Below are 115,343 nucleotides of genomic sequence, written 5' to 3'. Positions count from 1 at the left end.
TACACAAATTGCATCTGCTCGAAAAGATACCGGAGTTCAGAAGCTGGGTACAGCATTACGACGGTCTGCAAAAAGTATTGCTGTGTAAAGTCGGAGAGATCGCCCAACGCATGCATCAACTCTACGAACAATGGTTGCAAAAATAACAATGCCAAGACGTATCGAAGCAGCCCTGCATTACAATGAACACAAAGTGCAGCAAGGAACAGCGATGTGTATTGCTGCGGTCAACTATTTACGGGAGGCAAACGAGATGAATGTTTCTCAGAAGCTTGCAGGGTTTCTGCAACGTACTAGTTTGAATGAACGGGCAACGACGAAAACGCTCCATGTTTCGCTCAACTTTGATCCTTCCGAACAGCTCTCCGAACAGCAACTGTTGTCCATCGCTGCAGCGTATATGGAGCAGATCGGTTTTGCTGCGCAGCCATATCTTGTGTACAGACACTTCGATGCAGCGCATCCGCATATGCATATCGTGAGCACAACGATTAAGTCTGACGGCAGCAGGATTAACACCCACAATATCGGACGCAACCAATCCGAAAAAGCAAGAAAGGAAATCGAAGCAAGCTTTGGACTCATCAAAGCCGAACGTCAACAACGGTTGCGTACGCCTGCAATCAAACCGGTGGATGTTGCGACAGTTGTGTATGGTAAATCTGAAACACACCGCAGTATCAGCAATGTCGTCAGTGCTGTTTTCAGTCAGTATGTGTTTTGTTCACTCCCTGAATTCAATGCAGCGTTGCAACAATTCAATGTCGTGGCAGACAGAGGTAGTGAGAAAGGAAGAATTTACAGCAAGCGGGGATTGTTGTACCGGGTGCTGGATGAAAAGGGAACGAAAACAGGCGTGCCCATCAAGGCAAGTGCAATCGGCTGTCAACCGACACTGGATCGACTGGAAAAAAAGTTTGCAACCCATACAACTGCCAGGCAATCGCTGCAACCATTTGTCAAAGCGAAGCTGGATGAGTGCCTCGTAAAGTCTCCTGCATCGGTGCAGGAGCTGATCGTGTTATTGCAGCAAAAAAAGATCTACACCGTGCTGCGTCAAAATGCAGAAGGCCGTTTGTACGGGATCACCTTTGTCGACAATCAAAACAAAGCTGTATTGAACGGCAGTGCAATCGGGAAGGGATACAGTATTGCAGCGCTGCAAAAAACATTTGCAACAGCTGCAACCGTTAATACAAAAAAGGCTGCTGCTGATGTAAGCAGAAAAATGAATCCCGTACCTGCTAAGGAATTTTCGCTCACCAACGTAAGAACGGTCACTAAGCAACAAACCGGTTCAAAGGAGAACCTGTTTGTCCGTTTGCTTACACCGGAACAGACGTTCACCAATACACCGTATCATCTGCTGAAAAAGAAACGAAAGAAAAAACGGAAGAACACGGATACATAACCTTTCAATCAATGTGTATGTCGAACACCGGAGAAAATGAACAGGGGCTCAGAAAAATTATTGACCTCACACGATTCGCAGCTGTCTTTGTATTGCTGCTGCATTTTTATTATTTCTGTTACCAGTCGTTTGCACAATGGCAAATCAACAGTGCGATCACAGACAGGTTGTTGAAAAATGTCAGCCAGACGGGGTTGTTTAACGGACTGTTGCAATCGAAACTGATCGCACTGGGTTTACTGGTGATTTCTTTACTCGGTGCACAGGGAAAAAAAGAAGAACGGATGCAGCTGCGAAGTATAGCGGTGTATTTATTGGTTGGTGTCCTGCTGTATTTTGGCAGCAGCCGTTTATTGCTGTTAACCACAGCGGTTGAAACAGTTGCCCTTGTTTATATGTTGATTACTACTGCCGGATTTTTGTTGATACTGGCAGGTGGGAATCTGTTAAGCCGTTTAATTAAAGTAAACATAGGGGATGATGTGTTTAATGCGATGAATGAAACGTTCCCGCAGGAGGAGCGATTATTAAGCAATGAATATTCAATTAATCTACCTGCCCGATATAACCTGAAAGGAAAAATCCGTAAGAGCTGGATCAATGTTATTAATCCCTTCCGCGGTCTGCTGGTGATCGGTAGTCCGGGTGCCGGTAAGAGTTGGTTTGTGATCCAGCACGTGATCAAACAACACATTGAAAAAGGTTTTGCGATGTTCGTTTACGATTTTAAATACGATGATCTGAGTAAGATCGTTTATAACTGGTTACAGCAAAACAAAGAGCAGTATGCTGTTACCCCTGCGTTCTATGTGATCAATTTTGATAACCTCTCGGTATCGCATCGCTGTAATCCGCTGGATCCTACGACGATGAATGATATCACCGATGCTACCGAAAGTGCACGCACAATTTTACTCGGACTCAACCGCGAGTGGATCAATAAGCAAGGTGATTTTTTTGTGGAGTCACCGATCAATTTTGTAACGGCTGTGATCTGGTATCTGCGCAAGTATGCCGGTGGCCGGTACTGCACATTGCCACATGTGATCGAGCTGATGCAGGTGCCGTATGATGAATTGTTTCCGGTGCTCAACACCGAACCCGAAATCGAAGTGCTCGTGAATCCCTTTATCACTGCTTACCAGAACGATGCCATGGAACAACTGGAAGGACAGGTGGCAAGTGCAAAAATCGGGATGGCAAGACTGGCGGCACCCGCCTTGTATTGGGTCTTATCGGGTAACGATTTTACATTGGACATCAACAATCCCGTGCATCCCAAAGTTGTTTGTGTCGGGAATAATCCGGAGAAGCAACAGATCTATGGTGCTGTGTTGTCTTTGTATGTTTCCCGGCTTGTGCGACAGGTCAATAAAAAGGGCATGCAGCCCTGCAGCCTGGTCTTTGATGAGTTCCCGACGATCTACTTTAACAACATCGATAGTCTGATCGCAACAGCAAGAAGTAATAAAGTGGCAACGACTTTAGCGATGCAGGATTTCAGTCAGCTGAAAAAAGATTACGGACGTGAACAGGCTGATGTCATTGTGAACATTACCGGGAACATCATCAGTGGACAGGTGATGGGCGAAACTTCAAAGCTGTTAAGTGAGCGGTTCGGTAAGATCCTGCAGGACAGACAAAGTGTTTCTGTTAATCGTACGGATACATCCATCAGTCATTCCAAACAACTCGAGGCTGCGATTCCGGCTTCAAAGATCGCCGCACTTTCCTCCGGTGAATTTGTTGGTCTGGTAGCCGATAACCCCGACGAGCAAATCAAGCTGAAAATGTTTCATACACAGATTGTTAACGACAGCCTGCGGCTGCAGCAGGAACAACTGGGATTTAAAGAGATTCCACCTGTCCGTAACCTGACCCAACAGGAAGTCATGGACCGGTTTTACCAGGTGAAACTGGATATCCGCCAATTGGTCGCTGCGCAAGTGGAGCAATTGCGGGCACAGCAACAGGCAAAGGAGGCATAAGACTCTTTCTATCGACAGCCAAAACGGTTAAAATGTAGTAGATTTGGCTGATTATAAAAATTTATAACTGTCCAAAACTTGTGTAATTAGGTTGTTTTGGCTAAAAATAAAAAGTGATGGATCAACTGACAGGAAGGTACACAGAGCGGCAGCTGCTGCAGGAAGCCCTTGCAGCGGATGAAGCGCAACTGATCGCCGTCTACGGCAGACGCAGGGTAGGAAAAACATTCCTCATCCGCAGTGTCTATGCTCAGCAGTTGCTCTTTGATTTTACCGGTGTACACGAAGCAGGGCTGAAAGACCAGTTGCTGAATTTCCGCAATGCATTGCAGACGGCCATGGGCAATAAGATCCCGCTTGCAGTTCCGAAAAACTGGATCGAAGCTTTTGCTTTTTTACAGACTTACCTGGAACCGCTGCTCAACGAACAGAAAGGCGTGGTCTTCATTGATGAATTCCCCTGGATCCATACACCCAAGTCCGGCTTTCTGCAGGCCTTTGGTCATTTCTGGAACCACTGGGGAACCAAACAGTCCAACCTGATCGTTGTTATCTGCGGTTCAGCTGCGTCCTGGATGATCCGCAATGTGGTGAACAGCAAAGGAGGCCTGCACAACCGGATCACACGGCGCATCCGTCTGCTGCCATTCAATCTCCAGGAAACGGAAGCTTACCTGCAAAGCCGGAAGATCATACTGGACCGTTATCAATTGCTGCAGCTCTACATGGCCATGGGTGGTATCCCGCAGTACCTGAAAGAAATTAAAAAGGGGGAGAGCGCCGCACAGACCATTGACCGCTTGTACTATGCCAGGGATGCTGTTTTAAAGCAGGAGTTCCGGAATCTGTATGCTTCTCTGTTTACCGATGCCCGGCATCATATCGCTATCATCAAAGCGCTGGCAAAAAAAGCACAAGGACTCTCACGCAATGAACTCATAGCCGAGGTGAAACTTTCTTCCGGAGGCACCACGACACTGCTGCTGGAAGAACTGGAGGAATCGGGTTTTATTGCAGCTTATATCCCGTTTGGTAAAACCTCCAAGGAAGCTGTGTATAAACTCACCGATGAATATTCCCTGTTTTATTTGAAGTTTATTGAAGGCGCAAAAGCAACAGGAGCCGGTACCTGGCTGCGGCAAGTCCCAACAGCAGCAGCTGTCAGCTGGAGCGGATTTGCCTTTGAAGCGGTTTGTCAGAAACACATCGCTCAGATCAAACGGGCATTGGGGATCAGCGGTGTACTGGTGGAAGAGTCCGGTTGGCGGTATCAGCCGGAAAAGGGTAGCAGTGAAAAAGGTGCACAGATTGATTTGTTGCTGGATCGGCAGGACCGCTGCATCAATCTCTGTGAAATGAAATTTGCGGGTGCTGCGTTTGTCATCACAAAAGCATACCGGCAGGAATTGGAAAATAAACTGCAGGTTTTTCAGCAGCAGACGAAAACAAGAAAGACCGTTTTTTTAACCATGATCACCACGTATGGTGTTACGCAGAATATACATGCCACCGGCTTGGTACAGGCAGAGGTAAGAATGGATGATTTGTTTGTAGCAGACTGAGTAACTGTCACAACGATCATGTACGGTCTTTCTTAATGCAAGAAATTTTTTGAAAGAATATCTGCACCAATGACCACGTAGCTGATGTTTCCGGAAGAATCGGGGAAGATGTTCCTGATTGTCATGCTAATTACCGGGACGGCTTGTAGACGATGAGTAATGCCGTAAAGAAGGACAATAGACCGCAAAGTATTGTCAGGTATACCAAATGCTGTTGAATACTGTGTTTTTTATTTGCCTAGCGTTTGCATGGTTGATACAGGTTTTGGAGCATTTGGGAAACAGCAACGAAGAACAGGTATCGGTTTATATTTGTTTCAGTAATAATTGTTGAATATCCTGCCACAAAAAATAGACTCTTGACCGTATTTTGTGTGGTTTCAGTTTGCCGTGTTTGATCCACTCATAGATGGTGGGTTTGGTAATTTGAAAAAGCGAACACACTTCTGCGATTTTATAAAGAGGTTTGTAGGTCAGCCCGGGAGTTTCATATGAAATTGATTTTTCTTTTTGTGTTTCCAGATTACTGACTTCTTCGCGTATGATCTGGCGCACTTGTTGCCAATACTGCTCGGGATCATAGGGGAACAGCATTGGGGTAATGATCGTACCATTCTTCACTTGTTCTTTCATCACATATGTTTACATATAACGCTGCAAATTTTTATCCAGTTGCTGAATATGTCATGTCAATATTTAGCCATCTGAAAGAATATCATGAATCAGCAACAATATCCAGTTGTGTTGAACCGGAAAAGGTGAATACTTCAGCAGCCAACTATTTGATTAGTCTGAAGAATTAAATGTTCTGATCGCCTGTTAAACAATCAGGCGATGCTGGTTGGCGAAATGGATCTTCCGTTGTTAAAACATGTGATTCACAAACAACGAATGCATGTCTACTACTATGCCTATGATGAATGCAGCATAAATCTCAATGTTTATTTTACAGATTACTTGCTTGATGCGCCTGTTTTTTTGCAGAATGTATGCAGTTCTCCTTTATCGTATAAAACAGGGCCATGTCCAAAGCACATGATCTTGGGTCGCAGTCTTGCTATTTTTTTTATTGACTCCCGGTTTTGTTCCAGGTCTGCTGTAAACAAGTCCGGAGGTTCGTGCAAACCGGGAAGGGTAGTGAGGAGGTTCATGTTTACTAAAACATCCCCCACAATTAAAACACCGTCTTTCTCCCTGAAAAATGAAAGATGTCCTTTTGAATGTCCCGGGGTTTCCACTACTCTGAAAGTGCCGACACTATCACCTTCCTTTAAGATCTGTTGTACTGGATGACCATCGCCGGCCCAAAACTTTTTCTGAAATTTTGTTATCAGATGATTTGGGTAGGGATACCCCGCTGTCGCATTTCCGGTTTCAGCATATTGTTTTTCTGCTTCACTAGACCAAAAAGGAATTTGGTAATGGTTGCAGACAAAACTGCTGGCCCCCTGGTGATCAGCATGTGCATGGGTAATCGCATGCGCTTTGACTTCTTTGTCGCCAATGGCACTGATAAGTTTAGGTCCTGAGTATTTTATACCAGCGTCTATTAAAATATTGTCTACTAGATAAGCATTGATTGCGTTTCTTCGAAGTAAGGCTATTTGATAGACGTCTTCCGCAATTTGATGGATCATGCAGGTGCTGTCGTTTTTAGTGGTTCAGATAACCGGTAACCTGGTCCTTATGTTCCTTTAATGTAAAGCCCTTGATGATCAGTCGTATTGCTAAACTGATTTCGTAGGCTGCTATTGGTAAAGCCAACAAAATGCCCCAGATTGAAATTTGTTGGAACAGCCCAAACAGTTCGCCAATTGCCGCAAGCATAATCAGGCAGGATGCGAAAATTCCAAATGATGCCAGCGGCTTTGGAACAAGTTCTGTTTTCAAAAAAACATAGCTGTAGATAAACGTATTGATGGCCAGCATGAAATTCGGTCCAAGTATAAATGTCCAGTCATGCAGGTCAATAAATACCGAGCCGATTGTATGGGCATACATTCGATCAGGAATAACACCGGTGCCATAGGCATGGCAAATTGAAAGGACAGTCAGTATGCTGATTGTGCCTGTAACAATAAAAACCACTTCCATAACCCTGAAACTTAGATAACCTATCCCCAGGCTTTCGTTATATTGTTTCAGATAAGGGTACAGCATGATCCCGGTGCCGATTGCTGATATCGCTAAAATCAATTCGCAAATTGCACCTGATAGAACCTTGTAGTAATTGATGAATCCTGTATGAAGAAAATCTTTACTCGTTAATACCGGGTCATAGAGTTTAAGTCCTGCAATGGAAAATACAGCAGCCGCGATAAAAAATATTCCCGTCATCTTTGCATTTGACCTGTTGTTGCTCTTTGCTGAATACACGATGTTCATATCTTTTTTAAGCTTCCTGAAGCCTGCTTTTGAAAATTAGTAAGCGTGATTTTTTTGACGATTTTTATTTGCTGTACGAATTACTATTTCTGTGAAATGCATAAAATGCGGACAGTACTTCTTCCGGCGCCTCAATTTGCGGCCAATGCCCGATATGTTCAGAAAGTAGATATATTTTCGGGTTGGGAATGATATCCCTGTAACGGTTCGCCATGTGCATACCGGAGTTGGGATCCGCCGGACCGTTTATAAAACACATGGGTATGGATGTATTCTGCATCGCGTTTATCCATCTGTGCTGGTAGTTGACTTTCTCAAAGATCAGTCTGCCTAATAAATAGGTAATTGCTTTTCCATTTTTATAATTAAGAATTTTCCAGAAACAGTCAAGCAGCTCCGGTGCAGGTTTGGTGTGTTTTCCAAACACCTCTGCGGTAGCTTTGGTCACCATTGTACGGGTCATCAGTTTACTGAACAATCTGCCGATCGGTTTGGGAGATTTTGATAATAAAATCTGAATCAATCTTGGTTTGTACACATCCGTAAACAACCCGCCATTTAAAAATGCAATGCTCCTGATATGAAATGAATTTTTGTTCTCTCCGCTTCTTGCAATTAATTCCTGTACAACACTGTTACCCAGGTCATGTGCCAGCATATGTACATCTGTAATATTCATTTCGTTCAGCAGGGTAGCATATACATCGGCCATTTCTTCAAATGAGTACCTGTGTTTATCAGGTTTATCCGAAAAGCCCATCCCCGGCATGTCCGGAATTAGTACGCGGTAATCTTTGATAAGTACCGGAAGGATTTCTTTAAAGTCAAATCCGTTATAAGGATAGCCATGCGTGATTAACAAACACGGGCCTCCACCTTCATCCCGATAAAAGATGTCAAGTCCCTGATAGTTGAAGAATGAGCCTTTGCTTAACCATTCGTTTACTTCCGGGTTCACATGGTAAGATGTTGGAAAATTAATGCTGGATGTCATGTGGCTTTAAATACTTTTCTTTTAATGCGTCAATAATGATTTTGTGATCTTCTTCGTCATGTAAACCTGAAACAGCAATAATGGCAATCATTCCTGCGCCCTTAACAAATACTGGGATTGCTCCACCTCTTGCTAAGAAATCTTTTTCATCCAGCCCAAATGTTTTATCTAACGTCATCTTCCCTTCCAGTAAATCGTTTTTTACACTTAGCGAACTTTCTTCAAACCGTTTCACCAGATTGATCTTTCGTCTGAGCCAGTTGTGTTTATCAGCAGTCAGGCTATCATCTACATAAAGAAAAACAGGATGTGTTAAACGATCTATTTCCACGGCAATATGTTGATGACGCTTTTTTGCCAGGTTAATAATGGCCATTCCCATGTCCATTGCTGTTTGATTGGAAAAGCTTTCCAATTCAATCATTTTGATTATTTTAGTTTGGGCCATGCAGGGTTGCTTTATCGTGAGTAATAGCAGTAAGGTCAGTAGCCTGATCATTTCTTTATTTTTAAAATGCTAAAACGTATCAGTAGTTTTTCTTTAAGTGTTGCATCAACCATTTGTCAATTTCCTCAAGATCCGGAACCGGGAAATGTCCACCCTTCGTGCTTAGTTTTAATTTCGCATCCACCCCGTTACTGACTAATTTATTGTACATAGCGGTCTCTTGCCGGTGTGGAACGAGTGGATCATCATAGGAACTGTAAATTAAAAAGGATGCATCTCCTTTGTTCACATAAGTAAGCGGCGAAGCTTCTGCATATTTTCCTGATAATGTATAGCCGGTGTTGTCCACCATCGGCAATTCGCCGACATAATTAAACAGAACCCTGGAAATGATCGGGTTTTGAATGGCCGTGTCTTCTTTTTTATTGAAGTCTGAAAGATCGAATCGGGCAGCCAGTGTGACAACGCATTGGACTTTGGAACTTACTGTCTCTGGTCCTGTTTGCTTACTGTCATTATCCTGTTCTTTCACACCAAGCATGGAACATAATGTTGCACCTGATGAATAGCCGAACGCTCCGATATTGTCCGGATCAATATCAAACTTATGCGCATTAAATCGTATAAACCGAACTGCACGCTGGCAGTCACCCACAATATCAGTGTAACGAAAATCTGGAGCGAGGCGATGGTTGATCACGAAGATTGTGTATCCTTTTTCAACGAGCTGGCGTGCGTATTTACCAAAGTATAAGGAGTCTTGCGCAAAATTTTGTGTCGTAGAGGCTTGTTCATAATCCGGACGATAAGCATATCCGTAAGCAGTGCCCGGTATAGTTATTATTCCTATTTTATTGGAATGCTCAGGCTTATAAATGTCCATCGTCAAAGAAGCGCCTGAAACCATACCATATACTACATTTTCATTTTTTTTTATGTTGGCTGCCATGTTTGGTTTTTCATACCAATTCCTGATTCTTACATCAAGGTGACTGTTGCTTTGCGAAACAATTTTTTTAAACTCTTCGGTATCACTGAAACCATTCATGTTTCTGTAATGATATGGATAGATAATTTTGGGTTTAAATGCAAGCACAGCGCTGGCTGCCTGCTGAACGGTCATTGTAAAAGGCTGGTTCATACAGACAAAAGCGATATCAATATTTTTTAACGCACGCATTTCAGGAATATCATCTGTGTCACCGGAAATGTATATCCGCTTTCCGCCATACTCCAGAAGGTAGCTATTACCGCGACCTTTCGGATGTCGTGTATCCGGGGTTTGAGGCAGGTCATACATCGGAACCGCTGTAATCGAAATTCCATGTTCTTTAATCTGTTCGTTATTCTGAAGTACTACTATATCGTTCTTGTACTTTGCCGGCAGTTTTTCTGCAACGGCCTGCGGAACAATAAATTTTACTTTTTCAAAATTTAAGGTGTTCAGTAAAACCGTATCCATATGGTCCTGATGAATGTCAGTAATTAAAATCAGGGCAGGAGGTTCCATTTGTTTGAAAGTACTTATACTGTTATATGGATCAATCAGGATGTTTACCTTTCCAAACTGTAGCCGCATTGACGCATGAAAAACCGGTTGAATAACGATGTTCTCATTGACTGTTTTTATTGTATCAGGTTTTGACCGTTGTGCAATAGCAGCTGGTACAGTCAATAAAAACAAAATTGTAATCTGAAAATAGCTATGGAATAATTTATTGGTCATAAAACAACATTTAAGGTGTAGTGAATTTGTTCTTTCTGTTATTTTAATTTTAAACGCTATCAGGTTCTTTTTCAAATTGTTTAAAATAGCCGGGTTGGACTAATTCTAAAACTGTCCCGGAACAAAATATATAATATGAAGGTCACTATGATCAACGCGAGTAACATGAGCCATTGTGCAGCCGAAACTCGTTGAATCGCGTGTTGATTTCTGCGATCACAAATTTCTCCTGGACAATACTGCGCTTTATTTTTGTTTAGTAATCCATACAGTTTACAGCCTAAACAAATCCCAAAAGCCGTTTCTGAAAACATAAGGATAAGACATGTCAGACAAGCGAGCCCGGTAGCTGCACTATATGTATTCATGACTACCATTAAAATGAGCATGATGCTTGAGATAGTGAAGCCAATATACCATGCAAATTTTTTTTGCTCAGCACCGACATATTCCGGGTTTTGATTCCTTACAATGAGCTTTCCGATAATCAGTAATGGCGCATATTTCGGATTAACAAATAAGCGAATGGAAAAATCCAAAACGAATATGGGTAATACATATTTAACAGGAATAAAATTGCCATTACTTAAAATCAGCGTAAGCGAAATAAATGCCATTAAAAACATAATACCGGCAGCAGCCCTGATTTCACGATTATTTAAAACAGGAATCGAATAGCCCGGGACGATTTCTCCAAATGTCAGTTGTCTTTCCATGTATTCGTTAGATGAATTTTATTTAAAATCAAGTATGCTTACCTTATTAATCAATGACCAAATAGATCGTTAAGTTTTTTTGCAAGTTCTTTCCCTCTTACATTTTTTGCAATGATTTTGCCTTCTGCGTTGACGAGATAATTGGTCGGTATTTCAAATATTCCATATTGTAATGCTACGATGTCATCACTTCCTTTCTTGGTCATCACATTTGGCCATGGAAGTTTGTCTGTTACAATTGCTTTTTTCCACTGGGAAGCACTGATGTCAACTGATACCCCCAATAGTTCAAAACCATGCTGCTTATATTTGTCATAAAGTGAAACCAAATGGGGATTATCTCTCCGGCAGGGACCGCACCAGGAAGCCCAGAACTCAAGCAGAGTATACTTTCCCTTTAATGAGGAAAGCTTTACAGTTTGCCCGGATGTATCAGGCAATGCAAAATCTGCATAGGAACTTCCCACTGCTATTTCCTTGTTCAGCTTAATATACTGCTCTGCTTTCTGGCCGTATTCAGATTGTTTTGCTTGTACAGCCAGCTGTCTGTACAAGCTATCGGAAATCTTTCTTCCCCATCCCTTGCAATAGACACTTAGGATGTATGCAGCAGTTACAGAGGAAGCGTTACTTTTCACAAAGCGTATATTTATATTTGTCAATTCCTCTTCAAGTGATAAAATCTGCTTCCATATTGCAGAATCAACAGTGCCATAATTTCTTCGAAGGCTGTCAATCAATACTTCGTAAGGTTTTGTTTGTCGATATAAGGATTCAAGTTTTCGCTGAAAGTCAGAACCGTCAATAATGGCATCTTTTAGCTGACCTTTTACACCACTAAATGTCAATGCTGAATTCTCTACCCAGAAAAATTTATATTCAGAAAATGATTTTGTTCTGATTGCATAATATTTAGGTGCTGCATTATTCTTATTTTTTATTTTTAAGATAAACCGCTCATCCATTACCTGTGCAGAATCAAGGGCGGTGCCCAGTTTCTCTGCGTCATCCAGATACAACCAGCTGCTATCCTTGAAGCCATGTACATAACCGGATATGGAAAGATTTTTCAGAGTGCGGCTTATTTTCGAATGCGTTTGTGTTTTTGCAAGGAATGGGAGCAATATGACCACAATTACTGCCGCAGTTAATAGAAAAAGTATTCTCCGGTTCATCTTTAACTATTTTAAAATTTTGCTTGATACTTAGTTTGACTTTCACTAATCACCAGTGATATTCTTTAAGACTGATCGTGCCACTAAAATTCAGGTAAAGCAGATTGCATCCTTCTGCATTAAAATATTCGAGGTATGCCAGATCTCTGATGTCAACAGTAACGGAGAGGAGGTTGTTTTTTAAATTCACTGATTTTAATTTTGGAGCCTTTGTCAGCAGTGCCGTTTCGATTTGATTACTTTCAGCATCAATTTTCTCTAGTTTACCCAAGCCACTAACATCTATTTTTTTTAATTTATTTCCCATGACAAATAATTCCGTTAACGCTGTTAATCCTGATAAATCAAGAGTTGTTAATAGAAAATTATTCTGAACATATAGATGCTCCAGACTTTGAAGGCCTCTGATGTTGACCGATTCAATCCTGTTGTTATAGGCGTACAGATATTTCAGTTTTTTAAGTTTCGAAACATCAAGTGATGAAAGATTGTTATTGTAGCAACCCAATTCTTCCAGGTTTGTAAAACTGTTAATGCCTTCCATGTTCACAATGCCAAGACCGTTTACATAAAGTTTTTTCACCTGTTGTGCTTCGGTTAACTGGATCTGATTATCGCCATTCGTATCATAGCCCAGCGCAATAACCCGTTGTTTGAAGTTCGGGTCGGGGATGCGTACTACCTGTGCTGCAGACCGTAGCAGAAAAAACAAACCGCAAATACTGTAAAGAAGTTTCATAGCAATTACTAATAAATAAATCCACGATAAATATGATTAAGTTTACATTGAACTGTTTCGCCATCTGATTTTATTTCCACTACATCTGAAACTTCCTTTCCGCCAATTCCTGAGGGAAAGCTTACCAGACTTTCAACGTAATATTTTCCCGGCTTTAAACCGGGTATCATAAATTCACCTTTGTCGGAAAAGACTTTACTTTCTATACGGTAACTGGCCGCTTGTCTGCTAATTGCAGCAAGTCTTTTCCCTTCTTTGTTTCTCTTTTTAAGCCTGAGGTAGTCTTCTATATAAGGCGTTAGTGGATAAAGGGCGACAATAGAACCAACCGGTGCATAGACGGTGGTTTCTGATTTTATCCCGATCAGTGTCCTTCCTTCGTAATAAACCATGCCTTTCAGTACTGCTTTGCCACCGTTGAGCATCCTGCTTGCAACAGAATCTTCAAACGTTGTGGATGGTTGCAGAATCTCGATATTTTTTTGTGCCTTTACCAAACTACAGGTTAACGCAAATAGCAATAATACCTTAACGTGTTTTTTTGAAAACATAAGCTTGTCAGTTGTCTTTTATTTCATTTAACAGCAGTTTCCATATATTACTCTCAAACCGCTCATGAAAAACACTAAAGTGTCCGATTCGATTTGTGTTAAAAGCAGTTGGATGTAGATGAATAACTTTCTTTTCTGCATTTTGATAGCGATGTGTAAACCATTCAACAGACTCTTTCGGTGCATAGGAATCTCCTTCAATACTAAAAGCAGTAAGCGGGCAGCTGATCGTATTAAAATACTGTTTGTCTTGCAGGATATCTGCAAAAAGGTATTCCTGATTTCTGCACCACTTACTCCATTGCCTGGCAACATTGCCTGGAAGGTTTTCCATATTGCTGATTTTTTTTGCAGGCATATACCCAAACAACCGGGTTAATGATGGAAACAATACATACCATGTCAAGAACATTTTTATCCTTGCTTTGCCTTTCCAGAATTTCCAGTATCCACTCTGTGCAGCGATTAATATTATTTTTTGAGCAATTTGTGATGACGGTGCAAGCCCGATAAGCTGGCCTCCGATACTATGTCCTGCCAGTATGATCCTTGCGGAAGGGGAACCGGTAGCAGCATATTGAATAACGGCTTGCAGGTCTTTTTCTCCCCAATCAGTTGCAGTATGCTTATACTTGCTGATATCGTTTTTTAAAGACTGACCGATGCCCGTATAGTCAAATGTCATGACGGTTATGCCTTCCGATGCCAGATAAGCAGCAAATTTTTTATAAAAGGTTTGTTTCATCCCGGTGGCTGAAGCGATAATGAGTATATCATTGGAGTGTTCTGCTTCATACACATTGATAACGATTGGCTGATTGGCTGCATTATTGATTTCGATATGTGTGAACATGAAAAATTATTTTGTTGTACTTATTTTAGGCCATTTGAATGCCTGGTAAATGATCACAGACGTAATGATGCTCTCCATAAATGAGTAGACTGTGTAAAAGATATAAGAGCCGGGCATGGAAGCGATGCCAACTGCCAATGTGAACAAAGTGAAAAATATACCAACTCCAATATTCAATGCTTTACATAATTTGGGTTTTAACATCAAAGACAGGAAAATCATCAAAGCCGGTACCGCAAGCAGAAGGGCAGCCGTAAATAGATTGCCAGGGCTGTTTAACATGTTATCATTATTCAGCAAACCTTGCACTTTTCCCGGTACATATAGCCCGAAATAATCACCATAGATGTAACAAAACATGACACCTGTCCAGAGCGCTGATAACTTCATTCTTACATGCAATCGAAATTCTTCCAGAACAAATTCTTTCATATCGTAAAATTTAAAGAAGGTTTTATTTTCTCTTTAGCTCCTATAATCAGCAACCAGGCGCAAACACTCAGTTCTGCAATGGAGGGGAGCAGGCGGATAGTTTTTGCAATACCAATGGATGTGTAATTTGCCGATAGGGTATTTCCGAAAAAATTTACCAAATAGCCAAAACATCCTAGCATTAAAAGAATACCAAGGACCTTGGGAAGGAATCCTGATTTAAGAACAAGGTATCCGAAGGGCAACAGCCATAAACCCCAGAAGACCGTTAGGATAAAAATGCCATTATCATATTGACGCAGATAACTCATTACCTGATCTGGTATTTCGGAAGTAGCTTGTGCATTTCCCTGTTTTGAAATGCTGATAAGGGAAAGAATTGAAAACTTATTGTACAGGTTATAAAATGAAATCGGAACACTTGTAACGGCAAGAAGTACCATCAGCTTTGCATAAAATTCGTTTACCTGTTTGAGAAGCTTGTATAGTGCAACCGGCAAAAGAAGAAAGGCTGTATAACAAATCACACTGCTGGCGATGCCCAGTCTGAAAAGCTGTTCATTCTGCATGATGTTTTTAAACGTAAGTTCCAGGTTGTCATCATGAATTAGTACTTTCGGCACATAGGCCAAACTGAATATACCTGTCACTACAACAATTAAATAGATCAATCCGGCAATACGGGATATTCTTGTTTTGTTCATGTCAATTTTGCCTTTAGTCGTTTATGTGCATTCGTTTCTTATTGCTGTACTGACTGGTTTAAGCTTCCTGCAATTTCAATTGTCCTTAATGATATCATTCTTCTTCAGGAACCGTTGTTATGATTACATCTTCAGAAAGAATATGGCCTAAGAACAGTATGATTAATATTTACATTTATAATTACGGTTATTCCTTTTGTCCTATACATTCAACGCTTTTCTGTCATCGTAGTAATTGATACTTCACTTAGCAGGTAAACACTCTTCTGAAATTATTTTAACCCATCCGGTTCTTCGATTCGCTTGAAGTCTATTTCCTTTCGTTTGGTAACAATTACACGGTATCTGTTTAATTTCGGCAATGCTGTTTCTTTACAAAATCAAAAAGGACAGTTGAATAAATTCGATATACGAACTGTATGTTTCTTTCTGGTTCTAACGACGGGACTGCTGAATTTTCTACTGCAATTTCATTGTTTAAAATGCAGAAAAGAACAGCAATTATATTGCAGTTTTATTTCAGAAAACAAGTTTGTTTGCCCGGTGAGTACCTTCATTGACCATGCGCTGTTTCCCATTGACGATGCTCAGGATATACACTGCAAATTCGAAATGGGATTGTCGGTAAATAGGAATTACAAATGGAATTGATGTGTGCTTTATGCACTATGATTTTTGTTGTAAGGCGTCTATAGTATCTTTTTGGAGTTATAGTAAACAGAAGAATAATTGGGGCTATGCTGTCAAAGATTTCATTAGACCGTAATTATAAATTATCTATAATGTCTTTATAGCCTCTGCCGATTGGAATAGATATTCCGGCGACTTCTACACTTTCGGCAGTGTAGGATTCGACTTTTTTCAGAGATATAATATAGGAACGATGAACACGCTTGAAAAGTGCAAGTGGGAGTAAGGATTCAATTTCATGGGTGCTCATTTTTGAGAGATATTCTTTTTTTGCTGTAACAATTTTAATGTATTCCCGCTGACTTTCGATATAAACGATATCTGCAAATAAGACTTTGACTTTCTTTTTTTGTACACTTAAAAATATATAGTCTTTAGACTCTCCGGTACTGTCTGCTTTATCATTTTCTATCCGGGAGATTTTTACCTTGTTAACTGCTATCAGAAAACGGTCAAACTCAATTGGCTTTAACAGATAGTCCGTTACGTTCAATTCAAATCCCTCTACTGCGTACTGATGATAGGCAGTAGTGATTATCACTGCTGGGGGATTAGTTAGGGTTTTTAAAAATGCCATACCTTTTAATTTGGGCAGGTGAATGTCCAGGAAAATTAAGTCAGTCACATTTGTTCGAAGATATTCGGTTGCAAGGATCGCATCCTTAAAAGAGGCTTTTAATTCCAGAAATGGTACCTGTAAAATGTAATCAGAGAGGATTTTTGAAGCTAATGGTTCATCTTCTATGATGATGCAATTTATTTTTGACATGGCTTGCAAAATTGATTTTTAAGTTTACGACAAATTCTGAATTTTCAAGGGTTGCGGATAAATGGTAATCACTGTAAAGCAACATAAGTTGCCTGCGTAAATTTGAAAGACCAATATTCTCTTTTACATAACCCCTTTCCGGTGCGTCACCGACAGAATTTTTAACGGTAAAACTTAATTGCTGTTGTTGAATAGATAGTTCGATACTAATAAAAGGTTTATTTCTGGTCTCAGATACTCCATGCTTAAATGCATTTTCCACTAACGGAATGAGCAGGAGTGGTGGTATTGGCCGGGAATAATCTTCTGCGTTATGGGCAAACTCAATTTTTAAAGAATTGTCGTACCGTAATGTTTCCAGTGCAATATAGTCCTCTATGATTTTTATTTCTTTATCAACTGGAATAAACTCGCCGTTGGTTTCATAGAGCATGAATCGTAAAATCTTGGATAAGCGTAATATGGATTCAGGAGCTAGATTGCTTTTATCTCTTGCCAGCGAATAAATGTTGTTAAGCGTGTTGAAAAGAAAATGGGGGTTTGTTTGTGATTTGAGATAATTCAATTCAGCTTCTTGATTTTCAAGACGTAATTGTTTTGCTGCGTTTTTCAATTGTGTGTAGTTATAAAGATGCACAGCTACCCCAAAGAAAATTATGGACGCAAGGCTATACCTTGAGTGAATTTCTACACCATTCCAGTATGTCAATCCGGGCGTATAATCAGTATATAAGTTCAACTTTATCCACAGCTGCCGCCACTCGTATAATCCTATTGTATACAGAAAAATCAGAACTATAACTAGGATTGCTCCTGAAACAATACTTCGCCCGTTTGATTTGAATAATGGCAAGGCGGTTTCAAATAAGAGGTAATTGAGCAATAAAACAAAGACAAGCAAAAAGAGCCCGTTTATATTTCTTTTGAAGAACGTATCGGGGTAAGCAAATGATTCACCAAAACAAAAAATAAGGTAGAATACTAATGCAGTCCACAGATATAATTTAAATTTTTTAGCAAGGGCCATTTTGTCCTTTTTGGTACACAATGTAAAAATACAGAAATACTACAGCTTAGATTTTTGTGTATATGTACTGCATGTTTAGGTAAACGAACTAATGTTGCGGGTCAATCAAATCCGTAAAAGACAATATCCTGTCAATCATAATTCATTCGGTCTTTACGACTGATAGCTTCTGTAATCTGTTTACAAAAACGAGTTCCCTGTTGATTCAGTTAGCATTAATTTCTGCGAAGTTCATAGCCTTGCACAACTTTTTGATTGCAAAAAATAACTGTGGACTTAATTGGGTTTATAAGTTTAAAAGTGCAGTCTATATATTTTAAAATAGATTCTAGATGACAAGATTTATTCAAGCACAGCATGCGAGAATTTTAAACATGGCTGTAACAAGCTGGTTTGTGACGGCGGTAATTGGTCAATGGATTTTTGGCGTGTATGTACTGTTGTTTTATGGTACTGCAACCTTGAAGGGACATCCTTCAGATTGGAACAAAGTTCTTCCCAATGGATATGTTACGGGCGATATAATGGGCAATGTGGTTGTTGGAAGCCATTTGCTGTTGGCAATAACCATCATTTTCGGTGGCCCTTTGCAGCTGATTCCAAAAGTAAGGAACCGGATGCCTGTATTTCATAAATGGAATGGTCGTTGTTATATCCTGTCGGCTTTTGTAACCAGCCTGAGCGGATTTTACATGGTTTGGGTACGAGGTTCAGTTGGTGGGATCGTGCAGCATGTCAGTATCAGTATAAATGCTATCCTGATCATTGTATTTGCAGTACTCGCAATGAAATATGCCAGGGCTCGAAATATTAAAAAGCATCGGATCTGGGCAATCCGTTTATTCCTGGTAATGAACGGGGTCTGGTTTTTTAGGGTTGGCTTAAATTTTTGGTTATTTATGAATCAAGGCATAGTCGGATTTAATCCCAAAACATTTGAAGGGCCATTTCTGAATATTCTGAGTTTTTCGCAATACTTGCTACCGCTATTGCTATTTGAACTTTATACAATTGCCAAGAAAAGTCCCAATAAGCGTTTTGTGCAAGTAGTTGCTGTGATTGTGATGGTATTCATTATTGTTATGGCAATAGGGATTTTCAGTGCTTCAAAGAGTGTATGGTTACCAAGAATAACTGAAGTATTGTTTACCAATTCAATTACGTGGACAAATATGTAAAGCGCAAACAAATGGATCCGAGTTTGCTAACTTGACCTGATTGCTTAATTGAAGATCAGTTTTCTTTCGTTACGAAGTGGAACTAAAATGTATGTATTTAAGGGTAGATGATATTTCTGGCACTAGTTCAATGTTTAAATACCGCGCAAACTGTTCCTTCTCGCTTTTTAAATTGACCCGCTAAAGCAGTTCATTAAAAAAACTGATTAAGAGGCATCCTAATGCTATTAAAGAACTGGTTGTTTTTATTTGTTAAACGTAGGATTAATTCTGTCTGGTTAGATTAATTAGTTTTATCAGTTTGATCTTTTCTGTGTTTACGTAATGATAAACTTTCAGTTCAACACCGACAGATAAATGCACGAGTCGGACGAGTATGGTATCTGCCTCCGTTTGTTCTCCGATTACATCATACCAGTTTCTTACGGGTAGCTACGAAGTAATGACGGTAGAATGTCTACCATACTTGTTCCGGTACTACCGGTTATAAAAACATCCTATCCTTTTTTAATATTCTCACGGGTAAACAAACGGTCGATTTGATTTTTATCCAGCTCACACTTTTCATTAAAATCGATACCATTAACATCAGTAACGTACCGGAACTTCGCGGTTTTGATGTTGCGTTGCAGGTGTCGGTGTTTACGGTCCTCCGATTCGCATTGTACTAAATACTGCGCCATCTAATCGTTGTTGAAGTTGAAGGTTGGCGGTTGTTCCACAAATGTTTTAAACGAAGTCTGTATATCATATAGGTGCATATCGCCCATCTTTTTTACTATTTCGTTGTTTATTTTTTGATTTGGGTGTTGTGATTAAAAAATTATTCGTAGTAATGCTGTCCACGGATGTTTTCATGCTAATGCAAGTAGACGCTGCCTTCTTTATCTTCAAACGGAATTGCATCGGCTTTGGAACGCAGTATCTGACCAAGAATGGTATAGTTGTAAATGCCAAAGCTGTTGGCTCGTTTACAGGCATTGATCAATCCTGCATGGCCAACAGGTTTGGCAAAACTCAATACACCGGAACAGGATTTATAACTTTTTTCAGGATGCTTTCCCCTCGCCAATATCTTCGTTGCATATTGTGCAACCTCTTGGCCGATAGCATCAGTGGCCATAAACTTCTCCGGATTTCTTCAGCTAAATATTTACGTTGTGTGGCAATATGATCGTGGTTGATGATGTATTTGTTACCCTTACAAAAAACGATTATGGACAGCTACTACTTCGTTCTCGTGATAGATTTCTACTTTGCTATTGGTATATTTTATCTTCAGTCGATTGCCGATCAGGTTATAGAAAACACTGTAATAACGTTTATCTATGCTTAATAATAGATGGCCGTATTTGTTTACTGTTGATGACTGTGTGGTCATTGGTTCAAACAAATACGGCTTTGTTATTTCCAATTTTATCATAAGCTACTGACATTGTGAGGTAGTACTTTTACTTTGATGTTAGTGGGTAGGTTGATAATGTAGTCAAACTATCAGTTACTATATGTAGGATACTTTTCAACTTCTGCTGATTCTGGTATAACTGCGTAGTATTAGCGTAAAAACGTGCACTTATTTGGCATAAGCGTACGTAATCTTGGTTAATCCAAAAATAACTACTAAAAACAGTATTTTTAAATGGGCATTTTGCTTGGAGATAACTGTTTTTTTAAGTTAATTTCCGGCTTTATACTAGTATCTGTAATTACTTCCTATACTTAACCTATATTAAAGGATAATAAATGACTGTTTTAATTTTCAGAAGATTATTGATTTTTTTCACAATTTCTATATCTCCAATTGATATGTATTCACAACGGATAAAAGAACCAGTGCCAGAATCGACAAATCGTGTAATACTTAATCGAAACGATACCGTTTATTCGTTTTATACCTATAAAGTAGATCTAAAAAAAATGGTCCTTAATGCAGAATTGTTTTATTGTTGGTATGACAAGGGGTTAATTAATCAGACTCAAGGAGCTTACAGCGGGCGGGTTTTAAATGGATCATATAAAGTGTTTTATCCTAATAAAAATCTAAAGGAACTGGGCCATTTTAATAATGGACTTAGAAACGGTAAATGGACTTATTGGCAAGCTGATGGCATCAAAAAGAGAGAAGAGGTGTGGCGTAAAGGATTGTTAGATGGCCAAGTAGTACTGTACAATGAAAAGGGTGGAGTTTCAAAGGTTGAGTTTTACAATAATGGAAGACCTTCCTATCCCAGGTTGATCTATACTAGTGATAATAAAGTTATCAAGACTTATAAGAAAAAAGGAACCATCGTCTCAGACACGACTTCTCTTTCATTTTGATGTTTTAAAATAACTAAAATGTTTAACTTGAAATCTTCAAGTTTAATAAGTACTGTTACGGTTTTTCTGATTGTTGCTATTGTTTTATTGTCACTTATTCAATTGGCTTATTACGAACGGATCGAAATAACAAAACGTGATGTTTCGGAGAGACTGGATTATCAAATAGAACAATCAATAAGACTTCTTCTGTCAAATAATTTTCATCAAAAAGATACTACAGTTAATATGTGTTTATTTGATGAAGCTTCAGATTCTGTAATGATTAAGCAACATAAATGGGGGCTCTTTACGATTGCGTTTATTAAAGCACACTACGGTCACTTCGAGAAGTCTAAGAGTTTTTTATACGGCAATAGACTTCCTCATTACATGAATCAGTCTTTATATTTGGCAGATCATAAAAGATCCCTTTTTTTAGTTGGTCAGACTAAATTGGTTGGAGACTTAACTATTCCTGACGCCGGCATCAAACCAGGATATGTCAATCATAAGGGGTTTTCTTTTGAAAGTCTTTACCAAGGTAAGTCTTCAGGCAGTAAACCAACTTTGCCTTCTTTGGATACCCTAGAAGTGGCTAGACTACAAAATCTTGTTGATTTAATTGATTCGACAAAAAGAAGGGTAATTCAATCGAAATTAGTCGCCAATTCCATTACTGCGGGTTTTGATGAAGAGACATATTTTTATCTTTCAAGCGATTCTATTTCATTACGGAATATTCTGCTTGCAGGAAATGTAGTAGTTGTATCTAATCGACATATTGCAATTGACAGTTCAGCAATTTTAAAAGATATTATAGTCATTGCACCAAGTGTGACTATTGGAAAGGGTTTCAAAGGAAATTTGCAGGTATTTGCAACTCATTCATTGATCCTAAAAGATCGGGTAACGTTAGACTATCCAAGTGTATTGGCTTTGATAGGTTTATCTACTGAAACAAGAGTGACAAAAGTTACGATTGAAGAAGATGTAACAATTACAGGAATTATAATGGCTATTCAAGGGAAACAGAAAAATCCTCCCTATGTTCATATTGATAACGGATTTTTACTTGAAGGAATCTATTATTGTAATGGATTTAGTTCATTGGCAGGTAAAGTGAATGGGACTGTGTTGGTTGATTATTTTATTCATGAATCAGGAAATATTTTATACGAAAATTATCTTGTAGATGTTGAAATTAACAGACAGAAAATGTCCGATTTCTTTATTGGCGCACCGATTTTTTCTTCACCCGGAAAAAAAGACATTATACAGTGGTTTCTGCAGTAGAATGTCATTGCGTGCTTCTTCATTAATTGAAAGCATTTTCGCGATGGTGATTATACTTTTTTTGTTTGCAATGACAACATCCGTTTTTGTACAGGTTAATGAAAGGAAGGTTTCATGGCGATTGATCAAGGCAAAGGAGGAAGTCAACATTGTATTGCGTGAATTAGAAAAATCAGGAATCGACTTGTCCGAAAATTTTAAAAATGCCGCTTATTTTCTAAAGGTTGATCTTTTAGATAACGAGCAAGCTAAAGGTCCAAAAAAAGTGAAAGTCTCAGTTATTGACTATGAAGGAGAGTGTTTCTATAGCAAGATTTCATTTATTGATTTAAATTAATTTTTTTTCACATGAAATCCTTTACAATACTTGAAGCAATCATTGGAATGCTTGTTTCCTCCGTGATACTGCTTGTTACCTTATATGTTTACCAGTTAGTATCAAGAAGTTTTATAGCTTATCAGGCTGAAAATCAACAAAAAACAGAATTGTTTTTATTGAAAAAGGTAATAAGCCAAGACTTTCAGAATTGCGATTTTGTTATAGAGAGTAAGATCGATGACAAAAGCATTATAATTAACGGAAGGGAACAAATCTTTTACAATTTCTTGCCAGATAAAATTATTCGACTTCATCCAAACCGAAGTGATACCTTTTTTATAGAAACAACTCAGATCGAATCTTTTTATATTGACTCAGTTTTCAAGCTGATTACCACCATGCAATTCTCACTTAGTATAAAAAACGAAAAAATTCCGTTATTATTTTCAAAGCGATACTCTGCTGTTCAATTATTAAAAGGTGAGAACAAAATAAAGGAAGGCTATGAATATTGATGTACGCAAATTAAACCGTAAAATTGATACGGAAAGTAATGAAAAAAAGTCATCTGCAGATGCTTCTGCATTCTGGAGTTTTTTGAGCAGAGATATATCTTTTACAAGGACGGCTATAACAGATAAAGTAAAGGAAAACTTCTATCTTGAATTGAGTGCCTTAATGGAGGCAGGGGTTGATATTAATAACTCCATGGTAATCATCATCAACGAGATAAAAGACAAAAAGATAAAAAAAGTTTTGGAAGAGTTGCATGCAAATATTATTGCAGGAGCCACTCTTTCTCAAGCAATGCGAAAAGAAAGGAGCTTTACTTCTTATGAGTTTTTTAGTATTCAGATTGGTGAAGAAACAGGGAGGCTTATCGATATATTTAAACAACTGTCTCTTTTTTTTGAATCCAAAGTGAAACAGCGCCGTCAGGTCCTAAATGCAATTTCCTATCCAATCTTTATCCTTTTCGTATCGTTTTGTGCTATTTTTTTTATGGTTAACTATGTAGTTCCTCTTTTTGCCGATATTTTTAAACGATTCGGAAGCGATCTGCCGACGTTAACAAAAGCTGTGTTGAAATTTTCAATTCTATTCAAGAAATTCGCATATGTAATTTTATTGATAGTCGTATTTTCAATTTTGTTCTATTATAACCAACGAAACAAAAACTGGTATCGAAGAATGTCCTCTGCTTTTTTGATACGTTTACCAGTGATTGGTCGATTGTTGCAGAAAATTTATTTGACAAGATTTGCTCATACGATGAGCCTTTTACTTTCTTCCGACATTCCTATGTTACAGGCCTTGGAATTAACCAGGAAAATGATTTCTTTCTATCCGATCGAAACATCATTACAAGTGATTGAGCAATCAGTTCTTGTCGGCGACTCCTTAAATAAAAGTATGGAGCTCCATTCCGTTTTTCCTAGGAAAATGATCTCCATGATAAAAGTTGGAGAAGAGGTAAATCAATTGAGTTTGTTTTTTGATAAAATTGCATTACAATTTAGCAGAGAGGTAGATCATTTGAGTTCTTTACTGGGTAAATTAATTGAACCAGTAGTAATAATTATTCTCGGTGTCATTACTGGTGTTATTTTGATTGCGCTATATCTTCCTCTATTCAAATTTGGTCAAACGTTGCAGTAATATGCCGAAACGACGCAGTTATTATTTTTTTGGTTGTGGTATTTAATTATAATCTTGATGTCTTCAAATCAAGTTGACTGTTTTCTACGTTATGAGTAAATCCCAAAGCCGCCTTTTATTTATTGCGATATTTCTGTTATTATCATTCCTCTATTTATGGATGTTTATTATTTCTTCTGTTAAGATCGGTTATGTTGATTCATCCAAATTGCTTAATGAGTATAAGGCGATGATACAGGCACGTTCTGAGTTTGAAAAGAAACAAGCGGGCTGGAGGAGTAACATGGATACTTTAACAGCTGAGGTGAAGTCGGCTATTTCTAAGTATGAACAATTAACGATCAGTGGAAGCGCTAGCGAAAAGCAGGTGGCCAAAGAATTGATCAGTACCAAACAAAAGCAATTGTATGATTATCAGAATACAATTCGTCAGAATGCGCAGCAGGAAGAGCAGAAGTTAACTCAAAGTGTGCTTGCAACCGTTAATTCCTTTTTGTTAAGTTATGGAAAGAAGAATGGTTACAAACTGATTTTGATTGCAGCCAATGGGAATATTGCCTATGCGGAACCTTCGATGGATATCACAAATAAAATAGTTGAAGCTTTAAATAAAGAATACGCAACACCAGCCAAGTAATTGTTGTATGCAAAAGCAGCTGTTCAATAAATCCTATTTGTCAATTTTGTTAATGGTGATTACAATAATGTTGTCCTGTAATCACCCTAAAAGCTTTACGAATAAGAATGAACTGTTAAGTTATTTAAATAAAGGTTCGAACGGATATAGCCAAGAGATACTATCCAACAATGTGAGTATAAAGCTGACCTACCAACCAACAAGCCTGATGGTTCAAAACGAGTTAGATGAACAGGTACAATTTTCTAAAAAAGTGATTGACTCGCTTCAAAAAAAGTACGAAGGCTCCTATTATTTTCATTTGGAGTTTTCAAAAAATGGCAAAGAGGCCATCCGTCAGATGGATGGCTTTACTGACTACAGTGTTTTACTACAAACACTGGCTTTTCAGATGGGAGATCACATTGTATTAACCACCCATCAAAAGGATACCGTTGCTTTGGGTGATTATTATTTTGATCAGACCTATGGGATGAGTAGCTCCAACAGACTATTGATCAGCTTTGACCGGTCTGTGATAAAGAAGTCGGATAAATTGAAGATACATATTGGAGAATGTGGTTTTGGGACCGGTGATGTGAAGTTTGAGTTTGAGCGTGACAGATTGGATAATGCTCCTTGGTTGAAACAGTTGAATTAGCAAACACATCAGATAAAAACCACCTCTATGTTGCAACGCCCCAAGCCGCGTAAGGCTATCGCCCTTGTATTGCTGACCATCATGACGGTTCAGACCTTTGCTCCTGCAACGGTATATGCGCTGACCTCAGGACCTACAGCACCCGAATACAGTAGTTTTGAGCCGGTAGATACCACCGATATGGTGAATCTTCAGACTGGTGATTTTACGTACAATATACCACTGTTAGAAGTTCCGGGTCCGGAAGGCGGCTATCCATTATCGTTAGCGTATCACGCGGGAATTCAACCAGATGAAGAAGCAAGTTGGGTAGGCCTTGGATGGACCTTGAATCCTGGAGCGATTAACAGAGCAGTTAATGGATATCCCGATGATAATAATATGGTGGAATACACCAGTTCAGATTTTTGGACGGGCGGAAATACTTCGCAGTTTTCAGTTGGAATTAATGTAGGACAGGCAGGCCAGCCATCAGTAGGCTTTGGCTTGGCTTTTTCCAACGACACTTACAGAGGCTTTGGCGTTGGGCTAAATATGAGATCAGCTAGTCAGATTGGATCAATAGGTTTTGGTGGGATTTCCTTTGGGATTTCACCTTATGGAGAAGCTTATACAGGTGGTAGTTTTTCAGTGTTTAATAAGGATAATTTAGGGGCAAGCATTGGATTTACAACTAATTTTTCAAGTCTCAGTTTAAATGGAGGCTTGAATGCTGGAGGATTAGGTATAAGTATGAGTAGCGGTTCGGAAAATGCGGATATGGATGTAAATGGAAATTCTTTTGGGGTTTCAAATAATAAAGCAGGAAAAATAAGTACACAATCTCAAGATGCAAGTATTTCTATTCCCGTATTTGCTGGAGTTAATATTGGAATTGGTTACAATTACACGAGATATTGGTCCTATGAGTCTGAAGATGTAAAAACAAATGGTGTTCTTTACACAGGAGGAAAAGATCCTTGGACGAATGGCTTAGCATTTGATGCATATCGCGTTTTTGAGAACGACAATACATCCTTTGTTAATGAGCCTGATCCGGCATATTCTCAAGGGGGCAGTTTCATGGATTATGACCAATATCAGGTGTTGGGACAAGGTTTAGCTGGAGAAATGCAGCCTCAGTTGTATCAGGCAAGAACTGCAGGTCAAAAGAAAAAAGATATAGGAAATAATGTATTGATCCAATATGTTTCCGGAGATGCTGGAACTACTAATATCTCTTTGCAAAATAAGCCAGTGCATTTCAGGTTTAAAAATGACTTTTCAAATAAGTTTCGGCAGGATAACGACAACTTGAATTTGTCAAGTAATACATTATTATCATTTTCCACTAGTCCATCTTTTGGTTCAGATGGTTATAATGCTATATCCAATAAGCTTGCGGGTTCTAGAAACATAAACTATTTTACTAATAAGCAAATACGAGATGAATCAACAGCTCGAAATAATGGTTTTGTTGATGCGTCTAACTGTTTAGGATTTGAACGGAAAAATCAGTTTCTATACACTACCGAACCTACTTATTATTGTAGTGTTACTCCATTTGTTGGTAGCTCGCAAATGCCTGGTGGTTTTTATTGCGGTTATGCCTCTATTCCTGTAACAAGCTACGCTATTCAAGATCAGATCGGTGGATATTCCATTACAAATGAAAGCGGAGTAACGTATCATTACGGTTTGCCTGTATATGCATATGAGGAGGTTGTTTTTTCTGAAAAAATTGATTGGTCTTCTGCATCGGGTGGATATGGAAATAACCGGCAAAAAAAGCCAGTCGCGTATGCTTACACATGGTTATTAACTTCAATTACTGGCCCTGATTTTGTTGATCGTGATGCTCCCGGAACAGCTGGTTTTGGTAAAGCAAGTGTGGGTGATTGGGGCTATTGGGTAAATTTTAATTATGGCAAGTGGACCGACAAATATAACTGGCGCAACCCATCAGAAGGCTATCATAAGGATTTGGATTATAATTTCCAGAACTTCTCAATGGGCAAAAAGGAGTTGTATTATCTGAACTCCATTACCACCCGGACACATACTGCTATTTTCGAAAAAAGCGTACGTAAAGATGGCGCGGGTCAAGCAAATAATATTTTTTCTCAGTGGGATAATACCAATAAGCGTTATACCTCGACAGGTCAATGGGATTTCAACCGCCCTGCCTTGAAGTTAGATAAAATATATCTTATCAATAATGCCGATGCTTCACTTGTAAATGCAGCTGCTGGAACAATGCCTGGGTATTACACCTACAATCTACCTAATAATGTTATCGATAATTACGATATCAATGGAGTAAGAACGCAATTAGAACAAAAAGCAATCCGTATAATAGACTTCCAATCAGATTATTCTCTTTGTAAAAAAACACCTAACAGTAATTCAGATGGAACAACCGGAGGCAAGCTTACCTTAAAAGCTGTAAATTTTTTAGGTAAAGGGGGAAGTACAAAAATTCCGCCTTTAAGATTTGAGTATGAACATGCCCCTGATCAAGTTAAGCGAGGCACTGCTACGGGCACTAACAAAAAAATTTCTTCTTCAGTACCCTTAGAAGTGGGCGATGTTTTGTTGACTGATGATGCAAATCAGTCGTTCATGGGGGTTATAACAAGAGTTGAAAACGGAGGTCCAGGAATTACATATCGATTAGCGAATAATACACAGTTTAACCCTATTATATCCTCTTCACTCAACTTTAAAACTACAAAAAATCCTCCTTATCATAAAGACTATCATGACAACTGGGGGTATTACAAACCAGACTTTGATGCAACTCTTGCAACGATAAATGATAATCAGGCACGTACTCCATCTGACGCATCTAGTAAAAACTCGGACGTCTGGTCTCTTAGAAAAATTAAAACATCGCTGGGGTCAGAAGTCATTGTGAGGTATGAGTCTGATGCCTATATCAGGCAAGGTTTTAATCAGAACGCTTCAATAATTTCTGAAAGTATTATAAAAAATGACCTGACAAAATCTCTAACCTTTACGGTTAAGGATGACTATGGAGTACTACCTTCATTATCATCAATTTTTCAAATCGGAGGCAAAATAGATTTTGTATTATGTCTTCTTACCTCTTGGCAGTATGGTAGTTCTTATTTCATTTCTGGAACTTCTTCTAATACAGGTCAAAGTCAGGCACAATTTGTAGTCTCTTCTATTGACGATGTCAATAAGTTGATAACAGCTACCTATACTGGTTCTGATTTTCCTTTTAAAGATTCTGAAGGTATTGATGGAAGTGCCATTACACCGCAGGCAGCCAACCTTTTTTATCAAAACAATTCCTTAAAAAAATCAGGTTTAAGAGTAAAGTCAATTACTCTTTCTGGCCAAGACGTGATTTCAGAAATCAATTACAAATATAATTTACCAGATGGGTCTTCAATCAGTTCAGGATTCGTGTCTTACGAACCTGCCATTTTTGACCCAATTCCTACTCCAGTTAAGTCGTTATCAACTTCGATTGTCAACGACTATAAGAAATTACTCTATAGAGACGATCAGTTTTTGATTTCAATGTCTCGTTTTCTTCCATCACCTAATGTGATGTATGAGTATGTAACGGTGAGTAGTTCTGTTAAGCAAAAAGATGAAGCAGTTGGTCGTATTGGAGAGGATAAAACGATGTATCAGTTTGAGCCGTTTAATACCGAGAATTTGCTTTCGTATAAAATGCTTCAAAACCAGACATCGGGGGGATATGATTTGCGGAATCAGAGTTTTAAAAATTCTTTTACAAGGGTCGGCAATTTAAAGCGTGTAATCACTTACGATAGTCATAACAAAAAGATAACAGAGACAGTCAATAATTACCTTCATGATGCGATTGCCGATAAGCGGGGCGAGGATTTTTATGCTCAGTATAATTCTCTTCTTCAGCCTTATAGTTACCAGGGTGTTATTAACCAGCGTTCTTCTGAGTATAAGCGTGTAAGAAAAAGTTCAAGCCAGAGTTTCAGTAACTGGAAAGTGACTATGAGTTCATTGGAAGATTATCCGAATATTCTCATTGGTCATACAAAAATCGATTACCGTACCGGCACAAGAACAGAAAGTAAAAATCTTGCTTTTGATTTTTACAGTGGAGCAGTGACAAAGTCTGTTGAGACAGATGCAAACGGTAATCGTTTTATGACTGAGATTGTTCCAGCCTACACCAAGTATCCGGATATGGGTTTGAAGGTGATGGATGGCAAAGCTGGTAATAAGCATATGTTAAGTCAAGAAGCTGCTACTTATGTCTATAAGGTGGATGCCAGCAACAATAAGCTTGGACTTGTAAGTGCTCAGGTGCAGACTTGGAGTAATGCAGCGACAGTTCTGCAGCCGGATAATACCACGATTACTCAAAATGACGGCAGTAATAATGGTGTTAATACTACCGGGAACGTATGGCGTAAACAATCCTCTTATACATGGATGCCGGAAGGCAAAACAACCGATGGACTAACGGCTATCAACATGTTTACCGATTATAATTGGGGCAATCCAAGCAGTCTTGGTATTTCATGGAAAAAAACAGGCGAGGTTACCCTATTCGATGTGTTTTCAAGGCCACTTGAGTTAATGGATATAAATGGTAATTATGCCGCCAGTAAGATGGGCTTTAGTAATTCCCGTTTAATGGTGAGTGGGTCACCTGCTCGATATGCAGAAATTGCATACACTGGAGCAGAAGATGCGACATTGGGCAGTTCAGTTGTAGGAGGAGGTTTTACTCATATTGCCGGAACCCCTGAAATTGTAAACACATATGCCCATACAGGTACCCAAAGTATTGCAATCGTTGGGATAAACGAACAGGCGGGCTACGAGGTAGCTGTGAATAAGCTCAATACGAACCGAGATTATATTCTGAGCGCCTGGGGCAGATGGGCAAATGGTCTTCTGCCAAACAATGCTACTTTATATGCAGATATTGATGGCACTGCTTATGGTACGACTACTGTTGTTGGTCAGGCAAATAGTTGGTATTTATTTCAAATCAAAATTCGTGGTGCCGATCTTATCGGGAAAACAACTTTAAAAGTTGGTGTATCTGCATATGTGTTTAGAGAGGGGACTCCAACTGTTTATTTTGATGACATTCGTTTTCAACCGTTAAATGGCGTTACGAGTTCGTATGTGTATGATAAGTTTTCTGGAGAATTGACGCATGTGCTGGATAATAATAATTTATATACACGATATGAATATGATGCTAATGGACGATTAATCAAGACCTATAAAGAGGCCTTTAAAACAAACGGAGAAAAACTCATAAGTGAGCAGGAATACAATTATTCTTTGGCTGCGGGTAAATATTTCAGTGCTGAAATCAATTCTTCTATTCAACGCAATAACTGCCCAACAAATACTCCGATAGGAGGATTTGTACAAGTATACGTTCCTTATGGTCAGTTTGCTTCTAATATCTCACAACAGGATGCAGATAATCAGGCCAGCGCACACGCTCAAAGTATAGCTAATTCACTAGGTAGTTGTTCTTCGGTAATTTATGCAAGGATCGAACTTGGAAACTTTGATTATGTCTGGCAATATAATAATACTGAGTATTATGAGGATTGCGATATGTATTTAAGGTTCTATTCCGATTACAATTGCACTGTACCGGTATCACTTGGACAAACGACAGTATTTAAATATGGCATTGATTACTATGCCTCATACGGATCTACCAGTTATTCTGAATCTACTGTTTCTGTTCCTGCCGGGAATACACAATATGCTATGGGACGGTATATTAAGTATCAGGAATATTGGTATGACGATCCGTGGTATGGCTGGACTTGTGATTATTATTCTTATGAATTTCAAATGGTTAATAACGGGTCGAACTACATTCCAATGGCCACTCACTATTTTTAAATAAATCAACATGATCAAAAAGATATTAATATCCTGTTTTAGCATCCTGCTTCTATTGGTTGCAGCAGCAAAAGGTCAAGGTACATCTAAACTAAGTGCTGAATGTATTGAACAATTAAGGCTTAGTTCTGAGATAGTAGCTAAAACGGAATCTATACTTAATACTTATAGCCAAAAGATGAGAGCTGTGATGATAGATCGCAATACGAAAGGTGCAGCAAGGAAACAAAAGATGGATCAGCTTCTTGTTGAACGGGAGCAAGCACTCCGTGCTTTTTTGAGTCAGGAGCAGGTTTCGATTCTGTTTTCTGCTCAACGTGAGCGGGTGCGTAAAAAAATGGAAGAAGTGCGTAAGAACGGCGGGCCTAAAAATAAAAACTAATACAACAACGCTAACCATCATCATTTATCTCCAAAACGAACTTATATGCAATCACTGTTTCTGCGTTTACTTGTTTGTTTGCTGTTAACTACCAAGATCAGTCATGCCCAGGTCCCGGTTCCTGCCGATCAGACGGGCAGTGCAGATCTAAATATAAACTGGATCCGTTTAAAGGCGTACAGCCGGATCACTAATAATGTGGTAAATGATGGGAAGAGCTTTTTTGATCAAAACGGTAAAGTCTTACAAACTCAGAGTAAGGTTAAATATAAATTAAGCAATGGTCAGGTCGTAACTCATGTTTTTGCCAGTCAACCATTGTATGACGTATTTGGCCGACCAGCAGCGCAGACTATGCCTGCTCCAATTAATGCAGGAGAGTTCAAATACACCAGTACTTTTGTGAGTAGTAGCAGTGGAACCACTTATAATTATAAGAACTTTGATCGGTTCAATAGCGGGAGTGTGGAATCGGATAAAACAAAAGTACCGGATGCAGTGGGTACTCAATCCGGAACGTTGGGGTGGTATTACAGTACTAATAATAACTGGGAGCCTTACACACCAACGACCTCCTATCCATATTCCCGGCAAACTTTTTATCGTGATGGAACAGGTGCTGCTAAAGAAATTGCAGGACCGGGTGATCAATTGCGAATGGGACTAGGACGAATTGTCACCAGTTATACTACTGGAATACAGAATGAACTCCAGCATTATTTGCAAGTCAGAAATCAATATTTTACCACAGCTGAATTAGGAGAGATGCCTAATTATGCTAACAAATATGGAGTACAAGTTATCAATCGTGACGCAAATGGTCGTGAGGGTGTTGTTATAGTAGATTCTGATGGTAAGAGTTTAGTAACTGGTAGACCAGGCGCGAGTGGCTCAGGTAATTTAACTGTATCCAATATAAAAGTATTAGGGAACTGGGCGCAATATCGTTATATCTTCAATGGTTTTTTTGAAAACTCTTCGGCATTGCCGGGTTATGCAATTACAGGCGGCACAGTAAAAGTGTATACCAGCGGTGACGGAGTTAATTTTACGCTTAGTTATACCGGACCTGCAAGCGGCGTGGGTGGCAATAATCTTATCCGGTCTTACTATAAAATAGAATCAAATGAGTTTTTTACGGTTAATACAAATAGCACAGTCAGCGGTGCTACTACAGTATCCTGTTTGCAATGTTCAGCAGAACCTATTACGCATGATATTGCTGATGTTTATTTATTTAAGTTATTCAGTGCTGGGGTTGTAACAATAACTGGGGGTGCGTACCAGTTGTATAATATGGGTAATGATGAAGAGTTAGTAAGTTTTACCAGTGGCAATATATTAGCAGCAGGTTATTACAAATTGGTGGCCATAGGAGATCCAGTTACAGTCAGTTACAGCAATACCTATACTGATCTGAGTTATTATTTTTATAATCAGTTAGGGCAGAAAGTGGCAACGATAGCACCAGAGGGTGTAAAGATGTTAATACAAAATGGTTTGAACGGTTATACCAAAATCACAGTTCCTTTTATTAGTCTTTATGAATACAATGAACAAGGACAACTGGTTAATGCAAAGGATGCAGATATACAGCGTAAAGGTGAAGTCGTATACCGTAGAGACGGAAAACTCAGGTTTAGCCAGAGTGCAGAGCAATGGAAAACGGGGCGTTATTCTTATACGAATTATGATCAATGGGGGCGTGTTATTGAAAGCGGTGAGTACCAACCCGATCTTTCGACTGGTATTACCTTTACTAGTGATATGTCTGTTAGTAGTTCCATGAAATCCATTCTTGCGAGTACTGATCAAACAGGAGGGTTAGTCAACGGTATTAAACATGATGTTGTTATTACAAAGTATGATGTAGCTGATAACAGTCATGGATTGGGCAGCTATGTGCAGAATGAATATTTTTTACGTAATGCGGTGAGTTATACTGAGAAGTTACGGGATGCGGTGTTAAATAATAATTATGCTGCTGCTAGCCGTATCAGCCGCACTTGGTATAACTATGATGAGGAAGGGAATGTGCTCTGGATGATCCAGGGAATTGATGGAGTCGGAAATAAAACTATTGATTACACTTATGACCTGGATAATAGGTTAATCAAGGTGATTTATGAAAAAGACAACAGCGGTGAAACTTTTGTGCACTATTATACCTATAACGATGCAGGTCGTCTATTGACAATCAGTACTAACATAACAGATAATATCGGAACTGCAACTTTGCAGGCCACTTACCAGTATTACCTCCATGGGCCATTAAAACGAAAGATCTTAAACAACAACCTTCAGGGGATTGATTACACCTATACACTTGGAGGACAGATTAAAGCAATCAACAATGCACAGAATAATCCTGTTCATGATCCTGGCCAGGATGGTAATGGCAACGGTGTGTTTGCAGATGCTTTTGGGATGACGCTTGATTATTATAACGGAGATTATAACAATAACAGGAGTGGTATCGTCCCTATCAAACAATTAAATGTTCCCTCTGGTACTGCTTCCGATCTGTTTACAGGTCAGGTAAAGGCCATGACCTGGTTCAGCCAAAAGCCGGCTTCAGTATCCGGTATGAACGACCCGACCAGTTATATTTTTACGTACGATGATAAATATCAGTTTACTGAGAGTACTTGGGGCAATACGCTGAGCTTTAATAATGGGACCTCAAATCCGGCAAGCTTTACATCCACCAACCTGTTCAAGGAGAGAGTGATGCAACCCGGAAACAATACTCCGGCCTACGACCGTAACGGGAATATTCAGTACCTGCAGCGAACAGGTAACATGGGTCAGGAAACCGATAAGTTCCAGTATAATTATATCGCCAATACGAATAAACTGCAAAGTATCACCGAAAGCGCATCAACTGGCCCCACAGGCACTTATGCCACTTACAGCTATGATGATGATGGTCAGCTTATCCAGGAAACTCCGGGAAGCGGAGCGGATGCAGGTGGTGTGACACGACATATCAAATACGATGTAACAGGAAAGATCGTAGGTGTTTATGCAGATGCTGCTTTTACACAGGCAGTCGTGAGCTTCGAATACAATGAGAGAGGACAACGTATAAGCAAGACAATTTATAACAGTAGCACTTACCAACCAATTAATAAGACATTTTACCTGTCTGATGCTGCTGGCAATGAAGCCGCTATTTATTCACAGTCAAAAAGCGGTATGTTCTGGACCTTTTTATCTCTACAGGAGCAGCCGATCTATGGAAGGGGAAGAGAAGGAGTCTATTACCGACCAAGTAATATTACAGCTTATGAACTACAAGATCAGCTCGGCAATGTACGAGCCGTTGTAGCCCGTAATGGCAGTACTCTGGAAACAAGAATGTACAGCGATTATTATCCGTTTGGGTTTGTAATACGCAGAGCCGGTACCAATGATTACAGATATGGTTATCAGGGCGGGTTCGCAGAAGAAGATAAAGAAACAGGTTGGAATGCCTTCGAACTACGAATGTACGACTCTAGGATTGCCCGCTGGTTAAGTGTGGATCCTGAAGGGGAGTTCTGGAGTCCGTATGTTGGAATGGGAAATGATCCCGTTAATAATGTTGATCCGACTGGAGGATGTATAGATTGTGAAAAAAAAGCAAGAGAGTATGCTAAAAAACATGGAGGAACTGTTAGTAGAGGATCACTTAAAGGAAGCTATCTTGTAACTACAGTTGAAAATGGATCTACGATATTTACGGCCTTTTCCCCAAAAAAATCTAATAAGCCGCTCCAAGTCAACATACAAACAAAGTTAAAAATGCAATTTGATTTTCCATGGCAAGATCCAGCACATGAAGCATTGATATGGGACAAGAAGCGATTTGATGACTATCTTGCAAGACATCCTGAGCAACAACATCTTTCTTTATATCGACAAGAACCGATTCGAACTTCTATGCACAAAACAATACCAGTTTTGTCTTTTGTACTTGACACGGATGTTGTAGGCTTGGCAGGACACGCAACTGGTAGAAAAGATGGGGTGGATGGAACGATGTGGGACCCTTTCACAGGCTCAGACATCGTTATTCTTAATATTTCTGAGGATATGGATGGGCAACAATTTATTCAGGGGGTAAGGCAGGCTGTCAATTCACATAAAATTTCTCATTTAGGTCCACTTATTCGATCCATAGAAACAAATCACGGTTCGTTAGGCTTAGCTGGTACTTATGTTAATCTTGAAGAAGCTCTTGAAATTCATAAAAACGGCGGAGTGCAAATTTCCAAATTAAAATTCAAATCTTTTGCCTTCGTGGATACCTATCCAGTTGTTGATGGAGTAAAATATAATTATTTTGTATTATTTTCGTCCAAAGGATACCAATTTATTAATGTAAAATAAGGAAATGATAGCTTGGCTTCTTATAGGTTCAATATTCCTTGTCCCATTTCTGTTCTATTATGTAAAAACGTTACTTGGAAACAGAAAAGAAAAAGAATTGATTGATTATTTAAATTGGAAAAAAATAAGAGTTAAGACATCAGCTATAAGGGTAGTAAAATCTGATTATTACGAGGATATAAATAATGGAGAAAGGCCGAATGCTGCTTTTTGGATAATGACTACCGGACAGGAGCACCAAAGTCGGAACCTCATAATACAGACGTACCTGACAACCCGGTTAGGTGATGATATTTTGCAAAGTCAGCCCATTAAAATTGATTCTTTCACACTTGAAATATTACTAAAACAGCGGAACGAAATTATTGTACATTACAGAGACAAACACAATTGCTATTTTGATGTTGAGTCCCTTTACAAGTAAATACAATAGCATGAAATTTAATTTATTTTTTTTTGTAACATTGGTTATAGTGGGTTGTAATACGAAGCAAAAAGTTGTTTCCGAAATGTCTTTTAACGATCAAGACTATATTCTTTTTGATAGTGTAAAAAATCGATTTGGCAAAATCTCTTCCTACGTTTACAAAAATAAGAAAGACACTTCCTTTTTAAGGATAACAAATCAGTGGGAGAATGGTAAAATACGAGCATCTGGTTTTTATAAAAAGGGGAGTAAATATGGCCCAATGCAATTTTTCGACACTTTGGGTAATATAACATTTACTGGCTTTTTTTTAGAAAATAAGGAAACAGGAATCTCTTTACTATATGAAGGAGGAAAAATTAACAAAATGACGATTTACTGCAATGGAAATGAAAAATTAATTGATCCGCAAAATAATGAACAAATTCTTAAATTATTGTGTAATTGAGTGTGGGTCATAATGTAGGCTGGTTGTTGTAATAGTCCACAAATTCAGCGATTGCCTCTTTCAGTTGTTCCGGATGATAATAGTTATCCAGATTAACGACATTCTTCATGGAACGATGATAGCGTTCGATTTTTCCCTGCGTTTGCGGATGTGCCACTTTACCGTGTATTGATTTTGTTTTTACTGCTGACAAATAATCTTTCAGCTCACCGGATACATAACAGGCTCCGTTATCGCTTAATAAGACAGGTCGCCGTCCTTTGCTCAACTTTGCCTTTTTTAGTGCATGTCTGATGGTTGAGTACATATCTTCTGCTTTCATTGTATTACACAGCTCTCAATGAACGATATAGCGACAGTAATCATTAAGAATAGTACTCAGGTAGTACCAGCCCCAGCCAAGTATTCCGCATTACGTAAAATCAGTTTGCCACAACGCATGCACAAACAGTGTTTGCTTAACAAACTCATTTCCTGCTGATAACAACATAGGAGCTGTAGAAGTGATAAAGCCTTTTGCTTTTAAGATGCAGCAGACGCCTGACTCAGATATAAAAACCTTTTGCTCATCACATTGCATGCGAGACAGTTTCCTTGCTGAGAGTTCACTTAACTCCAGTGTAATTGAAAAACCAGGTCCTTTCTACCTTCAGTATTGTATTTCATTGCTGATGGCTTCCTGAGTTTTTATATTCTATGCCAAGAATTCCTTTCGCTGCGTAAGCCCCTAACCATTTGTAAAAGTGCTTTTCGGAATACCAGGCTGATGAAGTGTTCGGTTTATCCAAAGATCAGATCCTTCAACTTGCCAGATGATTTCCCGCTTTCTGCTGCTGTTAATCGCATGTGTTTCTGGTAGTTTTCGTTCAGTCCAACATTTCCAAGCTTTTTTTACAATTGTATACCGCAGTATTAAGTCTGCAACCAATTCTTTTAGACGTTGATTTTCTTTACGCGTATCGGCCACTTCATCGCTGGTTGCTTCTCTGACTGCATCACCGGCCGGTCTTTTTTACCAGCTTCCATAAAGTCTTTATTCCATTTGTAAACACACTCGGAGCAATTGAGTGCTTACGACAAATCTCTGCAACGGAAGATTCTCCCACTGTGCCTCCATCACTTTCATGATCTTTTGTTCTGAAGAAAATATCCTGGGTATTTTACAGTGGATATCCTTTATGAAGGTTACTGTAGACTGTTTAACTGTCTTTTCCATGTTACTATTTTTTGAAAATTAATATTGGAAACGTTCTCTTAAAGTTAAACCTGTTTAGTCTACTTTATGCTGACGATTTACAGTATCATATTGGGATTATTGAACTTTTTGCCTTTACATATTATTTATTTCTCTCTGTATGATTTTACGGGTCCATTTCTAATAAAGCTCCGGTTTATAAGGATAGAATTAGGATTGTATGTATTTCATTCTTTGCATTTTCTTTCATCACAAATAGTTTAAGAAGTTACACACATAAACTTAATCCACTTAGCCAAAATACCTGGTTGTTATTTGGCCAGCCAAACTTAAGTTGAAAATGAAAGGGTTGCTCAATGATGTGCGCTACTTTAGTGTTGAAATAGAAATCTAGAACATTTACTTATCTTTAGTATAGTAGTTGAGATCTTACTAGCAAAGTAAATAGGTGAGTAATTCGGTGAGTTGTTAAAAAAGCGGCTTTTTAATTTATTGGAAATAAAAGGAGTAGGAGAAAGGTTCGAATCCCTCTCTCTCCGCCAACCAGCTTCGTTTCGTGGCTGGTTTTTTGTTTTTAGAATGAAGTAAAACTGTTTTTACTTTTGCATGTACGGAGGGATGCCAGAGCGGTTGAATGGGGCGGTCTCGAAAACCGTTGTGCGGGCAACTGTACCAAGGGTTCGAATCCCTTTCCCTCCGCTTCTTCTTGTCTTGCTTATAATCAGCAGCGCATTTCGGCAATGTGTAATGCGTCTTTTCATTGAATGCAAACGATAGCGGCAGAAATGTTTTTACAACATCCCGGTTTTTTATAGGCCAAAGCAACGTTCAACCTCTTATTTTCAGTATTTTTCCAGCCAATTGTTGATTATGAAGATTCAATTCTATCTGCGTTTCTTTACGCAGTATGGCCAAAGCCTTTTTCTTACGGGTAATTGCGATGCTTTAGGAAATAACGATTTGTCTGCTGCGCTCCCCATGCAATATCTTACCGATGAATTTTGGACAGTGACTATTGAACTGGGTAAAGAGTTTGAAAACGACCTGCAATACAGCTATATTCTTAAAAACGAAAACGGCGAAGAAATCAGAGAGTGGGGTAACGATCGTGTGGTTGAATTTATGAAACTGCAGGTTGATGAACTGACACTCATCGACACCTGGAACCATGCCGGCGAAATTGAGAACGCTTTTTATACACAGCCTTTCCAGGAAGTATTGCTGCCGAAGCATAAGGAAAGCAAGACAAAAACGTATAAAGGCATCACGCATTTTTTTAAAGTAAAAGCGCCGTTGTTAAAAGCAGATGAAGTGTTGTTTCTAGCAGGCAGTAACGAAACACTCGGCAAGTGGAGTACAGAAGAACCGCTGCTGATGCACAGAGAAGATAACTGGTGGACTGCCCGCATTGATTTTTCGAACGAAAGTTTTCCGGTTGCTTATAAGTATGGTGTATTCAATACCAAAACCAAAAGCTTTGTACAATTTGAAAGTGGCAACAACCGCATTTTGTACGATAGCTATGGCAAAAAGAAAATAACCATCCTGCACGATGGGTTTGCACAACTGCCAGCCGATAACTGGAAAGGTGCCGGTGTTGCCATTCCGGTGTTTAGTTTACGTTCTCAAAAAAGTATGGGTGTAGGTGAGTTCAGCGATATGAAGCTGTTGGTTGACTGGGCGAAGAAAGTAGGAATGAAGCTTATACAAATTTTGCCCATTAACGATACAACTGCAACGCATACCTGGCAGGATTCTTATCCTTATGCCGCCATTTCTGCGTTTGCATTACATCCTGTTTTTCTTAACCTGGAAATGGTTGCTGCAAAAGCAAATCACCCGGTTATTAAGTCATTAAAGAAAAAGCAAACCGAACTGAATGCGTTGCCCGAAATAGATTATGAAGCAGTCATGAAAGTGAAATGGGCTGCAGCAAAAGAGTTATACCATGAGCAAAAGAAAGCTTTGCATGAAGATGCAGACTTTTTCCAGTTCTTTGAACTGAACCGTCATTGGCTGGTGCCTTACGCTGCGTTCAGTTATTTGCGTGATAAATACAAAACACCTGATTTCACGAAATGGAAAACGCATAGTGTTTACAACGAGCACGCCATACAGGAATTTGTTGCACCAATGCATAAGCATTACGATGAAATCGGATTGTATTACTTCATTCAATACCATCTGCATCTGCAGTTGTTAGATGCAACAACCTACGCACACAAAAACGGTATAGTGGTAAAAGGCGATATTCCCATTGGCATTTACCGTAACAGTTGTGACGCATGGGTTGAACCGGAGTTGTACAACATGCGTATGCAGGCAGGTGCGCCTCCTGATGATTTTGCGGTGAAAGGCCAGAACTGGGGCTTCCCAACGTATAACTGGCAACGCATGGCTGATGATGGGTTTAAATGGTGGCGTCAGCGTTTTGAGCAAATGAGTAATTATTTCGATGCATTCCGTATCGATCATATACTTGGTTTCTTCCGCATCTGGAGTATTCCAATGGATGCAGTTGAAGGGATACTCGGTTATTTTGTTCCTGCACAACCGGTACACATCAACGAATTCGGACAGCGTGGTTTGTGGTTCGATTACCAGCGTTTGTGCCGTCCGTTTATCAACGACGAAGTGTTGCGTGAGATAATGAGTGGCGATACAGAAATTCTGAAGCCTTATCTCAATCATATTGGTAACGGACAGTTTGAATTAAAAGAAGAGTTTAATACACAACGAAAAGTAGAAGCGCATTTTGCAGCACTTGAGCAGAATGTACAGAACGATCGCATCAAACATGGTTTGTACGATTGCATCAGCAATGTGATTTTGTTTGAAGTGGAAGGAAGTCAGTCGCAGCAGTTTCATTTCCGCATCAGCGTAAGTTCAACTTCATCGTTCCGTTATCTCGATGAAGAAACACGCCGCAAATTGGATGAACTCTATGTAAATTATTTCTATCGCCGGCAGGATGATTTCTGGCGTAAAGAAGCAATGGCCAAACTGCCATCGCTTAAACGGAGCACCAATATGTTGGTGTGTGGCGAAGATTTGGGTATGGTGCCCGATTGTGTGCCCGATGTTATGAAGCAGATGGGGATGTTGAGCCTGGAAATTCAACGTATGCCAAAAGATCCGGCCAAACAATTCTTCCATCCGAAAGATGCACCGTATTTAAGTGTGGTTACACCAAGCACACACGACATGAGTACTATTCGTGGCTGGTGGGAGGAAGACCGTACACAAACACAAAAGTTCTATACACACGAGTTGGGGCAAACAGGTGAAGCGCCGTTCTATTGCGAGCCATGGATTGTTCGCAGCATCATTACACAACATCTTTATTCGCCTGCTATGTGGAGTATTTTCCAGGTACAGGAACTGCTGGGTATGAATGGTGTACTGCGCAGAGAAAATCCGAATGAGGAACGCATTAATGTGCCGGCCAATCCAAAACATTACTGGCGTTACCGCATGCACCTTTCGCTCGAACAATTAATAAACGAAGAAGTGTTTAACGAGGAATTGAAAGGGTATATTGATGCAAGTGGTAGAGCATAGAGTTATTTATGCTTACTGGTTTATGGTTTCTTGTGCCTTAAATTTTGTTTTTGGGGTTTGGATTTTCATTCTTGAGCCTTGAACCTTTTGCTTTTCCTTTAACCTTGTGTCCTTTACCTTAAACCTTAAAAAGAGATGCCGTTAAAAGTTCGCTATCAACAAACAAACTTGCCGTTCCGCTATCCGTTTACCATTTCAAAAGGAACAAAAACACATCAACCTGCATTGGTTGTTGAATTGGAATACTTAGGAAGGAAAGGTTATGGCGAAGCACCTGCAATTGCCTACTACAATATTCCGGTAGAGAAGATGCTGGAAGATCTGGAGCGCAAAAAAATATTTGTAGAAAAGTTTGCGTACACCGATCCCGAACGTTACTGGCATTATCTCCATCATTTATTTCCGCAGAATCATTTTCTGGTTTGCGCATTGGATATTGCGAGTTGGGATATGTTTGGCAAAATACGCAATGCGCCGTTGTACAAATTGTGGAATCTCGATTGCAGCAAAGCTCCCGTTTGTGATTACACCATTGGTATTGATACAATCGAAAAGATGGTGGAGAAGATGCAGGAAAAACCCTGGCCCATTTATAAAATTAAAGTAGGTGTGCCGGGCGATATTGCAATGGTAGAAGCATTGCGTAAACATACCGATGCAGTGTTTCGTGTGGATGCCAACGCAGGCTGGACTTTGGAGGAAGCGCAGCAAAAAATTCCTGTGCTGAAAGAGCTGGGCGTGGAGCTGATTGAACAACCATTGGCAAAAGATAATAGGGAAGGAATGAAACGGTTGTACAATGAATCGCCTTTGCCTTTGATTGCCGATGAAAGTTGTGTGTACGAACAGGATGTAGAAAAATGCAAGGATCATTTTCACGGCATCAACATCAAACTTACAAAGTGCAGCGGCATAACACCTGCCCGAAGAATGATTGATAAAGCAAGAACTTTGGATATGAAGATCATGGTTGGTTGTATGAACGAATCAACCATTGGTTCTGCTGCCATTGCTCATCTGGCTCCATTGGTTGATTATGTTGATATGGATGGTCCGTTGTTACTTGCAGAAGATATTGCAACAGGGCTTGCCTACGATTATGGAAAAGTAACCGTGAGTGATAAACCCGGATTAGGAATTGAAACAACGTTGTTCGAATAAAAAAAGGTCAGGTTGAAAACCTGACCTTTTTTATGTTTTGTTACGTACCATTTAATGTTCACTTTCCCAAACCAAAGCACTGGCGCCAAGAATAGCGGCATCAGCTTCTTTCAGATCGCTGAAGATCACTTTCACTTTGTTCTGGAAAATAGGTAACAGGTTTGCTTCCATTGCACGTACCGTTGGCTTTAGTATCAAATCGCCGGCTTTGGTTAAACCGCCAAACAATACAATCGCTTCCGGTGAAGAAAACATCACAAAGTTGGCCAATGCTTCGCCCAACACTTCGCCTGTAAATTCAAAAATCTTATTCGCTATAATATCGCCTTGTATAGCACAGTTGTACACCGTTTCGCTGGTAAGATCATCAATGGAATAATTACGCAGTAAACTCGGCGTATCTGGTTCGTTAGTAAGAAACTCAATAGCCGTTTCCCGAACACCGGTTGCCGATGCATACGATTCTAATGAACCCCGCATGCCCGTTCCTTTGTGTAAACGTCCGCCCGGCTTCACAATAACGTGGCCCAGTTCACCAGCAAACCCATCGTGACCAACCACAATTTTGCCATCAATAACAATACCGCTGCCGACACCGGTGCCAAGTGTAATGGTAATAAAGTGTTTTAATCCTTTTGCAACACCATACATCATTTCGCCCATTGCTGCTGCATTGGCATCGTTGGTAAGCTTTGTAGGGATGCCGAATTTTTTCTCAATCAATTCGGCCATCGGAATAATGCCTTTCCACTTCAGGTTTGGAGCATATTCAATGTTGCCGGTGTAGTAGTTGCCGTTTGGCGCACCAACACCAATGCCTTTAAATTTTTCATTACCACCATGGGAGGTAATCAGCTTCGAAAGATGTACATACAGCTCGGAAATAAAATCTTCTGCATTCTCATGTGTGTCAGTACGCATACGGCCTTGCTCAAGGATGTTTCCCTTCCGATCAACAATACCAAATTTGGTATTCGTTCCGCCGATATCTATGCCTACTGCATAGTCTTTTGTCATAATTAGGATTATTTATTCTATACAGTTAATACAATAGTCAAGAGTTGTTATTAATGTCCGCCGCTGCCTTCGAGCTTGTCGTAATCAATACCCTGAGCTTTCAGGATCGATTTGGCTTTGATGGCATAGAACGCAAGGTAAGCAAAGCAAGCCACACCTACGAGGTAAGACCATTGAATACCGAGTATTGCATCGGATGCAACAATGCCTTGCACAAGACTTACAATGCCGCCACCCATGATCATCATGATCAAAAAGCTTGCGCCTTCGTTCGTGTGTTTACCCAAACCTGCAATGGCAAGTGTGAAAATACAAGGCCACAAGGTGCTGCAGAATAATCCTACACTAATGAATGCGTATACACTCACCATACCATCGGCCAGCATACCAATAAATAACGCTGTAATGCCCATGAGCGAATAGATGAGTAATAAACGGGCAGGGCTGCCTTTACTGAGCATATCACCAATAATCATAAACACAATTACAACTGCATAAATGTAAAAGTGCGAAAGATCGTGTTGTGCAATAGCATTTACCAGCAGGAATACGCCAAAGGCAATGTATGGCATTAAGAAACGGAGTATCTGTGCAGCACTTTTGCTAACGCCAAATGCACCGGTAGCAGATGTCCAGCGGCCAATCATTAAGCTGGCCCAGAACAACGAAACATAAGGTGCAATTTGCTCGGTAGGCGTATTGAGATGTTGTTTCATAAATTCCGGCAGGTTCGATGCCGTAGATACTTCAACACCTACGTAAACGAAAATGCCAATCATGCCCAACACAAGCTGGGGATATTGCAAAACACTTTTTCTGTGCGCTACTTTCGTTGTGTCTTCTGCTTCCGTTTCTGCAACTGCATCAAGATCGATCTTGTTGGGTACGGAAGACATTCTGAATATTACAGCAGCAATTAAAAAGGCTGCACCTAAAATCAAATAAGGTGTTTTAATGCTTTCAATACTTGCAACACTTGAAGCTGCGCCAACTGAACCAAAAATGGCAAAACTTACAATCAACGGGCCAATGGTTGTACCAAAATTGTTGATGCCACCCGCCATACTTAAACGTTGCGATCCTGTTTTCGGGTCGCCCATTACAATCGCCAACGGGTTTGCTGCAGTTTGTTGAAGCGAGAAGCCTAAACCTACAATAAATAAACCGGTAATCATTAAGCCAAACGATGCATTTTGTGCTGCGGGATAAAACAACAGCGTACCTAATGCAGAAATAACGAGGCCTAATGAAATGCCGTTTTTATAACCAATCTTATTTAAAATATCGCCGCCAACGGCTTTCGATACGGCGAAGTAAATGATAGAACCAACAGTGTAGGCAACATAAAATGCAAACGAAACCATTTGCGATTGCCATTGTTCAAGATGAAGTTTTTCTTTAAAAACGGGGATGAGGATGTCGTTGGATGCTGCTACAAATCCCCAGAAAAAGAATACGGAGATGAGCACACCAAATTGTGACCATTTTGTTTGCTGAGACATAAATCAAATAGTTGTTGTTGAAAGCTTGAAAGTATGCAAGATATCGCTTTGCGAAAAATTATTTATTCATTTTTGGTAACAGTCAAAGTCCTTCCTATATTCAGGTCATCAAACAGTTACAAATTCTTGCCAATGGAAATACTTCATGTTAGTGCCGAATGTTACCCTGTGGCGAAAGCCGGAGGCTTGGGTGATGTAGTGGGCGCTTTACCTAAATATCAGCAGGATGCCGGTCACCAGGCAAAGGTGGTAATGCCGATGTACCGTACTAAATTTTTGTACAACAACGATTTTGACGTAGTTCATAAAGGGTATACGAACATTGGTGATTATTTTTTCGATTATACCATCATTAAAGAAAAAACAAATAAGCTTGGGTTTGGATTGTACCTCGTAGATGTGAATGGTTTGCTCGACAGGGAGAAAATCTACGGCTACGATGATGATGTACAACGCTTCACTGCGTTTCAGGTTTGTGTTGTAGACTGGATCGCTTCCTGGCAATTTAAGCCTGATGTAGTGCACGTGCACGATTATCATGCAGGCTTAATACCATTTATGTTGCAGTATTGTTACCGGTACAATCAACTGGCATCAATACCAACCGTACTTACCATTCACAATGCACAATATCAAGGCTGGATGACTTGGGAACAGAGTACACTTCTTCCCCCGTACGATGAGTGGAAACGTGGTATGCTGGAGTGGGGCAACAGTATCAATCCTCTGGCAAGTGCAATTAAGTGTGCAAGTAAAGTAACAACTGTAAGCAACAGCTATCTCGATGAGCTGAAGTACATGAGCAATGGTTTAGAAGCTTTGTTTGAGTATGAGAAAGGAAAGTGTGTTGGAATATTAAACGGAATTGATACACAGGTATGGAATCCTGAAACCGATACCTATATCAAACACGATTACTCGCTGGCCACGGTTGAAGAAGGCAAAGCAAAAAATAAAGCACAACTCTGCGAAACATTTGGACTCGATGTAAACAAACCTTTATTTGTTTTTATTGGAAGATTGGTTGGTGAAAAAGCAGCCGATCTGTTGCCAAATGTTATTGGCGATTCGTTTTATTACATTGGCCGCAGAATGAATTTCTTAATTCTTGGTAGTGGTGAGCCCGAAGTAGAAGCAAGATTAAACGGCATGATGCCACTTAGCCAAAACGATTACAGTTGTTATATTGGTTATAACGAAGGTCTTAGTCACCTGATGTATGCCGGTGCCGATTTTCTGTTAATGCCCAGCAGGGTTGAGCCTTGCGGCTTAAACCAGATGTATTCGATGCGTTATGGTACAGTGCCGCTGGTACGTAACACAGGTGGTTTGCGTGATACTGTAAAAGATATTGGCGAAGAAAATGGTTACGGCATTGTGTTTAATAACGCCAGTGTTGGCGATGTATGCAATGCTGTTTGGCGTGCATGCGATTTGTACAGCGATAAATCTTTATTCACAAAAGCAAGAGCACAAATGATGCAGCTTGATTTCAGTTGGGAAACAAGCGTGCAACAATATCTTGCTTTGTATCAAAGTTTGCGATAATTTTAGAACAAGACCCTTACACTTTTTAAATTACTGTTATGAGTAAATCTGCAGCAAAAAGCACCCTGGCTGTCATTCTTGGAGGTGGCGCCGGTACACGTTTATATCCTCTTACTGCAAGCCGTAGTAAACCTGCGGTTCCAATTGCAGGCAAGTACCGATTGGTTGATATCCCTATTTCCAACTGTATCAACTCGGGCATCAACCGCATGTTTGTATTAACACAGTTTAATTCTGCATCGTTAAACAAACACATCAAGAACACGTATCACTTCAGCATGTTCAGTAGTGCATTTGTAGATATTCTTGCTGCAGAACAAACACCTGATAATCCCGGGTGGTACCAAGGTACTGCCGATGCGGTGCGCCAGTGTTTGCGACATGTTGAGCAGCATGATGCAGAGTATGTATTGATTCTTTCAGGTGATCAGTTGTATCAAATGGATTTTCAGCAAATGATCGAAGATCATGTTGCACGTGGTGCCGACATCAGCATCGCAACTATTCCTGTTGCAGAGCGTGAAGCACCGGAGTTTGGTATTTTGAAATCGGATGAAAACGGTATGATCACTTCATTTATTGAAAAGCCGAAGAAAGAAGTGTTGGGCGATTGGGTGAGCGATACCGGCGATGAAATGCGTGGCATGGGCCGCATCTATCTCGCATCAATGGGTATTTATATTTTCAATAAGCGGTTACTGATTGATCAGTTGCAGAATGAGTATAAAGATGCGACCGATTTTGGTAAAGAAATCATGCCTGCTTCAATTGAAAAATACAAAGTGGCAAGCTACCAGTACGATGGTTACTGGACAGATATCGGAAATATCTATTCTTTCTTTGAAGCCAACCTTGCATTAACGCAAGAGATTCCGGATTTCAATTTGTTTGATAACACCAAGCCCGTATTCACACGTGCACGCATGTTGCCGCCTGCTAAAATCAGCGGTACTACATTAGAAAAGACAATTATTGCAGAAGGTTCCATCATCCTTGCAAGCAGGGTAGAGAACAGTGTTATTGGTATTCGTACACGAATAGGTCATGGTACAACTGTTGTAAGCAGTTACATTATGGGGGGTGATTATTTTGAAACACTCGAAGAAATGAAACATGCTGCTGATAGAGGAATACCGAAAATTGGTATAGGCGAACGTTGTTACATTAAGAACACAATCATCGATAAAAACTGCCGCATTGGTAACGATGTGCGCATTAATGGCGGTCATCATTTGCCCAATACAGATCATTCGCTGTACACTGTTAAAGATGGTATTGTGGTGGTGAAGAAGGGCGCTATTTTACCCGATGGATTTGTGATTTAAGCTTTCTTCCCGGAAAGTTTTTCAACTATTGATTATGAACCTAAACAAATCTTCTGTCCGGGACGGAAGATGAATGATTGTTATGCAGAATCTTTCTGTTTCAAAGCCAAAGCTCAGTATTGTGGAAATCATCAATATGAGCGTTGGCTTTTTTGGTATCCAGTTTGGCTGGGATTTGCAGCGTGCCAACATGGGACGTATTTACGAAAATCTTGGCGCCAACCCCGACGAAGTTCCCATCCTTTTTCTTGCGGCTCCGTTAACGGGTTTGCTGGTGCAGCCCATCATTGGTTATTTGAGCGATCATACCTGGCATCCGAAATGGGGGCGTCGTCGTCCTTATTTTATGATCGGTGCTATTTTAAGCTCTCTTGCATTAATCGCCATGCCGCACAGTAGTGCATTGTGGATGGCTGCCGGTTTGTTGTGGGTACTGGATGTATTTGGTAATGTATCCATGGAGCCCTTCCGTGCATTTGTAACAGATAAATTGCCCGATTCGCAGGTGAACCGTGGCTTTATCATGCAGAGTTTAATGATTGGTTTGGGCGGCAGCATCGCTTCTGCTTTGCCATGGATTATGCGGAATATTTTCAAACTGGAAAACACTGCTGCCATTGGTGGCATACCGCAAAATGTGCAATGGTCGTTTTATCTGGGTGCCTTCTTTTTCCTTGCATCCGTTTTGTACACCGTGTTTACTACACGTGAATATTCGCCCGAAGAGTTGGGCATCCAAAAAGATGAAGAAAAGAAAGGTGGTATTGCAACGGGGGTAAATGAAATTTTACATGCTTTGCGTAATATGCCGAAGCGGATGCAGATTGTTTCGCTGGTGCAGTTTTTCACATGGCCCGGTTTATTTTTAATGTGGTTTTATTATACAACTGCAGTAGCGGTAAATGTCTTTGGCGGAAAAGATGCAAGCGATCCTGTTTATGCAGAAGGTGCCGATTTCGGCAGCTTAACACTTTCGTACTACAGTGTTGTAACCTTTTTGTTTGCATTGGTGCTGCCGCTTATTGCCGATAAGTTAGGACGAAAACTTACACATTCACTTTGTTTACTGGCCGGTGCCATTGGTTTAATTAGTGTGGCATGGGTACAAAATAAATACCTGTTGTATGTAAGCATGACGGGTGTTGGTGTAGCATGGGCAAGTATTTTAAGCATGCCTTATGCTATGCTGAGTGGTTCGTTGCCCAAAGAAAAGGTGGGTATTTACATGGGCATCTTCAACTTCTTTATTGTATTGCCCGAAATTATTGCATCGCTTGGCTTTGGCTGGTTAATGCGTAATGTATTAAACAACGATCGATTGCTGGCAGTACAAATAGGTGGCGGATTGATGATATTGGCTGCAACGATCTGTTTCCTTTTTGTAAAGGAACAACGGCAACGGCTTTAGTTTGTAATTTCTTCTGTTGACTCTTTAAGATTTTCAATTATGCGGAAAAGATTGTTTCTTCTTCAGTTACTGTTAACAGCAGTAACTTTTTCGTTTGCACAAAACAGTTACGAACTCTATCCTTCCAACTGGTGGGTGGGTATGAAGTACAATAAAATTCAGTTGATGATACGTGGTAACGATGTGGGTAAGCATTCCGATTTTTCCATTCGTTATCCCGGTGTTACATTAACGAAAGTAAACCGTTTCAGCAACAGGAACTATGTTATTCTTGATATAACGATTGCGCCTGTTGCCAAGCCCGGCACGATTGGTATCCGTTCTAAAAATGCTGCAGGCAAGCAGTCGAATTTTGAATTCGACCTGGTGCCCCGTCGCAAAGGCAATGGTACAGCTTATGCAAACGGAGCAACTTCATCCGATCTGATGTATCTCATCATGCCCGACCGTTTCAGCAATGGCGATCCATCGAACGATCGTGTGCCGGGCATGCTCGATCAAACATTACGCAGAGATACCGTGTTCAATCGTCATGGTGGCGATTTAAAAGGAATACAAAATCATCTTGATTATTTCACCGATCTTGGTGTAACTGCATTGTGGTTGAATCCCATTATTGAAAACGATATGCCGGAGCGTACGGAACATGGTTATGCATTTACCAATCATTACAAAGTTGATCGCAGATTAGGAGGTAATGAAGCCTATCGCAACTTAATCAATGCTGCACATGCAAAAGGGATCAAGATCATCCAGGATGCAGTGTATAATCACGTAGGCATCGAACATATCTTGTTTAAAGATCAGCCCGACAGTACCTGGTTTCATCGCTGGCCAAAGTTCACACAAACCAATTATAAAGACCAGGCTTTGTTTGATCCTTATGCCGCCGCTATTGATAAAAAGATCATGAGCGATGGTTGGTTTGTACCTTCGATGCCTGATTGGGATCAAAGTAATCCGTTTGTACAAAACTTTTTAATACAGCATGCCATATGGACAGTAGAGCAATTTGGCATTGATGGATGGCGTATTGATACGTATGCGTACAACGATCTTGTATTTATGAACAAGTGCAACAAAGCGTTGTACGATGAGTATCCTCGCATCAGCATCTTTGGTGAAACATGGGTGCATGGTGTGCCCAATCAAAGTTTCTTTTGCGAGAACAAATACAATATTCCTTATAAGAGTAACCTACAGGCAACAACCGATTTTCAACTGTTGTTCTACGGTATTCAGCCTGCCTGTAACGATAAGTTTGGCTGGACAGATGGCGTGAACAAACTTTATACTACCGCTGCGCAGGATTATGTATACAAAGATCCGATGCGCCAGGTGATCTTTTTAGACAATCATGATCTTCCTCGTTTTTATTCTGTTGTGGGAGAAGATACTTCGAAATATAAAATGGCATTTGCATGGATGCTTACCTTCCGTGGTATTCCGCAAATGTATTATGGCAATGAAATTCTGATGACAGGATTCACATCGCCCAATGATGGTTATGTGCGCCAGGATTTTCCCGGTGGCTGGGAAGGAGATAAGGACAATAAGTTTACAGCTGCAGGACGCACAGAAAAAGAAAACAAAATTTTTAATTACATCAAACGTCTGGCTAATTTCCGCAAAACGTCATCGGCTATTAAAACCGGTAAGCTCATGCAGTTTTTACCGGCAGATGGTGTATATGTGTATTTCCGTTACGATGCGAAGCAAACGGTAATGTGTGTGATGAATACGAACGCAGAACCAAAAACAATTGATCTCACTCGTTTTACTGAACGTATCAAAGGCTTTAGTTCGGCTGTGGATGTAGCAGCGGGTGTGGAGTTCAAGCTGGAAAAAGAATTGCAGTTGATGCCTGTATCAAACCTTGTGTTGGAGTTGAAATAAAGTTTGCTGCTGTTTTGGAGAACAGTTGAATTATCTTTTCGTAGTTATGACGCATTATTTTATTGTGCCCGGTCTCGGCAACTCTGGTCCCGATCATTGGCAAACATACTTCGAACAAACGCTCAACAACTGTAAACGCATTGAGCAAACCGAATGGGATGCACCCGATTGCGGCGATTGGATTGCTAAAATTGATGCAGCTTTAAACGGTTACGATTTAGCTACAGTTGTACTCATTGGTCATAGTCTTGGCTGCACTGCAATTGCGCATTGGTTTGTGCAATTTGGTAAAACCATTAAAGGTGCTTTGTTGGTAGCGCCCAGCGATATTGAAAGTCCGGTGTATACCTTTCCTGCAACAGGCTTTACACCGATACCGCTGCGAAAATTTTCATTTAAAACAGTGGTTGTGGCAAGTAGAAATGATGAATGGGTATCTTTTCAACGGGCTGCATTTTTTGCAGAGCAATGGGGAAGCGAACTGGTTGATATTGGTGACGCCGGACACATTAATGCAGCTGCGGGTTTTGGTAAATGGGAGCAGGGAATTACTTTGTTGAATAGGTTTGAATAGATTATTTTAGTTGAAAACTAAACCTTAACCAAAATCAACTTCAACATGGAGAAACATGAATCTAATTACAACTTATTCGACTGGTGGAAAAAAGTAGTATTTAAAAACTACGCCAATTTCAGTGGCCGTGCCCGCAGAGCGGAGTACTGGAATTTTGTACTCGTGAATTTTATCATCTACATTCCTCTTTATGCTTTTTCTATTGGCGGCTTGTTAAACGACTCTGAGTCAGTAGGAATTTTAGGCATGGGGCTGTTTGGTTTGTTTGGCTTGGCAATGTTTATTCCAAGCCTTGCAGTTTTAGTTCGTCGTTTGCACGATTTAAACAAAAGCGGATGGTATATCCTGATCTATTTAATACCAATCGTCGGTCCAATCCTTATGCTGGTATGGTTATTTACTGATGGGAATCGTTTTGTAAATGATTATGGTGAGGATCCAAAAAATCCGGGTATGCCAGAACTGGAATTTACAGGACAATAAACGGAATTGTTGTATAAGTAAAAAGACAGAACAAGGTTCTGTCTTTTTTTATGTGTGGTTGTAGGCTATAGCAAACTTGCCCATAAAATTTTTGCCCCTTCTTTTCCCCAATCGCTCATGGCCTTACTCAAATCTTTTTCATACGTATTCCATGTTACGGTTTTTCCTTTTTGTTTTGGTGCAAGGGTTGTGGCTGCTGGTTCTTTTAATTCAACTTTTGTAGCAAACCAGGTCATTTGTAAACGGGGTACTGCAAGGCCCAGTATCATGCCGGGCAAGCCGCCAAAACTTTCAGGTCCGCTGCTAACTGTAATTTCATCTGTATAGAACGCAACAATATAAACGGAATCGCAAATGATGGTTACGGCTTTACGGCATTCAAAACCGGCAATGGTTCTTGTTTCGTTGGTTATGCGCCATTGATAATTGCGGATGCTGTCTTTTACAAGATAGGTTTGTTCAAAAATATCACGTTGCAACGAAATTTGCCCAAGGCGAACATCTTTTATTGTAACATCATTTTCACTTGGCTTACGTCCCCAAACATATTTACCTGCCGGATCTTCTTTCAGGAGTTTGTACATGCTTTTCTCTTCGTTAAATTCCATTACATACGTTTCGCTAACCATCTTGGGATAGTTTTTTTTCATTTCTGCAACCCAAATATTATCATCACTTTCTCCTTCAAAAAAAGCAAACTGGTTAGATCGTTTTTCAAATTCAATACGTCCGCTGCCAATAAATTTAACCTGTGCATGCAGTATACTGCAGCTAATGAATGCGAGAATAAAAAAAAGATATTTCATGTATATGTTTGAATAGGGTTTAAAATTCTGATGGTTTACCGTTTTTAGTAAAGTTCCAGGTAAACGTAAGCAGCCAGAAGCGGCGGATGTTCTGGAATGTGTTTTCAGAAATAAAGTTACTGCTGATGTTACGTTGTACTCCAAGATTTTGATTGAACAGATCGTTAACAGTGATCTTTGCTTCAAAGGCATCTGACTTTGTAAATGTGCGGCGCAGTGATGTTGTTACAAAGAAGATGTTCCGCTGGTTGGCAAATGTTTCGGTTTTCTGGTAGAGCGAAACATTGCTTTCCAGATCGAAATATAATTTCTGCTTTTTGAAACGCATCGATACGTAAGGGTAGGTGTTCATACTCCAGTACTTTATTTCACGGGATTTATTGATCGATGATTTTGAATAATTGTACGTAGGCTGCAAATTAACACTGAAGCTGATCCACTTGTCGCTCCAGCGACTGATGCCGAAACCAAAACCGGCTGAATAGTTGTCGCTGACATTCGTTTGATTGTTTACACGATTTACAAAGCGGCTGATATTAGAGTTGGTGCTGATGTTAAAATTGATTCCCTTGAAAATTTCGAAACCATACCTGCCCCACATATAGCCATTATAGTTACCGTTTACGTTGATGGTTTGATTAATGCGGCGGCCAATTGAATCGATAGCGCTTGCGTTGCTGATGGCGTTATTTACAAATGAAAAACTTGCATCTACATACAGGTTCTTACTCTTAATTATCTTATAATCATTCATGCTAAACGAAAAATTATGACGAAAAGCCTGTTTGAGTTTGTCGTTTCCAATTGTAATATTCAATGGGTCGTTATTGTCGATGATAGGATTAATTTGCTGCAGGGTAGGATTTTGTGTTGATCCATTGTAACGCAATGTTAAACTGCGTTGCTTTTTTGGTGCAAAACGGAAACTGGCTCTGGGCAACAAGTTTATAAAAGCTATGTTGCGGTTTGTGCCTTTGTTTAACTCATCCAGATTAAATTGGGTTCGGCCAAGAGCTGTACCAAATGAAGTAGTAATTTTTTTACCTGCAAAGCGAAATGAAACACCACCGGTATGATCGGTTGTTTTAAACAGAAAATGGTTACTTAAAGTATCTACAATTTCCGTGTACTTATCATTGCTTATAGGTTTTTCCAGTGTATTTCGTTTTGCGTCATTCTGGCTGAAGTTATTACGATATGTCAACTCAAGATTCCATTTTTTCGACAGTGGTTCTGTATACACCAAGCTGTTTTGGAATGTTTGTTGATTTTCGTTGTTCGTTTTCTTCTGATCGATATCCTGTTGGCGTAGGAACTGCCCGGCTTTGTCGTAAAAGTTATTTTCGGAAAACAGGAAGCCTTCTCCAACTCTTGCGTTGTTACTGAAGTTGCCGGTATAGCTGATAGTACGTCCTGCCTTTTTTAAACGCTTACGGAAACTTAATTCCGAAGTAAAGTCTTTGTTTTCACCAACAGTGGTTGTGGTGCGGTTGGTATTGTTAATCGGCAGATTGTCGTCTGTATAAGACTCTCCGGTATATTCGCTCATTTTGCTGTTGTTTACCAACGAACCACTTGCTTTAAACTTCAGCGTTGCACTGGAGTCAATTTGCCAATCGTAGTTTGCATTGAGCTTACTGCGCCGGCGGCTGCTGTTGAAAAATTCAGTGGTAGTGTTGCTGAAGCTTGAATCTTTATCCAGTAAAGTTTTCGTAAAGCTGCTGTTAAGTCCTTTCACCTGCTGGTCGTTAAATTGGTAGCTTCCGCTAAATGTATTTTTGTCTTTGTTCCATTTGTTTAAGTAAGAAATACCTCCGGTAGTTGAAGTAGGTAAACCTTGCCCGCTGCTGAAATCATCACCTCCAACCCACATCATCATGCCCCCATCATCGGTTATTTCCATGTTGGTATTACTGCTGCTGCCGAAGTTGCGTTGCTCGTTCCAGTTCAACCCTTCAAAGGTTGTGTTGTTGTGTGTAACGTAAGCCGCAATCTTCTGTTTTTTCTTAAAGGAGTTGATCATTGCTTTACCATTGCGGTACTTATCAAAATCGCTTCCTGCTTCAATTTTACCAAAGTAACCTTTCTTCTTATCTTCTTTCAACTCCAGGTTAATGGTTTTGGTTTTCTGTCCGTCATCAACACCGGTAAACTCTGCCTGCTCACTCTTCTTATCAAACACCTGTACTTTATCAACTACATCTGCACGCAGGTTTTGTGCCACCACAGCAGGATCGTCGCTGAAAAACTCTTCACCATCAACCAATATCTTTTCTACTTTCTGTCCCTGTGCTGTAATTTCTCCCTTAGCATTCACCTGCAGGCCTGGTAGTCGTTTCAACAATTCCTGTGCACTTGCGTTAGGCCCCACTTTAAAACTATCTGCTTTGTATTCTGTTGTATCGCCTTTGATTCTTATTGCTGCTACTTTTTGCTGAATGATGATTTCTTCCAGCAACTTGCTTCGTGGAATAATGGTGATGTTCTTTTGTACATCACTCCCCGCAGTAATTGTAAGTTCATCTACGTATTCAGCATAGCCCGGGTAGCTCACCATAAAAATGTAGGAGCCTGCTGTTAAATTGCTTAGTTCAAAACTGCCCTGTTCGTTTGTGCGGGTAAATTTGGAAAGGGTAGAATCCTTTGTGCGGATAAGACTTACCACAGCCATACTCAGCTTCTTACCTGAGCTCGTGTCTGTAATGCTGCCAGAAATTTTACCGGATTGACTAAAGGATTGCAATGCAATGAAGGTGCTGCAAATAAGCAGAAGTAGTTGTTTTGGTGACATCATGGTTTTAGTTGATGATGATAAGTGGTTGCGATATTAAAATGTTTTTCCTAGAGTTTTTCCTTGAAAGATGTTAAAGTGGTATATTTCCATACAAACGGCAATAGTTTTTTTATATATGTGTATTTGTTGCCGTTTTAAGATTGAACCAAACAAACTCAACAGATGCAAACTGCCGGCAAATACGAAGACTATCACTTTATAGATACTACGAAACCTGTTTGGAATTATTCCCGTTTTGAAGGCGATGATATAGCCAACTTTCAAAATGGTACGAATTATCGTTGCGATGAATTATTTGGTTCGCATGAAATGGAAGTGCTGGGCACCAAAGGATACTATTTTGCAGTATGGGCTCCCAATGCAACATTTGTTTCCGTGTTTGGTGACTTCAACAATTGGGACAAGCAAATACATGCACTTTATGTGCGACTCGATAATTCGGGTATATGGGAAGGCTTTATTCCTGAGTTGCCCAAAGGAGCATCCTATAAATATCACATACACGGTTATGCAGGTCAAAAGTTAGATAAGGGGGATCCTTATGCCAACTTCTGGGAAGTTCGTCCCAATACAGCCTCACGTACATGGGCACTCGATTACAGCTGGAAAGATGCAACGTGGATGGATAAACGAAAAGAGCATAACAAACTCGATGCACCGTGGAGTGTGTACGAAGTGCATTTGGCCAGCTGGATGCGTCCGGATAAATACAACGAAGAGTCCTATCATACTTACAGTTTCTTTAAAGAACACCTGGTGAGTTATGTGAAGGAGATGGGCTTTACGCATGTTGAGTTAATGCCCATTATGGAACATCCGTTCGATGGCAGCTGGGGTTACCAGGGGGCTGGTTATTTTGCACCAACATCCCGTTACGGAACACCGCAGGAGTTTATGGACTTGGTTGATGCGTTTCACAAAGAAGGTATTGGTGTAATTCTCGATTGGGTGCCATCGCATTTTCCATACGATGCACATGGCCTGTTTATGTTCGATGGCACACATACCTATGAGTATGCTGATATGCGCAAGGGCTATCATCCCGATTGGAACAGTTATATTTTCAATTATAAACGTGGCGAAGTAAAATCATTCCTCATCAGCAGTGCCATGCATTGGTTCCGCAAATATCATATTGATGGTATTCGTGTAGATGCGGTTTCATCCATGTTGAAGTTGAATTATTCCCGTACAGCAGGACAGTGGGAGCCAAACGAACATGGTGGTGATGGTAACCTGGAAGCTATCGCTTTCATCAAGGATTTGAACGAAACTATCTTCCGTGACTTTCCTGATGTGCAAACCATTGCCGAGGAAGCCACCGATTGGCCGGGTGTAAGCAAGCCCACTTTTGAAGATGGGTTGGGCTTTGGTATGAAGTGGATGATGGGCTGGATGCACGATACGCTCAAGTATTTTAAACAGGACCCGGTATATCGTCAATATCAGCAAGATCAGTTCACTTTCAGTATGATGTATTATTATGACGAGAATTTTATGTTACCTCTCAGTCATGATGAAGTAGTGCACGGTAAGAGCCCGATGTTGTACAAAATGCCGGGCGATGAGTGGCAGAAATTCGCCAACCTGCGTTTAATGTACAGCTATATGTTTACCCATCCGGGCGGCAAATTGCTGTTCATGGGTAACGAGTTTGGAGCCACCAGCGAGTGGAATTATAAGAGCGAGTTGCAGTGGGAGTTATTGCAATACGATTCGCACAGAGGTGTTCGGGAATGTGTAAAGGCCCTGGCGAATTTGCTGAAAGCAGAGCCGGCTTTGTACGAAAACCAGTTCAACCAGTTTGGGTTTGAATGGGTTGACCTGAATCACGGAGCTGAATCGGTAATGGCCTACAGGCGCAAAGGCAAAAATCCTGCAGAGGATATTGTGGTTGTTTTAAACATGACCCCGGTTGTGCGAAAAGACTGGAAACTGCATGTACAAGGGAAAGAAAGCTGGAAGGAAATCTTCAACAGCAATGATGCTAAATTCTGGGGAACAGGCGATACTTATAACCCGGATATACAGGTAAGGGTTGTAGATGGACAAGCAGGTTGGTACGAGCTCAATATCCATTTGCCATCGTTAGGGGCCGTTATTTTAAAGTAAACCCTTAAAAATGGGAAAAATGGCAGGGTTTATGCGAGTAGATTTACGCTTTGTAATACCTTTATTATGTCTAATTTTACACGAAATCCAAAAACCGTAAATCCATGAAAACCTGGTTAACACTAACAACCATCTTTCTCTTTTGCAGTATTTCCCTTTTTGCACAAAACAGAGATAGTTCAAATGCCGTGTTACAGCGTGCAATTACCGCTAAAAACGAACGTCGTATCCAGTTAGCCTTGAATCTTTTTGAGCAGGCAGTAAAATACGATACCACCAATGTTGAGGCATTAAAAGCAATGGGCGAGTATGGTATTGAAAGCCGCAACTACCGCCAGGCAGTTGATGCATTCACCCGTTGGAATCGTCTTGAGCCAAATAACGAATCAACTTTTCAACAATTAGCTACACTTTATTTTAATCTTGGTCGTCACCAGGATGCGTTGAACTTTACTGAAAAGTGGGAGAAGCTGCACAAGGATAAACCCATGCATTACATTGCCGGTATGTGCCAGTATTATCTGGAGAACTATCCGCAGGCAATTAATCGCTTAATGTATGCCATGGAAAAAGATACTGCTAATGCAGTGCTTTATTATACTATTGGCCGCAGCTATTTAGAAATGGAACGTTACAAGCAAGCCATTCCTTATTACCAGAAAGCAGCGAATGCCGATCAGAAAAATGCACGTTACGTTTTCGAAATGGCGATGGTTTATTATTCTATTCCTGACGATAAGAATGCCATTGCAATGTTTGAACTGGCTGCAGAAAGAGGCTGGCAAAAAAATGCAGATTATTACGAGAGCTTAGCTTATTGTTACATGAATCTCGGCGACTTTGCAAAGTCAACAGAAAACCTGCAGCTGTCGTTAGAAAAACGTCCGCACAGTTTAACCGTTCGCTATGCATTGGCAGAATCGTTATACAAAGGTGGCCGTTATAAAGATGCGATTGATAACTGGGATATGGTATTACAAGGCGATAATAAAAATGCAAGAGCGTTGTATATGATCGGTATGTCTTATCAGAAGATGGGACAAAAAGATAAAGGCATGGCGCTTTGCGATAAGGCGATTGAATTAGATCCATCGTTGAACAGCCTGAAGCAAAAGAAAATGGATATGGGCATGTAAACGTAAATGAACGCACTATAATAACGGGCCGCTGAACTTCAGCGGCCCGTTTGTATTTTACACATCTGTGGATAGATGAATGCCTGTTCAAACAAGCATTTTTTGGTATTTTTGCCGTTTATGGCAGAAGTAAAACAGGTGCGTGTTGCAATATTGGATATGTATGATGGCGTTGCCAACCAGGGCATGCGCTGTATACGTGAAATACTGAACAGCTTTGCCGACATCAATGTACTGGATTTGAGTTGGGATGAATTTGATGTACGTGGTAAGTGCCAGGTTCCTGATTTGTCTTACGACCTCTATATTTCTACCGGTGGTCCGGGCAGCCCTTTGGAAAGTGAAGGAACAGATTGGGAGAATACATTCTTCAACTGGATTGATTCAGTGAAGAAATGGAACGATAATCCGCTCAACAGCAAAAAGAAACCTGTATTCTTCATTTGTCATTCGTTTCAGTTAGCCTGTCGTTTCTTCAAAATCGGTAACGTGTGTGCCCGTAAATCAACAGCCTTTGGTGTTTTTCCTGTTCACATTATTGAAGGAGTAGAACAAGAGGTTGTATTCAGCGGATTGAAAGATCCGTTTTATGCTGTGGACAGCAGAGATTACCAGGTAATACAGCCCGATCATAAATATCTGAAACAGATCGGTGCTTCTTTGCTCTGTATTGAAAAGGAACGTCCGCATGTGCCGTTCGAACGTGCAATTATGGGCGTGCGTTTTAACCAACACATGATCGGCACACAGTTTCATCCCGAAGCGGATGCAATTGGCATGAGCATGTACCTGCAGAAAGAAGATAAAAAGAAAACGGTTATTGATAATCACGGGTTTGAAAAATGGAAGAGCATGATTGAGCATTTGGAAGATCCGGATAAAATTCTTTATACCTACTCACACATACTGCCGAACTTTTTACACAGTGCTGTTTTTGCTCAGCAAACAGTAGAAGTTTAAACACTTTCTTATGTAAATAAAATCAGATACTTTTAGAAGACAAAACATCTTCTATGGTTCCTGCAATACGCAAAGCATTCAACAATGCATTTACAGTTGAAAAGTATGAAGCCTTCTTAAAAGATCTGCATAGCCTTCACCCCGGCGATATTGAGTTTCGTGTAAGTGAAACGCCGGTATTTGTAGACAAGACGTTTGCGCAAAAGATGATCGATGCATGCGAACGTATTGTAGATGTTATTTGCGAACCTTCTTTTCTTTCGTTAACGGAACGTTCCATTCCTGCAGGAGAGAAAGTGCCGAATGAAAGCAAACATTCGCACATGATTGCGTTTGATTTTGGTGTTTGTCAAAACGAAGCCGGCGAGTTGGAGCCGCAGTTAATTGAAATGCAGGGTTTCCCAACTTTGTTTGGCTTCCAGGTATATTATCCCGAAGTTGTGCAGCGTCATTTCGATATTCCTTCCAATTACAGCCAGTTCTTAAATGGTTATACAAAGGAAACTTATATTGAGCTGTTGCGTAAACTCATCATTGGTTCGCATGCAACAGAAAATGTTATTCTGCTTGAAATAAAACCTGAAGAACAGAAAACACGCATTGATTTTTCCTGCACCAAAGATTACATTGGTATTGAAGCTGTTTGCTTAACCAAACTCATACAAGAAGGACGCAAGTTGTATTACATGAAAGACGGAGTGAAAACGGAAGTAAAACGAATTTACAACCGCATCATCTTTGATGACCTGAAAGCGAATAAAGAAAAGCTGGGAGATGTTGTTGATATTACACAGGATCTTGATGTGGAATGGTTGCCGCATCCCAACTGGTTCTATCGCATCAGCAAATTCACATTGCCGTTTATTGATCATCCTTATGTTCCGGAAACATTTTTCCTCAATGAAATAAAACAGCTGCCTGATGATTTGTCGAAATACGTATTAAAGCCGTTGTTTTCATTTGCCGGCCAAGGCGTAATCATTGATGTAACACAGGAAGACATTGATGCAATTGCTGATCCTGAAAATTTTATTCTGCAACGCAAAGTGCAGTATGCTGATGTTGTGGAGACACCCGATGGCCCGGCAAAAGTGGAGATTCGTATTATGTATGTATGGCCCGATGGCGATGAGCGTCCACATGCAGCCATTAATCTTGCACGCATGAGCAAAGGTAAAATGATTGGCGTGCGTTACAATAAAGACAAAACCTGGGTAGGAGGTAGTGTAGCGTTTGTTGAAAAATAAAAAAGGGGTACAATCTCTGTACCCCTTTTTTATTACAATGATTTTATTATTTCGTTTATACGCCACTTAAAAATTCCGCACCAATATAATCTACTACAGAAGGCAGGCTTTTTGTTTCTTCATATACTTTCAGCTGTCTGTCGGCACCGGTTCCTTTGTTCAACATTTCAGGAATATAGTTGATGGCAGCACGACAGCCTAATTCATCCACTACATCATCTACAAAGTCGAGTAGTTCATAAATGAGCGCACGTGTATTGGTTTCTTCTTCTTTACCAAAGTCAATCAGGTAGCCATCAATACCATAACGGCTCGCTCTCCATTTATTTTCATTGATGAGTGCACGTTGGTATTGAATGAAGTTCATGTTCTGGTTACGCAGCTTATACAGTTTAGCAGTAATAGCCTGGAACAAACCTGTAATAGCAATGGTTTCCATCACCGTCATCGGTACATCACAAATACGAAATTCAATAGTGTTAAAGAATGGATGCACACGCAGATCCCACCAGATCTTCTTTGCATTATCAATACAGTTTGTTTTAATCAGCAATGCTACATAGTTTTCGTATGCTTCAATACTGTCGAAAGATTCGGGAATGCCTGTACGAGGAAACTTGTCAAACACTTTTGTGCGGAACGATTTGTATCCCGTCATTCTTCCTTCCCAAAAAGGAGAGTTGGTGCTGAGAGCATACACATGCGGCAGAAAATAGCGTGCACTGTTGGCTAAATGAATCGCCATCTTCCTGTTTTCCATTCCTACATGTACATGTAAACCAAAAATGAGATTACTTCTTGCAGCTTCCTGTAATTCGTTTACGATCTGGTTGTAGCGTACATGATCGGTAATTAACTGATCCTGCCAATGACTGAACGGATGGGTACCGCTTGCACCTACAGCTAAACCAAGATTACCTGCAATACCTTGTATTGTTTTGCGCAGTAACGAAACATCTTTGTATGCATCTTCAATGTTGTGGCAAATGTCTGTTCCAACTTCTACCACAGCCTGGTGCATTTCTGCTTTTACTTTATCCTTAATCACTTTTTGCCCTTCGCTTACAATTTTTTGTTCATGGCTTTTAAGTTCCCTTGTTACGGGATCGTACACCATGTACTCTTCTTCTACGCCGATTGTAAACTGTTTATAATTGATGTTCGCCATTCTTTATCGCTTATCGTTATTAATACAAGGGTTGTTTATTCGCACTACGTTTTACATATTCGCCCCAGGTTAAATTATCTTCTCCTTCTTTGTGTTCAAGTGCCCGTTCAATAGCATAGCTGGCTGCAGCTTCAACCACCCAATCAAAATTTTCCTGGCCAACACTTGCCAGGTCTGCATCGGGGGCAGGGTTGCAAAAGTCAATTGCATACGGCACACCATCACGCAAAGCAAGTTCAACGGTATTAAAATCGTAACCAAGATAATTGTTAATACGCAGTACAATATCCGTCATCATCTGCAGCTTTTCAGCCGATGGTTGAAAGTCGGCCACATAACGTAAATGATGCGGATTGCGTGGTTCGTAACTCATAATGCGTACATGCTTACGACCTATGCAATAACAACGGTAATATTCTTCAAATACAATTTCTTCCTGCAGTAGCATTACCAGCTGACCTGTTTCGGCATGCTTATCAAAAAAGTCTGCAGCATTATTCAGTTTGTATACATTCTTCCAGCCACCACCTGCAAATGGTTTCATGTATGCAGGAAAACCAATGTAGTTGAACATGCCTTCCCAATCCATCGGGTATGCAAGATTGCTGAACGATGCATCGCTGGTATCATCGGGGCGTTCTTTCGACGGAAGGATCACCGTTTTCGGAACAGGCACATTGATCTTAGTTGCAAGGCAGTTATTAAAAAACTTATCATCGGCACTCCACCAAAACGGATTATTAATAACAGCAGTACCCGTAATGGCTTCGTTCTTTAAATACGCACGGTAATGCGGCACATCCTGCGAAATGCGATCGACAATAACAGCATAACCATTATTAACGCCCTGCTTTACCTTATCAATGCGAACAGGTTCGGCCATAATACCGGCTATGTTTTTACTGTTAATACGTTCAACAAATGCAGTGGGGAAAGAGCGTTCTTTTCCGTGTAAGATGCCGATCTTTTTCATACTTTTTTATTTAATGTAGGTGATGTGTGTACAAGGCTTTGCAAAGCGTTTGTTCACTGCATTAATATAGCACACAATTCTGTAACATCGGGTAATGATGAAAAATATTTTAATGCATTTCCTTATTTTTGGCGTTTATGCTTAATACGAAATTAATGCAGGTGGTGTTTGAATCTGAGCAGCTGTTATCGGAATACCTGGAACGGGAAGTAACGGTTGATTTTTATTTGCCGTCTCCCGTTGTTGACTCTACTGAAATTAGTTTACTGCTTATTAACGACGGGCAGGACTTGCTGAAGATGCCCTTTACAGAGATACTTGAAAACTTATACGAGCAACAAAAGATGCAACCGCTGCTTTGTGTAGGTATTCATTGTGGCCCAGATCGTAAAATGGAATACGGTATTGCAAGCCAGGCCGATTACCTGGGGCGTGGTGCAAAAGCCGGTTTGTATACGAAGTTTGTGTTTAATGAACTACTGCCTTATCTCCGTAAAAAGTATAACGTTCCCCAGTTTAAAGAAAAGGCGTATGCCGGTTTTTCGCTTGGGGGATTAATGGCATTGGATATTGTTTGGAACCATGCACATGAGTTTACTAAAGTGGGCGTGTTCTCCGGCTCGTTGTGGTGGCGGCAAAAAGGATATGATGATGGTTATACAGATGAAGCAGACCGCATCATGCACAACCAGGTACGTGCGGGTAAAGCATCGCCGTGGCTGAAATTCTTTTTTCAAACAGGTTTGTTAGATGAAAAATCTGATCGCAACAACAATGGTGTTATCGATTCAATTGATGATGCACTGGACTTAATGATGGAACTGAAGCGCAAGGGCTATCCTGCAGAATCAATCAAATATCTTGAGCTGGAAGATGGGACACACGATGTGCCAACATGGACTAAGGCATTTCCCGTTTTTTTAGAGTGGGGATGGGGAAAATAAAAAACTGTTTATAACAAAAAAGGTTGCCAATATTGGCAACCTTTTTTGTTATAGTGATTTGCGTTCTTATTAGAACAACAAACGTACACCAAAGTTCATTCTCCATGTATTAGCAACGGTAATGTTGCTGATATATGTATTTTTTGGTAACGCACCATTAACAAGGTTCATTTGGTAAGTAGCTGCAGTAGTTGCTGTTGGAGCAGAAGCTACACGTAAAATAGCACCATTGTTGTAATTGGTACGCTTGGTTACACCCCAGTCGTTATTAAGCAGGTTGGTAAAGTTTTCAACTTCCCAACTTAACTGAACACCATAGTTCTTATGCTTACTCAGCGGTAAGATATCCTGTAACAAGCGGAAGTCGAGGTTACTGAACCAAGGTTGTTTTGCACCATTTCTTTCAGCAAATTGTCCTTTGCGCTTTTTGAGATATTTATCCTGGTTGATGTAAGCAAAGAATGCATCGCTTTGCTGTTGTGCACTGAAAGCACCATTGGCAACGAATGTAATTTCAGATGGATCTTTTGGAATGTAGATCAGATCGTTTGTAGATAAACCATCCTGATTATAATCGTTCGAGTAAATGTAACTGAAACGGCCTTGCTCATATCCTAAGTATACCAATGTAAATGTTGTACTTAAGAATTTGTTCCAGTTTGCTTTATACGAAGCATATGCAACGATGCGGTTTGGAGTTGCGTAATCGCTGTATGAAAGATCGAGGTTGTTGTTACCTCTTAAGCTTTGCACATTGCTCCATGAACTAGCCGCCTGAGAACCAGGGTTGCCAGTTACATCCATAGCAACAGTTCCGGTGTATGCTACAGAGAAATCCCAGTTTTTGTTGAAACGTTTTGCCAACTGTACAGTAAAGATACCTGCTGCACCTTTGCTAGTGTTTGTTAAAACAATAGCCTCTGAAATTCCGGAATTGTGTCTTCTTGTTGCATTTGAATTTCCGAATAAAGGACGACCACCCGGGCCAAATGTTGTACCAATTGGCTGACGTTGATTGGCGTTGTATTGCAATAATGCGTTGATGTCTTTGTTAAAAATGGCTTCAACAGTTAAAGTCCAGTCGTCACCAAATTTTTTATCTGCCGCTAAACTTGTTCTGAATACCTGAGGCATTTTAAAGTTGGGATCAACAATAGCAAGGCTGCTTGGCAATGGAGGATTACCTGCACTGCTTGGGAAGCTGCCAACGTATGCAAATGGATCAGGATTGAACAGGAAGTTGTTCAGATTGTAGGTAGGGTTGCCGGGTAACACTTCGTAAGGTACAACTGAAGTACCGCTGTTGCTTGGCTGGTTGGTAAACCATACGAATGGAAAACGACCAGTGAATATACCTGTACCACCACGTATAATTAAGTTCTTGTCTCCTGCAACATCCCAGTTAAAGCCAACACGAGGACTAAAATAAGTACGCTCTTTTGGCCATTTGCTAACATCCATTTTGAAAGGTTGGTTGTCCAAATTGTAAAAAGTAAGAGCCTGAATTGAACTGTTACCTAACAAGTTGTTCTGGAATAAAGGACGATCTGCACGTAAACCAACCGTTAATTTAAATCTATCGTTAAACTTGATTTCATCCTGTGCATACAAACTTGCCTGACCAAACTTCAATTCTACAAAAGGAGTTCTGCCTTGTACAGGGAACGTAATTGCAAATGCGCTGGGCGCAGTATTGTTAAAGAAATCAGCTAACGAATTGTAACGATAGTAGCTGGTTCCATAACGCAGGAAGTAGTTTTGCACATAAATATTTTCATATGCGGCACCTGCAGTAATGGTATGCTTACCGGTTGTGTAAGTCACGTTGTCGTTAAAGGTTAACGTGTTGTTTACAACATCATTGTTCCAGGAGAACAATTCGTAACCTGCGCTAATATAGTTGAAGCCGCCTTCCCATATATCGATGAAAGGAAAAGGAGTAGACTTTGAACTTCTTTTAGGATCGTTTGCTTTAGTATAAGTAGCAATAAACTGATTTGACAGTTTTGTATTGAAGTTGCTTTTTACCTCAAATGCATACGACTCAAGCTTGTTTGTGTTAGCATAGTTTGAATTTTCAAAACTCATACTGTTAACACTCCAACGGTTGGTAGAACTGCGTGGGTTAGGTGCACTGTTACCATTCAATAACTGATCATCATCTGTTTTTGAGAAGTTATAACGGAATGAAGCTGTATGCTTGTTATTGATAATCCAGTCTAAACGTCCAAGTACTTTTTGATTCTTGGTTTGGAAGTTACCAAGATTTTCGTAAGGACCTGTTTCGTAGCCGTATTTCGATTTCAAATATGCACTTACAGAATCAAGAGCCGTTGCACGAACACGTGTAGTGTTGGCATCAGCAGTAACACCTGGTCTGCTTGCTTTCCAAACAACACCTGGTACGCTTACTTCAACCTGCTCAACGTTTACAAAGAAGAATAATTTATTTTTGATGATCGGGCCACCGATTTGAGCACCCAAAGTTTTCGATCTTGATTGAGTTACAGTTGGGATTTTCTGACCTACTGCTCTTCTTCCGAGGAAATCCTGATCACGGTAAAAGCCGTAAACGCTTCCCTTAAAAGTATTGGTACCTTTTTTAGTAGTAGCGTTGATACCTGCACCGGTAAAGTTTGCCTGGCGAACATCAAACGGGCTCACGTTTACAGAAATTTCATCGATCGCATCAATTGAAATTGGCTGAATAGCACCGCCTGGAAGTGGATTGCTGGAAAGACCAAAGTTATTGTTGAAGCTGGCACCGTCGATCTGGATATTATTATAACGACCATCACGACCACCAAAAGAGTTACCTCCACCTGCTTGCGGCGTTAATGTCGCAACGTTTGAAATGTTACGGTTGATGTTTGGTAAACTGTTGATAGTACGTTGGTTGAAGTTTGCACCTGTTCCCGTTTTAATTGTGCGGGATCCTTTACTGCCGGTTACAACAATTGTTTCCAGTGTGCTGCTTGAAGAACGTGCTGTAAAATCAAGCGTTTCGGTTGTGCCGAGCTGAAGAATCACATCCGTTTTGTCGGCGATTGTAAATCCTACGAAAGTTACAGAAACAACGTACGGACCACCTGCATCAAGGTTGGGGATTGAAAAACGACCATTCTTGTCTGTTTTTGACAGCTTAACTGAGCCGTTTTGAGTATTGGTTACTCTAACAGTTGCCCCTTCAAGTAAATTTCCATTTTCATCTTTTACAACACCCGCAATATTAGCGGTTGTTACCTGCGAATAGGCTGCAAGAGCCAGAAACAGGGAGATAACTCCCAAAAGCAGTTTTTTGATTTTTAGCATACTTTATAGTTTTACGTGTGCAAATAAACGACAAACTTCCCTTCGAGAAGTAAAGAAATATTAACATTTCGTAAAGAATGACAAGGAGTTAAACCCTGTTGCTGCAAGGAGTTTAAACTCTTTTTTAATATGTGATCTTTCCTGCGTTTTCCCGCCTTGTTTTCAACTAACTTTGCGGCCAAAAAGTAAACGCATGCTGGATTCTATAGAAAGTGCTATCGAGGATATCAAACAAGGTAAAATAGTGATCGTGGTGGATGACGAGGACCGTGAAAATGAAGGCGATTTTATTGTGGCTGCCCGTCATGCTACTCCTGAGGTGATCAATTTTATGGCAAAAGAAGGTCGTGGTCTTATCTGTGCAGCGCTTACCGATGACCGTTGTAAAGAACTGAGCCTGGAGCCAATGGTTTCATCTAACACCTCTTTACACGAAACGGCTTTTACCATCTCAGTCGACTTAATCGGCCAGGGAACTTCTACCGGTATTTCGGCCCAGGATCGCTCAAAAACAATTCTTGCTCTCATCAACCCCGATACAAAACCGGAAGATCTGGCCCGTCCGGGACATATTTTTCCGTTACGTGCAAAACCAGGCGGTGTACTCCGCCGTACAGGCCATACCGAAGCCGCAATTGATTTGCCAAGACTGGCAGGCCTTGAACCAGCCGGTGTACTGGTTGAGATAATGAATGAAGACGGAACCATGGCTCGCTTACCCCAGCTGGAAGTGTTGGCGCAGAAGCTGGGTGTAAAGATCATTTCTATTAAAGACCTGATTGAATACCGTTTAAAAACCGATTCGCTGATTGAAGAAATAGTGCGGGTAGACATGCCTACAGCTTACGGTAAGTTTCAGCTGGCAGCATTTAAGGAAAAAGAAACGGGCCAGGAACATCTTGCATTAATTAAAGGAGCATGGGAAAAAGATGAACCGGTATTGGTGCGTGTGCATTCTTCTTGTTTTACAGGCGATATTTTAGGTTCGCTGCGCTGCGATTGTGGCGAACAGCTCCACGGTGCCATGCAAATGGTAGAGAAAGAAGGGAAAGGTGTTGTTTTGTATATGAACCAGGAGGGAAGAGGGATTGGTCTCTTTAACAAATTGAAAGCGTACAAACTGCAGGAAGAAGGAATGGATACTGTAGAAGCCAACCTGCATCTTGGATTACCAATGGATGCAAGAGATTACGGCGTTGGTGCTCAGATACTGCGTACACTGAATGTTTGCAACATAAAACTCATCAGCAATAATCCTAAAAAACGTGCAGGCCTGCTGGGGTATGGATTGAAGATTGTGGATACTGTACCTATCCAGATTGCACCAAACAAGTACAATCAAAAATACCTCGAAACAAAAAGAGATAAACTCGGCCACGAAATATTGAAGTAAGTTTTTTTATTCAAATTCCCTTACATACGAGAAGCTGATACCTGTGCGGTTGGCTGCACGCCACTGAACATCGTATACGCTTCGGTAAAAGCCGATGATACGGAGTTTGCCATCGGGCGAAAGCAACCATTCCAACGTAAAGTCGGGGGTTAACTGGTTGGTTTGCGTTGTGGTGGCCTGGCCTGTGTTTACCAATAAAGAGCCACCGGCTTTTAATATCAGTCTTCCGTTTAACATGGTTTTTGTTACACCAAAACTTCCGGTGCCGTTAAAGCCCACACCTTGTGCCTGTAAACCTGAAACAAGCAAAGGATTAAAACTTACATACGGATCGAGGTTGAGTTTGTTAATACCCGGAATATTTTTTAATGCAATACCCAAACCCGATTCGATTTGCTGCGCAATAAATTCGGAAATAGTACCTGCGGCACTGCTCAACACACCCGTTCCAATATTTGCTGCGGAGTTGGAAGAGTTTGCGCTGGTAGACAAAAACTGATTAAACAAAAGCACAGAGAAAACTTGGTTGTTTAACTCATTTGTATTCGCATACATTCTGTCGAAACCGGCTTTTGTAACAGGATTATTTCTGCAAGGATGATTTTGCGGCAGCTCAAATTTGAAATTAATGATAGGGTTAGAAAGTGTACCGGAAAGATTACTGATAAGCGTTATCGGACTTCGTTCATTTGAACTACAGCCTTGCGCCAAATCCTGCGGTAGTGCAATATTTGGCGTAATGTATTTTGCATCGATATTGATATTGGCATTGTAAGGGTCTCCATTCCACTCGACACTTCCGTTATCGATGAGGAATTGTTTCTTGAATACTTTTTGCCAGTTAAAGGTGTACTTACCGTTGGTAATATTATAACGACCAGCCATGGTTGTTCCTTCAAATGTACTGGTACGAATGTTGAGATTACCATAACCTTGTCCCTGGATGATATCATTGGTTACTTCATCCAATATCAGATCCACTTTTGCGAGTGGGTTGGCAGTAATATCCAAATCAACCAACATGTTCGATGTTTTCTTAATCTGCGATTCCACTTTCATTTCTTTACCATACTTGCGGAACACAATGAAATCGGCTGTGCCGGTTACCCTCGAATCGGAAGTAGGTAAGTAGATATGTGAACTGTCTGTTGGTTCGCCCTGGAACCGCAGTACAAGATTGTCAACATCCCCATTTACAGTACCACTTGCATTGGCAATTACCTTTCCGTAGAAAAGATTGTTGTCTTTTTTAGTGGTGTTGAGTACAAGCAATCCTCTGCGTGGATCGTTAGCACGAAACGACATGCGGAAACTCATACTGTCGAAGAACTGATGGTAGAGTTTGCCGGAAAAAGTTGCAGCCCGGTTGGTTGTATCGGTTAATGCAATGCTGCCGAAATCGATTTCTCCTTTGCGGAAAGCAATTTCGGTGCCTTCTTTCATGTTGTAACGAACTTTTGTATAATCGAGCACAAATGATGCGTTGCTGAGTTTTACGTTGCCGATTAAATCGGGTTTAACGGCATTTCCCTGCACAAGAATTTTACCATTAGCCACACCTCGCATATCCGTCATTATAATCGACAGGTATTTTTCAAGGATACTCAGCTTTAAATTCTTTGCATCAATCACCTGGTTTATCTGTGGATTTTTTGGGTCTTTGATGTTGATCTTTCCTTCGCTGAAGAAATCGTAGAGTGGATTATCGGATATGATCTTTGTATTGATCTCACCCGATTGGCTATTGTAATTACCCGAAAGTTTTACAGTACCGATTGAATCGTTGTTAAAGCGGAATCGCTCTGCATCAAGGTCTGCTTCAACCTGGAATTTTCCAAGTGGGTTCAGAATATCAACACGGCCTGTTACTTGTCCTTCCAGGCGTGGGTCTTTTAATACATACGGCATAAAGTCGCCAATCTGTACTTTGTTCAGCTCTACTACAAAATCTTCATTCGTTCCTGTTTCGGAGAACTTGGTGTATGCAAGGATTGATTCGTTGCCCGAGTTTAAACGTATTTGTTCGGAGTGAATCATGTTTTTACCAATAAACAAATCACTCTTGTCTTCAATGGTCCAAACCTTATCGTTTACTACAAGTGTTGAAGGTTGAAATACAATTTCAACACCTTCTTTGGATGTTTTGATTTTTGCATTAAGGTCTGCATCCTTTAATGTTTGTGTAGCTCTTGTACGGATGTTGACCGAACCTGTATCGTTTGCTGCGATTAATGAGAACGTTGTTTTTGGTAAGCTGAGGCTGTCGTTAAAGGCAACCTCGTTGATGGCGCCTTGCAGGTTCAAGCGTTTATAATCGCCGTTTGCAATAATAGAAGAGTAGTTAAATGCGATGTTATTGTATTGAAAGGCCGGTACATTTGTTTGCACATTAAACGTATTCTGATTCGTACTGATGCGACCTTTAACAGTGCTGTTATCAAAACCTTTTACCGGTATGTTCAACAAATCAATATAGGCAGCAATATTGCGGGTAGTTACTTCAAATGTGAAATCCTGGTTCTTTGCCTGTTTTTTGGGTGCTGCTATATACGATGGAAAATAAGTGTGCAAAAACGAGAGGGTAGCGTTGGGCAGATCAAGAATATTAAAATCACCGGCAATACTTACATCTGCTTCATTGCTGCTGGCGGTTAATCGTTTCTTTCCATCAATAATGATTGATGACAGCGAAAGATAATCAAACGAAAGTTGTGTAGTATCGTTGGTTAAAACTGCATTGCGTAAATCGGCAGTGCCTAAAAAATCGTCGATATTACGTCCTTTGAAATCAAGATCAACGTATGATTTCAGGCGCAGGTCTGCTTTCGTTAAGCCCAGCTTTTTGAAATTAATATGGTATACATCGCCGGTTACTTTGTACACTGGCGTGTCTTTACTAAAGTTTACAAGACCCGTGAGGTTTACACGGAGGTTACTGTCATTAACTACAAATGCGCCATCGAACTTTTCTTTCTCGTAAATGCCTTTTGCTGTAATGTTCTTGTAGGTATAGCCGTTCAAATAAATGGAACGTACATTACCATCCACTTCAGCAAAAAGTGTTTTGGGGTTAAAGCCTTTTCCTTTTACAGAACCGTTCATGGCAATGCTTCCCAATAAATCATCTTTTATAAAGGTGCCCAGAGCAAAACCGTCTGTTTTTATTTTACCGGAATAGATGGGGTCGGAACCTTTTGGCAGTTTCAGGTTAATATCGGTTACCAATGTACCAAGGTTGGTATGGATGGTTCCATAAGTAACAAAATCGTTAAAGAAACCAGTGTACGACCCGTTGAAATTGAGGTAGCTGATTTTTGAAATTGCAGGGTAGGTTATTTCTCTCAACGGTGGATAAATTGCTGCAGCATCTGCATACGAGGTTCGGAGTGTATTCGCTTTCAAATCGAGGAATGTGCCGTTAATATCGGGCAACCCATCCATGGTAAAGCTGCCATCAAACTCTGTTTGTTTGAGTGTTGTAATAACAATATCATTTCCTTTTAAGTGATCAACTGTTCCCCGTACTCTTCCCTTAATATTTATTTTATCGTTCCAGTCTTTTAAAACGGGAGCGAAGAAGGCTATATCATCGCTGTGCAGTTCACTGTTTTCAAACACACCTTCCATACGCACATGCGTAATAAACTCACTCATGTCGTGTTCAAACTGGGTGTAGCGCATTGCAAAAAAATTGCTGAGGCGGCTTTTATTGGTTTCGGCCAGCAGATTGCTGAACTCCATGCCCTGCGGATGAAACAAAAAATCTGCTTTGAGCTGTTTCACTTCGAAGCCGCTGCGTTCTTTTGTTGACAGCTGAATATTGGCTGTTAGCGAATCGCCAACAAATTGCAGGTTCTTGAAACGGCCGTTTATTTTTCTGAACTCGATATGTGCGCCATCGAAGTAATCGTAAGCAGCTCTTTCTGTTGCTACATCGTGTTTAAATATGCCGTTGCTGATCTGGATATCGTTTGCCGTAAGCTTCCATCCATCTTCATTCCAATGAATGGGGATGGTATCGTTGAGGTGATAGTCGCTATCGGGTTTGCGTTGCCGTTTGGGTCGCAGCCCGTCGTAACTGCTGAGGTTGAAAAATGGTGATTCTATGACTACGTTATCAGCCTGGATGATTTTTTTATTAAGATCAAACTGGTTAAAGTTGACGAGTAGGTAACCGAGTTTGCCCGACATCGTTTGCCCACGCCAATCGTCCCGTTGGATGAGTTCGATATTCCGGAGCTCAACTTTTTTAAGCCGCAGATCGGTCTGCGATTGCGATTTTTTACCGGTGCTTGGTGAAGAGAAGTAATCGATGAGGAACTGGTAATTCCATACACTGTCTTTTCTGTAAGCATACAATTTCGTTTGTTCAAGACCGATATATTGCAGCTCAATTCGTTCTTTCAGGAAAAACCAATCGGTAATGTTTACTTTCAGTTTACCGATATTTGCCAGTGTATCTTTATTGCGGTCTTTTACCAGTACACCTTCTATCAATACTTTATTAAAGAGCGAAAGATTAACATGTTTAACACTTACTTCTGTTTTCAACTCACCGGAAAGCCAGTTGGCGGCCTTATGTGTTAACCAGTTTTGTACTACACTTGTTTGAATAAGCAACCACGCCGCTATCAGCAGAAGCAATAAAACGAGAACAATGCGGGATAGTATTTTAGCGATTTTTCGTACCAAGGTATCTGTGCTGTAAAAATAACCATTCGGCCTGTTACGGCAAATTCAATACCACAATTAACAAAACAAAATCAAACAATGCAGACCGTTAATCCTAATCGGAGGAGAGTTTAATGTAATAGCTCCTGTACATGCTTTTTAATGTTGGAAGCAATTTTCTCCATGGGCAGATCGTTGGCATCAATCCCAAACGGATCTTCAATTTCTTCGGCCACCAGTTCAAGACTTGCCAGCACATAAAATACAAAGGTTACAACAGGTATTACGTAATAACCCATGCTGAACACAAAGCCGAAGGGCAGCGTCATTACATAGAAAAAGATGAATTTCTTAATAAAGACGCTGTACGAAAAAGGGATGGGTGTGTTTTTAATGCGTTCGCAGGCACCGCAGATATCGGTGAACGAGTGCAGTTCTGCATTCAGCACAATCAACTCATCGCCGGTAATTTTCTCCTGTTTGTGCAAACTGTGCACCCGCTTGAACAATTGTGCCGCTACCTGGTTGGGTATATGTTTACCCTGATCAATACCTGCTATTACATGACCATGATCATCTTCATCGAACAGTGCTGTCTTTGTGCTTTCCTGTTGCAGGTGGTTCAACAGGCTGTATGCATAAAACGCAATACTGCTGCTGAAAAAAGTGCGGTTGGCTTTATCATCCTCTTTTAATATTGCCGCAAGTTTAATGGAAAGGTTGCGACTGTTGTTTACCAAAGCTCCCCAGAGTTTGCGTCCTTCCCACCAGCGGTCGTAAGCAGTATTTGTACGAAACACCAGTAACATAGAAATGGCAAAGCCCAGCAGGCTATGCATGAGCGGTATGTTTTTGAGATGATTGTTTTCTGATAAACGGAACACTTCTACTTCCAGTACGGCAATAATGCCAGAGTAAATGGCCACGCCCAGCAAAAGGGGCGATAGCTTACGTAAGGTATCTGACTTGTGCAGATGGAATAAAAACGTAAACCACTCTTTAGGATTGTAACCGATCATAATAACTGTATAAGACGAAGTTCTTATTTTTTGCGGCCAAACCAATAACCAATGCCTGCACTTACAGTGTGGTAACGCAAGCCGGGTGCATCGTCGGTATTGATCATGTTTCCGAATACGAACGTATAATCAACCAGTAATCGTAAACCGGATGTTGTTTCAAAGCCAAGACCTGTATGCCATGCTGCATCATACTGTCCGTAATGCTGAAAGCCATATTTCAGCTTACCTTCTTGCGGAACACCGGCTCCATCCTGTTTGGTTTGGTTACCCGCAAGACCAAAGCCCAGCGATGGTCCAAGCATTACAAATAAGCTGTTTTCTTTTTTATCAGGATGTTTAAAATCGATTTGCAAAAGAGGCATCAGACGTAATTGCACTTCACTTATTTTGCTGTAAGTGCCTGCAGGCAGTGCATTTGTTTTCATGCCACGATAGTTAAGATCTACCTGTGGAGTAAAAAACAAACGGTTGTCGAAGGGTATTTTCATTTGTACACCTGCATAGCCGCCCGAAAAGCCGGTTGTTTTTGCAGCGGAAAATTTAGAGAATACATGGTTGTAGCCAGCCTTAATACCGTATTCAATTTTACCAAGTGTTTGTGCAGTTGATGCAGCCGAAAGAAATAAGCAGATAGTTGCGGTAAGCAGAAGCGATTTCATTGTTTAATTTTTAGTGATTGCAGCCGGAAGTTTAAAATGCTTCCAGTAAATGAACAAGTCTTTCGAAATCGGATTTGGTATGGAGGGCATTCACAACAACCCTGTTTACAGGATCGTCTTCAGGATTGGGATAGCCGAAGGATGAAATGATTGTGTTGTTTTGCAAAAGATGTTGTGCAATGCCTTTTTTGGCTACAACAAATACAGGCGTTCCTTCATTGGCCACAAATGTATGGTTTGAAGTTAGCTTTTGCAAATATTCGATGTTTTGATGAAGTTTTAGCCGTTGTTGTTGAAACAAATCGCTTGCCTGTGTAAAGGCATAGGCGAGTGCCGGCATAAACGGTGTACTGGTAGCATAGTTTACGTGACGGCGAACTGCGTTTATCCATTTGCGTGAGCCGCAAACAGCTCCGCCATTCATGTGAAATGCTTTTGACAGGGAAAAGTTTAGCAGCAGTTCGATATTGCCGGGCAGCGTAAGCACTGAACGGATGCCCCGGCCATCTTTTCCTAGCCACCCGATTCCATGCGAATCATCAATGATGAGTGTGATAGTGAAACGAGCGGGTGTATTTTTTAAGAAAGAAAAATCGTTGATGTGGCCGGGAGTGATGTACATACTGTCGGCCGCCACAGCAAAGCGGTATTCATTTGCGGCTGCCCGTTGCCGTAAGAACTCTTCCCAGCTTTGATTTTCAGGTATTGGCTGCATCGCTGCCATGGCCGATGAGGCAGGGTGTGTATGCTGGAAGGCATACACCTGCATTTCTTCTGCAACTACTTCCACTGCTGTTCGTGCCGAAAGAAAGCCAGAAGAAACACAGGCTGCGTCTTCGGTTTGTACAAATGCAGCCAACTGTTCTTCCATTCTTGTATAGAGATCGAGCTGTGTATTAGAGATACGTGAGGAAGGATATACCACACCATATAGGTCAATTCCTTTCTTTACCAAATCAGTAAACTCGGGCAACACACCTAAACCAAGATAAGAATAACCGGAAAAAAATAGGTATTCCTTTCCATCGATGATGGTAGTTCGGCCGGGTATGTGTTGTAAAGTGATCATGAATGTTTGTGCTGCATTTGATCGTTAAACTGTTGCGATTGGCCTTTTGCGATTGATAAACTTTGCCAGTCGTTGTTTTTGATCATCCTGCCAATGTAAACAATCTGCCCGATATGATAGGGGTAATGCGACAGTTGTCTGTTCAAAGCATCAATTACTGTTAAGCCTTCGCTGCGGATGGTAATAGTTTTCAACAGATCATCTGCAGTTAATTGCTGCACTGCGTTGATGTAGCAATCCCAGCCTTCGTTCCATCGTTGCAGCAATGTTTCTTTATTCCATTGTTGATCTTCAAATTCTTCATCACGTTTGCGCCATGCTTTCTCGCCATCTTCGGTAAGAAAGTTGGTGAAGCGACTGCGCATATTGCCTGCCACATGCTGCACAATAACTGCAATACTGTTGCTTGCTTCGTTTGGCTGAAAATGAAAATCTGCATCACTTAATTGTGCAAATGTTTTATCGGCCAGTTCTTTGTAACCCAGCGCCCGTTTGATGTAGGAGTTTAAAAAAGTTTCAGCGAATGTCATAGTCAATGGTGAATAGTGAATGGTGAATGTTTTGCACTCTCATTCTTGTTTCTGTTTTGTTTTACTTGTGCCTTTCCGTCGTACTTGCTAATATCCTTCTGCATGATCATCGCCACGGTTGTCGGCCACTGCTTCAATTTTTACAGCAGCAGCATTGCGTGTGATCTTGATTGCTTCAAAGCGACCGATGTTTCCACGTACTACAATTTCGTAGCCCATGGCTTTTAATTTCTCTCTTGTATCTGCAGGAAAATTCTTCTCAACATAAACTACATCGGGCAACCATTGGTGATGGAAGCGTGGTTTCCAAACCGCATCTTCCAGACTTAGATTAAACTCCAGTGTATTCAGCAACACCTGGTACACTTGTGTTGGAATAGTGGTGCCTCCGGGCGAGCCAATCACCAAATAGGGTTTGCCTTCTTTCAAAACAATAGTGGGCGTCATGGAACTGAGCATGCGCTTGTTAGGCGCAATGGCATTGGCTTCTGTACCTAATGCGCCGTACATATTCGGTACACCGGGCTTAATGCTGAAATCGTCCATTTCGTTATTCAATAAAAAGCCTGCATCGCCAACAACAGTTCGGCTGCCATAACCACCGTTGAGTGTGGTTGTAACAGAAACTGCATTGCCGAATTGATCATACACACTTAAGTGCGTAGTCTCTTCACTTTCAGGATTGGCATTGCCATGTGTTGTTGTTTTACTGTTGCCGGGTTTGGTTGCATTATAATCGGCCATGCGTTCCCGTAAGTATTCGGGTGAAGTAAGTTTTTTCACCGGCACTTTTACAAAATCACGGTCGCCCAGAAACTCTGCACGGTCGGCATAAGCTCTGCGTTCAATTTCAACCATTAACTGCACAGCCTGTGGCGAATGAAAACCATATTGTGCAATATTTCTGTTTTCAACCATGCCCATCATTTGCTGAATAAGAATACCACCGCTGCTCACAAGCGGCATTCCGATGATTGTATAGTCCTTGTATTTCGAAACCATGGCTTCACGTTTGGCCGTTTGGTAATTCTTTAAATCTGCCAGCGTAATAAAACCACCACCACGTTTCATTTCTGAAACAATCAACCTGGCCGTTTCACCTTCATAAAAACCTTTCTGTCCAAAATCACGAATACGTTTGAGCGTATTGGCCAATTCTTTTTGAATCAACGTGTCACCTGCTTTCCATCCGCCATATTTAATAAAAGCGTTAGGCTTGCTGCTGTACCGAATAAAATCACCGGCATAATTATTTAAACTGTTGGCTTCGGCTTCAGTAATAACAAAACCTTTTTCAGCTAAGTCGATTGCGGGTTGTATTAATAGTTTAAAAGGAAGCTTTGCGTATTTATGTGTGGAAAATAAACCCGCAACGGTACCGGGTACGCCCGATGCCAAATGTCCGTTCTGGCTCAGGTTCGTTTGTGCATTACCGTCTTTATCGAGATACATATCACGATTTGCAGCAGCAGGTGCTTTCTCCCGATAGTCTAACGCAACGTATTCGTTGTTAGGGGTTGTTGCTACCAAAAAACCTCCGCCGCCAATATTGCCGGCACCAGGATACACAACCGCCAGTGCCAGTTGTGTTGCAATAGCAGCATCGAATGCGTTGCCGCCTTTCTTTAATATTGCAACGCCTACTTTACTTGCAAGAGGGTGGGCGCTAACAACTGCTCCATTTGCTACTTCTGCTTTTTTGGTAATGCTGTACTGGTAAGGATTATACTGTGCTTCCGTTGTTAAAGTAATAAACAACAAAAGCATTGCTGCGAATGATCTCATGCCCGAAATTTTACCGAAATTAATTTTTTCGGCTGAAAGCAACCTATCTTGGCAGTTAATAAAGTTGTGATAAGTGGCAAGCCGCCACTAAACACCATGCTTACATTTGCAACATATTTTTACGTTATGAGAAAAATTCTTTCCCTGATTCTTTTACTTGCTTTGGTTGGGCAGGCCTCTGCACAATTGCAAAGTCCTGAGCAGTTTCTTGGTTACAAAATCGGAACCCGTTACACGCCGCATTGGAAAATTGTCAGCTATTTCCAGCATGTGGCTGCCAATGCACCTAAAACAGTTAAACTTCAGCAGTATGGCCAAACCAACGAAGGTCGTCCGCTGATGGTTGCTTTTATTTCTTCGGAAGAAAACATGAACAACCTTGAAGCCATCCGTGCCAACAACCTGCGGTTAGCTAATCTCAGCAGAGATAAAGCGGCACCAAACGAAAATGCAGCACCGATTGTTTGGTTAAGCTACAATGTACACGGTAACGAAACATCGAGCAGCGAAGCAGCATTGATGACGGTGTGGGCACTGGTTGATCCGGCCAATACAAAAATAAAAGAGTGGTTAAAGAATACCGTGGTGGTGATGGATCCCTGCATCAATCCGGATGGCCGTGACCGTTATGTAAACTGGTTTAATTCGGTTGTAGGTGTTAAGGCTACGCCACGTATGGATACTCGTGAACACCGTGATCCATGGCCGGGTGGCAGAAGTAACCATTATAATTTCGATTTAAACCGTGACTGGGCCTGGCAAACACAGGTTGAAAGTCAGCAACGTTTGAAATTATACAATCAATGGATGCCGCAGATACATGTCGATTATCATGAGCAAGGCATTAACGAACCTTACTACTTTGCGCCGGCAGCAGAACCTTACCACGAAATAATTACACAATGGCAAAGAGATTTTCAAACAACGATCGGTAAGAGCCATGCAAAATATTTTGATGCAAATGGCTGGTTATACTTCACCAAACTTCGTTTCGATTTATTCTATCCTTCTTACGGCGATACATATCCTACCTACAATGGTGCAATTGGTATGACGTATGAGCAGGGTGGTGGCCCGGCAGGTGGTGCAACTGCTTTAACCGAAGAAGGCGATACACTTACCTTGTACGATCGTGCAATCCATCATTTTACAACAGGAATGAGCACCATCGAAATTGCATCCATCAATGCATCGAAACTCATTACTGAATACCGTAAGTTTTTTAACAGGGCTGTAAGCGGCGGTTTTGGTGAGTATAAAACCTATATCATCAAAAACAATCCGAAAGATGCCGATCGCTTGCAGGCATTGTTGCAATTGCTGGAAAAGAATGGTATTGAGTATGGCACAGCTACTGGAAACGGCAAAGGCTATAATTACTTTACTGCCAAAGAAGAAAGTTTTTCTGTCGCCAATGGTGATGTTGTGGTGAGTGCATTTCAACCACGCTCTGCCATGGTGCAGGCATTGCTGGAACCAAAATCGAAACTCAGCGATTCTGCAACCTATGATATTACCGCATGGAGTTTGCCGTATGCATACGGGTTACAGGCTTTTGCAACGAAAGACCGTATTAACCCAACTGCATATCAAAAACCTGCGGCTGTTGTAAATACTACAGGTGATGTATATGCGTATGTCATTAAATGGGAAGGTTTGCAAAGTGCTAAAACAACCGGCCAGTTATTGCAAAAAGGTATTACGCTTCGATACAGCGAAGTGCCCTTTGAAGTAAATGGACAGAAATTCGATCGTGGATCTGTTATTGTAATGAAGACGAGTAATCAGGCTTTCGGGGCAGATTTATGGAAACATGTTGTTGATGCTGCAAATGCGAACAATGTAAAACTCTATCCTGTAACAACAGGCTTTGTTGATAATGGTGGCGATTTTGGTAGCGATTTGGTAACACCTTTTAAAATGAAACGTGTTGTATTGCTTACAGGCGAAGGCGTAAGCAGCCTTGGTGCAGGTGAAATCTGGCATTTCTTTGATAAGCAACTCGAGTATCCTGTATCGCTGGTATATGCCAACGATTTCAGCCGTATCGATTGGGCAAAAACAGATGTCATCATTATGCCCGATGGTAACTATCGTTTCATGAGCGATAAATCATCAACAGACGAATTGAAAGAGTGGGTAAGCAAAGGAGGTAAAGTAATTGCACTTGAGTCTGCAGTTGCAGCATTTGCACGTTTAGATTGGGGATTGAAATCGAAAAAGGCAGAAGGGGATAATAGTAAAGATCCTTACCAGGCATTGGCATCTTACGAAAACCGTGAGCGTGATTTTGTAAGCACGATGACGCCAGGCTCTATTTACAAAGTACAATTGGATAACACGCATCCGTTGGCATTTGGATATCCTGAATATTACTACACGTTAAAAATGGATGATAATATTTACGAGTTCATGAATGGCAATGGCTGGAATGTTGGTGTGCTGAAAAAAGAAAATCAGCTTGCAGGTTTTGTGGGCAGCAAATTGCAAAACCGTTTGAAAGATGGTTTGCTCTTTGGCGCACAAAACATTGGCCGTGGTTCGGTTATTTATTTAACTGATGATATTATGTTCCGCAACTTCTGGGAAAACGGTAAGTTGATGCTGTGTAATGCAGTGTTCTTCTAAGCCGTTTTTATCTCCATAACGAAAACCCTGAAAGATCTTCTTTCAGGGTTTTTTGTTGCGCAAAACGGAAACTAATACCCAATAGTTTTCCACATTTCTGCAAGTTGTTGAGAGTTTGTGCGGTTTTTTGCAGCTAATTTGTATATTGAACTTCAAACCAAAACTGTGCTTAAAAAAGAACGACACGCCTTCATCATGCATCAGCTAAACCTGCACAACAAGGTTTTGTCGAACGATTTGTGCCAGATCATGGAAGTGTCGGAAGATACGATTCGCAGAGACCTGCAGGAGCTTTCAGCTGCAGAGAAATTAATAAAAGTGCATGGCGGTGCATTGTCGCTTTCCTTCAGCGAAGTTCAGTTTTCAAGCGATCATTTATACTCTCCCGAAAAAAAACGCATCATTGCAGAAAAGGCAGTTTCATTAGTAGAGAACGGAATGTTTGTTTTAACCGGTGGAGGTACAACCATTGTTGAAATGGCAAAAGTGTTACCACCGCAGTTGCGTGCAACATTTATGACCGGCAGTATTCCTGCTGTAAATGAATACCTGAAACATCCATCGATAGATGTCGTGATGATTGGCGATAAAATTTTGAAAGACTCAAAGATCACCTGTGGTTCCGAAGCCATCAGTAAAATACGGCAGTTGAATGCCGATATCTGTTTTTTAGGTATCAATGCCATTGACAGTAAAAGCGGCGTAACAGAAAACGATTGGGAAGTGGCCAACCTGAAACGGGAAATGATCGAAGCATCAAAAAAAGTAGTGTGTTTGAGCATTTCCGAAAAGCTCAACAGTTCGCAACCCTTACGGATCTGTGGTCTCGACAAAATCACACATCTGATTACCGAATTACCACCCGATGATAAACGATTAAGCGATTACCACAAAGCTGGGGTAATTGTTTTGTAACATTTTTGTATTCTTAAACAACCAAAATAAAACTGGATCATGAGAAAACTGTTGAAATGCAAAGACAAGCTGTTATTGCTGTTTTTCTGGTTGCCCTTATTGGTTTTGGGTCAGGATAAAACGATAACAGGAACTGTTCTTTCCGAAGAGAACACACCGCTACCAGGTGCTACAGTTTCGGTAAGAGGTACAAACCGCTCTGTAACCACAAACGCCTCCGGTGTGTTTACGATTAGTGCAGCAAGCGGCGCAACATTAGTGGTAAGCTATATTGGCTACGAGGAACAAACTGTTCGTGTTGGTACCAGCGCTACTATTACTGTTACATTGCGAGCATCTAAAGCCAGTTTAGGTGAAGTGGTTGTAACAGCCTACGGTATCCGAAGAGAAAAGAAATCGCTCGGTTATTCTACACAGGTGGTTGATGGTGATGATATCGCAGGTACCCGTCGTGAAAACTTTGTCAACTCTCTTGCAGGCCGTGTTGCCGGTGCAACAATAACACCTTCTTCTGGTGTGCCGGGCGCATCATCACAGATCGTATTGCGTGGTGCTACTTCCATCGGAGGTAATAACCAACCGCTGTTTGTAGTTGATGGTGTTCCTTACGATAACCAGACATTGAATCAGGAGAACCTTGTTGGCGGTTCGGTTTCGTTTGCAAACAGAAACTCCGATTATGGTAACCGTGCAATGGATATTAATCCTGATGATATTGAAAACGTAACCATTCTAAAAGGCCCGGAAGCAACTGCTCTTTATGGTGCAGATGGTGCATCGGGTGCAATTGTAATTACCACAAAGAAGGGAAAGTCGGGTAAAGCATCAGTATCATACGATAATTCTTTCCGTGTTGAAAATGTATATCGTTTTCCTGAAGTACAAAAAGTATATGGTTTAGGTAACAATGGTATATATGATCCGAACTTTACAACCAATCCTTTTTCGGTATTGGGAAGTTCTACCGGTGCAGGTATTCCTGCAGCCTTTGGTCCAAAGCTGCAGACTGGGTTAAAAACGTTTGATAATGCCGAAAACTTTTTCCGCAACGGATTTACACAACAACATAATATTAATGTTGAAGGAGGAAGTGATGTAGCGACGTATCGTTTTTCAACCAATTACACCAACCAGCAAGGTGTTGTTCCCAACACTGGTTTCGAGAGGATTACTGCACGTTTAATGGGTTCTACAAAAATTGGTAACAAATTACGGTTATCAACCAGTATGAACTATGTAAGCAGCACTACCGATAAAGCGAGTAAAGGAGCAGGGGGCTATTTACTTACATTGTTAACATGGCCTGTAACTTCAGACGTCCGCAATTTTCAAAAGCCGGATGGAACAAAAATCCCATTACGCAATATCACCAATCTTAACCTGGAATATGATAATCCTATGTGGGATGTATACAAGAATCCGGGTATGGACAAAGTGGATCGATTAACTGGTAATCTGAACCTTTCGTACGATGTTACAAGCTGGTTAAACCTGGGTGCGGTTACAGGTATAGACTATTATACCCAATACGGTACACTGGCTGTTCATCCGCTTTCACGTTTTGGTTTGGCAGGTAACGGATTCTATTCGCTTTACCAGCAAACTACACGCAACTTCAGTAATACACTGAAAGCCACTGCAACTAAAAAGTTCGGCGATTTCAGTAACTCCTTTACTGCAGGTTTTTATATGGAGAACAACTACACCAAAATTGAATCGCAAAAAGGGGAACGTTTTTATGAGCGTGATTTCCTGGGTATCAATAATACCGATCCTCTTTCTCGTGATGCACGTACTGCTATCAACAACATCCGCAAAGTACGTTTCTTCGGTAACTATATTCTGGGCTATAAATTTGTTTACTTATCATTGGCAGGCAGCCGTGAAGGTTCATCAACGTTTATGTCGAGTGTGGTTGATAAAGATCCATTCTTTAACTATGGTTCTTCTTCATTAAGTTTCGTGCTTTCCGATATTAAAGGCGTAAAAGAAGCGTTGCCCTGGCTTAATCTTGCCAAAGGCCGTATTTCGTATGCAACAACAGGTAAAAGTCCTTCTTTACCATACATCATCGACTATCGTTTCACCAGCCAGGTTACTACAGGTGGTGGTTTTGCTTACGATGTTACCGGTAACAACTTTGATCTCGTTCCTGAACGTTCAAATAACCTCGAGTATGGTGCAGAGTTGTCGATGTTTAAAGGTCGTGTGCGTTTGGATGTGGCACGTTACCAATTGCTGAGCAAAAACCAGATTCTTGCTGCACGTGCATCGTACGGTACCGGTTTTGTAATAAAATGGTTTAATGGTGGTGAAGTAGAAAACAAAGGTATTGAAGTGCAGCTTGCAGGTACGCCGGTTGAAACAAAAGACTTCCGTTGGGAAACGATCTTCAACTTCGATCGTAACGTAGGCACTGTGAAAACAATGCCTGCAGGATTACCCACTTATTACGATTCTGATACATGGGTATTTGGTAATCTGCGTTCGCAGTATTTCCCTGGTGCAAAAATTGGTAACATGGCAGCAAACACTGTGGCCCGTAATAATGCTGGCCAGGTGTTGATCAGTCCAACAACAGGGTTGCCTGTTCGTGATAATGATTTTAAAACAGTAGGAGACCGTCAGCCTCAGTTTAAATTAGGTTGGGTAAATAATATTCGTTACAAGCAGTTCGATTTATCTTTTAATATCGATTTCAGAAAAGGTGGTGATGTGTTTAATGCAACAGAATATTTTCTTTACTTAACCGGTTACAGTGTTAAAACACTCGACCGTGAAACGCCACGTGTAATTGAAGGTGTATTGCAGGATGGTTTGGAAAATACAGCTAATCCTACAAAGAATACAATTGCAGTTACACCAATGTACAATTCATCGTTCTACTCAAGCACAACAGCTGCAACAGAAGAAGATTTTGTTGAAAATGTAAGCTGGGCACGTTTGCGTGATGTTACATTGCGTTACACGCTACCTGCACGCATGCTTTCGGGAGTGAAATTTATTAAATCAGCATCGGTATACTTTACAGGAACAGATTTACTGATGATTACGAATTACAGCGGTGCCGATCCTGCAGTTAACGCAAACACTGCTTCAAACCGTGGCTTTGGCGGTGCCGGTATTGATTATGGTGCATTAAGTATTCCACGTGGTTTCAACTTTGGTTGCGCTATTAAATTTTAAATTCTATGAACATGAAAAAGAAACTTCTTCATATACTGCTTCTTTCGGCTGTGTTGATTAACGCAACAAGCTGTAAGAAATATCTCGACATCAACTCCGATCCGGATACTCCGCAACAGCCCGATGTATCGTCTGTATTTCCGGCTATGTTAGCTGCCATACCAAGAGGTACGCAGTACGATGCACGTTACGTATCAAAATACATTCAGAATTTTGCGCAGAATGCTGCGGGAAATGCATGGGATGTTCATGGTCATCAAAACTATCCCAACCCGTCGGATGTAGGCGGCGATATCTGGCGTCAGTGTTATTATGGTTTAGGCGCAAACCTGAATTACATTATTGATAATGGTAAACGCAAAGGGCAGTGGGACTATGTTGGTGCTGCTTATGCGTTAAAGGCAATGATTTTCCAGATGTGTACCGATGAGTATGGTGAAATTATTTACACAGAAGCATTTAAGGAAAATACATCGATGTTTAAATACGACGATCAGCAGGTTGTATACAAAGGCATCGATTCATTATGTAAGCTCGCTTTATTTTACCTGCAACGTACTGATCTGAGTCCGTCGAATTCTTTGTTGGTAAGAGGCGATTACATTTATGATGGCAGCAATGCAAAATGGATCAAGTTTGTAAATGGTCTGCTTGCAAAAAACTTTCACCGTATGACCAACAAGTCGTCGTACATGGCTGATTCGGTGATTTATTATGTTGATCGTTCGTTTGCAAATACACAAGATGATTTTGTGGTGCCGTTTGATGCAACCAAAAATGACGACTCAAACTTCTTTGGTACTTATCGTGATAACCTGAGTTCTTTCCGTCAAACGAAAATGATTGTTCAGTTACTCGACGGCACAACGTTTACCGGAAGTACTGCTGGAATTAACCGAGATCCCCGTTTACGTCATATGCTTTGCGCTTCGAACGATACTACAAACGGTAACGGAGGTTATTACGCATTGGAGCCAGGCCTTGCCGATCCGAATACACTCAATAAACGTGTAGCAGCACCGTTTGGCGATTCGTTGTACGCAAATCCAAGTGCAAGTCGTTTCGACCCTTCACGTGGTAAATACCTGTTTCGTGATAAAGCCGTATCGCCTGTTATGACGTACAGTGAACTGCAATTCATGAAAGCGGAAGCTGCTTACAGAAAAGCCGGTGGTCCGGATGCGACTGCTTACCAGGCTTACCTGAACGGTATTAACGGTCATTTCGATTTTATTAACCGTGCTGTTTATCCAAGAAGTAATGTGCCTATTTATAACACAACCATTATTTCTGCAGCACAGCGTACCGCATATCTTGCAAGTGGGAACGTAAAGCAAAATGCTGCTGCACTTACGCTTACTGATATCATGCTGCAAAAATATATTGCATTGTGGGGTTGGGGCTTTACCGAAACATGGGTGGATATGCGTCGTTATCATTATACCGATCTTGATCCTGTTACAGGTCAACCTGTTTACAAAGGATTTATTGTACCAACAGCTATACCTGCAACAAATAACGGTAAACTGGCAACACGTATAAGGCCACGTTATAATTCCGAGTATGTATGGAATCTGGATGAGTTGATCCGTATAGGAGGAACAGCAGCAGATTATCATACAAAAGAAATGTGGTTCAGCTTACCTTAATTTTTAAACTATTACATATGCGAAACAGATTTTTTCAACTCATCTGTTTTTTTGCAGCTGTGCTGGTTCTTTTTACAGCCTGCGAAAAAAATGAACTGAATACAACAGAGGTAAATAAACTTACAGCAAATGAAGCACAGGTAAAAGTGATGTTTGCTTCTTTCTATCGGTCTAATCCCCGTATTTACATCAAAGTAAATGATCAGATCGTGAGCAGTACATTAACAACGTTCACGCCTTTTCCGGGAGGAGGTTTAAATACAGGTGGCGGTAGTACAGCAGACTATCTTCGTGTAACAGCAGGCCAAAACAGCTTTGCTGTTGCGGTGCCGAAGTTTGGTACCAATGTCGATTCTTTGCAACTGGCTAATGTGCAGCAAACCGTTGCAGCGGGTAAAAAATATTCCTTGTATTTTGCCGATACAAGTGCAAACACCACCAGTCTTTTGGTTGAGGATTCGTTAACAGCGCCAGACTCTGGTTTTGTAATTTTTAAGTTTGTAAATATGATGCCCGATGTACCCACAGGTCTCGATCTCTACATTGGTAGTGTAAAAGTAGCATCAGCAATTCCGTACAAAGGTGTAAGCCCTTCGTTTGTTTTGCCCACAAATAATGCCTCTTCAACATGGGCTATCCGGGTAGCAGGTGGTACTACAAATCTTGTTACTTACGCCAATGCATCATCGCTGTCAAATCAGCGGGTGTTTACGGTATTGGCAAGAGGGTATAATGCCATTACATCAACCTCTACAGCTGAGCCGAGAAGGCGTTTAGTCAGCCTTATCTACAATCAGTAAAAAAGCAAAAAGGGCGTGTTGCAAAACACGCCCTTTTTTTATGCAATAAAATGTGTTGTTTTGCTGAATATTAATTGAACTGTAATTGAAACGCAGCGACCTCTTTTACATCCGTCTTTCCTTTATCATCAGCATTTTCATCTGTGCTGTAAAATTTGTAGCGTGGGCAATTACAGGTTCGTTGGTGATATTGAGTGATGCGTTGGAGTCGATCATCAATGTAGCAGCTGCTGCATTTGCGTGGTACAGCATTTATCTGTCGAACAAGCCAAGAGATACCGAGCATCCTTACGGTCATGGTAAGATCGAATTTTTCTCCATTGGTTTCGAGGGAGCGATGATCCTCATTGCAGGCGTCGGCATCCTGGTGCAGGCGGTGCAAGGCTTTATTCATCCGCAAAATCTCAAAGGGTTAACAGCCGGTTTATGGCTAACAGTAGCCGGTGGTGCAGCTAATTTTATACTGGGTTATTTCTTGGTGCAAACTGGTAAAAAGCGCAATAGTCTTACATTAACAGGCAACGGCAAACACATCCTCAGCGATAGTTACTCCAGCATTGGTGTATTGGTGGCAGTTGTGTTGATTTTGCTGACCGGTTATACATGGATTGATCCGTTGGCATCGGTATTTGCAGCAGCAGTAATTATTTTTACCGGCTTTCGGTTGATGAGTAAATCGGTTAAAGGTTTGATGGATGAGGTAGATATGAAAGTGGTAGATGAGCTCGTTGATATTTTAAAACTGAACAGAAAATCCGAATGGATTGATGTGCACAATATGCGTGTGCAACGTTTTGGCAATTACTATCATGTCGATTGTCATGTAACCATGCCGTATTATTATTCGTTAGAACAGGTGCATGATGAGTTAACAAAACTTGATACCGTACTGAATACAAATTTTCAAAAGGGGAGTATTGAATTTTTTATCCATACCGATCCCTGCATCAGCTCCAGCTGCAGGCACTGTTTGTTAACCGAATGCCCGGTGCGCAAACTTCCGTTTCAGCAACAGATCGAATGGAGTAAGGAAAATTTACTGCCAAATAAAAAACATGCTTTCCCCGAATAATTTATTCTTCTGCTTCGTAGGAGAAATGCAGATCGGTTAACGATTCAATTAAGGGTTTTACACGATAAATGTTGCGGTTAAACTTATTGCCGAGGATGATGATCGTTAATGAGTCGGGTAACACACGGTAGAAGGTTGCATTGTTACCATGCCACCATCCGTTGTGATAGACAATTTTTTTGCTTGGCGACAGTGTGTACATCCGCCAGCCAAAACCATAGTTATGTATACCGGGACGTTCGAAGCTGTAAGGCTGAAATGCAGAATCGAGTGTTGATTGTTTAAACAATTGGTTGGTATATAATGCCTGGTCCCATTTCAGCAAGTCACGCACAGTGCTGTAAATATTTTTATCGCCGTAAGTAAGATCCAAAAAGGTAAATGCTTCCTGTACGCCATTCCACATATAGCTTGGTGTTACCGTTGCAGAATCGGCATGGTTGTACACTTTTGTATTCGTCATTTGCAAAGGCGTAAAGAAGGTTGTCTGCAGATAATCGGCATACGATTTACCCGATACAGCTTCAATAATCAGTGCCAGCAATGCAAAATTGGTGTTGGAATAATTAAACCGGCGATTAATTGCATTCGCTAACTCTGGCTTGTAGGTAATGAGCGTTTGCAGCACATCTTTATTGGTAACGTTTACCTTTTTATCCCAGTTTATTTTTTCGAGATAGTAACCGTAGTTGGGTAAACCGCTTCGCTGGTTCAAGAGCATTTTAACCGTCATACCGCTATATGGAAAACCGGGAAAGAATTTCTGCAGCGAATCGTTGATGTTAAGCTTGCCTTCTTCAGCCAGTTTTAAAACAGCCATGGCTGTAAATGTTTTACTGGTCGATGCAATATGAAACGGAGTAGAAGCATTGATGGGATCTTTTCCACGGAGCCTTACAAGCCCATTGTATTTTTCAAACAACACATATCCGTTTTTTGCAACAAGCATGGAGCCGTTAAAGCCACTGTGCGACAGGTTTGAATCGTAAAAGTTATTGATTTTTCTTCTGTACTCTTTCAATTCAGCTTCGGGTAAGGGCGCAACAGGAGCAGCTGTTGATGCTAAATCTTTCTGTTGATTTTTTTTGTGTGCAGAACTGTTGCAGGCAGCAAGTAAAGTGATCAGTACTATAGAAAAGAACGTTCGTTTTTTGAACAACATCATGCTTTATATTTCAAATCGGTGGTTGAGTGATTGTACGAAAAATAGTGCCGAACAAGCTGCTTCAACGGAAAGTTGAAAAACTAACATTCTATTGGGCCTTGGTAGACTATCTTTGCGCTGCAAAATAAGCAAATCATACTTACAGTCATGGCAGAAAAAAAGACCACCAGTTATCCAAAAGACAAGATCAATATTCTCTTACTGGAAAACATCAGTGAAACAGCTGTACAAAATATTAAAAGCTTTGGTTATGCAAGTGTACGCAAGTTGAGTGGCGCACTGAGCGAAGAAGAACTCATCAAAGAAATTAAAGATGTGCATTTGCTTGGTATCCGTTCAAAAACACAAATAACAAAGAAGGTGCTCGATGCTGCAACAAAGCTGCAGGCTATTGGTTGTTTTTGTATTGGTGTAAACCAGGTAGATTTGAAATATGCTACAACCAAAGGTGTGGTGGTAATGAATGCACCTTACAGCAACACACGCAGCGTGGCCGAACTGGTTGTTGGTTTAAGCATTATCCTCATCAGACGAATTATTGATAAAAATAAAGCTGCACACGAAGGTATCTGGAACAAGGATGCCAAAGGCAGTTACGAATTGCGTGGAAAAACCTTGGGTATTATCGGTTACGGTAATATCGGCAGCCAGGTAAGTGTATTAGCCGAAGCAATGGGCATGAAAGTAATTTACTACGATGTTGTTACCAAGCTTCCGTTAGGCAATGCGGTACAGTATAAAAATTTAAAAGAGTTGTTGGGTAAATCGGATATCGTTACACTGCATGTTCCCGAAACCAATCAAACAAAAAACCTCATCAATAAAAACCTGCTCAAGCAGTTTAAAAAAGGAGCAATCCTGCTAAACTATGCACGTGGCGAAGTGGTTGATCTGGATGCATTGCGCCAGGCTTTACTCGATAAACATTTATCGGGTGCAGCTGTGGATGTATTTCCCTGGGAGCCGGAGAAAAACGGCGATCGTTTTCAAACACCATTACAGGATTTGCCCAACGTTATTCTTACCCCGCATATCGGCGGCAGTACCGAAGAAGCGCAGGAGAATATTGGTGAAGATGTAAGTAATAAACTGGTGCAGTATTTAGAAGGCGGCACCACCATTGGCTCGCATACTGTTCCCGAGCTGGCGTTACCTGTACAGGAAGGCACGCATCGTATTCTGCACATTCATAAGAACGTGCCGGGTGTATTGAGCCAGATCAACACACAGTTAAGTAAGCATAACATCAACATCCTCGGACAATATTTAAAAACCAACGACCAGATCGGTTACGTGGTATTGGATGTAGACAGTAAACTTTCGAAAAAAGCAGTTGAATTGCTAAAAGAAGTAAAAGAAACGATCAAGGTGCGGATGGTTTATTAATTTCGCAGCCTATGAAAGAAATGATTCAGAACCTTGTGGACGCTTTGAACCTGTCGCCCGACAATGTTCCCTTGCGTTTACAAGTGGCCAACCTGATGATGAATGAAAAAATGTATGCCGAAGCTGCCGATCAGCTGAGCGAAGTATTGAAACGCAGTTACGGTCATACATCCGCACAGCAACAACTGGCAGAATGTTTTTATCATCTCGGTAAATATTCCGCAGCCATTATAACGTACGAGCAGCTCGATTTTGAACAGTTACCTGTTCAGTCGGCTGCTTTTTTTATTCGTAGCTTAATCAAGGAACATTCCATTGAACAGGCGATTGAATTGTACAGGCATTTGCTGATGCAGCATCCGCAGTTTTCTGATGAAGAGATTGACAGGGAACTCCGTCTTGGCTCGTCAACAGATACCGGTGATGATGACTTTATGATGGATGACAGCAGTTTCTTTCTTGAAAAGCCAACCACCAAGTTCAGCGATGTAGGTGGCATGAAGAATGTGAAGAATGAAATCTCTTTAAAGATCATTCAACCGTTAAAAAATCCCGATCTGTACAAAGCATTTGGCAAGAAAGCTGGCGGAGGTATTTTGTTATACGGTCCTCCGGGCTGTGGTAAAACATTTATTGCCAAAGCAACAGCAGGAGAGATCGATGCCAAATTCATCAGTATTGGTTTACACGATATACTGGATATGTGGATTGGCAACAGCGAAAAAAATCTGCACCAGGTGTTTGAAGTAGCAAGAGCCAACAAACCTTGTGTTTTGTTTTTTGATGAAGTAGATGCATTAGGCAGCAGCCGATCCGATTTAAAGCAATCGGCTATGCGGCATGTCATCAACCAGTTTTTAGCTGAGCTCGATGGTGTGGATGCAGATAACGAAGGCATTTTAATATTGGCAGCAACCAATGCACCGTGGAGTGTGGATGGTGCTTTCAGAAGACCAGGACGTTTCGACCGCATCATTTTTGTTGCACCACCAGATGAAGAAGCAAGAGTGGATATACTGCAACAGCTGCTGAAAGATAAGCCGGTGGGCGAAATGGATGTAAAGAAAATTGCCGCACAGAGCGAAGGTTATTCAGGTGCCGACTTCAACGCAGTAATTGATATTGCAATTGAGGATAAATTAACGCAGTCAATTGAAACAGGCGAACTGCAACCGCTTACTACCAAAGATATTCTGCGTGCATTAAAAGTGCACAAACCCACCACACAGGAATGGTTCAGCAGTGCACGCAATTATGCACTTTATGCCAACGAATCGGGTTTGTACGATGATATTCTCAAGTATTTAAAGATTAAACGGTAGCGCCGTACTTTTCTATGGAGCCAAACAATGTACACATCAGCAGAGCCGAGCTGTTGCTGGAACAGGGCAGGATCAACGATGCTGTGAAAGAATTAAAAAATGCGTTGCAGCAGGAACCCGATAATGCGTATTCGTATGCATTATATGCACGTTGCCATTATGCAAAAGGAGAGTATAGCCAGGGACTTGAAAAAATACAACAGGCGATTGCACTCGAACCGGATGAGGCTTATTATTTCTATCTGCGTGGGTTTGCTTATTATCATTTGAACCAACTGGCAATGGCAACAACAGAGTTGAACAAAGCCATCAGTTTGTATCCTTATCATGCAGAATATTTCGGCTTGTATGCCTTTATCTTACTCGATGACAGAAAGTATGAACTGGCGCTTGAAAAAGCAAACGAAGGATTGGAACTCGATCCTGAGAATATAACCAGCTTAAATGCACGGGCAAGAGCACTCAATAAACTGAAGCGAACTGATGAAGCGGTAGAAACCATGCAGGATGCATTAAGCAATGCGCCTGAAAGTGATTTTACCCATGTAACCATTGGCTTCAATCATCTCGAACGTGGCCGACATAAAGAAGCACAGCAGCATTTCCGGGAAGCATTGCGGTTATCGCCCAACTTACATTCTGCAAAAGAAGGTTTGAAAGAAGCGTTGAAAGCCAATTTCCCGCCTTACCGTTTTCTGTTACAGTTAGGTTTCTGGCTCGCCGAGAAAGGGCAGGGCTTTCGCATTGGTTTCTCCATTGGTTTGTACATCCTGTTTCGTTTTGTAACAAGTATGGCTGCATCAACACCGGGTATACGATGGATACTGGTACCGGTTATTATTCTTTACTTGTTGTATGTTTCGTTTAGCTGGATCGGTAGCTCTGTTGCAAATTTCATGTTGTTGTTTCATAAAGATGGAAAATACATCCTCAATAACTGGGAGCGGTATACAGCCATTGCAATTGTTGTGTTGCTGTTGAGTGGTATTGCACTTGGTTCAACAGCATATATCGCCAATATGAACATTAACCTTACACTGGCAGGTATTATACTTGCAACCATGTGTATGCCGGTAAGCCGGTTCGAAGAGGGCGATACAATGCAGCTGCGTTCGGTAAAAGCAATTTTTACATCGGCACTTATTGTAGCAGGTCTTACAGCTGTTTTATTCGCATTGCTCAATAGTTCAGCTGCAGGAATTGCAGTTGGAATTTATTTTGTTGGGTTGATTATTTACACCTGGACATCGGGTGGATGGGACCGAAATTAAATTTTTCCGATATTTTCAAAAAATATTGAAAACTTCGTAAATTTGAGGAGTTAAACACTCTTTATGAAACTTCTTATCCTGGGTGGTGGCTTTGGCGGTTTACGCCTTGCCCGACTGCTCAACAATAAACCCGGTATCGACATCACCATTATTGATCGCTTTAATTATCACCAGTTTCAGCCGCTGTTTTACCAGGTAGCAACTGCAGCACTCGATGCCAGCAATATTTCCTTTCCGTTACGCAAAGCTTTTCATAACAGCAAGAACGTACGCATCCGCATGGCCGAGATAGAACGGATTGATACGGTTACCAAACAGGTGATCACCAATGAAGACAGCTACAGCTACGATTACCTGGTTATTGCAACCGGCGCCAGCACCAATTTCTTCGGCAATAAAAATTTGGAGCAACATGCTTTTCCGATGAAGAGTACGGTGGAGGCATTGCAGTTGCGGCACAAACTCATCCAGAATTTTGAAGATGCCTTGCACACAAACGATGCAACAGAACTGCAGCGCCTGATGAATATTGTGGTGGTAGGTGGTGGCCCAACCGGTGTAGAGTTGAGTGGCGCTATCGCTGAAATGAAAAAATATGTGTTACCGAAAGATTATCCCGAACTGGACTTTTCAAAGATGAATATCTACCTGCTCGAAGCTGCGGGTAAAACATTAGCAGCAATGAGTGAACAAAGCAGCAACAACAGTTTAACCTATCTGCAACGCTTGGGCGTAACGGTAAAAATCAATGCGCTGCTGCAGGATTATGATGGCGAAAACGTAACGTTGAAAGATGGAACGCTTATTCCTTCAAAACTGGTGATCTGGGCAGCAGGTATTAAAGGCAACATTCCTGCAGGTATCGACCCTTCGCTTGTTGCAAGAGGTAACCGTATTAAAGTGGATGCATTCAATTTTGTACAGGGCATGAACAATGTGTTTGCAATCGGCGACATTGCTTACATGGAAGAAGAAGCTTTTCCCAACGGTCATCCACAGGTTGCACCGGTTGCTATACAACAAGCCACATTACTGGCAAAAAATTTGCTTCATCTGCGACAAGGAAAAATAGCCCAACCTTTCCGGTATAACGACAAAGGTGCGATGGCAACTGTAGGACGCAACCTGGCAGTGGTTGATGTGCCGAAACCAAAGCTTCATTTCGGTGGTTTCTTTGCCTGGTTAATCTGGATGGGGTTGCACCTGATGTTGATATTGGGTGTTAAGAACAGGTTCTTTGTTTTTACCAACTGGTTGTATAACTATGTTACCTACGATCAGAGTCTGCGGTTAATTTTTAAAGAGTTTTATCGTAAAGACGAAGTAAACAATTAAAAACAAACATCCTTGTCTGTTGCTTGTTAGTGTATGGTACGAATTAAACAGTAAACAAATTGTATGAAGGCATTTCTTACAGCCGAATGGCGAAACCTGGTGATGATGAATTTTGTGGTATCGGAGGATGTGTTGAAACCTTATTTGCCAAAGGATGTGGAACTGGATGCGTTTGAAGGAAAATGTTATGTAAGCTTTGTTGCTTTTCATTTTCTCAACACCAAAGTAAAAGGTATCGGTTTTCCTTTTCACAGAGACTTTGCAGAAATTAACCTGCGTTTTTATGTACGCTATAAAGAGGGGAATGAAGTAAAAAGAGGCGTGGTGTTCATTAGCGAACTCGTTCCCAAGCCGGCTATTGCATGGGTAGCGAAACTTTTTTACAAAGAGAAGTATACCTACACACCTATTAAAAGTAAAGTAGAACATACTACCTCCCGTTTCCTGCATTTCGAATGGGGCAGACAACTGCAACACAAATTAAACGTAGAAACAGCCGGTATTGTACAACCGATTGTAGCAGGCAGCAAGGAAGAATTTATTTTTGAACATTACTGGGGTTACACATCATTGTCTGCTTTTCGTACAGGTGAATACAAAGTAGAACACCCCCGCTGGAATATTTACCCGGTTACGAATTTTTCTTTTACAATCGATTTTCAACAATTGTATGGCGATGCATTTGCTTTTTTAAATGATGTGCAGCCCGATTCGTTGTTTGTTGCCGAAGGATCGGCAGTGAGCGTATACGATCGAAAGATTCTTTGATGTAATTCGGCTGTCTCTTCTTTCTATAAAAACGGATGCCTGAACTGCGGATATTTTTTCTTGCGTTCGTTCAATTCCTGTACATACCGCTCCATTTCTGAGGGGTCGTAGATATTGTCTTTGGCAAAGAACAGCTTTCCTTCGTGGTAGTTGTACACTGCCCAGTTGATCGTAGGATCGAAGATGAGTGTATCGCCAATCAGAAAAAGATCGAATGCATATTTGATCGCCATTTTCCAGGTCATCAGCAAGGGCTGTTCGTTACTGTCGGTTAATACAAATACATAATTGCCGAAGGGAATGCCCCGGTTGTACATCCATTTTTTCAGCAAAGGAATATTTTCCTGTACATCAACTGCATGTTCAAACTGTTCAATGATCTTATAATTTTTGTACGAAAACGGAGCCCAGCCACCATCCGATAACAAACAGGCATGATCAATAAACTCATACAGAAATTTACGGGCAGTTGTATCAAGGAAAAAGATCTGTGCTTTGTGCGTTTCGGGTAAAGCATCAAACTCCGCAGCCGTGCCAAACACAGAGCATTGATTGGGACGGGGAGTGGTAAAGTTTTTGATATTGCTGAAATCGATCAAGTGTGAAGGTTTGTCGGATTAAAATACAATGAAATAAAGAGAATGAAAGTAAAGGTTATTGTTGCCTTGGTTCGTGGCGACAAGAACCAGGGCGTTAGTGCGCTATGGTAATTGGTCAGAGACCTAAGCAAGAGAGATAAAGTAATTGAAGGCAAATATATTACTCTGTTTTTGAGTTGGATTTTTCAAAGTTTAGATGGTCTAATATTTTTTCAATTATATTTCTTAAATCTGTTAACGCAAAAATATTTGCGAAGAAAAATTCTGTGCCAAATTCATTTTTTATAATTTCTACTCCGTTTATTTTTTTAACAGATTCCTCTAGCTCCTTTGTAATTTTTCTTTTTTCTGAAGAATGTACCAGCTGATTCCTAAGTTTATTGTATTGTAGTAATAGCTCCCACTCTGTAGCAATGGCGGAAAAGTTTAAGTCGATTACTTTTTCCAAATATTGCTTGTATTTGAAAATACCCTTCCCCCCCAAAAATCTGATACTTTTATTTTCTGATCTTTTTCGAGAACCTTGCATAAGGAGAATAAGCTAGTCTCGCAAAATGAATACATTGCGATGATTAGTGATTCAAAGTAAATGTCTTTATAATGAGAATACTGCAACGTTGCGTATTTATGCGCAATAGATTCGCTTGGAATAAGTTCATTTTTTTCTATATCCTGTAGCGAAGATTCAATTAGTTTTTCTATTTGTTTAATGTAGGAATTGTAAAAAAGAAGCCTGAAACCTATTTCTTTGTATCTATTTATTCCGTCTTTATTAAATCTAGATATCAAATATTGCATGTTATCTTTTTTATTAAAATTAATTATATAGAGGTAGCCTCTATATGCTTTGTTTTTTATTCTTCTTCAATATCTTCCTCGCCCTCGAATGAAACGCTGCTGTTTCATATTCCCAGCGTTCTTCAATAACCGTAATAATTTCAGGAAGTATTTCAGGGTATTCCTTAGACAGCTGTTCAAGTATCGTTAATGAAAATGCTTTTACAGCAGCTTTCTCCTGCACATCGCAGATAAACGAAAAGCAGGCATCCATTACTTCGCCTTTCAGTTCTTCGGGTATTTGCAGGTACTGTAAAATGCGGGTGATGTTGCGGCGCACAGCATTGTGCAAACCGGGCTTGCGTAATAAGCTTACCAACAGCGGCAAATGTTTTTGCAGCAGTTGTGGTTGTGTTTCGGCCAGCAAACCAATGGGCCAGGCTGCACGTTGTACCACACGGTATTCATCGGTTATAAACAAATGCAGCAGTTCATCCATCCGCTTTTGCGATGTGCCGATCCATTGCACAATCTTCTGCGCCTGTGCTTTGTTGTGTTCGGTTAGTATTTCTTCACGGAGGTTCAGTCGCTGAGAGATAAAAAAGTGAAAAAGTAAAGCTTAAGAGTTTGAAAAAGTAGAAAGAGTTTAAAAAGTTTGAGGCTGAGGTTAAGAAGTTTGTTGCAGTTGGTTTAATACCTGTACGCAGGCAATTACTTCGGCTTCATCAACCGTAACAGACGAGAGGTCTTCGTTCATCTGTTTGTTCAGGTAGTTCATGCCGCTTGCAAGATTGGTTCGTGCGGAAGTATGCAGTTCTACTGCACCGGTAAACTGTGCAAGCTCTGCAAGGTTGGTATGCCGTACACCACTGCCGGGCATGATGATGATACGCTCATCTGCTGCAGTAATCAATTGCTTTAATGTTTCCTTACCTGCAGTTATGTTGGGGTGTAAACCGGAAGTAAGCACACGTTCGCAACCAAGTTCAATCAATGTATCCAATGCTTCCAGTGCATCTCTTGTACGGTCGAATGCACGATGGAAGGTAACGCCCATCGGGTAGGCCAGTTCAACCAGTGTTGCTGTACGGGCTTTATCAACAGTGCCATCTGCATTTAATAAACCAAACACCACACCATCGCAGCCCAGTTGTTTGCAGAGATGAATGTCTTCTTTCATCGCAGCAAACTCATCGGCACTATAAAGAAAGTCACCACCACGTGGACGGATCATCGTGTACAGTTCAATCGATGCCAGTGCTCTTGCTTTTTTGATCATGCCGTACGATGGGGTAGTGCCTCCTTCGCCGGGATTATCACATAGTTCTATACGATGTGCCCCTGCTTTTTGAATGATGCTGCACGATTCGATGCTGAAGGCAATTACTTCTAGTTTATAATGCACAATAAAAATGTTTATAGTTTATAGGTTTATAGTTGGGGTGTTTAACAAGAAACAACAAACCATAAACCAGCAACTGTTTAACTGAACCAGCTTTTTGTATTCATCGATTTTTCAATACTGTTGTTGCGTATTGCCATCGAAAAGTTTTTCATAACAGAATAACCACCGTATTCACCTTTTTTGTTAATGGCAATAAAGCAAGCCTGTACATTCTTTGCATTTACGCCGTTGTTTTTCACAATACGACGGATGGCTTCTTTACACGCAGCTTCGGGGCTTGCACCGTGGCGCATCATTTCAACCACTGTATGCGAACCACAGATTTTTACCATTTCTTCGCCCACACCTGTTGCCGATGCTGCACCAACTTCATTATCTACAAATAAACCGGCACCAATAATCGGAGAGTCGCCTACACGTCCATCCATTTTAAACGCCATACCGCTGGTAGTACATGCACCGCAAAGATTCCCTTTTGCATCCAGCGCAATCATACCAATGGTATCGTGGTTTAATACTTCACTTGGCCATTTGTACAACATGGCTTCCTGTTTTTCGTAGCCTTCACGTTTCAGTTTTTCTTCCAGTTCTTTTACTGTTCGTAACGGATCGTAGTTGGATGTTTTCAACCACTCTTTCCACGCTTGTTCGCTTTCGGGAGTAAGCAGGTTGGTACGTTTAAAGCCTTGCGATAAAGCAAACTTCAATGCACCTTCGCCAACCAATTGCACATGCGGCGTTTTTTCCATCACCAAACGGGCTACCTGTACCGGATGTAAAATATCTTCAAGTGCCATTACTGCACCGCACTGTCCTTTTTCATTCATCACACACGAATCAACCGTTACTTTTCCATCTCTGTCGGGTAAGCCACCGTAGCCAACACTGTTATCGCTTGGGTCTGCTTCGGGTACCATTACACCTGTAACCACCGCATCCAATGCATAACCTCCTTTGCTTAAAACCTCCCAGGCCGCTTTGTTTGCTTTCATGTTATGTGCCCATGTAGAAACTACCAACGGACCTTTGGCAGGCGCTGCTGTTGCGGCAAAACCTTTGGTGCCGACAAGTGTGGCCGACAGGCCGGTAAGTTGTAAAAAACGTCTTCTGTTGATCATGCTTGTATTGTTAAGGAGTAGTGAATGTAGGGTGTTTTAAAAAAAAAACTGCAGTTGATTTTAAACCTTCATTTTGTCTGCAGGTCTCTTATACACAAATGCAAGTAAAGAAAATAAATGCATCAAAAATCATTAACCAAATAAAAATAAACACATGAAATAAACATTAAAAATTATCGTGCCGTCATACAGACGCTTTAATAATAATTTTTAATGTTTATACAATGTGACAATTAAAAACAACAAAAAATAAACACATGAAAAAAGCCCTCTTTTTATCCGTAGTAGTAGCCGCAGTAATCCTTGGTTCAGTGAACGAAGCATCGGCCCAGGCAAAGCGTAAACTCGACCGTAGAGAAAACCGTTTCGATCGTCGTGAAGATGTACGGGATCGTAAAGAAGATGTACGTGACCGTAAGGAAGATGTAAGAGATCGCCGTGAAGATATTCGTGACCGTAGGGAAGATGTACGTGATGCAAAACATGATGGCGGCGTAAAAGATCGTATGGAAGATGTAAGAGACCGTCGTGAAGATGTGCGTGATCGCAAGGAAGATAAAAAAGATCGTCGTGAAGATGTGCGTGATCGTAAGGAAGACCGCAGAGACCGTCGCAATGGAATTTTTTAGACATACTATCCCTATGCAAGAGCACTCTTCCCTATACATGGGTAACATGAAACATGTTACCCTTTTTTGTTTACTAGCTTAACCAATATTTTCCAGTTGCTGCAGAACAGGAATCAACGCATGTCCCTGTTTGGTGAGATAGTATTCGATATGCAGTGGCTTTTGTTTGATCACCACTTTTTCTAATAAACCTGTTTCCTCCAGTTCTTTTAACGCTGCAGCAATTGCCTGCTTGTTCGAACCTTTGAGTGTACGCAAAAGACTGCTGAAACGGAGTGGCTGCTCCACTGCAAGACGAAGAATCTCCGGCTTCCATTTGCCTGCTACCAGCTTTAACATCGCCTGTGCAGGACAAGTAGCTTCATTTTCATTGCTATTGTTAGTAGTCATCTTTTTTTGACTTATTGTTTGCCATAAACAGCCGGTTGAACTTTGTGCAAAATTAAACGATAATATGGCACAGTACACAAGTGAGGCACACGATACAGCGCAACATGCAATCGATAGCACAACAGTAAACACAAACAGCAGTAACCCTTTGTTATGTAATCCGGAAACAGGCATTTGCGAATTGCCGATGCAGCAAACGGTTACAAACAACACAAACGCATTGGTGGCCGTTGAAAAGCCGATCAAAGTAATTTACTATACAGATCCCATTTGCTCTACTTGTTGGGGTATTGAGCCGCAGTTACGAAAACTGAAATTGGAGTATGGCGATATTCTTGCAATTGAATACAGAATGGGAGGCTTGTTACCCGACTGGAGTTACAACAGTGGGGGCATCAGCAAACCTTCGGATGTGGCACATCATTGGGATGAAGTGAGTGGTTATTACGATATGCCTATTGATGGTGATGTTTGGCTGGAAGATCCTTTGCATTCTTCTTATCCTCCTTCTGTTGCATTTAAAGCTGCGCAGCTACAGGATAAAGAAAAAGCAATTGCTTTTTTGCGTGAAATGCGTACGATGCTTTTTCTGCAAAAGAAAAATATTACACGCTGGGAACATCTTGCAGCTGCAGCCGTAACAGCAGGTTTAAACAGCATACAACTAAAAGAAGATTATGAAGGAAAAGCTGTTGAGTTGTTTCAAGAAGATCTTGCACTTGCAAAAAAGCTTGCTGTGAGAGGTTTCCCCAGCATGTTCTTTACCGATGCAGCCGGACGTACGGAATTGGTGTACGGATCAAAACCGTATGCAGTATATGCAAACACTGTTGCAAAACTTTACCCCGAAGCCAGTAAAAGAACTTACAGTAAAAGCTGGAACGATTTGTTTGTGAAGTTTCAATCGTTAACGGCAAAAGAATTTGCTGAGTTAGGGGATGTTTCTCGTGCAGCAAGTGAAGCAATGCTGGAAGAATTGACAGCGAAAGGGATGCTGCAGAAAATAGAAAGCAAAAATGGTTCGTTGTGGAAGATGAAAGTAGGTAAGAAACAATAATGCAATAAACGAAACTGAAACCGAACCGTCTGGCACACTCGTCAGACGGTTCGGTTGATATCAATGAATTCTGTCGCCACGTACCTCCATACGTTGCATCAAGTCCTTTTCAAACGCCAGCCATTCTTTCCAGCGGTCACGCACTTTTTTCTTAGGCAGGTAATGTTCAGCCAAAGTGATAAACAGCGTATAGTGTCCCGCCTCGCTTTCCATAAATTTTCGGTAAAACTTCCGCAGGTAGGCATCGTTCAATCCTTCGCTCAAACGTTTAAAACGTTCGCAGCTGCGGGCTTCAATCAAGGCCATGGTTAATAATTCATCCAGGAAACGGTCGTCTACATGTCCGCCTTTTTTCTGGAAGCTGAGCAGCTCATTCACATAAATATCTTTTCGTTGTTTACCCAGCTTTAAGCCCCGTTTTTGCAATTCGGCCAACACAGCTCTGAAGTGTCCCCATTCTTCGGTAACAATCGGAGCAAGTTCCATTACCAGTTTTTCGTATTGGCTGTAACGCTGAATAAGTGATATACAGGTGGTGGCAGCTTTCTGCTCGCAGTAAGCATGGTCGGTCAATATTTCTTCCAGCGACAGCGGAGCGAGGTCAACCCAACGGGGATCGCTGGGTAATTGCAGACCCAGTATATTTTTAACGTCTATGGTTTCTTCTTGCATAGTGCAAAAATAAAGGCTCCCGGGAAACCGGAAGCCGAAGGTGTTAAAACTTAAAGTTGAAAGGTGTCAACCACAGGTCAGCTCGACCATTTTTAAAATCAATTGGGTGTTTTTGGTTAGCTGATTTTATAGTGCAAAAAGACATCTTTATTTCATGCGAAACAATACCACAAAGTGGGTAGCAGGTTATGGAATGGATATGTTTCATCGTTACTGTTTTTTTTCTTTAATTTCCACCCATAATCTGTCTTATGCGATTGATCCCATTCCTCATTTCATCCGCCGTAACTATTGGTCTTGCGTATACACTCAATACACGTATTGGTCCTGCTCCGGCACTTGGTAAATTTTTAAGTCCGCAACATGGTTTCTGGCAAAATGCCGAACCCGCTGATAAGAACTTTAGTGAAGAACTTGTTTTTCCGCAACTGAATGGCAACGCCAGTGTGTATTTCGACGAGCGTTTGGTGCCGCATGTAGTGGCCGATAACGATGCGGATGCTTATTTCATTCAAGGTTACCTGCATGCGAAATTCCGTTTATGGCAAATGGAATTTTCTACACACGCTGCTGCAGGCCGTGTAAGTGAAATCATTGGCGAACGTGCAATTAATTTCGATAGAGAGCAACGTCGTATCGGGATGGTATTTGCCGCTGAGAATATGTTGAAAGAAATGGAAGCGAATGAGTTTACCAAACTATCGGTCGATAATTATACCAAAGGCGTGAATGCCTACATTGAAACCTTAGCCGAAAGTGAATTGCCCATTGAATATAAAATTCTTGGTTACAGTCCTGAAAAATGGAACAACCTTAAAACCGCACTCTTCATTAAACAAATGACGAAGACGCTTGCATTTTCGGTTGATGATTTGCCGTTAACGGCTTTACGCAAAGTATTCAGCGATGACCAAATCGAAATTCTTTATCCGCAATTACAGGATTCGTTAGATCCGATTGTACCGAAAGGAACCACGTTTGCTCCGCCAGCCGCAACAGCTGTTGCACCAGCGGGTGTTGATTCAGTTTATTTGCAGAAAAAGGATTCATCTTTGAAAATGGCATTCATTGATCAGCCATCGAAAGACAACGGAAGTAACAACTGGGCGGTAAGTGGTGCCAAAACAAAAAGTGGAGCACCCATTCTTTGTAACGATCCGCACCTTGAATTGAGTCTGCCTGCCATTTGGTACGAAATGCAGATCACTACCAATAACATAAACGCTTATGGCGTATCCTTCCCTGGTATACCGGGCGTGGTAATTGGCTTCAACGACAGTATTGCATTTGGTTTTACCAATGCCGGCAGAGATGTGCGTGATTTTTATGAGATCAAATTCAAAGACAATACAAAAAAACAATACTGGTTCAACAACGAATGGAGAGATGCGCCGCAGCGTGTGGAAGAAATTAAAATAAAAGGAAAACCTTCTGTGTTTGATACAGTGGCTTATACCGTGTTTGGCCCTGTTACGTACGATGAAAGTTTTACCACTCCGCTCACCAATAAAAAAGCAATTGCCACCCGCTGGATTGCACACGACCCCAGCAACGAATTGCTGATGTGGCATTATCTTGATCGAGCAAAGAATTACGATGATTACTACAATGCCATCAAATACTTTACGGTACCTGCACAGAACATGATTTTTGCCAGCAAGCGGGGCGATATTGCTTTGTGGCAGCAAGGCCATTTTCCATTGCGTTGGAACAGACAGGGCTTGTACGTTATGCCGGGACAAGACAGCAGTTACATTTGGCAGGGCATTATTCCGCCCGATGAAAATCCGCACCAGGTAAATCCCGAAAGAGGTTTTGTAAGCAGTGCCAATCAGCGTCCGGTTGATGGTACGTATCCTTACTTTATTCCCGGTGGTTATGATGTGTATCGTGGGTTGGAAATAAACAGGAGGCTGTCAAAAATGAATGGCATTACCACTGCCGATATGCAGCAGCTGCAGAATGTAAATTATAATCCGTTTGCAGAAGTGGTGACCAAGCTGATGCTGAAGTATACCAATGCTGCTTCGCTTACCGGTGATGAAAAACGTTTCTTTGAAATGATAAAGCAGTGGGATCTGCAAAACACAGTTACTTCAAAAGCGGCAACTGTTTTCCAGGTTTGGTTCGATAGTCTGGAAACGAAGATCTGGTACGATGAATTGACGCAACAGGATTCTGTTGTGTATGCGTGGCCTTATGAAAATACATTGGCCGATGCACTCACAAGAGATTCTGCCTTTGTGTTTATTGATGATATACGCACACCGGCCAAAGAAACCATTTACGATGTGTTTGCTGCTTCGTTAAAAGCAGCAACACCTGCATTGCTGCAAAAAGAAAAAGAAGGAAAGCTGGAATGGGCGGCCAATAAAAACACAACGGTGTATCACATACTCAAAGATGCTGTAATGCCTTTTGCCCGCAAAGGATTAAACATCGGCGGAGGCAAACACATCATCAACGCCACACAGCACAGTCATGGCCCCAGCTGGCGAATGATTGTGGAGTTGACCAATGAAACAGATGCGTATGTGGTGTATCCCGGCGGACAAAGTGGTAACCCCGGCAGTAAGTATTACGATCAGTTTATTGATACATGGGCTGCCGGTAATTATTACAAAGCATGGGTAATGAAGAAAGGAGAGGATAAGAACCCGAAAGTAAAATGGACAATGACATTTAAAAAAGCATGATTTTCGATCAACAAAAGATCATAAAAAATAATTAGTATGAAATTTTTAGTTGCCTTTATATTGACTGCACTCTTAAGTTATGCCGCCGGTTTTTATTTGCCTTGGTGGAGTATTGCAATCGCTGCATTTATTGTTGCAGTTGCTATTCCACAAAAACCAGGGAAAGCTTTTTTAGCCGGCTTTCTTTCACTCTTTCTGTTGTGGGTTGGTCTTGCGCTGTATATTGATATGGCGAATCAGCACATTCTTTCCATGAAAATTGCAGAATTGTTATTCAAGTCGCATTCGCATGCTTTGATTATGAGTGTTACAGGTTTGGTGGCTGCTTTGGTAGCCGGGTTCGCAGCGTTGAGTGGTGCGTATTTGCGCCAATCAAAAAAAGCAGAAGTTTAATTTTTCAGTTGCAGACTAAAAGAATAAACGATAACCGCAGTGGATATACTGCGGTTATTTTCTTTTGTATCTTCTTACACTAGGTATTGATTCACTAATGACTTTGGGCAAGAATTAGTTTTTTCCTAACAGCAGTGCCTTTATTTTCGTGTACCATGCAAACCTTAGCACTGCTGCTTTTCAGCTTATTGACGACTGTTACTGTTTACGCCGGAAAAGTTACCGGTGTTGTCAGCAACGAAAAGGGAGAGCCACTTCCTTATGCTTCTGTTACCGTTAAAGGAAGTAAAGAAGCTACATCGGCCAACAGCCAGGGTGTTTATTTTTTACAACTGCCAGCAGGAACATACACTGTTATTTGCCGCCATGTGGGTTACGAACGGCAGGAGAAAACAATTACAGTTACAAACGAAGAATTACAGCTCAATTTCAATTTAAAGGAACAGTCGGTTAACTTAAGCGAAGTAGTGGTGAAGGCGGGTGCAGAAGATCCTGCTTATGCCATCATCCGCAAGGCCATCAAAAAGCGGAAAGATTATGTGAATGAAAACGACCGCTATACCTGCGAAGTATACAGCAAAGGAACCATGAGCCTGCGTGATTTTCCCAAACGCTTTATGGGTGAAACCGTAGATTTTGAAGATGGCGATTCCAGCAAAAAGAAAATGATCTATCTCTCCGAAACGGTGTCAAAACTATCGGTTGATAAGCCCAATAAAGAAAAAACAGAAGTCATCAGTACAAGAGTCAGCGGACAAAGTGATGGCTTTGGTTTTGCAGGTGCCGATTTTCTGTCGTTTTACGCAAACAATGTGCAGATCAGTAACTCATTGAATCCACGTGGTTTTATTTCGCCCATTGCTGAAAATGCACTGTACTACTACAAATACAAATACGAAGGAGCATTTAGCGAAGAAGGTAAACTCATCAGTAAAATTAAAGTAACACCCAAGCGGAAGTACGAACCCTGTTTCAGCGGTTACATAAACATTGTAGAAGATGAATGGCGTATACACAGTTTGCAATTGCAGCTGGTAAAAGAAAGCCAGATGAATTTTGCTGACACACTGCGTGTAGAACTATTGTACCGACAGATGGGAACGAACTATTGGGTGCCGCAAAGCCAGGTGTTGTATCCGGCGGTGAAGTTTTTTGGGTTTGATGCATATGGTGTATTCGCCAACATTTACCGCAACTTTAATACAGAGCCGGTGTTTGATAAAAAGTATTTTGGTAACACGGTGTTGAAATACGAACGTGGCAGTAATAAAAAATCAATTGGCTATTGGGATAGTATTCGTCCATTGGCATTAACCAGAGAAGAACAGGTTGACTACATCAAAAAAGACAGCCTGGAACAATTACGGAAAGATCCTGCCTATCTCGATTCAATTGACAGAGTGAATAACAAGATCAAGTTCGGCAATATTCTATTCAGTGGAAAAACGATCAGTAAGCAAAATAAAAAACTCAGTTTTCGTTTACCCAGCTTATTATCGTCTGTACAGTTTAATACAGTTGAAGGATTGGTTGCCGATGTTGCAGTAAGCAGTACCAAAATATTTGCCGAACGCAACTTCCTTGTTATTACACCGCATATCCGTTATGGCTTCAGCAACGAACGCTTTAATGCATGGCTCAGCACCCGTTATGTGTTTGGTGAAAAATATACCACATCCATCAACGTCAGTGGCGGTAAACGTGTGTTCCAGATCAATAACGAAAACCCGATCGAACAACTGGCCAATACAGTTTCTACACTCTTCTATAAAAACAACTTCATGAAATTGTATGCGGCCGATTATGTGCGCATCAACTTTGTAAAAGGAGTAGGAGGTGGCTTAACACTGTATGCCAACCTGCAGTATCAAAACAGATCGCCGCTGGAAAATACAACCAACTATAGCTGGAATAACAAACGCTTACGTCCGTACACTCCAAACTATCCTTCGGAACTGGTAACGCAAAACTTTGATGCACATCAGGCGGCTATTGCAACGTTTGGAATCAACTTCAGGCCAGGAGCTCGTTATGTTGAATTTCCGGACAGGACCATCAGTGCCGGTAATAAGTGGCCTACGTTCAATCTGCAATACACAAAAGGGTTAAAGAACGTTTTTGGCAGCGATGTAGATTACGATAAATGGATGTTGAACGTACGGGATAATTTGAATTTTAAAATGGCGGGTCGGTTTAACTATCGTGCCGAAACCGGTGGTTTTATCAATCAAACATCCGTGTATTTGCCCGATCTGAAACACCTGCCCGGCAACCGTTTGATCCGTTCTTCTGATTTTATGACCACATTTCAATTGCCGCAATATTATCTGTTCAGTAACAGCGATCGGAATTATGCAACTGTATTTGCAGAGCATCATTTTAATGGATTCTTAACCAACAAAGTGCCGGGACTGAAACAGCTTAATTGGCATTTGGTAAGTGGCGTAGCGGCCATGTGGCTGCAAAAGAAAACTTATGCTGAATGGCATGTTGGTCTGGAAAATGTATTTCGCTTTTTCAGGGTAGATGTCGTAACGGGCTACCAGCAAGCCTCGAAACCAACAATGGAAGTGCGCATCGGCTCACTCATTAACATCGGCAGCAATAATGATGATTAATATTTCGGCTCCTGTACCTTGCGTTATTGCTGCTTTGCCTTATTCATTTTTGTTTTGAATATGGTTACTGGCTTTTGTTCCTTGATCCTTGTCTTTTATTCTCATTATCTTTGCCCTGCTTTAGAATTTTGCCCAACCTGCAATTGGGGTTCTAAAGACTCTGCGTCCTGAGCGAACCTGGTAGCTATCGGGTAGAAGTGACGAAGGGTCTGGAAGCTGTACCGAACGATGTTCATGTACACCATTTAACAACTAAAATTCAAACACAATGGCTGTTTTACACAACCGCATCTCCCGCAAGGAGCTTAAAGAGCGTATTCTGCAAGATCCAACTCCACGTACCACCATTTCATTTTACTGTTATTTTAAAATTGAAGAGCCCAAAGCTTTTCGTGATCAGCTGTATAAAGACTTTACTGCCTTGGGTGTGTTAGGGCGTATTTACCTGGCGCATGAAGGGATTAATGCTCAAATAAGTGTGCCCACCGCAAACATGGAAAGCTTCCGCAACTACCTCTATGCAATTGAGCCATTGAACGGACTGCGGTTAAATGTTGCAGTTGATGATGACGGCAAGAGCTTTTATGTGCTGGATATTAAAGTGCGGAATAAAATTGTTGCTGATGGAATTGATGACCCTGCTTTTGATATGGCCAACAAAGGCAAGTATGTAAATGCGGAGCAGTTTAACCAGCTTACCAACGATCCGAATACGGTGGTGATTGATATGCGCAATCATTACGAGTTTGAGGTTGGTCATTTTGAAAACGCTATTGAAATTCCGAGCGATACGTTCCGAGAACAATTACCGATGGCTGCAGATATGATGGCTGCCGACAAAGACAAGAACATTATTATGTATTGCACAGGCGGCATTCGTTGCGAAAAGGCCAGCGCCTACATGCTCCACAAAGGGTTTAAAAATGTATTTCACCTGGAAGGCGGCATCATCAATTATGTGAATCAGGTAAAAGAACAGGGGCTGGGTAATAAGTTTCATGGAAAGAATTTTGTATTCGATCAACGTTTAGGCGAGCGTGTTACAGAGGAAATTATTTCCTGTTGTCACCAGTGCGGTAAACCTGCCGATACACATGTCAACTGTGTAAACGATGCCTGTCATTTGCTGTTTATCCAGTGCGAGGAGTGTAAAGCGAAAATGGAAGGAACCTGCAGCAAGGAATGTTTTGATTTCATTCATTTGCCCGAAGAAGAGCAAAAAGCATTACGCAGCGGCATCGATAAAGGGCGGAATGTTTTTAATAAGGCAAAGTCGAGGTTAAAAGACCTGAAGACGGAATGAGTCCAGAACAATTTTTGAAATATGTTTATACAAAGCCCGGTTTGCCGGGCTTTGTTATTGGTAAATGGGAAAAAGCACACAAAAGTTATTCCCTGCAATCGATTTCGGAAAACTGCTTTACAGCCTGTTTATGGTATCAAAAGGATTCTACACGAAATATCGTAATAATACTACAAGACAGTTTATGTGTGCGCCCTACATTTGCATCATAGGTGTTTTTCATAGGTTAGCAACGGCCAACTCTTTCTAGGGATGGCCTTTTTTTTTGAAACACATTTCTAAAAAGGAAAACGCAGCAACAGCACAGCCCGTTTGTAAGTTTCCTTTAAAAGTTGTAATATAGAAAAGCATTTAACCGGTTGCAGACTTATTAAAAAAGCACATTCCACCATGAGAAATACAACCCACCACGTATTTGCAGCATTATTGCTGATTGCTGCCATCAGCCTCCAGGCCTGCACAAACAGGAACAAAAGCGTTAAGCCCAGTTTTTCAAAAAATTATACCATCGTTATTCAGGATGTAATGGCTACAGCCAAATTTGCCAATGCCGATGTAAAGGTGCAGACAATAAATACTGCGGGAGATGGAAAGCGGCCTAAGGCCAACATCAGTATCACACTGTATAACAGTAAGGATTTGCCGGCAACAGAAAAAGGCCTTGATTCGTTAGCAAGGAGAGCGATTAAGATATTTGCAGAACCGATTACTAATCGATCCGATTTTGAAAAGGTAAAAATCTGTTTTCAGCAGGATGAGCAGTTTCCGAAAATTGATCCGGCCACCCGTTGCGAGTTTGTATTTCCATTAGCTACATTGGTTGGTCCATAGCCTTACCTGCATCAGGCAGCATTGAACCAGCCCGCCAGTTTACTTAAGTCAATATTGCCTCCTGAAAGTATGATGCCGATTCTTTTACCTGCAAATACCTTGTTGTTTTTTAAAACAGCTGCAAGCGGTACAACACAGCTGGGTTCAACAACAATCTTCATGCGTTCGTAAACCAAGCGGAGGGCAGCAATAATTTCTTCGTCTGTTACCGTAAAAATTTCTTTTACATGTTCGTAAATGATGGGGAAGGTTTTGTCGCCGAGCTTTGTTAGCAAACCATCTGCAATGGTATTGATGTAAGGTGCATCTTCAATTTTACCGCTTTTCATAGAGCGTACAGCATCGGCTGCACCTTCCGGTTCGCCTGCATAGACAACAGTGCCCGGCGAAAAATAAAGCACACTTAAAGCAGTGCCACTCAACAACCCTCCGCCGCCAACCGGTGCTATTACAGCATCGAGTTTCGGTATTTCTTCCAGTAATTCTTTGGCGCAGGTAGCCTGGCCTGTAATCACCCGTTCATCGTTGTAAGGGTGTATAAATTCTGCCCCTGTTCTGTCAACAATCTCTTGCAAAGCAGTTTCTCTTGCCTGTTGATTCGGTTCACAAAAAGTAATTTCTGCCCCATAGCCTTTTACTGCATTTACTTTTACACGGGGCGAATTACTGGGCATTACAATGTATGCTTTCGTTCCGGTTTGCCTTGCAGCAAAAGCAATGGCCTGGGCATGGTTGCCCGATGAATGGGTGGCAATACCGTTCGCCAGTTTATCCTGCGGCAGTGTAAGAACAGCGTTCATGCCGCCACGTATTTTAAAGGCGCCGATCTTTTGAAAGTTTTCGCACTTAAAAAACAAAGATGCACCTGCCATTTTATTAATGGTACTGCAGGTAAGTACAGGTGTTTGATGAATGAACGGCTTGATGCGTTCGTGTGCCTGTTCTATTTGTGCTTTCGAAATACGCATAACCTTCGGAAAAATTGTAAAACCTAGTATGTCTTTATTCTGCCACTGCAGCAATACAGTCAATTTCTATTCCGCAACCATAGTTCAGTTGGTTACAGGGAACAACAATGCGGGCCGGCCGGTGATCGCCCATAATTTCTGCAAACACCTGGTTAAATACCTGCCAGTTGGCAATGTCGGCAATAAATACATTCACCTTTAAAATGTGCTGTAAACTGCTGCCGCTGGCAAGTAAAATGGTTTCAATATTTTTCATGCATTGTCTTGTTTCATCTTCAATGCTTGCCGTTTGCGGTTCGCCTTTTTCGTTCAATGCTAATTGTCCGCTTACGTAAACAGTATTGTTATGTACGATAGCAGGAGAGTAGTAGCCTTTCGGAACTGGCATTGTATCGGGATAAATCTTTTTCATTGAAACTTATTTTGCTGTTAAGGTGTGGCGTGTGTTCAATGGAACATTATTTTGTAACAATCCATTTAATACAAACAGGTTTTGAAACGTTGATGCGCTGTTTGGTATCGTCGAGCAAACCTGTTTTTTTATCTATTTTGAAAACAACAATTTCATTACTGTCTCTGTTTGCCACTAACAGAAAGTTACCGGTGGGATCGATGGAGAAATTGCGTGGATGAATACCCAGCGTTGGTTGAAATCCTGCAATTTGCAACATGCCCGTTTCCTGGTCGATGTTGAAGATGGCAATACTGTTTGCATCACCACGGTTACTGGCGTACAGGAAACGACCATCGGGTGAAACATGAATATCGGCAGACCCAAATGCGCCGATATAACTCAGCGGATGCGAAGACGTGTTTTGCATCAGCTCCAGCCTTCCATCTTTGTATTTAAACACACTGATGGTGCCTGTTAATTCTTCGATGAGATAAGCTACTTCCAGTTTGGGATGAAAGTCGAGATGACGTGGGCCTGCACCAGCATTAACATCAGCATACGCATCTTCGGTTGGCTGTAAGGCGCCACTGCTCTGCGCAACATTGTACAGCATAACCTTATCTGTTCCGAGGTCTGGAACCAACAGGTATTTAAAATCGGGCGAGAACACTGTTGCATGTACATGCGATTTTTCCTGGCGGCTTCTGTTAACACTGCTTCCTTTTAACTGGATGATTTGCTTAGGTTGATTCAGTTGTCCATCATTTCGCACTTCCATTACCGCAATGGTGCCACTGCTGTAATTACCGGCAACTGCAACATTTCCTTTTTTATTAACGCTGATGTAACAGGGATGAGCACCGGCACTGCTTACTGCGTTTAAAAAAGTGAGTCCGCCATTTTCTTTATGAAACTTAAATGCACTTACAGTACCCGAATCGTTTTCGTTTACTGCAAATACATATTTCTGATCGGGCGATACTGCCAGGTAAGAAGGATTACTCGTTTTTACAGAGCCGTTGGCTGTTGCCTTGCCTGTTTGTGCATCGAAACGATAGGTATAGATACCTTCACTGCCCGAGTTAGTATAGGTGCCAACCAGTAAGTGATACTGTTGTGCTTTGAGTGAAAGCGATAAGAACAATGTAACAGGTAAAAGCAATTTCATGAAAAGATGTTTTAGAAGAATTATACGGGTATTAAAGATACAGTTTTAAGCACTGTGATAACGGCTTTGCAATACCGGACGGTTTCGTATGCAAAAGGGTTTTTAGTAATTATCTGCGAAATATTGTTTTGTATGAATAGTACGGATAAGCAGGTACAGCAATACGCCTACCGGGCCAATCATAAACGTAAAGAAAAAGCAGGGCAGCAGTATCCAATGTTTAATACCGTGTTTGATAGCATTTTTCTTAATCCAGATGCCCGCCAGTAAGTCAAATGCAAGGAAATGAAGCCATGCCGTTGTTACTGCAATTCGATTGGTAAAAAGTTCCATTACACCATCGAGCGTACTGAACTTTTCCATCTCGCTGAACTGAAAGTTTTGTGCCAGCAGCCAGAAATACGTTAATATAAAAAGTGCAATAACAATGCCGATCAAGGGCTTGTCGAATGCGTATAAGAACGGACTGAAGACAATAAGAAAAATCCATCCAAGCAACGCAATGATGTTGCTTAGATGGAATATTGTTTCGGGCGACATATAGTAATTATAAAGTTTGAAGTGCTGTAACAATACGCTGGTACGTTTTGTCTTCACTTAAATCTTCCGGCACAAATGTTTCGCCAATCACTTTTTCGTACAGTTCAATATAACGTTTGCTGATGGTGTTAACCCACTCTGCACTCATGTGCGGAACAGTTTGTCCTTCTTTGCCCATGAAATTATTTTCAATGAGCCATTCACGCACAAACTCTTTACTCAGTTGTTTCTGGCGCTCACCGCTTTGCTGACGTTCTTCAAAACCATCCGCATAAAAATAGCGGGAAGAATCAGGGGTATGGATTTCATCCATCAGGTAAATGGTA

94 protein-coding genes and 1 tRNA gene (2 of these 95 only partly in view) are annotated in these 115,343 nt (G+C 40.9%); 49 read left to right on the top strand and 46 right to left on the bottom strand.

Annotated elements, in window-relative coordinates; all coding sequences use genetic code 11:
- The 4 genes from IQ13_RS04555 to IQ13_RS04540 all read left to right on the top strand — a co-directional run.
- A protein-coding gene (locus tag IQ13_RS04555; RefSeq protein ID WP_144884861.1) for a plasmid mobilization protein crosses the window boundary here: on the top strand, nt 1–146 show its final stretch. It extends 250 nt beyond the left edge of the window; the window shows 146 of its 396 coding nt (coding positions 251–396); its start codon lies off the left edge, out of view; the stop codon is at nt 144–146.
- A gap of 2 nt (nt 147–148) precedes the next feature.
- On the top strand, nt 149–1,411 hold the full coding sequence (locus IQ13_RS04550; protein WP_158637304.1) for a relaxase/mobilization nuclease domain-containing protein: 1,263 nt from the start codon (nt 149–151) through the stop codon (nt 1,409–1,411).
- A gap of 17 nt (nt 1,412–1,428) precedes the next feature.
- Nucleotides 1,429–3,399, top strand: coding sequence for a conjugal transfer protein MobC (gene mobC / locus IQ13_RS04545; RefSeq protein WP_144884859.1), 1,971 nt, complete (start codon nt 1,429–1,431; stop codon nt 3,397–3,399).
- A 116-nt stretch (nt 3,400–3,515) separates the two neighbouring features.
- On the top strand, nt 3,516–4,961 hold the full coding sequence (locus tag IQ13_RS04540) for an AAA family ATPase (RefSeq protein ID WP_144884858.1): 1,446 nt from the start codon (nt 3,516–3,518) through the stop codon (nt 4,959–4,961).
- A gap of 306 nt (nt 4,962–5,267) precedes the next feature.
- Here IQ13_RS04540 and IQ13_RS04535 read toward each other — a convergent pair whose 3' ends face one another.
- The 15 genes from IQ13_RS04535 to IQ13_RS04465 all read right to left on the bottom strand — a co-directional run bounded on the left by IQ13_RS04535 (nt 5,268) and on the right by IQ13_RS04465 (nt 18,170).
- Nucleotides 5,268–5,594 carry a helix-turn-helix domain-containing protein gene (locus tag IQ13_RS04535; RefSeq protein WP_144884857.1) on the bottom strand — a complete coding sequence of 109 codons (327 nt, stop codon included), beginning with the start codon at nt 5,592–5,594 and terminating at the stop codon, nt 5,268–5,270.
- Between the two features lie 320 nt (nt 5,595–5,914).
- Complete coding sequence (locus IQ13_RS04530) at nt 5,915–6,598, bottom strand: MBL fold metallo-hydrolase (RefSeq protein WP_144884856.1); 684 nt, start codon at nt 6,596–6,598, stop codon at nt 5,915–5,917.
- 16 nt (nt 6,599–6,614) lie between these two features.
- Nucleotides 6,615–7,346 (bottom strand): DUF4386 domain-containing protein, encoded by a 732-nt coding sequence (locus IQ13_RS04525; protein WP_144884855.1) that lies wholly within the window; start codon nt 7,344–7,346, stop codon nt 6,615–6,617.
- A gap of 64 nt (nt 7,347–7,410) precedes the next feature.
- Nucleotides 7,411–8,340, bottom strand: coding sequence for an alpha/beta fold hydrolase (locus IQ13_RS04520; protein WP_144884854.1), 930 nt, complete (start codon nt 8,338–8,340; stop codon nt 7,411–7,413).
- On the bottom strand, nt 8,324–8,788 hold the full coding sequence (locus IQ13_RS04515; protein WP_144884853.1) for a heme-degrading domain-containing protein: 465 nt from the start codon (nt 8,786–8,788) through the stop codon (nt 8,324–8,326). Before IQ13_RS04515 ends, IQ13_RS04520 begins: the two co-directional genes overlap by 17 nt.
- 79 nt (nt 8,789–8,867) lie before the next feature.
- Entirely contained in the window at nt 8,868–10,514 is a 1,647-nt protein-coding gene (locus tag IQ13_RS21315) for an MBL fold metallo-hydrolase (RefSeq protein WP_158637303.1), read from the bottom strand.
- An 80-nt stretch (nt 10,515–10,594) separates the two neighbouring features.
- Nucleotides 10,595–11,230 (bottom strand): DUF4395 domain-containing protein, encoded by a 636-nt coding sequence (locus IQ13_RS04505; protein WP_144884852.1) that lies wholly within the window; start codon nt 11,228–11,230, stop codon nt 10,595–10,597.
- 50 nt (nt 11,231–11,280) lie between these two features.
- A complete protein-coding gene (locus IQ13_RS04500; protein ID WP_144884851.1) occupies nt 11,281–12,405 on the bottom strand; it encodes a TlpA disulfide reductase family protein in 1,125 nt (374 codons plus the stop codon).
- Nucleotides 12,406–12,454: 49 nt separating this feature from the next.
- Complete coding sequence (locus IQ13_RS04495; protein WP_144884850.1) at nt 12,455–13,144, bottom strand: leucine-rich repeat domain-containing protein; 690 nt, start codon at nt 13,142–13,144, stop codon at nt 12,455–12,457.
- An 8-nt stretch (nt 13,145–13,152) separates the two neighbouring features.
- A complete protein-coding gene (locus IQ13_RS04490) occupies nt 13,153–13,695 on the bottom strand; it encodes a peptidase associated/transthyretin-like domain-containing protein (protein WP_144884849.1) in 543 nt (180 codons plus the stop codon).
- 7 nt (nt 13,696–13,702) lie between these two features.
- Entirely contained in the window at nt 13,703–14,548 is an 846-nt protein-coding gene (locus IQ13_RS04485) for an alpha/beta hydrolase family protein (protein WP_144884848.1), read from the bottom strand.
- A 6-nt stretch (nt 14,549–14,554) separates the two neighbouring features.
- Entirely contained in the window at nt 14,555–14,980 is a 426-nt protein-coding gene (locus IQ13_RS04480) for a DUF6326 family protein (protein ID WP_144884847.1), read from the bottom strand.
- Nucleotides 14,977–15,684, bottom strand: a complete 708-nt coding sequence (locus tag IQ13_RS04475) for a DUF4386 domain-containing protein (protein WP_144884846.1) — start codon at nt 15,682–15,684, stop codon at nt 14,977–14,979. Before IQ13_RS04475 ends, IQ13_RS04480 begins: the two co-directional genes overlap by 4 nt.
- Before the next feature lie 766 nt (nt 15,685–16,450).
- Nucleotides 16,451–17,143, bottom strand: a complete 693-nt coding sequence (locus IQ13_RS04470) for a LytR/AlgR family response regulator transcription factor (RefSeq protein WP_144884845.1) — start codon at nt 17,141–17,143, stop codon at nt 16,451–16,453.
- Nucleotides 17,109–18,170 carry a sensor histidine kinase gene (locus IQ13_RS04465; protein ID WP_144884844.1) on the bottom strand — a complete coding sequence of 354 codons (1,062 nt, stop codon included), beginning with the start codon at nt 18,168–18,170 and terminating at the stop codon, nt 17,109–17,111. Before IQ13_RS04465 ends, IQ13_RS04470 begins: the two co-directional genes overlap by 35 nt.
- Before the next feature lie 332 nt (nt 18,171–18,502).
- On the opposite strand from IQ13_RS04465, the gene IQ13_RS04460 reads away from it, so the two are divergent.
- Complete coding sequence (locus IQ13_RS04460) at nt 18,503–19,348, top strand: DUF2306 domain-containing protein (protein ID WP_144884843.1); 846 nt, start codon at nt 18,503–18,505, stop codon at nt 19,346–19,348.
- 497 nt (nt 19,349–19,845) lie between these two features.
- On the opposite strand, the gene IQ13_RS04455 is transcribed toward IQ13_RS04460, so the two are convergent.
- The 3 genes from IQ13_RS04455 to IQ13_RS04445 form a co-directional block, all read right to left on the bottom strand.
- Nucleotides 19,846–20,031 (bottom strand): ATP-binding protein, encoded by a 186-nt coding sequence (locus IQ13_RS04455; protein ID WP_144884842.1) that lies wholly within the window; start codon nt 20,029–20,031, stop codon nt 19,846–19,848.
- Between the two features lie 176 nt (nt 20,032–20,207).
- The gene (locus tag IQ13_RS04450; RefSeq protein ID WP_144884841.1) at nt 20,208–20,471 is read right to left on the bottom strand and encodes a hypothetical protein; all 264 of its coding nucleotides are present in this window, start codon (nt 20,469–20,471) and stop codon (nt 20,208–20,210) included.
- A gap of 78 nt (nt 20,472–20,549) precedes the next feature.
- Nucleotides 20,550–20,771, bottom strand: coding sequence for a Mu transposase domain-containing protein (locus tag IQ13_RS04445; RefSeq protein WP_144884840.1), 222 nt, complete (start codon nt 20,769–20,771; stop codon nt 20,550–20,552).
- Nucleotides 20,772–21,091: 320 nt separating this feature from the next.
- On the opposite strand from IQ13_RS04445, the gene IQ13_RS04440 reads away from it, so the two are divergent.
- The 11 genes from IQ13_RS04440 (at nt 21,092) to IQ13_RS04390 (ending at nt 37,711) form a co-directional block, all read left to right on the top strand.
- Complete coding sequence (locus IQ13_RS04440) at nt 21,092–21,667, top strand: toxin-antitoxin system YwqK family antitoxin (RefSeq protein WP_144884839.1); 576 nt, start codon at nt 21,092–21,094, stop codon at nt 21,665–21,667.
- 18 nt (nt 21,668–21,685) lie between these two features.
- Nucleotides 21,686–22,942, top strand: a complete 1,257-nt coding sequence (locus tag IQ13_RS04435; RefSeq protein ID WP_144884838.1) for a hypothetical protein — start codon at nt 21,686–21,688, stop codon at nt 22,940–22,942.
- Between the two features lie 43 nt (nt 22,943–22,985).
- Nucleotides 22,986–23,279, top strand: coding sequence for a hypothetical protein (locus IQ13_RS04430; protein ID WP_144884837.1), 294 nt, complete (start codon nt 22,986–22,988; stop codon nt 23,277–23,279).
- Between the two features lie 11 nt (nt 23,280–23,290).
- Entirely contained in the window at nt 23,291–23,776 is a 486-nt protein-coding gene (locus tag IQ13_RS04425; RefSeq protein WP_144884836.1) for a hypothetical protein, read from the top strand.
- Nucleotides 23,766–24,920 (top strand): type II secretion system F family protein, encoded by a 1,155-nt coding sequence (locus IQ13_RS04420; protein WP_144884835.1) that lies wholly within the window; start codon nt 23,766–23,768, stop codon nt 24,918–24,920. Before IQ13_RS04425 ends, IQ13_RS04420 begins: the two co-directional genes overlap by 11 nt.
- Nucleotides 24,921–25,080: 160 nt before the next feature.
- The gene (locus tag IQ13_RS04415) at nt 25,081–25,557 is read left to right on the top strand and encodes an OmpH/Skp family outer membrane protein (protein ID WP_158637302.1); all 477 of its coding nucleotides are present in this window, start codon (nt 25,081–25,083) and stop codon (nt 25,555–25,557) included.
- Nucleotides 25,558–25,564: 7 nt separating this feature from the next.
- Complete coding sequence (locus tag IQ13_RS04410; RefSeq protein WP_144884833.1) at nt 25,565–26,197, top strand: hypothetical protein; 633 nt, start codon at nt 25,565–25,567, stop codon at nt 26,195–26,197.
- 27 nt (nt 26,198–26,224) lie between these two features.
- Complete coding sequence (locus IQ13_RS04405) at nt 26,225–32,080, top strand: DUF5977 domain-containing protein (protein ID WP_144884832.1); 5,856 nt, start codon at nt 26,225–26,227, stop codon at nt 32,078–32,080.
- A 10-nt stretch (nt 32,081–32,090) separates the two neighbouring features.
- Nucleotides 32,091–32,462, top strand: coding sequence for a hypothetical protein (locus tag IQ13_RS04400; protein ID WP_144884831.1), 372 nt, complete (start codon nt 32,091–32,093; stop codon nt 32,460–32,462).
- Nucleotides 32,463–32,507: 45 nt separating this feature from the next.
- A complete protein-coding gene (locus IQ13_RS04395) occupies nt 32,508–36,836 on the top strand; it encodes an RHS repeat domain-containing protein (protein WP_144884830.1) in 4,329 nt (1,442 codons plus the stop codon).
- Between the two features lie 434 nt (nt 36,837–37,270).
- Complete coding sequence (locus tag IQ13_RS04390) at nt 37,271–37,711, top strand: toxin-antitoxin system YwqK family antitoxin (protein WP_144884829.1); 441 nt, start codon at nt 37,271–37,273, stop codon at nt 37,709–37,711.
- Nucleotides 37,712–37,718: 7 nt separating this feature from the next.
- Here the strand turns inward: IQ13_RS04390 and IQ13_RS04385 are convergent, their stop codons facing one another.
- The gene (locus IQ13_RS04385; protein WP_144884828.1) at nt 37,719–38,033 is read right to left on the bottom strand and encodes an integrase core domain-containing protein; all 315 of its coding nucleotides are present in this window, start codon (nt 38,031–38,033) and stop codon (nt 37,719–37,721) included.
- Between the two features lie 1,485 nt (nt 38,034–39,518).
- Between IQ13_RS04385 and IQ13_RS04380 the strand changes: the two genes are divergently transcribed.
- The 3 genes from IQ13_RS04380 to IQ13_RS04370 all read left to right on the top strand — a co-directional run bounded on the left by IQ13_RS04380 (nt 39,519) and on the right by IQ13_RS04370 (nt 43,628).
- A tRNA-Ser gene (locus IQ13_RS04380) sits at nt 39,519–39,605 on the top strand.
- A gap of 171 nt (nt 39,606–39,776) precedes the next feature.
- Nucleotides 39,777–42,467 carry a 4-alpha-glucanotransferase gene (locus tag IQ13_RS04375; protein WP_144884827.1) on the top strand — a complete coding sequence of 897 codons (2,691 nt, stop codon included), beginning with the start codon at nt 39,777–39,779 and terminating at the stop codon, nt 42,465–42,467.
- Nucleotides 42,468–42,602: 135 nt separating this feature from the next.
- Nucleotides 42,603–43,628: a mandelate racemase/muconate lactonizing enzyme family protein gene (locus tag IQ13_RS04370; protein WP_144884826.1), complete on the top strand. Its 1,026-nt coding sequence runs from the start codon at nt 42,603–42,605 to the stop codon at nt 43,626–43,628.
- Between the two features lie 51 nt (nt 43,629–43,679).
- On the opposite strand, the gene IQ13_RS04365 is transcribed toward IQ13_RS04370, so the two are convergent.
- Both IQ13_RS04365 and IQ13_RS04360 read right to left on the bottom strand, forming a co-directional pair.
- Nucleotides 43,680–44,645: an ROK family protein gene (locus IQ13_RS04365; protein WP_199758164.1), complete on the bottom strand. Its 966-nt coding sequence runs from the start codon at nt 44,643–44,645 to the stop codon at nt 43,680–43,682.
- 50 nt (nt 44,646–44,695) lie between these two features.
- A complete protein-coding gene (locus IQ13_RS04360; protein ID WP_144884824.1) occupies nt 44,696–46,147 on the bottom strand; it encodes an MFS transporter in 1,452 nt (483 codons plus the stop codon).
- A 132-nt stretch (nt 46,148–46,279) separates the two neighbouring features.
- Between IQ13_RS04360 and IQ13_RS04355 the strand changes: the two genes are divergently transcribed.
- From IQ13_RS04355 to IQ13_RS04330, 6 genes are all read left to right on the top strand, one after another.
- Complete coding sequence (locus IQ13_RS04355) at nt 46,280–47,695, top strand: glycogen synthase (RefSeq protein ID WP_144884823.1); 1,416 nt, start codon at nt 46,280–46,282, stop codon at nt 47,693–47,695.
- A 38-nt stretch (nt 47,696–47,733) separates the two neighbouring features.
- Complete coding sequence (locus tag IQ13_RS04350) at nt 47,734–49,020, top strand: glucose-1-phosphate adenylyltransferase (RefSeq protein WP_144884822.1); 1,287 nt, start codon at nt 47,734–47,736, stop codon at nt 49,018–49,020.
- A gap of 82 nt (nt 49,021–49,102) precedes the next feature.
- Nucleotides 49,103–50,428, top strand: a complete 1,326-nt coding sequence (locus IQ13_RS04345; RefSeq protein ID WP_144884821.1) for an MFS transporter — start codon at nt 49,103–49,105, stop codon at nt 50,426–50,428.
- Nucleotides 50,429–50,467: 39 nt separating this feature from the next.
- On the top strand, nt 50,468–52,324 hold the full coding sequence (locus tag IQ13_RS04340; RefSeq protein ID WP_144884820.1) for a glycoside hydrolase family 13 protein: 1,857 nt from the start codon (nt 50,468–50,470) through the stop codon (nt 52,322–52,324).
- A 46-nt stretch (nt 52,325–52,370) separates the two neighbouring features.
- On the top strand, nt 52,371–52,898 hold the full coding sequence (locus IQ13_RS04335; protein ID WP_144884819.1) for an RBBP9/YdeN family alpha/beta hydrolase: 528 nt from the start codon (nt 52,371–52,373) through the stop codon (nt 52,896–52,898).
- A gap of 45 nt (nt 52,899–52,943) precedes the next feature.
- Nucleotides 52,944–53,381 carry a DUF805 domain-containing protein gene (locus IQ13_RS04330; protein WP_144884818.1) on the top strand — a complete coding sequence of 146 codons (438 nt, stop codon included), beginning with the start codon at nt 52,944–52,946 and terminating at the stop codon, nt 53,379–53,381.
- A 65-nt stretch (nt 53,382–53,446) separates the two neighbouring features.
- Here IQ13_RS04330 and IQ13_RS04325 read toward each other — a convergent pair whose 3' ends face one another.
- Together IQ13_RS04325 and IQ13_RS04320 are read right to left on the bottom strand one after the other, a co-directional pair.
- Nucleotides 53,447–54,187, bottom strand: coding sequence for a GLPGLI family protein (locus IQ13_RS04325; protein WP_144884817.1), 741 nt, complete (start codon nt 54,185–54,187; stop codon nt 53,447–53,449).
- Nucleotides 54,188–54,206: 19 nt separating this feature from the next.
- On the bottom strand, nt 54,207–56,981 hold the full coding sequence (locus IQ13_RS04320; protein WP_144884816.1) for a TonB-dependent receptor: 2,775 nt from the start codon (nt 56,979–56,981) through the stop codon (nt 54,207–54,209).
- Between the two features lie 162 nt (nt 56,982–57,143).
- Here IQ13_RS04320 and glgB point away from each other — a divergent pair, with 162 nt between their 5' ends.
- From glgB to IQ13_RS04300, 4 genes are all read left to right on the top strand, one after another.
- Entirely contained in the window at nt 57,144–59,093 is a 1,950-nt protein-coding gene (gene glgB / locus IQ13_RS04315; protein WP_144884815.1) for a 1,4-alpha-glucan branching protein GlgB, read from the top strand.
- A 104-nt stretch (nt 59,094–59,197) separates the two neighbouring features.
- Nucleotides 59,198–60,229 carry a tetratricopeptide repeat protein gene (locus tag IQ13_RS04310; protein WP_144884814.1) on the top strand — a complete coding sequence of 344 codons (1,032 nt, stop codon included), beginning with the start codon at nt 59,198–59,200 and terminating at the stop codon, nt 60,227–60,229.
- Between the two features lie 120 nt (nt 60,230–60,349).
- Nucleotides 60,350–61,189, top strand: a complete 840-nt coding sequence (locus tag IQ13_RS04305) for a type 1 glutamine amidotransferase (RefSeq protein ID WP_144884813.1) — start codon at nt 60,350–60,352, stop codon at nt 61,187–61,189.
- Between the two features lie 53 nt (nt 61,190–61,242).
- Nucleotides 61,243–62,436: a circularly permuted type 2 ATP-grasp protein gene (locus IQ13_RS04300; RefSeq protein ID WP_144884812.1), complete on the top strand. Its 1,194-nt coding sequence runs from the start codon at nt 61,243–61,245 to the stop codon at nt 62,434–62,436.
- Between the two features lie 55 nt (nt 62,437–62,491).
- On the opposite strand, the gene IQ13_RS04295 is transcribed toward IQ13_RS04300, so the two are convergent.
- Nucleotides 62,492–63,604 (bottom strand): carboxylate-amine ligase, encoded by a 1,113-nt coding sequence (locus IQ13_RS04295; protein ID WP_144884811.1) that lies wholly within the window; start codon nt 63,602–63,604, stop codon nt 62,492–62,494.
- Between the two features lie 19 nt (nt 63,605–63,623).
- Nucleotides 63,624–64,577, bottom strand: a complete 954-nt coding sequence (locus IQ13_RS04290; protein ID WP_144884810.1) for an ATP-grasp domain-containing protein — start codon at nt 64,575–64,577, stop codon at nt 63,624–63,626.
- A 137-nt stretch (nt 64,578–64,714) separates the two neighbouring features.
- On the opposite strand from IQ13_RS04290, the gene IQ13_RS04285 reads away from it, so the two are divergent.
- Nucleotides 64,715–65,521, top strand: coding sequence for an alpha/beta hydrolase (locus tag IQ13_RS04285; RefSeq protein WP_144884809.1), 807 nt, complete (start codon nt 64,715–64,717; stop codon nt 65,519–65,521).
- Nucleotides 65,522–65,590: 69 nt separating this feature from the next.
- On the opposite strand, the gene IQ13_RS04280 is transcribed toward IQ13_RS04285, so the two are convergent.
- Nucleotides 65,591–68,833 (bottom strand): TonB-dependent receptor, encoded by a 3,243-nt coding sequence (locus IQ13_RS04280; protein WP_144884808.1) that lies wholly within the window; start codon nt 68,831–68,833, stop codon nt 65,591–65,593.
- A 193-nt stretch (nt 68,834–69,026) separates the two neighbouring features.
- On the opposite strand from IQ13_RS04280, the gene IQ13_RS04275 reads away from it, so the two are divergent.
- Nucleotides 69,027–70,226, top strand: a complete 1,200-nt coding sequence (locus IQ13_RS04275; protein ID WP_144884807.1) for a bifunctional 3,4-dihydroxy-2-butanone-4-phosphate synthase/GTP cyclohydrolase II — start codon at nt 69,027–69,029, stop codon at nt 70,224–70,226.
- A gap of 6 nt (nt 70,227–70,232) precedes the next feature.
- On the opposite strand, the gene IQ13_RS04270 is transcribed toward IQ13_RS04275, so the two are convergent.
- The 6 genes from IQ13_RS04270 to ggt all read right to left on the bottom strand — a co-directional run bounded on the left by IQ13_RS04270 (nt 70,233) and on the right by ggt (nt 79,962).
- Nucleotides 70,233–74,918 (bottom strand): translocation/assembly module TamB domain-containing protein, encoded by a 4,686-nt coding sequence (locus IQ13_RS04270; protein WP_144884806.1) that lies wholly within the window; start codon nt 74,916–74,918, stop codon nt 70,233–70,235.
- 110 nt (nt 74,919–75,028) lie between these two features.
- On the bottom strand, nt 75,029–75,916 hold the full coding sequence (locus IQ13_RS04265; RefSeq protein ID WP_144884805.1) for a bestrophin family protein: 888 nt from the start codon (nt 75,914–75,916) through the stop codon (nt 75,029–75,031).
- A gap of 23 nt (nt 75,917–75,939) precedes the next feature.
- Nucleotides 75,940–76,578, bottom strand: a complete 639-nt coding sequence (locus IQ13_RS04260; protein WP_144884804.1) for a porin family protein — start codon at nt 76,576–76,578, stop codon at nt 75,940–75,942.
- Between the two features lie 31 nt (nt 76,579–76,609).
- Nucleotides 76,610–77,647, bottom strand: a complete 1,038-nt coding sequence (locus IQ13_RS04255) for an aminotransferase class I/II-fold pyridoxal phosphate-dependent enzyme (protein WP_144884803.1) — start codon at nt 77,645–77,647, stop codon at nt 76,610–76,612.
- Complete coding sequence (locus IQ13_RS04250; RefSeq protein ID WP_144884802.1) at nt 77,644–78,177, bottom strand: DUF1572 family protein; 534 nt, start codon at nt 78,175–78,177, stop codon at nt 77,644–77,646. Before IQ13_RS04250 ends, IQ13_RS04255 begins: the two co-directional genes overlap by 4 nt.
- Before the next feature lie 87 nt (nt 78,178–78,264).
- Nucleotides 78,265–79,962, bottom strand: a complete 1,698-nt coding sequence (ggt, locus tag IQ13_RS04245; protein ID WP_144884801.1) for a gamma-glutamyltransferase — start codon at nt 79,960–79,962, stop codon at nt 78,265–78,267.
- Nucleotides 79,963–80,088: 126 nt separating this feature from the next.
- On the opposite strand from ggt, the gene IQ13_RS04240 reads away from it, so the two are divergent.
- From IQ13_RS04240 to IQ13_RS04215, 6 genes are all read left to right on the top strand, one after another.
- A complete protein-coding gene (locus IQ13_RS04240) occupies nt 80,089–82,590 on the top strand; it encodes a M14 metallopeptidase family protein (protein WP_144884800.1) in 2,502 nt (833 codons plus the stop codon).
- A 117-nt stretch (nt 82,591–82,707) separates the two neighbouring features.
- Complete coding sequence (locus tag IQ13_RS04235) at nt 82,708–83,505, top strand: DeoR/GlpR family DNA-binding transcription regulator (protein ID WP_374728385.1); 798 nt, start codon at nt 82,708–82,710, stop codon at nt 83,503–83,505.
- Between the two features lie 39 nt (nt 83,506–83,544).
- Entirely contained in the window at nt 83,545–86,691 is a 3,147-nt protein-coding gene (locus tag IQ13_RS04230) for a SusC/RagA family TonB-linked outer membrane protein (RefSeq protein WP_144884798.1), read from the top strand.
- A gap of 11 nt (nt 86,692–86,702) precedes the next feature.
- Nucleotides 86,703–88,340 carry a SusD/RagB family nutrient-binding outer membrane lipoprotein gene (locus IQ13_RS04225; protein ID WP_158637301.1) on the top strand — a complete coding sequence of 546 codons (1,638 nt, stop codon included), beginning with the start codon at nt 86,703–86,705 and terminating at the stop codon, nt 88,338–88,340.
- A gap of 17 nt (nt 88,341–88,357) precedes the next feature.
- Nucleotides 88,358–89,140 carry a DUF4397 domain-containing protein gene (locus tag IQ13_RS04220; protein WP_144884796.1) on the top strand — a complete coding sequence of 261 codons (783 nt, stop codon included), beginning with the start codon at nt 88,358–88,360 and terminating at the stop codon, nt 89,138–89,140.
- 85 nt (nt 89,141–89,225) lie between these two features.
- Nucleotides 89,226–90,212, top strand: a complete 987-nt coding sequence (locus IQ13_RS04215) for a cation diffusion facilitator family transporter (protein ID WP_144884795.1) — start codon at nt 89,226–89,228, stop codon at nt 90,210–90,212.
- Nucleotide 90,213: 1 nt separating this feature from the next.
- Here IQ13_RS04215 and IQ13_RS04210 read toward each other — a convergent pair whose 3' ends face one another.
- Nucleotides 90,214–91,377: a serine hydrolase domain-containing protein gene (locus IQ13_RS04210; RefSeq protein ID WP_144884794.1), complete on the bottom strand. Its 1,164-nt coding sequence runs from the start codon at nt 91,375–91,377 to the stop codon at nt 90,214–90,216.
- 147 nt (nt 91,378–91,524) lie between these two features.
- Here IQ13_RS04210 and serA point away from each other — a divergent pair, with 147 nt between their 5' ends.
- From serA to IQ13_RS04185, 5 genes are all read left to right on the top strand, one after another.
- On the top strand, nt 91,525–92,763 hold the full coding sequence (serA, locus tag IQ13_RS04205) for a phosphoglycerate dehydrogenase (protein ID WP_144884793.1): 1,239 nt from the start codon (nt 91,525–91,527) through the stop codon (nt 92,761–92,763).
- Nucleotides 92,764–92,774: 11 nt separating this feature from the next.
- A complete protein-coding gene (locus IQ13_RS04200) occupies nt 92,775–94,085 on the top strand; it encodes an ATP-binding protein (RefSeq protein ID WP_199758163.1) in 1,311 nt (436 codons plus the stop codon).
- A gap of 14 nt (nt 94,086–94,099) precedes the next feature.
- The gene (locus IQ13_RS04195) at nt 94,100–95,356 is read left to right on the top strand and encodes a tetratricopeptide repeat protein (protein WP_144884792.1); all 1,257 of its coding nucleotides are present in this window, start codon (nt 94,100–94,102) and stop codon (nt 95,354–95,356) included.
- Nucleotides 95,357–95,419: 63 nt separating this feature from the next.
- Nucleotides 95,420–96,691 carry an NAD(P)/FAD-dependent oxidoreductase gene (locus IQ13_RS04190; RefSeq protein WP_144884791.1) on the top strand — a complete coding sequence of 424 codons (1,272 nt, stop codon included), beginning with the start codon at nt 95,420–95,422 and terminating at the stop codon, nt 96,689–96,691.
- A gap of 63 nt (nt 96,692–96,754) precedes the next feature.
- A complete protein-coding gene (locus IQ13_RS04185) occupies nt 96,755–97,459 on the top strand; it encodes a YqjF family protein (RefSeq protein ID WP_144884790.1) in 705 nt (234 codons plus the stop codon).
- Between the two features lie 23 nt (nt 97,460–97,482).
- Here the strand turns inward: IQ13_RS04185 and IQ13_RS04180 are convergent, their stop codons facing one another.
- From IQ13_RS04180 to IQ13_RS04155, 6 genes are all read right to left on the bottom strand, one after another.
- A complete protein-coding gene (locus IQ13_RS04180) occupies nt 97,483–98,058 on the bottom strand; it encodes a hypothetical protein (RefSeq protein ID WP_144884789.1) in 576 nt (191 codons plus the stop codon).
- Nucleotides 98,059–98,218: 160 nt separating this feature from the next.
- A complete protein-coding gene (locus IQ13_RS04175) occupies nt 98,219–98,506 on the bottom strand; it encodes a hypothetical protein (protein WP_144884788.1) in 288 nt (95 codons plus the stop codon).
- Nucleotides 98,494–98,856, bottom strand: a complete 363-nt coding sequence (locus tag IQ13_RS04170; RefSeq protein WP_144884787.1) for a hypothetical protein — start codon at nt 98,854–98,856, stop codon at nt 98,494–98,496. The genes IQ13_RS04175 and IQ13_RS04170 overlap by 13 nt, the downstream gene beginning before the upstream one ends.
- A gap of 40 nt (nt 98,857–98,896) precedes the next feature.
- Nucleotides 98,897–99,403, bottom strand: a complete 507-nt coding sequence (locus tag IQ13_RS04165) for a HEAT-like fold family protein (protein WP_510184506.1) — start codon at nt 99,401–99,403, stop codon at nt 98,897–98,899.
- 99 nt (nt 99,404–99,502) lie between these two features.
- Entirely contained in the window at nt 99,503–100,240 is a 738-nt protein-coding gene (locus IQ13_RS04160; RefSeq protein WP_199758162.1) for a copper homeostasis protein CutC, read from the bottom strand.
- 77 nt (nt 100,241–100,317) lie between these two features.
- Complete coding sequence (locus IQ13_RS04155; protein ID WP_144884785.1) at nt 100,318–101,358, bottom strand: glycosylasparaginase; 1,041 nt, start codon at nt 101,356–101,358, stop codon at nt 100,318–100,320.
- A 257-nt stretch (nt 101,359–101,615) separates the two neighbouring features.
- Here IQ13_RS04155 and IQ13_RS04150 point away from each other — a divergent pair, with 257 nt between their 5' ends.
- Nucleotides 101,616–101,987 (top strand): hypothetical protein, encoded by a 372-nt coding sequence (locus IQ13_RS04150; protein ID WP_144884784.1) that lies wholly within the window; start codon nt 101,616–101,618, stop codon nt 101,985–101,987.
- 78 nt (nt 101,988–102,065) lie between these two features.
- On the opposite strand, the gene IQ13_RS04145 is transcribed toward IQ13_RS04150, so the two are convergent.
- Nucleotides 102,066–102,377 carry a winged helix-turn-helix transcriptional regulator gene (locus tag IQ13_RS04145; protein WP_144884783.1) on the bottom strand — a complete coding sequence of 104 codons (312 nt, stop codon included), beginning with the start codon at nt 102,375–102,377 and terminating at the stop codon, nt 102,066–102,068.
- Between the two features lie 64 nt (nt 102,378–102,441).
- Between IQ13_RS04145 and IQ13_RS04140 the strand changes: the two genes are divergently transcribed.
- A complete protein-coding gene (locus IQ13_RS04140; RefSeq protein WP_144884782.1) occupies nt 102,442–103,434 on the top strand; it encodes a ClpXP adapter SpxH family protein in 993 nt (330 codons plus the stop codon).
- Between the two features lie 60 nt (nt 103,435–103,494).
- Here IQ13_RS04140 and IQ13_RS04135 read toward each other — a convergent pair whose 3' ends face one another.
- Nucleotides 103,495–104,106: a MiaE family protein gene (locus IQ13_RS04135; RefSeq protein WP_144884781.1), complete on the bottom strand. Its 612-nt coding sequence runs from the start codon at nt 104,104–104,106 to the stop codon at nt 103,495–103,497.
- Nucleotides 104,107–104,357: 251 nt separating this feature from the next.
- Between IQ13_RS04135 and IQ13_RS04130 the strand changes: the two genes are divergently transcribed.
- From IQ13_RS04130 to IQ13_RS04110, 5 genes are all read left to right on the top strand, one after another.
- Nucleotides 104,358–106,802, top strand: a complete 2,445-nt coding sequence (locus IQ13_RS04130) for a penicillin acylase family protein (protein ID WP_144884780.1) — start codon at nt 104,358–104,360, stop codon at nt 106,800–106,802.
- Between the two features lie 36 nt (nt 106,803–106,838).
- Nucleotides 106,839–107,195, top strand: coding sequence for a hypothetical protein (locus IQ13_RS04125; RefSeq protein WP_144884779.1), 357 nt, complete (start codon nt 106,839–106,841; stop codon nt 107,193–107,195).
- A gap of 155 nt (nt 107,196–107,350) precedes the next feature.
- Nucleotides 107,351–109,813: a DUF5686 and carboxypeptidase regulatory-like domain-containing protein gene (locus tag IQ13_RS04120; protein ID WP_144884778.1), complete on the top strand. Its 2,463-nt coding sequence runs from the start codon at nt 107,351–107,353 to the stop codon at nt 109,811–109,813.
- A gap of 268 nt (nt 109,814–110,081) precedes the next feature.
- A complete protein-coding gene (trhO, locus tag IQ13_RS04115; protein ID WP_144884777.1) occupies nt 110,082–111,116 on the top strand; it encodes an oxygen-dependent tRNA uridine(34) hydroxylase TrhO in 1,035 nt (344 codons plus the stop codon).
- Between the two features lie 390 nt (nt 111,117–111,506).
- Entirely contained in the window at nt 111,507–111,947 is a 441-nt protein-coding gene (locus tag IQ13_RS04110; RefSeq protein ID WP_144884776.1) for a hypothetical protein, read from the top strand.
- Nucleotides 111,948–111,958: 11 nt separating this feature from the next.
- Here IQ13_RS04110 and IQ13_RS04105 read toward each other — a convergent pair whose 3' ends face one another.
- From IQ13_RS04105 to IQ13_RS04085, 5 genes are all read right to left on the bottom strand, one after another.
- Nucleotides 111,959–112,915, bottom strand: a complete 957-nt coding sequence (locus IQ13_RS04105; RefSeq protein ID WP_144884775.1) for a pyridoxal-phosphate dependent enzyme — start codon at nt 112,913–112,915, stop codon at nt 111,959–111,961.
- Nucleotides 112,916–112,949: 34 nt separating this feature from the next.
- Nucleotides 112,950–113,327, bottom strand: a complete 378-nt coding sequence (locus tag IQ13_RS04100) for a RidA family protein (protein ID WP_144884774.1) — start codon at nt 113,325–113,327, stop codon at nt 112,950–112,952.
- Between the two features lie 46 nt (nt 113,328–113,373).
- A complete protein-coding gene (locus IQ13_RS04095; RefSeq protein WP_144884773.1) occupies nt 113,374–114,477 on the bottom strand; it encodes a lactonase family protein in 1,104 nt (367 codons plus the stop codon).
- A gap of 102 nt (nt 114,478–114,579) precedes the next feature.
- Nucleotides 114,580–115,017 carry an ABA4-like family protein gene (locus IQ13_RS04090; protein ID WP_144884771.1) on the bottom strand — a complete coding sequence of 146 codons (438 nt, stop codon included), beginning with the start codon at nt 115,015–115,017 and terminating at the stop codon, nt 114,580–114,582.
- 7 nt (nt 115,018–115,024) lie between these two features.
- Nucleotides 115,025–115,343 carry the final stretch of a phosphoribosylaminoimidazolesuccinocarboxamide synthase gene (locus IQ13_RS04085; RefSeq protein WP_144884769.1) on the bottom strand. It continues 605 nt past the right edge of the window, so 319 of the gene's 924 nt are visible here — the last part of the coding sequence; its start codon lies beyond the right edge, outside the window; the stop codon is at nt 115,025–115,027.

Source organism: Lacibacter cauensis (genome assembly GCF_007830055.1).
Taxonomy (GTDB): Bacteria; Bacteroidota; Bacteroidia; order Chitinophagales; family Chitinophagaceae; genus Lacibacter; species Lacibacter cauensis.
Note: the sequence above shows the minus strand (reverse complement) of the source record. Positions and strands in the feature narration are given on the sequence as shown.

What these genes read in the sequence shown, in the direction of transcription:
- IQ13_RS04150 (WP_144884784.1), top strand. Translation starts at nt 101,616, where the DNA reads ATGAAAAAAGCCCTCTTTTTATCCGTAGTAGTAGCCGCAGTAATCCTT.
- IQ13_RS04495 (WP_144884850.1), bottom strand. Translation starts at nt 13,144, where the DNA reads ATGAAACTTCTTTACAGTATTTGCGGTTTGTTTTTTCTGCTACGGTCT.
- IQ13_RS04420 (WP_144884835.1), top strand. Translation starts at nt 23,766, where the DNA reads ATGAATATTGATGTACGCAAATTAAACCGTAAAATTGATACGGAAAGT.
- IQ13_RS04530 (WP_144884856.1), bottom strand. Translation starts at nt 6,598, where the DNA reads ATGATCCATCAAATTGCGGAAGACGTCTATCAAATAGCCTTACTTCGA.
- IQ13_RS04345 (WP_144884821.1), top strand. Translation starts at nt 49,103, where the DNA reads ATGCAGAATCTTTCTGTTTCAAAGCCAAAGCTCAGTATTGTGGAAATC.
- IQ13_RS04305 (WP_144884813.1), top strand. Translation starts at nt 60,350, where the DNA reads ATGGCAGAAGTAAAACAGGTGCGTGTTGCAATATTGGATATGTATGAT.
- IQ13_RS04140 (WP_144884782.1), top strand. Translation starts at nt 102,442, where the DNA reads ATGGCACAGTACACAAGTGAGGCACACGATACAGCGCAACATGCAATC.
- IQ13_RS04550 (WP_158637304.1), top strand. Translation starts at nt 149, where the DNA reads ATGCCAAGACGTATCGAAGCAGCCCTGCATTACAATGAACACAAAGTG.
- IQ13_RS04455 (WP_144884842.1), bottom strand. Translation starts at nt 20,031, where the DNA reads ATGGCGCAGTATTTAGTACAATGCGAATCGGAGGACCGTAAACACCGA.
- IQ13_RS04155 (WP_144884785.1), bottom strand. Translation starts at nt 101,358, where the DNA reads ATGATCAACAGAAGACGTTTTTTACAACTTACCGGCCTGTCGGCCACA.
- IQ13_RS04130 (WP_144884780.1), top strand. Translation starts at nt 104,358, where the DNA reads ATGCGATTGATCCCATTCCTCATTTCATCCGCCGTAACTATTGGTCTT.
- IQ13_RS04410 (WP_144884833.1), top strand. Translation starts at nt 25,565, where the DNA reads ATGCAAAAGCAGCTGTTCAATAAATCCTATTTGTCAATTTTGTTAATG.
- IQ13_RS04445 (WP_144884840.1), bottom strand. Translation starts at nt 20,771, where the DNA reads ATGATAAAATTGGAAATAACAAAGCCGTATTTGTTTGAACCAATGACC.
- IQ13_RS04435 (WP_144884838.1), top strand. Translation starts at nt 21,686, where the DNA reads ATGTTTAACTTGAAATCTTCAAGTTTAATAAGTACTGTTACGGTTTTT.
- IQ13_RS04290 (WP_144884810.1), bottom strand. Translation starts at nt 64,577, where the DNA reads ATGAAAAAGATCGGCATCTTACACGGAAAAGAACGCTCTTTCCCCACT.
- IQ13_RS04400 (WP_144884831.1), top strand. Translation starts at nt 32,091, where the DNA reads ATGATCAAAAAGATATTAATATCCTGTTTTAGCATCCTGCTTCTATTG.
- IQ13_RS04505 (WP_144884852.1), bottom strand. Translation starts at nt 11,230, where the DNA reads ATGGAAAGACAACTGACATTTGGAGAAATCGTCCCGGGCTATTCGATT.
- IQ13_RS04465 (WP_144884844.1), bottom strand. Translation starts at nt 18,170, where the DNA reads ATGGCCCTTGCTAAAAAATTTAAATTATATCTGTGGACTGCATTAGTA.
- IQ13_RS04415 (WP_158637302.1), top strand. Translation starts at nt 25,081, where the DNA reads ATGTTTATTATTTCTTCTGTTAAGATCGGTTATGTTGATTCATCCAAA.
- IQ13_RS04485 (WP_144884848.1), bottom strand. Translation starts at nt 14,548, where the DNA reads ATGTTCACACATATCGAAATCAATAATGCAGCCAATCAGCCAATCGTT.
- IQ13_RS04120 (WP_144884778.1), top strand. Translation starts at nt 107,351, where the DNA reads ATGCAAACCTTAGCACTGCTGCTTTTCAGCTTATTGACGACTGTTACT.
- mobC (WP_144884859.1), top strand. Translation starts at nt 1,429, where the DNA reads ATGTCGAACACCGGAGAAAATGAACAGGGGCTCAGAAAAATTATTGAC.
- IQ13_RS21315 (WP_158637303.1), bottom strand. Translation starts at nt 10,514, where the DNA reads ATGACCAATAAATTATTCCATAGCTATTTTCAGATTACAATTTTGTTT.
- IQ13_RS04355 (WP_144884823.1), top strand. Translation starts at nt 46,280, where the DNA reads ATGGAAATACTTCATGTTAGTGCCGAATGTTACCCTGTGGCGAAAGCC.
- IQ13_RS04195 (WP_144884792.1), top strand. Translation starts at nt 94,100, where the DNA reads ATGGAGCCAAACAATGTACACATCAGCAGAGCCGAGCTGTTGCTGGAA.
- IQ13_RS04325 (WP_144884817.1), bottom strand. Translation starts at nt 54,187, where the DNA reads ATGAAATATCTTTTTTTTATTCTCGCATTCATTAGCTGCAGTATACTG.
- IQ13_RS04490 (WP_144884849.1), bottom strand. Translation starts at nt 13,695, where the DNA reads ATGTTTTCAAAAAAACACGTTAAGGTATTATTGCTATTTGCGTTAACC.
- IQ13_RS04340 (WP_144884820.1), top strand. Translation starts at nt 50,468, where the DNA reads ATGCGGAAAAGATTGTTTCTTCTTCAGTTACTGTTAACAGCAGTAACT.
- IQ13_RS04385 (WP_144884828.1), bottom strand. Translation starts at nt 38,033, where the DNA reads ATGAAAGCAGAAGATATGTACTCAACCATCAGACATGCACTAAAAAAG.
- IQ13_RS04390 (WP_144884829.1), top strand. Translation starts at nt 37,271, where the DNA reads ATGAAATTTAATTTATTTTTTTTTGTAACATTGGTTATAGTGGGTTGT.
- IQ13_RS04280 (WP_144884808.1), bottom strand. Translation starts at nt 68,833, where the DNA reads ATGCTAAAAATCAAAAAACTGCTTTTGGGAGTTATCTCCCTGTTTCTG.
- IQ13_RS04335 (WP_144884819.1), top strand. Translation starts at nt 52,371, where the DNA reads ATGACGCATTATTTTATTGTGCCCGGTCTCGGCAACTCTGGTCCCGAT.
- serA (WP_144884793.1), top strand. Translation starts at nt 91,525, where the DNA reads ATGGCAGAAAAAAAGACCACCAGTTATCCAAAAGACAAGATCAATATT.
- IQ13_RS04210 (WP_144884794.1), bottom strand. Translation starts at nt 91,377, where the DNA reads ATGATGTTGTTCAAAAAACGAACGTTCTTTTCTATAGTACTGATCACT.
- IQ13_RS04330 (WP_144884818.1), top strand. Translation starts at nt 52,944, where the DNA reads ATGGAGAAACATGAATCTAATTACAACTTATTCGACTGGTGGAAAAAA.
- IQ13_RS04440 (WP_144884839.1), top strand. Translation starts at nt 21,092, where the DNA reads ATGACTGTTTTAATTTTCAGAAGATTATTGATTTTTTTCACAATTTCT.
- IQ13_RS04540 (WP_144884858.1), top strand. Translation starts at nt 3,516, where the DNA reads ATGGATCAACTGACAGGAAGGTACACAGAGCGGCAGCTGCTGCAGGAA.
- IQ13_RS04285 (WP_144884809.1), top strand. Translation starts at nt 64,715, where the DNA reads ATGCTTAATACGAAATTAATGCAGGTGGTGTTTGAATCTGAGCAGCTG.
- IQ13_RS04240 (WP_144884800.1), top strand. Translation starts at nt 80,089, where the DNA reads ATGAGAAAAATTCTTTCCCTGATTCTTTTACTTGCTTTGGTTGGGCAG.
- IQ13_RS04350 (WP_144884822.1), top strand. Translation starts at nt 47,734, where the DNA reads ATGAGTAAATCTGCAGCAAAAAGCACCCTGGCTGTCATTCTTGGAGGT.
- IQ13_RS04525 (WP_144884855.1), bottom strand. Translation starts at nt 7,346, where the DNA reads ATGAACATCGTGTATTCAGCAAAGAGCAACAACAGGTCAAATGCAAAG.
- IQ13_RS04310 (WP_144884814.1), top strand. Translation starts at nt 59,198, where the DNA reads ATGAAAACCTGGTTAACACTAACAACCATCTTTCTCTTTTGCAGTATT.
- IQ13_RS04360 (WP_144884824.1), bottom strand. Translation starts at nt 46,147, where the DNA reads ATGTCTCAGCAAACAAAATGGTCACAATTTGGTGTGCTCATCTCCGTA.
- IQ13_RS04250 (WP_144884802.1), bottom strand. Translation starts at nt 78,177, where the DNA reads ATGACATTCGCTGAAACTTTTTTAAACTCCTACATCAAACGGGCGCTG.
- IQ13_RS04480 (WP_144884847.1), bottom strand. Translation starts at nt 14,980, where the DNA reads ATGAAAGAATTTGTTCTGGAAGAATTTCGATTGCATGTAAGAATGAAG.
- IQ13_RS04170 (WP_144884787.1), bottom strand. Translation starts at nt 98,856, where the DNA reads ATGCAATATTTGATATCTAGATTTAATAAAGACGGAATAAATAGATAC.
- IQ13_RS04135 (WP_144884781.1), bottom strand. Translation starts at nt 104,106, where the DNA reads ATGCAAGAAGAAACCATAGACGTTAAAAATATACTGGGTCTGCAATTA.
- IQ13_RS04275 (WP_144884807.1), top strand. Translation starts at nt 69,027, where the DNA reads ATGCTGGATTCTATAGAAAGTGCTATCGAGGATATCAAACAAGGTAAA.
- IQ13_RS04520 (WP_144884854.1), bottom strand. Translation starts at nt 8,340, where the DNA reads ATGACATCCAGCATTAATTTTCCAACATCTTACCATGTGAACCCGGAA.
- IQ13_RS04515 (WP_144884853.1), bottom strand. Translation starts at nt 8,788, where the DNA reads ATGGCCCAAACTAAAATAATCAAAATGATTGAATTGGAAAGCTTTTCC.
- IQ13_RS04500 (WP_144884851.1), bottom strand. Translation starts at nt 12,405, where the DNA reads ATGAACCGGAGAATACTTTTTCTATTAACTGCGGCAGTAATTGTGGTC.
- IQ13_RS04145 (WP_144884783.1), bottom strand. Translation starts at nt 102,377, where the DNA reads ATGACTACTAACAATAGCAATGAAAATGAAGCTACTTGTCCTGCACAG.
- IQ13_RS04470 (WP_144884845.1), bottom strand. Translation starts at nt 17,143, where the DNA reads ATGTCAAAAATAAATTGCATCATCATAGAAGATGAACCATTAGCTTCA.
- IQ13_RS04190 (WP_144884791.1), top strand. Translation starts at nt 95,420, where the DNA reads ATGAAACTTCTTATCCTGGGTGGTGGCTTTGGCGGTTTACGCCTTGCC.
- IQ13_RS04405 (WP_144884832.1), top strand. Translation starts at nt 26,225, where the DNA reads ATGTTGCAACGCCCCAAGCCGCGTAAGGCTATCGCCCTTGTATTGCTG.
- IQ13_RS04255 (WP_144884803.1), bottom strand. Translation starts at nt 77,647, where the DNA reads ATGATCACTTTACAACACATACCCGGCCGAACTACCATCATCGATGGA.
- IQ13_RS04225 (WP_158637301.1), top strand. Translation starts at nt 86,703, where the DNA reads ATGAAAAAGAAACTTCTTCATATACTGCTTCTTTCGGCTGTGTTGATT.
- glgB (WP_144884815.1), top strand. Translation starts at nt 57,144, where the DNA reads ATGCAAACTGCCGGCAAATACGAAGACTATCACTTTATAGATACTACG.
- IQ13_RS04460 (WP_144884843.1), top strand. Translation starts at nt 18,503, where the DNA reads ATGACAAGATTTATTCAAGCACAGCATGCGAGAATTTTAAACATGGCT.
- IQ13_RS04370 (WP_144884826.1), top strand. Translation starts at nt 42,603, where the DNA reads ATGCCGTTAAAAGTTCGCTATCAACAAACAAACTTGCCGTTCCGCTAT.
- ggt (WP_144884801.1), bottom strand. Translation starts at nt 79,962, where the DNA reads ATGAGATCATTCGCAGCAATGCTTTTGTTGTTTATTACTTTAACAACG.
- IQ13_RS04200 (WP_199758163.1), top strand. Translation starts at nt 92,775, where the DNA reads ATGAAAGAAATGATTCAGAACCTTGTGGACGCTTTGAACCTGTCGCCC.
- IQ13_RS04105 (WP_144884775.1), bottom strand. Translation starts at nt 112,915, where the DNA reads ATGCGTATTTCGAAAGCACAAATAGAACAGGCACACGAACGCATCAAG.
- IQ13_RS04430 (WP_144884837.1), top strand. Translation starts at nt 22,986, where the DNA reads ATGGTGATTATACTTTTTTTGTTTGCAATGACAACATCCGTTTTTGTA.
- IQ13_RS04185 (WP_144884790.1), top strand. Translation starts at nt 96,755, where the DNA reads ATGAAGGCATTTCTTACAGCCGAATGGCGAAACCTGGTGATGATGAAT.
- IQ13_RS04095 (WP_144884773.1), bottom strand. Translation starts at nt 114,477, where the DNA reads ATGAAATTGCTTTTACCTGTTACATTGTTCTTATCGCTTTCACTCAAA.
- IQ13_RS04100 (WP_144884774.1), bottom strand. Translation starts at nt 113,327, where the DNA reads ATGAAAAAGATTTATCCCGATACAATGCCAGTTCCGAAAGGCTACTAC.
- trhO (WP_144884777.1), top strand. Translation starts at nt 110,082, where the DNA reads ATGGCTGTTTTACACAACCGCATCTCCCGCAAGGAGCTTAAAGAGCGT.
- IQ13_RS04260 (WP_144884804.1), bottom strand. Translation starts at nt 76,578, where the DNA reads ATGAAATCGCTTCTGCTTACCGCAACTATCTGCTTATTTCTTTCGGCT.
- IQ13_RS04220 (WP_144884796.1), top strand. Translation starts at nt 88,358, where the DNA reads ATGCGAAACAGATTTTTTCAACTCATCTGTTTTTTTGCAGCTGTGCTG.
- IQ13_RS04535 (WP_144884857.1), bottom strand. Translation starts at nt 5,594, where the DNA reads ATGAAAGAACAAGTGAAGAATGGTACGATCATTACCCCAATGCTGTTC.
- IQ13_RS04265 (WP_144884805.1), bottom strand. Translation starts at nt 75,916, where the DNA reads ATGATCGGTTACAATCCTAAAGAGTGGTTTACGTTTTTATTCCATCTG.
- IQ13_RS04125 (WP_144884779.1), top strand. Translation starts at nt 106,839, where the DNA reads ATGAAATTTTTAGTTGCCTTTATATTGACTGCACTCTTAAGTTATGCC.
- IQ13_RS04110 (WP_144884776.1), top strand. Translation starts at nt 111,507, where the DNA reads ATGAGAAATACAACCCACCACGTATTTGCAGCATTATTGCTGATTGCT.
- IQ13_RS04375 (WP_144884827.1), top strand. Translation starts at nt 39,777, where the DNA reads ATGAAGATTCAATTCTATCTGCGTTTCTTTACGCAGTATGGCCAAAGC.
- IQ13_RS04295 (WP_144884811.1), bottom strand. Translation starts at nt 63,604, where the DNA reads ATGGCGAACATCAATTATAAACAGTTTACAATCGGCGTAGAAGAAGAG.
- IQ13_RS04450 (WP_144884841.1), bottom strand. Translation starts at nt 20,471, where the DNA reads ATGGCCACTGATGCTATCGGCCAAGAGGTTGCACAATATGCAACGAAG.
- IQ13_RS04365 (WP_199758164.1), bottom strand. Translation starts at nt 44,645, where the DNA reads ATGACAAAAGACTATGCAGTAGGCATAGATATCGGCGGAACGAATACC.
- IQ13_RS04475 (WP_144884846.1), bottom strand. Translation starts at nt 15,684, where the DNA reads ATGAACAAAACAAGAATATCCCGTATTGCCGGATTGATCTATTTAATT.
- IQ13_RS04395 (WP_144884830.1), top strand. Translation starts at nt 32,508, where the DNA reads ATGCAATCACTGTTTCTGCGTTTACTTGTTTGTTTGCTGTTAACTACC.
- IQ13_RS04425 (WP_144884836.1), top strand. Translation starts at nt 23,291, where the DNA reads ATGAAATCCTTTACAATACTTGAAGCAATCATTGGAATGCTTGTTTCC.
- IQ13_RS04300 (WP_144884812.1), top strand. Translation starts at nt 61,243, where the DNA reads ATGGTTCCTGCAATACGCAAAGCATTCAACAATGCATTTACAGTTGAA.
- IQ13_RS04230 (WP_144884798.1), top strand. Translation starts at nt 83,545, where the DNA reads ATGAGAAAACTGTTGAAATGCAAAGACAAGCTGTTATTGCTGTTTTTC.
- IQ13_RS04090 (WP_144884771.1), bottom strand. Translation starts at nt 115,017, where the DNA reads ATGTCGCCCGAAACAATATTCCATCTAAGCAACATCATTGCGTTGCTT.
- IQ13_RS04320 (WP_144884816.1), bottom strand. Translation starts at nt 56,981, where the DNA reads ATGATGTCACCAAAACAACTACTTCTGCTTATTTGCAGCACCTTCATT.